At 66.5% G+C, this 87890-nt stretch carries 98 protein-coding genes; 46 read left to right on the forward strand and 52 right to left on the reverse strand.

Annotated elements, in window-relative coordinates; translation table 11 throughout:
• Positions 1-59: 59 nt before the first annotated feature.
• A complete protein-coding gene (purU, locus tag SSKA14_RS00695) occupies positions 60-911 on the reverse strand; it encodes a formyltetrahydrofolate deformylase (RefSeq protein ID WP_008265630.1) in 852 nt (283 codons plus the stop codon).
• A 114-nt stretch (positions 912-1025) separates the two neighbouring features.
• Here purU and SSKA14_RS00700 point away from each other — a divergent pair, with 114 nt between their 5' ends.
• On the forward strand, positions 1026-1937 hold the full coding sequence (locus SSKA14_RS00700; RefSeq protein WP_008265707.1) for a LysR family transcriptional regulator: 912 nt from the start codon (positions 1026-1028) through the stop codon (positions 1935-1937).
• A 3-nt stretch (positions 1938-1940) separates the two neighbouring features.
• On the opposite strand, the gene SSKA14_RS00705 is transcribed toward SSKA14_RS00700, so the two are convergent.
• The 3 genes from SSKA14_RS00705 to SSKA14_RS00715 all read right to left on the reverse strand — a co-directional run bounded on the left by SSKA14_RS00705 (position 1941) and on the right by SSKA14_RS00715 (position 4424).
• Entirely contained in the window at positions 1941-3041 is a 1101-nt protein-coding gene (locus SSKA14_RS00705; protein WP_008265559.1) for an NADH:flavin oxidoreductase/NADH oxidase, read from the reverse strand.
• A gap of 118 nt (positions 3042-3159) precedes the next feature.
• Entirely contained in the window at positions 3160-3966 is an 807-nt protein-coding gene (locus SSKA14_RS00710; protein WP_008265239.1) for an NAD-dependent protein deacetylase, read from the reverse strand.
• A 56-nt stretch (positions 3967-4022) separates the two neighbouring features.
• Positions 4023-4424, reverse strand: coding sequence for an acyl-CoA thioesterase (locus SSKA14_RS00715; protein WP_004153688.1), 402 nt, complete (start codon positions 4422-4424; stop codon positions 4023-4025).
• 90 nt (positions 4425-4514) lie between these two features.
• On the opposite strand from SSKA14_RS00715, the gene SSKA14_RS00720 reads away from it, so the two are divergent.
• On the forward strand, positions 4515-5150 hold the full coding sequence (locus SSKA14_RS00720; RefSeq protein ID WP_008268414.1) for a LysE family translocator: 636 nt from the start codon (positions 4515-4517) through the stop codon (positions 5148-5150).
• A 157-nt stretch (positions 5151-5307) separates the two neighbouring features.
• Here the strand turns inward: SSKA14_RS00720 and SSKA14_RS00725 are convergent, their stop codons facing one another.
• Both SSKA14_RS00725 and SSKA14_RS00730 read right to left on the reverse strand, forming a co-directional pair.
• Positions 5308-6327 (reverse strand): ribonucleotide-diphosphate reductase subunit beta, encoded by a 1020-nt coding sequence (locus tag SSKA14_RS00725; RefSeq protein ID WP_008264781.1) that lies wholly within the window; start codon positions 6325-6327, stop codon positions 5308-5310.
• Between the two features lie 118 nt (positions 6328-6445).
• On the reverse strand, positions 6446-8848 hold the full coding sequence (locus SSKA14_RS00730) for a ribonucleoside-diphosphate reductase subunit alpha (protein WP_008265482.1): 2403 nt from the start codon (positions 8846-8848) through the stop codon (positions 6446-6448).
• A gap of 529 nt (positions 8849-9377) precedes the next feature.
• Here SSKA14_RS00730 and SSKA14_RS00735 point away from each other — a divergent pair.
• Complete coding sequence (locus tag SSKA14_RS00735) at positions 9378-10214, forward strand: DUF2884 family protein (protein ID WP_008266463.1); 837 nt, start codon at positions 9378-9380, stop codon at positions 10212-10214.
• A 58-nt stretch (positions 10215-10272) separates the two neighbouring features.
• Here the strand turns inward: SSKA14_RS00735 and zapE are convergent, their stop codons facing one another.
• Both zapE and SSKA14_RS00745 read right to left on the reverse strand, forming a co-directional pair.
• Positions 10273-11373 (reverse strand): cell division protein ZapE, encoded by a 1101-nt coding sequence (zapE, locus tag SSKA14_RS00740; RefSeq protein ID WP_008267934.1) that lies wholly within the window; start codon positions 11371-11373, stop codon positions 10273-10275.
• Positions 11370-12041: a CocE/NonD family hydrolase gene (locus SSKA14_RS00745; RefSeq protein WP_008265156.1), complete on the reverse strand. Its 672-nt coding sequence runs from the start codon at positions 12039-12041 to the stop codon at positions 11370-11372. The genes zapE and SSKA14_RS00745 overlap by 4 nt, the downstream gene beginning before the upstream one ends.
• A gap of 43 nt (positions 12042-12084) precedes the next feature.
• Here SSKA14_RS00745 and SSKA14_RS00750 point away from each other — a divergent pair, with 43 nt between their 5' ends.
• Positions 12085-12942, forward strand: coding sequence for a membrane protein (locus SSKA14_RS00750; protein ID WP_008267440.1), 858 nt, complete (start codon positions 12085-12087; stop codon positions 12940-12942).
• 111 nt (positions 12943-13053) lie between these two features.
• Here SSKA14_RS00750 and SSKA14_RS00755 read toward each other — a convergent pair whose 3' ends face one another.
• The 3 genes from SSKA14_RS00755 to SSKA14_RS00765 all read right to left on the reverse strand — a co-directional run bounded on the left by SSKA14_RS00755 (position 13054) and on the right by SSKA14_RS00765 (position 16019).
• On the reverse strand, positions 13054-14499 hold the full coding sequence (locus tag SSKA14_RS00755; protein WP_008264715.1) for an ExeM/NucH family extracellular endonuclease: 1446 nt from the start codon (positions 14497-14499) through the stop codon (positions 13054-13056).
• Positions 14500-14672: 173 nt separating this feature from the next.
• Positions 14673-15191: a c-type cytochrome gene (locus SSKA14_RS00760; RefSeq protein ID WP_008265223.1), complete on the reverse strand. Its 519-nt coding sequence runs from the start codon at positions 15189-15191 to the stop codon at positions 14673-14675.
• Between the two features lie 219 nt (positions 15192-15410).
• Complete coding sequence (locus tag SSKA14_RS00765) at positions 15411-16019, reverse strand: TetR/AcrR family transcriptional regulator (protein WP_008266880.1); 609 nt, start codon at positions 16017-16019, stop codon at positions 15411-15413.
• A 160-nt stretch (positions 16020-16179) separates the two neighbouring features.
• Between SSKA14_RS00765 and SSKA14_RS00770 the strand changes: the two genes are divergently transcribed.
• Genes SSKA14_RS00770 through SSKA14_RS00780 form a run of 3 tightly spaced genes read left to right on the forward strand, consistent with a single transcriptional unit; the run spans position 16180 to position 20973 of the window.
• Complete coding sequence (locus SSKA14_RS00770) at positions 16180-17343, forward strand: isovaleryl-CoA dehydrogenase (protein WP_008268237.1); 1164 nt, start codon at positions 16180-16182, stop codon at positions 17341-17343.
• A 10-nt stretch (positions 17344-17353) separates the two neighbouring features.
• Entirely contained in the window at positions 17354-18964 is a 1611-nt protein-coding gene (locus tag SSKA14_RS00775) for a carboxyl transferase domain-containing protein (protein WP_008266599.1), read from the forward strand.
• Positions 18965-18990: 26 nt separating this feature from the next.
• On the forward strand, positions 18991-20973 hold the full coding sequence (locus SSKA14_RS00780) for an acetyl/propionyl/methylcrotonyl-CoA carboxylase subunit alpha (protein WP_008266834.1): 1983 nt from the start codon (positions 18991-18993) through the stop codon (positions 20971-20973).
• Between the two features lie 19 nt (positions 20974-20992).
• On the opposite strand, the gene SSKA14_RS00785 is transcribed toward SSKA14_RS00780, so the two are convergent.
• Positions 20993-22159 (reverse strand): putative peptide maturation dehydrogenase, encoded by a 1167-nt coding sequence (locus tag SSKA14_RS00785; protein WP_008264703.1) that lies wholly within the window; start codon positions 22157-22159, stop codon positions 20993-20995.
• Between the two features lie 138 nt (positions 22160-22297).
• On the opposite strand from SSKA14_RS00785, the gene SSKA14_RS00790 reads away from it, so the two are divergent.
• Entirely contained in the window at positions 22298-22594 is a 297-nt protein-coding gene (locus tag SSKA14_RS00790; RefSeq protein WP_008266594.1) for an NHLP-related RiPP peptide, read from the forward strand.
• Positions 22595-22601: 7 nt separating this feature from the next.
• On the opposite strand, the gene SSKA14_RS00795 is transcribed toward SSKA14_RS00790, so the two are convergent.
• The 4 genes from SSKA14_RS00795 to aceB form a co-directional block, all read right to left on the reverse strand.
• Positions 22602-25091 carry a putative peptide modification system cyclase gene (locus SSKA14_RS00795; RefSeq protein ID WP_040006654.1) on the reverse strand — a complete coding sequence of 830 codons (2490 nt, stop codon included), beginning with the start codon at positions 25089-25091 and terminating at the stop codon, positions 22602-22604.
• A 13-nt stretch (positions 25092-25104) separates the two neighbouring features.
• Positions 25105-26145, reverse strand: a complete 1041-nt coding sequence (locus SSKA14_RS00800; protein WP_008266626.1) for a GGDEF domain-containing protein — start codon at positions 26143-26145, stop codon at positions 25105-25107.
• Positions 26146-26487: 342 nt separating this feature from the next.
• Positions 26488-27789 carry an isocitrate lyase gene (gene aceA / locus SSKA14_RS00805; RefSeq protein WP_004153647.1) on the reverse strand — a complete coding sequence of 434 codons (1302 nt, stop codon included), beginning with the start codon at positions 27787-27789 and terminating at the stop codon, positions 26488-26490.
• A gap of 66 nt (positions 27790-27855) precedes the next feature.
• Positions 27856-29478: a malate synthase A gene (gene aceB / locus SSKA14_RS00810; RefSeq protein ID WP_008267817.1), complete on the reverse strand. Its 1623-nt coding sequence runs from the start codon at positions 29476-29478 to the stop codon at positions 27856-27858.
• Between the two features lie 110 nt (positions 29479-29588).
• Between aceB and SSKA14_RS00815 the strand changes: the two genes are divergently transcribed.
• Complete coding sequence (locus SSKA14_RS00815; RefSeq protein ID WP_040006656.1) at positions 29589-30557, forward strand: LysR family transcriptional regulator; 969 nt, start codon at positions 29589-29591, stop codon at positions 30555-30557.
• A gap of 380 nt (positions 30558-30937) precedes the next feature.
• Entirely contained in the window at positions 30938-31846 is a 909-nt protein-coding gene (locus SSKA14_RS00820) for a LysR family transcriptional regulator (RefSeq protein WP_008266265.1), read from the forward strand.
• Positions 31847-31938: 92 nt separating this feature from the next.
• Here the strand turns inward: SSKA14_RS00820 and SSKA14_RS00825 are convergent, their stop codons facing one another.
• Together SSKA14_RS00825 and lepB are read right to left on the reverse strand one after the other, a co-directional pair.
• Positions 31939-33195, reverse strand: a complete 1257-nt coding sequence (locus tag SSKA14_RS00825) for an MFS transporter (protein WP_008268807.1) — start codon at positions 33193-33195, stop codon at positions 31939-31941.
• Between the two features lie 123 nt (positions 33196-33318).
• The gene (gene lepB, locus SSKA14_RS00830; protein ID WP_008265066.1) at positions 33319-33945 is read right to left on the reverse strand and encodes a signal peptidase I; all 627 of its coding nucleotides are present in this window, start codon (positions 33943-33945) and stop codon (positions 33319-33321) included.
• 182 nt (positions 33946-34127) lie between these two features.
• On the opposite strand from lepB, the gene SSKA14_RS00835 reads away from it, so the two are divergent.
• Both SSKA14_RS00835 and SSKA14_RS00840 read left to right on the forward strand, forming a co-directional pair.
• The gene (locus tag SSKA14_RS00835) at positions 34128-34529 is read left to right on the forward strand and encodes a hypothetical protein (RefSeq protein ID WP_008267294.1); all 402 of its coding nucleotides are present in this window, start codon (positions 34128-34130) and stop codon (positions 34527-34529) included.
• Positions 34530-34532: 3 nt separating this feature from the next.
• The gene (locus tag SSKA14_RS00840; RefSeq protein ID WP_004153636.1) at positions 34533-34979 is read left to right on the forward strand and encodes a 3-dehydroquinate dehydratase; all 447 of its coding nucleotides are present in this window, start codon (positions 34533-34535) and stop codon (positions 34977-34979) included.
• 317 nt (positions 34980-35296) lie between these two features.
• Here SSKA14_RS00840 and dcp read toward each other — a convergent pair whose 3' ends face one another.
• The 3 genes from dcp to arfB all read right to left on the reverse strand — a co-directional run bounded on the left by dcp (position 35297) and on the right by arfB (position 38604).
• Complete coding sequence (gene dcp, locus SSKA14_RS00845) at positions 35297-37453, reverse strand: peptidyl-dipeptidase Dcp (RefSeq protein ID WP_008266515.1); 2157 nt, start codon at positions 37451-37453, stop codon at positions 35297-35299.
• A 112-nt stretch (positions 37454-37565) separates the two neighbouring features.
• Positions 37566-38168, reverse strand: coding sequence for a lysophospholipid acyltransferase family protein (locus SSKA14_RS00850; RefSeq protein ID WP_008266991.1), 603 nt, complete (start codon positions 38166-38168; stop codon positions 37566-37568).
• A gap of 4 nt (positions 38169-38172) precedes the next feature.
• Positions 38173-38604 (reverse strand): alternative ribosome rescue aminoacyl-tRNA hydrolase ArfB, encoded by a 432-nt coding sequence (gene arfB / locus SSKA14_RS00855; RefSeq protein WP_004153612.1) that lies wholly within the window; start codon positions 38602-38604, stop codon positions 38173-38175.
• A gap of 133 nt (positions 38605-38737) precedes the next feature.
• On the opposite strand from arfB, the gene SSKA14_RS00860 reads away from it, so the two are divergent.
• Positions 38738-39265, forward strand: coding sequence for a DUF2059 domain-containing protein (locus SSKA14_RS00860; protein ID WP_040006663.1), 528 nt, complete (start codon positions 38738-38740; stop codon positions 39263-39265).
• 75 nt (positions 39266-39340) lie between these two features.
• Here SSKA14_RS00860 and SSKA14_RS00865 read toward each other — a convergent pair whose 3' ends face one another.
• The 28 genes from SSKA14_RS00865 to SSKA14_RS00995 all read right to left on the reverse strand — a co-directional run bounded on the left by SSKA14_RS00865 (position 39341) and on the right by SSKA14_RS00995 (position 54811).
• A complete protein-coding gene (locus SSKA14_RS00865) occupies positions 39341-40084 on the reverse strand; it encodes a pseudouridine synthase (protein ID WP_008268610.1) in 744 nt (247 codons plus the stop codon).
• Between the two features lie 130 nt (positions 40085-40214).
• Positions 40215-40793, reverse strand: coding sequence for an O-methyltransferase (locus SSKA14_RS00870; protein ID WP_008265485.1), 579 nt, complete (start codon positions 40791-40793; stop codon positions 40215-40217).
• Positions 40794-40798: 5 nt separating this feature from the next.
• On the reverse strand, positions 40799-42454 hold the full coding sequence (gene ubiB, locus SSKA14_RS00875; RefSeq protein ID WP_008265856.1) for a ubiquinone biosynthesis regulatory protein kinase UbiB: 1656 nt from the start codon (positions 42452-42454) through the stop codon (positions 40799-40801).
• The gene (locus SSKA14_RS00880) at positions 42451-43086 is read right to left on the reverse strand and encodes an SCP2 sterol-binding domain-containing protein (RefSeq protein ID WP_008268155.1); all 636 of its coding nucleotides are present in this window, start codon (positions 43084-43086) and stop codon (positions 42451-42453) included. Before SSKA14_RS00880 ends, ubiB begins: the two co-directional genes overlap by 4 nt.
• 178 nt (positions 43087-43264) lie before the next feature.
• Positions 43265-43621, reverse strand: a complete 357-nt coding sequence (locus SSKA14_RS00885; protein WP_008266767.1) for a Mor transcription activator family protein — start codon at positions 43619-43621, stop codon at positions 43265-43267.
• Positions 43618-44082 carry a regulatory protein GemA gene (locus SSKA14_RS00890; RefSeq protein ID WP_040006666.1) on the reverse strand — a complete coding sequence of 155 codons (465 nt, stop codon included), beginning with the start codon at positions 44080-44082 and terminating at the stop codon, positions 43618-43620. Before SSKA14_RS00890 ends, SSKA14_RS00885 begins: the two co-directional genes overlap by 4 nt.
• Positions 44079-44255 (reverse strand): hypothetical protein, encoded by a 177-nt coding sequence (locus tag SSKA14_RS23695; RefSeq protein WP_157635897.1) that lies wholly within the window; start codon positions 44253-44255, stop codon positions 44079-44081. Before SSKA14_RS23695 ends, SSKA14_RS00890 begins: the two co-directional genes overlap by 4 nt.
• Entirely contained in the window at positions 44245-44724 is a 480-nt protein-coding gene (locus SSKA14_RS00900; protein WP_040006669.1) for a hypothetical protein, read from the reverse strand. Before SSKA14_RS00900 ends, SSKA14_RS23695 begins: the two co-directional genes overlap by 11 nt.
• Positions 44717-45085: a DUF2528 family protein gene (locus tag SSKA14_RS00905; RefSeq protein WP_008267406.1), complete on the reverse strand. Its 369-nt coding sequence runs from the start codon at positions 45083-45085 to the stop codon at positions 44717-44719. Before SSKA14_RS00905 ends, SSKA14_RS00900 begins: the two co-directional genes overlap by 8 nt.
• Before the next feature lie 8 nt (positions 45086-45093).
• A complete protein-coding gene (locus SSKA14_RS00910; RefSeq protein ID WP_008265379.1) occupies positions 45094-45999 on the reverse strand; it encodes a recombination-associated protein RdgC in 906 nt (301 codons plus the stop codon).
• Positions 45986-46303 (reverse strand): hypothetical protein, encoded by a 318-nt coding sequence (locus tag SSKA14_RS00915; protein ID WP_087944924.1) that lies wholly within the window; start codon positions 46301-46303, stop codon positions 45986-45988. The genes SSKA14_RS00910 and SSKA14_RS00915 overlap by 14 nt, the downstream gene beginning before the upstream one ends.
• Positions 46300-46983, reverse strand: coding sequence for a hypothetical protein (locus SSKA14_RS00920; RefSeq protein WP_040006671.1), 684 nt, complete (start codon positions 46981-46983; stop codon positions 46300-46302). Before SSKA14_RS00920 ends, SSKA14_RS00915 begins: the two co-directional genes overlap by 4 nt.
• A gap of 1 nt (position 46984) precedes the next feature.
• On the reverse strand, positions 46985-47596 hold the full coding sequence (locus SSKA14_RS00925) for a DUF3164 family protein (RefSeq protein ID WP_008267057.1): 612 nt from the start codon (positions 47594-47596) through the stop codon (positions 46985-46987).
• Positions 47593-47847 (reverse strand): hypothetical protein, encoded by a 255-nt coding sequence (locus tag SSKA14_RS00930; protein WP_040006673.1) that lies wholly within the window; start codon positions 47845-47847, stop codon positions 47593-47595. Before SSKA14_RS00930 ends, SSKA14_RS00925 begins: the two co-directional genes overlap by 4 nt.
• Positions 47847-48326 carry a hypothetical protein gene (locus tag SSKA14_RS00935; RefSeq protein ID WP_141097897.1) on the reverse strand — a complete coding sequence of 160 codons (480 nt, stop codon included), beginning with the start codon at positions 48324-48326 and terminating at the stop codon, positions 47847-47849. The genes SSKA14_RS00930 and SSKA14_RS00935 overlap by 1 nt, the downstream gene beginning before the upstream one ends.
• Positions 48323-48550, reverse strand: a complete 228-nt coding sequence (locus SSKA14_RS00940) for a hypothetical protein (RefSeq protein WP_008265784.1) — start codon at positions 48548-48550, stop codon at positions 48323-48325. The genes SSKA14_RS00935 and SSKA14_RS00940 overlap by 4 nt, the downstream gene beginning before the upstream one ends.
• On the reverse strand, positions 48543-48818 hold the full coding sequence (locus tag SSKA14_RS00945; protein WP_040006676.1) for a hypothetical protein: 276 nt from the start codon (positions 48816-48818) through the stop codon (positions 48543-48545). Before SSKA14_RS00945 ends, SSKA14_RS00940 begins: the two co-directional genes overlap by 8 nt.
• Positions 48808-49197 carry a hypothetical protein gene (locus tag SSKA14_RS00950; RefSeq protein WP_024957596.1) on the reverse strand — a complete coding sequence of 130 codons (390 nt, stop codon included), beginning with the start codon at positions 49195-49197 and terminating at the stop codon, positions 48808-48810. The genes SSKA14_RS00945 and SSKA14_RS00950 overlap by 11 nt, the downstream gene beginning before the upstream one ends.
• A gap of 1 nt (position 49198) precedes the next feature.
• Positions 49199-49507 (reverse strand): hypothetical protein, encoded by a 309-nt coding sequence (locus SSKA14_RS00955; protein ID WP_040006678.1) that lies wholly within the window; start codon positions 49505-49507, stop codon positions 49199-49201.
• Complete coding sequence (locus SSKA14_RS00960) at positions 49507-49752, reverse strand: hypothetical protein (protein WP_040006680.1); 246 nt, start codon at positions 49750-49752, stop codon at positions 49507-49509. The genes SSKA14_RS00955 and SSKA14_RS00960 overlap by 1 nt, the downstream gene beginning before the upstream one ends.
• Positions 49745-49981 carry a hypothetical protein gene (locus tag SSKA14_RS00965; RefSeq protein WP_008265702.1) on the reverse strand — a complete coding sequence of 79 codons (237 nt, stop codon included), beginning with the start codon at positions 49979-49981 and terminating at the stop codon, positions 49745-49747. Before SSKA14_RS00965 ends, SSKA14_RS00960 begins: the two co-directional genes overlap by 8 nt.
• 1 nt (position 49982) lies before the next feature.
• The gene (locus SSKA14_RS00970; protein WP_008268737.1) at positions 49983-51158 is read right to left on the reverse strand and encodes an AAA family ATPase; all 1176 of its coding nucleotides are present in this window, start codon (positions 51156-51158) and stop codon (positions 49983-49985) included.
• The gene (locus SSKA14_RS23700; RefSeq protein WP_008268046.1) at positions 51155-51313 is read right to left on the reverse strand and encodes a hypothetical protein; all 159 of its coding nucleotides are present in this window, start codon (positions 51311-51313) and stop codon (positions 51155-51157) included. Before SSKA14_RS23700 ends, SSKA14_RS00970 begins: the two co-directional genes overlap by 4 nt.
• Positions 51313-53127: a DDE-type integrase/transposase/recombinase gene (locus SSKA14_RS00975; RefSeq protein WP_008266617.1), complete on the reverse strand. Its 1815-nt coding sequence runs from the start codon at positions 53125-53127 to the stop codon at positions 51313-51315. The genes SSKA14_RS23700 and SSKA14_RS00975 overlap by 1 nt, the downstream gene beginning before the upstream one ends.
• A gap of 1 nt (position 53128) precedes the next feature.
• A complete protein-coding gene (locus SSKA14_RS00980; protein ID WP_008266072.1) occupies positions 53129-54064 on the reverse strand; it encodes a hypothetical protein in 936 nt (311 codons plus the stop codon).
• A gap of 14 nt (positions 54065-54078) precedes the next feature.
• The gene (locus tag SSKA14_RS00985; protein ID WP_008267142.1) at positions 54079-54372 is read right to left on the reverse strand and encodes a helix-turn-helix domain-containing protein; all 294 of its coding nucleotides are present in this window, start codon (positions 54370-54372) and stop codon (positions 54079-54081) included.
• A complete protein-coding gene (locus SSKA14_RS00990) occupies positions 54369-54602 on the reverse strand; it encodes a hypothetical protein (RefSeq protein WP_040006683.1) in 234 nt (77 codons plus the stop codon). Before SSKA14_RS00990 ends, SSKA14_RS00985 begins: the two co-directional genes overlap by 4 nt.
• A complete protein-coding gene (locus SSKA14_RS00995; protein WP_008265835.1) occupies positions 54599-54811 on the reverse strand; it encodes a hypothetical protein in 213 nt (70 codons plus the stop codon). Before SSKA14_RS00995 ends, SSKA14_RS00990 begins: the two co-directional genes overlap by 4 nt.
• A 60-nt stretch (positions 54812-54871) precedes the next feature.
• On the opposite strand from SSKA14_RS00995, the gene SSKA14_RS23190 reads away from it, so the two are divergent.
• The 32 genes from SSKA14_RS23190 (at position 54872) to ddlA (ending at position 84386) form a co-directional block, all read left to right on the forward strand.
• Positions 54872-55273, forward strand: coding sequence for a helix-turn-helix transcriptional regulator (locus tag SSKA14_RS23190; RefSeq protein ID WP_080355185.1), 402 nt, complete (start codon positions 54872-54874; stop codon positions 55271-55273).
• A 54-nt stretch (positions 55274-55327) separates the two neighbouring features.
• Positions 55328-55801 carry a hypothetical protein gene (locus SSKA14_RS24040; RefSeq protein WP_232281353.1) on the forward strand — a complete coding sequence of 158 codons (474 nt, stop codon included), beginning with the start codon at positions 55328-55330 and terminating at the stop codon, positions 55799-55801.
• A gap of 53 nt (positions 55802-55854) precedes the next feature.
• Complete coding sequence (locus SSKA14_RS01005) at positions 55855-56514, forward strand: lysozyme (protein ID WP_152907180.1); 660 nt, start codon at positions 55855-55857, stop codon at positions 56512-56514.
• The gene (locus SSKA14_RS01010; RefSeq protein ID WP_008264923.1) at positions 56514-57020 is read left to right on the forward strand and encodes a lysis system i-spanin subunit Rz; all 507 of its coding nucleotides are present in this window, start codon (positions 56514-56516) and stop codon (positions 57018-57020) included. The genes SSKA14_RS01005 and SSKA14_RS01010 overlap by 1 nt, the downstream gene beginning before the upstream one ends.
• Positions 57017-57334, forward strand: coding sequence for a hypothetical protein (locus SSKA14_RS01015; protein ID WP_008265891.1), 318 nt, complete (start codon positions 57017-57019; stop codon positions 57332-57334). Before SSKA14_RS01010 ends, SSKA14_RS01015 begins: the two co-directional genes overlap by 4 nt.
• Positions 57331-57654: a hypothetical protein gene (locus tag SSKA14_RS01020; RefSeq protein ID WP_024957611.1), complete on the forward strand. Its 324-nt coding sequence runs from the start codon at positions 57331-57333 to the stop codon at positions 57652-57654. Before SSKA14_RS01015 ends, SSKA14_RS01020 begins: the two co-directional genes overlap by 4 nt.
• Before the next feature lie 13 nt (positions 57655-57667).
• Positions 57668-58216 carry a DUF3486 family protein gene (locus SSKA14_RS01025; protein WP_050413323.1) on the forward strand — a complete coding sequence of 183 codons (549 nt, stop codon included), beginning with the start codon at positions 57668-57670 and terminating at the stop codon, positions 58214-58216.
• Positions 58217-59953: a hypothetical protein gene (locus SSKA14_RS01030; RefSeq protein ID WP_008267234.1), complete on the forward strand. Its 1737-nt coding sequence runs from the start codon at positions 58217-58219 to the stop codon at positions 59951-59953.
• Positions 59950-61476 carry a DUF935 family protein gene (locus SSKA14_RS01035; RefSeq protein WP_008267274.1) on the forward strand — a complete coding sequence of 509 codons (1527 nt, stop codon included), beginning with the start codon at positions 59950-59952 and terminating at the stop codon, positions 61474-61476. Before SSKA14_RS01030 ends, SSKA14_RS01035 begins: the two co-directional genes overlap by 4 nt.
• A 3-nt stretch (positions 61477-61479) precedes the next feature.
• Entirely contained in the window at positions 61480-62757 is a 1278-nt protein-coding gene (locus SSKA14_RS01040; RefSeq protein WP_008264470.1) for a phage minor head protein, read from the forward strand.
• Positions 62757-63326: a phage virion morphogenesis protein gene (locus SSKA14_RS01045; protein ID WP_008268056.1), complete on the forward strand. Its 570-nt coding sequence runs from the start codon at positions 62757-62759 to the stop codon at positions 63324-63326. The genes SSKA14_RS01040 and SSKA14_RS01045 overlap by 1 nt, the downstream gene beginning before the upstream one ends.
• A 296-nt stretch (positions 63327-63622) precedes the next feature.
• Complete coding sequence (locus SSKA14_RS01050) at positions 63623-64828, forward strand: hypothetical protein (protein ID WP_040009211.1); 1206 nt, start codon at positions 63623-63625, stop codon at positions 64826-64828.
• Positions 64829-64850: 22 nt separating this feature from the next.
• The gene (locus SSKA14_RS01055; protein WP_049399127.1) at positions 64851-65192 is read left to right on the forward strand and encodes a capsid cement protein; all 342 of its coding nucleotides are present in this window, start codon (positions 64851-64853) and stop codon (positions 65190-65192) included.
• Between the two features lie 25 nt (positions 65193-65217).
• Entirely contained in the window at positions 65218-66162 is a 945-nt protein-coding gene (locus SSKA14_RS01060) for a hypothetical protein (protein WP_008266322.1), read from the forward strand.
• A gap of 160 nt (positions 66163-66322) precedes the next feature.
• Positions 66323-66805, forward strand: a complete 483-nt coding sequence (locus tag SSKA14_RS01065) for a hypothetical protein (RefSeq protein ID WP_008268824.1) — start codon at positions 66323-66325, stop codon at positions 66803-66805.
• Positions 66806-66814: 9 nt separating this feature from the next.
• The gene (locus tag SSKA14_RS01070; protein ID WP_008268301.1) at positions 66815-67348 is read left to right on the forward strand and encodes a DUF1320 domain-containing protein; all 534 of its coding nucleotides are present in this window, start codon (positions 66815-66817) and stop codon (positions 67346-67348) included.
• Entirely contained in the window at positions 67345-67821 is a 477-nt protein-coding gene (locus tag SSKA14_RS01075; protein WP_040006690.1) for a hypothetical protein, read from the forward strand. Before SSKA14_RS01070 ends, SSKA14_RS01075 begins: the two co-directional genes overlap by 4 nt.
• Entirely contained in the window at positions 67818-68030 is a 213-nt protein-coding gene (locus SSKA14_RS01080; protein ID WP_008265068.1) for a hypothetical protein, read from the forward strand. The genes SSKA14_RS01075 and SSKA14_RS01080 overlap by 4 nt, the downstream gene beginning before the upstream one ends.
• 3 nt (positions 68031-68033) lie before the next feature.
• A complete protein-coding gene (locus SSKA14_RS01085; RefSeq protein WP_008268825.1) occupies positions 68034-68789 on the forward strand; it encodes a hypothetical protein in 756 nt (251 codons plus the stop codon).
• The gene (locus SSKA14_RS01090) at positions 68789-69298 is read left to right on the forward strand and encodes a DUF6631 family protein (protein WP_040006693.1); all 510 of its coding nucleotides are present in this window, start codon (positions 68789-68791) and stop codon (positions 69296-69298) included. Before SSKA14_RS01085 ends, SSKA14_RS01090 begins: the two co-directional genes overlap by 1 nt.
• Before the next feature lie 41 nt (positions 69299-69339).
• The gene (locus SSKA14_RS23925; RefSeq protein ID WP_008266411.1) at positions 69340-69480 is read left to right on the forward strand and encodes a hypothetical protein; all 141 of its coding nucleotides are present in this window, start codon (positions 69340-69342) and stop codon (positions 69478-69480) included.
• A gap of 2 nt (positions 69481-69482) precedes the next feature.
• Positions 69483-72986, forward strand: a complete 3504-nt coding sequence (locus SSKA14_RS01095; RefSeq protein WP_008267748.1) for a phage tail length tape measure family protein — start codon at positions 69483-69485, stop codon at positions 72984-72986.
• A 2-nt stretch (positions 72987-72988) separates the two neighbouring features.
• On the forward strand, positions 72989-73963 hold the full coding sequence (locus SSKA14_RS01100) for a hypothetical protein (RefSeq protein ID WP_008266031.1): 975 nt from the start codon (positions 72989-72991) through the stop codon (positions 73961-73963).
• A 3-nt stretch (positions 73964-73966) separates the two neighbouring features.
• The gene (locus tag SSKA14_RS01105; protein WP_008267596.1) at positions 73967-74941 is read left to right on the forward strand and encodes a hypothetical protein; all 975 of its coding nucleotides are present in this window, start codon (positions 73967-73969) and stop codon (positions 74939-74941) included.
• On the forward strand, positions 74941-76641 hold the full coding sequence (locus tag SSKA14_RS01110; protein ID WP_008264793.1) for a hypothetical protein: 1701 nt from the start codon (positions 74941-74943) through the stop codon (positions 76639-76641). The genes SSKA14_RS01105 and SSKA14_RS01110 overlap by 1 nt, the downstream gene beginning before the upstream one ends.
• Positions 76638-77420 carry a phage BR0599 family protein gene (locus SSKA14_RS01115; RefSeq protein WP_008265765.1) on the forward strand — a complete coding sequence of 261 codons (783 nt, stop codon included), beginning with the start codon at positions 76638-76640 and terminating at the stop codon, positions 77418-77420. The genes SSKA14_RS01110 and SSKA14_RS01115 overlap by 4 nt, the downstream gene beginning before the upstream one ends.
• 11 nt (positions 77421-77431) lie before the next feature.
• Positions 77432-77662, forward strand: a complete 231-nt coding sequence (locus SSKA14_RS01120) for a hypothetical protein (protein WP_040006695.1) — start codon at positions 77432-77434, stop codon at positions 77660-77662.
• A complete protein-coding gene (locus SSKA14_RS01125; protein ID WP_008266283.1) occupies positions 77662-77889 on the forward strand; it encodes a hypothetical protein in 228 nt (75 codons plus the stop codon). Before SSKA14_RS01120 ends, SSKA14_RS01125 begins: the two co-directional genes overlap by 1 nt.
• The gene (locus SSKA14_RS01130; protein ID WP_008267525.1) at positions 77882-80140 is read left to right on the forward strand and encodes a hypothetical protein; all 2259 of its coding nucleotides are present in this window, start codon (positions 77882-77884) and stop codon (positions 80138-80140) included. Before SSKA14_RS01125 ends, SSKA14_RS01130 begins: the two co-directional genes overlap by 8 nt.
• 5 nt (positions 80141-80145) lie before the next feature.
• Positions 80146-82110 carry a tail fiber domain-containing protein gene (locus SSKA14_RS01135; protein ID WP_008265426.1) on the forward strand — a complete coding sequence of 655 codons (1965 nt, stop codon included), beginning with the start codon at positions 80146-80148 and terminating at the stop codon, positions 82108-82110.
• A gap of 144 nt (positions 82111-82254) precedes the next feature.
• A complete protein-coding gene (locus tag SSKA14_RS01140; protein ID WP_040006697.1) occupies positions 82255-83016 on the forward strand; it encodes a DNA adenine methylase in 762 nt (253 codons plus the stop codon).
• 284 nt (positions 83017-83300) lie between these two features.
• Entirely contained in the window at positions 83301-84386 is a 1086-nt protein-coding gene (ddlA, locus tag SSKA14_RS01145) for a D-alanine--D-alanine ligase (RefSeq protein ID WP_040006699.1), read from the forward strand.
• A gap of 66 nt (positions 84387-84452) precedes the next feature.
• On the opposite strand, the gene SSKA14_RS23200 is transcribed toward ddlA, so the two are convergent.
• From SSKA14_RS23200 to oleC, 3 genes are all read right to left on the reverse strand, one after another.
• The gene (locus SSKA14_RS23200; protein WP_004153593.1) at positions 84453-84608 is read right to left on the reverse strand and encodes a DUF1328 domain-containing protein; all 156 of its coding nucleotides are present in this window, start codon (positions 84606-84608) and stop codon (positions 84453-84455) included.
• 82 nt (positions 84609-84690) lie between these two features.
• Positions 84691-85683, reverse strand: coding sequence for a 2-alkyl-3-oxoalkanoate reductase (gene oleD, locus SSKA14_RS01155; RefSeq protein ID WP_008264536.1), 993 nt, complete (start codon positions 85681-85683; stop codon positions 84691-84693).
• A complete protein-coding gene (gene oleC, locus SSKA14_RS01160; protein ID WP_008265579.1) occupies positions 85680-87338 on the reverse strand; it encodes an olefin beta-lactone synthetase in 1659 nt (552 codons plus the stop codon). Before oleC ends, oleD begins: the two co-directional genes overlap by 4 nt.
• Before the next feature lie 104 nt (positions 87339-87442).
• On the opposite strand from oleC, the gene SSKA14_RS01165 reads away from it, so the two are divergent.
• On the forward strand, positions 87443-87874 hold the full coding sequence (locus tag SSKA14_RS01165) for a YkgJ family cysteine cluster protein (RefSeq protein WP_040006702.1): 432 nt from the start codon (positions 87443-87445) through the stop codon (positions 87872-87874).
• Positions 87875-87890: the final 16 nt, after the last annotated feature.

An 87890-nucleotide genomic window follows, 5' to 3' on the forward strand; every position in this document is an offset into this window, starting at 1 on the left:
ACTACCGGATAGCACCCGAGGTAGCGCCGGGCCATGCCCGGTGGACGCGGGATGGTTGGTTACCGGAACACCACCGTGCGATGCCCGTTGAGCAGGATGCGGTGCTCGACATGCCGGCGCACGGCACGCGCCAGTACCAGCGATTCGGTATCACTGCCCAGCCGCACCAGCTCGCGCGGTGCCATGGCATGGTCCACGCGCGCGACGTCCTGTTCGATGATCGGGCCTTCGTCCAGATCCTCGGTGACGTAGTGCGCGGTGGCGCCGATGATCTTGACCCCGCGTGCGTGCGCCTGGTGATACGGCTGCGCACCCTTGAAGCTGGGCAGGAAGCTGTGGTGGATGTTGATCGCGCGGCCAGCCAGGGCGCGGCACAGCGTGGGCGAGAGAATCTGCATGTAGCGCGCCAGCACCACCAGGTCGATGCGCTCGCGCTCGACCAGATCGATGATCTGCTGTTCCTGCACTGCACGCGTGTCCGCGTTCACCGGCAGGTGATGGAACGGTACCTGGTAGGACGCGGCCAGCGGCGCGAAGTCGGCGTGGTTGGATGCCACCGCGGCGATATCCACTTTCAACTGCCCGCTGTGGGCGCGGAACAGCAGGTCGTTCAGGCAGTGCCCCTGCTTGCTGACCAGCACCAGCAGGCGCGCACGGCGACGGCCATCGTGCAGCTGCCAGTCCATGCCGTAGTCGGCGGCCAGCGCGGCCATCGCGGCATGCACGGTGTCCAGCGGCAGGCTGGCGTCGCGGTCGAAGTGCACGCGCAGGAAGAAGCGGCCGCTTTCCTCATCGCCGAACTGCTGGGCGTCGAGGATGTTGCAGCCGTGGTCGAACAACAGGCCGGACACGCGGTAGACGATGCCGGTACGGTCGGGGCAGGACAGGGTGAGGATGGAATCGGGGCGCATCGCCCGAGTGTAGGGCAGCGCCCGGCCCCGCGGATCGATGGTCACCGTTGCAACCGAACGGCTTGGTTCAGTCCCAAGCGATACTTGGGCTTCCGCATGGCAAGCTGGTCGGTCATGAACCTGTTGCAACTGATCCGCAGCTTCACCCGCACCGCAGAGACCGGCAGCATTGCCGCTGCGGCCCGCGCGCTTGGCATCAGCGCCACTGCCGTCGGCCAGAACATCAACCGGCTGGAGGCGCACCTGGGCGTACGGCTGCTGAACCGGAGCACGCGCCAGCTGGCACTCAGCGAGGCCGGCGCGCTTTACCTGGCGCAGGTACGCCATATCGAAGCCGACCTGGCGCGCGCGCAGGCGATGGTCACTGCCGGTGATATCGAACCGGCCGGGCCCCTGCGCATCGCCAGCAGCAGCGCGTTCGGCCGCCACGTGCTTGCGCCGTTGCTGCCCTCGCTGCAGCAACGCTACCCGCAGCTGCAGCTGGAGCTGCGCCTGAGTGACCGAGCCGTGCAGCATGGGCCGGAAGCGGTGGATGCCAGCATCCGCATCGGTGCGCAGCTGGAAGATGGCGTGGTCGCGCGGCAGCTGGCGCGCGTTCCGTTCGTGTTCTGCGCCTCGCCGGCCTACCTGAAGGCACACGGCACGCCGCAGCAACCCTCGGAACTGGGCAGTCATCGCGGGCTGCTGCACCGCTTCCCCACCGACGGCCGGCCACTGCGCTGGGGCCTGCTGCACGACGGCCAGCGCGTGGACGCGGCGCTGCCGCCGAGCATGGTCTGCGATGACATCGATGCGCTGGCCGAGCTGGCTGCCGCAGGCGCAGGCATCACCCGGCTGGCGGCGTTCGTGGCCGAGCCGTACCTGCGCGACGGCCGCCTGCAGGCCGTGTTCGGCGCCGACAGCGCGTGGCGGCCGGAACCAATGGAGGTCTATTTCTGCGTCAGCGACCGCCGCGACTTCACCGCCAAGATCCGCGCGCTGTTCGAGCACCTGCAGGCCGGCATGGCGCCGGCCTGGCGGGTGTGAACCTCAGCGTGCCTTGAATACGCCGCGCGCATCACGCGGTTCGCAGCGCAGGTACTGCGGCGCCGGTTCCACGCTGTCGCGCAGCGCGGCGGCGGCATGCCACGGCCAACGCGGGTCGTACAGGATGCCGCGTGCCAGCGCCACCGCGTCGGCGTGGCGATGGCGCAGGATCGATTCGGCCTGCTCTGGCTCGGTGATCATGCCTACCGCGATGACCGGCATGCGCACCTTGGCCTTGATTGCGGCTGCGAACGGCACCTGGTAACCCGGGCCGACGGTGATCTTCTGGCGCTCGTCGAGGCCGCCGCTGGAAACGTGCAGGAAGTTGCAGCCGCGCGCGTCCAGCACCTGCGCCAGCGCCTCGCTCTGCACCAGGTCCCAGCCGCCGTCGACCCAGTCGCTGGCGGAGAGGCGCACGCCCACGGCGACCTTGTCCGACACCGCCGCACGCACCGCATCGAAGACTTCCACCAGCAGCCGCAGGCGGTTCGGCAGCGAGCCGCCGTAGCCATCGGTGCGGCGGTTGCTCAGCGGCGACAGGAACTGGTGCAGCAGGTAGCCGTGTGCGGCGTGCAGTTCGATCAGCTCGAAGCCCAGTCGCTCGGCGCGCACCGCGCTGGCGGCGAAGGCGGCGATGACGTCGGCGATGCCGGCCTCGTCCAGTTCCTGCGGCGCCGGATCGGCGGCGTGGAACGGCAGCGGCGACGGCGCCACGGTGGCCCAGCCACGCGCATCGTCGGCCGGTAGCTGGCCACCACCGTCCCACGGACGCTTCACCGAGGCCTTGCGGCCGGCATGGCCCAGCTGGATGCCCAGCGGCATCGGCGACCAGCGGCGGACGCTGGTCAGCACCTGCGCCAGCGCCGCCTCGGTGCCGTCATCCCACAGGCCCAGGTCGGCCCAGCTGATGCGACCGCGCGGCTCGACCGCGGTGGCCTCCAGGATCAGCAGGCCGGCGCCGGACTGCGCCAGGTTACCCAGATGCATGGCGTGCCAGTCGCTGGCGCGGCCATCTTCGGCGGAGTACTGGCACATCGGCGCGATCACGATGCGGTTGGACAGGGTCAGGGGGCCGAACGAGATCGGCGAAAACAGCTGGGTCACGGGGATGCGTGGGGACAGGCGGATGGGGGGACGTATTGCACCGCCGCACGGCCTGCGAATCAACCGTCTGGATGGATCGCTGTTTCGCGGTGGGCGCGCAGCCGAGCGTGTGCCCGGCTCAGGGCGACGCCCACGCGGCCAGCGCCTCGGTGCAGTCGCGCTCGTCCTTGAACTGCAGCAGGTCGTCGGCGCGGGTGCGGCCACGGTTCAGCGCCGCCACCGGCAACCCCGCCCTGGCCGCAGCCTGCACGAAGCGGAAGCCGGAATAGACCATCAGCGACGAGCCCACCACCAGCACCGCATCGGCCTGCTGCAGGTGCTCGTGCACGGCGGCCACGCGCTCGCGCGGCACGTTTTCGCCGAAGAACACCACGTCCGGCTTCAGCAGGCCGCCACAGTGCGGACAATCGGGCACCACGAACGCGGAGAAATCCGTTTCCAGATCGGCGTCGCCATCGGGCGCGATGCCGGCCTCCAGCGCATCCCAGCCAGGGTTGGCCTCGCGCAGGCGCTGCTGGAACTCCTCGCGGGCGCTGCGGCGCTCGCAGCCCATGCAGCGCACCAGATCCAGCCGGCCGTGCAGGTCGATCACATTCTGGCTGCCGGCGCGCTGGTGCAGGCCATCCACGTTCTGGGTCAGCAGCACCTGCAGCTTGCCGCGGCTTTCCAGCGCGGCCAGTGCCTGGTGGGTGCCATTGGGCCGGGCCAGGCCGAAGCGCGGCCAGCCCAGCAGGCTGCGTGCCCAGTAGCGCTGGCGGGTGGCCGCCTCGCCCATGAAAGCCTGGTAGGTCACCGGCGGCGTGCGTTTCCACTGGCCGTCGCTATCGCGGTAATCGGGAATGCCCGAGGCCGTGCTGCAACCGGCGCCGGTCAGCACGAACAGGCGCTGGGCGCGGTCGATGAAGTCGGTCAGCGGCAGGGTCATGGCTGCCAGATGGGGGCGCGCATGCGCCCCCGCAAGCGCCGGTTCAGCCGGCGGGCTCAGGCAGCCGGCAGCGGCGGCACCGCGATCGGGTGGCCTTCCTCGTCCAGCGCGATCATCACGAAGTGACCGCGCGTGCACAGCTTGCGCTCGCCGCTGTGCAGGTCTTCGGCCACCAGTTCCACCTCGACCTTCATCGAGCTGCGGCCGACTTCGACGATGCGGCCGATGGTCTCCACCATCTGGCCAATGCGGATCGGCAGCTTGAAGTCGACCTGGTCGCTGCGCGCGGTCACCACGGTGCGGCGCGAGTAGCGGGCGGCGGCCAGGAAGGCGGCCTTGTCCATCCACGCCAGCGCCTGGCCACCGAACAGGGTGCCCAGGTGATTGGTATGGTTGGGGAAGACGATTTCGGCCATGCGCACTTCGGTGGGCGGCACGGTCTCGGGGATCGGGGTCATGGTGGTGCTTCGCTGTGGGGTGCCGCGATTTTAAGCCAGGCCCCGTGCAGGCGGCGCTACACTGCGCCACGCCCCCTGCCAGGACCGCCCATGCCCGCGACCTCCGACCTGCTGGCTTTCGCCCTCATCTCGCTGGGCATGGTGCTCACGCCCGGGCCGAACATGATCTACCTGGTCTCGCGCTCGATCTGCCAGGGCCGACACGCCGGCCTGATCTCGCTGGGCGGCGTGGCACTGGGCTTCGTGTTCTACATGCTGTGCGCGGCGCTGGGCATCACCGCCCTGCTGATGACCGTGCCGCTGGCCTATGACGCGCTGCGCATCGGTGGCGCGCTGTACCTGCTGTACCTGGCCTGGCAGGCGCTCAAGCCGGGCGGCCGCTCGCCGTTCGCGGTGCGCGACCTGCCACCGGACGGCCCACGCAGGCTGTTCGCGATGGGCTTTCTGACCAACCTGCTGAACCCGAAGATCGCGGTGATGTACCTGTCCCTGCTGCCGCAGTTCCTGCACCCGGAAGGCCACGGCAGCGTGCTGGTGCAGTCGCTGGTGCTGGGCTTCACCCAGATTGCGGTCAGCGTGAGCGTCAACGCGGTGATCGCGGTGATGGCCGGCAGTATCGCCGGCTTCCTGGCCGCGCGCCCGACCTGGCAGGCGGTACAGCGCTGGTTGATGGGCACGGTGCTGGCCGGACTGGCGGTGCGCATGGCGGTGGAAGGGCGGCGCTGATTGCAGGGCCGAGCTTGCTCGACTGAACCTCGCGAACAGCAGTCGAGCATGGCTCGACTCTACAAGAGCAGAGCAGTCGAGCAAGCTCGACTCTACAGAAACGAAAAACCCCGGCGTTGGCCGGGGTTTTCTGTTGCGACAGGCCTGACCGGTTCGATCAGAAGTTCATGTCGAAGGCGACTTCGCCCTGCACGCCGACCTGGTAGGCCGAGACGCGGCGTTCGAAGAAGTTGGTCAGCTCCTGCACGTCCTGCAGTTCCATGAACGGCAGCGGGTTACGCACGTTGTACTTCTTTTCCATGCCCAGCTTGGCGAAGTGCTGGTCGGCGCAGTGCTGCAGGTACTGGCGCATGTCACGGGTCGAAATGCCGGCCACGCCGCCGGACAGCACGTCCTCGGCGAACTGCACTTCGCATTCGATGGCTTCGGCCAGCATGTCGTAGACCTGCTGCTTCATTTCATCGTCGAACAGGTCCGGCTCTTCCTCGCGAACAACACGCACCGACTCGAACGCGAATTCCATGTGCGCGCTCTCGTCGCGGAACACCCAGTTGGTGCCCGAGGCCAGGCCCGGCAGCAGGCCGCGCGAACGGAAGTAGTACACGTAGGCGAAGGCGGCGAAGAAGAACAGGCCTTCGATGCACGCAGCGAAGCAGATCTGGTTGAGCAGGAACTGGCGGCGCTCGGCACGGGTCTCGATGCGCTTCAGGTCCTGGATCGAGTCGATCCACTTGAAGCAGAAGTCGGCCTTCTTCTTGATCGAGTCGATGTTCTCCACCGCGGCGAAGGCTTTGACGCGCTCTTCCGGGTCCGGCAGGTAGTTGTCGAGCAGGGTCAGGTAGAACTGTACGTGCAGCGCTTCTTCGTACAGCTGGCGCGACAGGTACATGCGCGCTTCCGGCGCATTGAGGTGCTGGTACAGGTTCAGCACCAGGTTGTTGGACACGATCGAGTCGCCGGTGGCGAAGAACGCGACCAGGCGGTGGATCAGGTGGCGCTCACCCGGCGACATCTTGCTGTGCAGGTCGGTGATGTCGATCTGGAAGTTGATCTCTTCCACCGTCCAGGTGTTCTTGATCGCGTTCCGGTACATGTCATAGAACTGCGGGTAGCGCATCGGGCGCAGGGTCAGTTCAAAACCGGGATCGAGCAGCATCTGCTTGGGCTTGTCGGCCATGGGTGTTTCCTTGAATTCCTGGGTGAGCCGCCGGGCATGGCCCGGCGCTACCGTGGGTGATGATCGTTGGCCGGGGGTGCCGGCCAGCGGCCGGCACTACCGCGCGGCGGTGCCGCTCTTACTGGCAGGCCTCGCAGGCTTCCGGGTTTTCCAGCGAGCAGGCGATGGCTTCGTCCGGGCTGAACACCTTGGCCGGGGCTGCGGTGCTGACCGTGGTCTTGGCGATCTTGGTGGCCGGGCGCGAACGCAGGTAGTAGGTGGTCTTGATGCCCTGCTTCCAGGCGTACATGTACATGGAGGACATCGCGCCGATGTTCGGGCTTTCCATGAACAGGTTGAGCGAGGCCGACTGGTCGATGAAGGCGCCACGCTCGGCGGCCATGTCGATCAGCGAACGCATCGGCAACTCCCACGCGGTGCGGTAGACCTCGCGCAGCGTTTCCGGAATCTGCGCCACGCCGGCGATGGAGCCTTCGGCCAGCTTGATGGCGTCGCGCATGTCGGCGGTCCACAGGCCCAGCTTCTTCAGCTCGTTCACCAGGTAGCGGTTGACCTGCAGGAAGTCACCGGACAGGGTCTCGCGCTTGAACAGGTTGGACACCTGCGGCTCGACGCACTCGTAGCAGCCGGCGATCGAGGCGATGGTCGCGGTCGGTGCGATCGCGATCATCAGCGAGTTGCGCAGGCCGTGTTCCTTGATGCGCTCACGCAGGGCATCCCAGCGTGCGGTGTCTTCCGGCACCACGTTCCAGGCGTCGAACTGCAGTTCGCCGCTGGCGGCACGGGTGTCGTTGAACGACGGGTGCTTGCCACGTTCCTGGGCCAGCTCGCAGGAGGTTTCCAGCGCGTGGAAGTAGATCGCTTCGGCGATCTTCTTCGACAGGGCGCGGGCTTCGGCGCTGTCGAACGGCAGGCGCTTGCGGAAGAACACGTCCTGCAGGCCCATGCAGCCCAGGCCGACCGGACGCCAGCGCAGGTTGGCGCGGCGGGCGGTTTCGATCGGGTAGAAGTTCAGGTCGATGACGCGGTCGAGCTGGCGCACGGCCAGGCGCACGGTCTCGGCCAGCTTCTCGAAGTCGAACTCGTTGTGCTCGTCGAAGTGGTTGCCCAGGTTGATCGAACCCAGGTTGCACACGGCGGTTTCATCGTTGGAAGTGACTTCCAGGATTTCGGTGCACAGGTTGGACAGGTGGATCACGTTGCCCGGACGCAGGGTCTGGTTGCTGGCGCGGTTGCACTTGTCCTTGAAGGTCATCCAGCCGTTGCCGGTCTCGGCCAGCGTACGCATCATGCGGGCGTACAGCTTGCGCGCGGAGATGGTGCGGTTGGCCTTGCCCTGCGCTTCCGCCTGCAGGTAGGCGGCTTCGAAGGCTTCGCCGAACAGGTCGGTGAACTCCGGCACCACGCGCGGATCGAACAGCGACCATTCCTGGTCGGCCTCGACGCGCTTCATGAACAGGTCCGGCACCCAGTTGGCCAGGTTCAGGTTGTGCGCACGGCGGGCTTCGTCACCGGTGTTGTCACGCAGCTCGAGGAAGTCCTCGACGTCGGCGTGCCAGGTTTCCAGGTACACGCAGGCCGCGCCCTTGCGCTTGCCGCCCTGGTTCACCGCGGCCACCGACGAATCCATGGTCTTCAGCCACGGCACGATGCCATTGGAGTGGCCGTTGGTCGACTTGATCAGCGAACCACGCGAACGCACGCGGGTGTAGCTGACGCCGATGCCGCCGGAGAACTTCGACAGCTGGGCGATGTCGCCATACTTGGAATAGATCGACTCCAGCGAGTCCTGCGGCGAGTCCAGCAGGAAGCACGAGGACAGCTGCTCGTGGGTGGTGCCGGAGTTGAACAGGGTCGGGCTGGACGGCAGGTAGTCCAGGTTGCCCATGCGCTTGTACAGCGCCAGGGTCTCGGACACGTCCTCGCTCAGCGCGCTGGCGATGCGCAGGAAGAACTGCTGCGGGGTCTCGATCACCTTGCGGGTGTGCGGGTGGCGCAGCAGGTAGCGGTCGTACAGGGTGCGCAGGCCGAAGTAATCGAAGTTCAGGTCCAGCGCACCATCGATGGCGTCGTTGAGCTTGCGTGCATTGGTCTGCACGAAGTTCAGCAGGCGGTCGTTGATCAGGCCGACTTCATGGCCTCGGCTGACCGACTGCGAGAAGGCGTAGATTTCCTGGCCCGAGACTTCCTTGGCGATGTAGTTGGCCAGCAGGCGCGCCGCCAGGCGGCCGTACTCGGGCTCTTCACCGATCAGCAGGGCGGCGGTGCGGATGGACAGTTCGTCCAGCTCGCGGGTGGTGGCGCCGTTGTACAGGCCGGAAATGGTGCGGGTGGCCACGCGCATCGGATCGACGGCGTGCAGGCCTTCGGAGGAACGCTGCACCGCGCGCACGATCTTGTTCAGATCCACCAGTTCGGTGGTCCCATTGCGCTTGGTCACACTCATCGCGTTGGCCGTCGGCGGCGACGTCAACAGGAATTCGCTTTCCTTCTCGATGGTGGCGCTGGATTCGGTGCTCACGGCGTGTGTCCTCTTGGCGTGATTGGGGGTGCTCGATGCATCGGGTGACGCAGCCCGGGACATGACAGCCCAGGATGGCAGGACGGCGTCGCAGGGGATGAGACCCTGCGCCTGCCACTGCCGTTGACGATCGCGGATGGGTGCTGCTGCCACCCCCTGGAATTGGGGTTGCTGCGACCGACGGCCACAAGATAGTGGGGGTAATGGGGGCCGTCAACGCCAAATGTAGTGAAATTCGGCAATCCCTTGCGCCGCAAGGATCGTGCCATCAACGCCTCATCGGGACGCTTCAGACCTGCCGGATCGGGCTGCGCAGTCAAGCCCGAAACACGTCATCGCGGTGGTACAACGCCGCGCGGAAACGGAACAATGACAGCTTCACATGACAGTGATGAAGCTGGCTAGGGACAACCCTGTGGATAGGTGGTGGGCAGCCGGTGGGAATGCGGTGGACGGGTGACTTCCGGCCGGTGACGCCCGCGCGCTGGCAGCGGATGCTGGCCGCTCGCTTCCGGAAAAGGACGGTCCGATGCACCTGCGCCTGAACGCCCTGGCCCTGCTGGCCGCGCTGTTCATTCCCCCGGCGCTGGCCGCCGAGGGGCCGGACCTGCGTTCAGACCAGTGCGGCATCCATACCGACTACGACGTGCTGGTGGACAGCGGCGGCATCTGGCTGCGGCATGGCCCGCAGGCCCCGCATGAGGTGGTGTTCCACGACGGCGAACTGAGCCTGGACGGCACGATGGTGACGGTCAGCGCCGCCGACGCGGCGCGGCTGCGGCAGATGGAGGCTGGCGCCCGCCAGCTGATGCCGGCGGCGACCGTACTGGCCCACGAGGTCTCCGGGGTCACCTTCGATGCGCTGGACGCCGCCTTCGAGGCCATCACCGGCAAGTCCCGCAACCGCCAGATGCGCGCGATGCGCGAGGAGACGCAGCGCTGGATCGACGCCAGCCTGGGCCGTGGCTATTGGGAACAGGACACCTTCGGCGACGGCTTCGACGCACACATCGACCAGATGGCCGAAACCATGGTCGCGTCGATGACCCGCAGCGTGTTGTGGCAGGTGTTCACCGGCCGCGCCGGCGCCATGGAGCGCCGTGCCGACCGCCTGGACGCGGAAGTCGACCGCCGCATGGAAGCGCGCAGCCAGCAGCTGGAGGCCAAGGCGATGGCGCTGTGCCCGCTGGTGCAGTCGCTGGCAGCGGCCCACGACGCGCTGGAGGTGCGCTACCAGGGCCAGCCACTGCGGCTGCTGGAGCGCGGCGAAAGCATACGGGTGGAACATGGCAACGGCTCTGGCCTGCATGTATCGGCCGGGCCGGATGAGCGGCCGCGCGACAACGCCGTGGCGCCGACCCGGTAGACGCCTGCCGTGGTAGTGCCGGCGGCTGGCCGGCAATGCATTCACCCGGAAACCACCCTCACGCCCGGTGCGGGGTGCCCAGGTATTCGGCGCTCTGCATTTCGATCAGGCGCGAGGCGGTGCGCTCGAACGCGCCCTGCAGGCGGGTGCCGGTATACAGCTCGATCGGCGAGGTGCTGGCAGTGCAGACCAGGTTGACGTGGCGGTCGTACAGCTCGTCGATCAGGTTGACGAAGCGGCGCGCCGCATCTTCGTTCAGGCGATCGAAGGCGGGAATGCCACCCAGCAGCACGGTGTTGAACTCGTGCGCGATCTCGATGTAGTCCGACGGTCCGCGCGGGCCTTCGCAGAGTGCAGCGAAATCGAACCAGGCGATGCTCTTGCCGCGGCCACGCACCGGGATCTTGCGGCCCTCGATCTCGATGTTGCCGGGCTTGGCCGGCTGCCCACCGCTCAACTCGTTCCAGCGCGTGGCCAGCCAGTCATCGCTGTCGGCCGCCAGCGGCGCGCGGTACACCGGCGAACGGGTCAGCGCGCGCATGCGGTAATCCTCGGTGCCTTCGGCGTACAGCTCCACGCAGAAGCGCTGCAGCAGGCCGATGGCCGGCAGGAAGCTCTCGCGCTGCAGGCCGTTGAGGTACAGGTTCTCCACCGCCGTGTTGGAGGTGGTGACCAGGGTCACGCCCTCGGCAAACAGGCGTTCCAGCAACCGCGCCAGCAGCATGGCATCGCCGATGTCGGTGACGAAGAACTCGTCCAGCACCAACACGCGCAGGTTGCTGCGCCATTCCTGGGCGATCTTCGCCAGCGGATCGCTCTGGCCCTGGTGCTCGCGCAGGCGCTCGTGGACGCTGCGCATGAAGCGGTGGAAGTGGGTGCGGTACTTCTGCTTGATCGGCAGCCCGTCGTAGAACAGGTCGACCAGGAAGGTCTTGCCGCGTCCGACACCGCCCCAGAAGTACAGGCCCTTGACCGGCTCGGGCTTCTTCCAGAACGAGGACAGCCGGTCCAGCCAGCCGTCTTCGGCGCTGTCGACCAGGCCCAGGTGGATGCGGTCCAGCTCGGCCAGCGCGGCGTGCTGGGCCGGGTCGTTCTGCCAGTCACCACGGGCGACCCCTTCGGCGTACCGCTGCGACGGGGTCAGCTCGGTTGCGCTCATGCCGCCGCGCCCAGCCAGTGCTTGACGCCGTGGGTCAGCGCGCCGCGCAGGTCGATCAGCTTGCGGTGGAAGAAATGGCTGGTCTCGGGCATGCGCACCAGTTCGTGCGGGAGATCCAGCGACGCCAGCCACTGGTAGACCGCCTGCGGGTCGACGATCTCGTCCTGCTCACCCTGGATCACCAGCCAGCGCGCCGGCGGTGCCACGCCATCGAAGTCCCAGCGACCGGCCGGCGGCGCGATCGAGATCAGCGCTTCGGGCTGCAGCTCGGCGGTCGCCTTCAGCGACACGAACGCGCCGAAGCTGAAACCGGCCAGCCACAGGCGATCATCGGGACGCTGGCTGCGCACCCAGGCGGCGACGGCCTTCAGATCGTCCTGCTCGCCCACGCCGCCATCGAAGGTGCCAGCCGACGCGCCGACGCTGCGGAAGTTGAAGCGCACGGTGGTGATGCCCAGCTCGCGCAGGGTGTTGGCGGTCATGGTGACCACCTTGTTGTGCAGCGTGCCACCTTCGGTGGACAGCGGATGGCAGACGATGGCCACGATCGGCTGCACCGGCACATCGGCCTTGGGCAGGTCGACGACCACTTCCAGCGGGCCGGCCGGGCCGTCCAGTTCAAGGCAGGCGGTTTCGCCGGGGGCGACGGGGAACGAGGGCTTGTGCATGGCACCATGATACCGTCCCCCGCCCCTGCCCTGTGCCCGACCCATGCTCTACCTGTCCCTGGCCGTGATCTGCAGTGTGCTGGTTTCGGTGTTGTTGAAGCTGGCCAACCGCCGCGCGCTGGATGTTGCGCAGATGGTCACCTGGAACTATCTGGTGGCGGCAACGCTCACGGCCGTGGTGCTGCGGCCGCCGCTGGATGCACTGCGCGCGCCGCACGCGCCGTGGCTTTCGCTGCTGGCGCTGGCGGTGGTGCTGCCGTCGATCTTCCTGGTGCTGGGCCGCGCAGTGGCGGTGGCCGGCATCGTCCGCAGCGACGTGGCGCAACGGCTGTCGTTGCTGCTGTCATTGGCTGCTGCATTCCTGTTCTTCGGCCAGACCGCCACGCCGTGGAAGCTGGCCGGCCTCGGCCTGGGCCTGCTGGCGATGGTGGCGATCAGCCTGCGCCCGCGCGGCCCGGCGGTAGCGTTCTCGCCCGGCGGCTGGGGCTGGCTGCTGGGGGTGTGGGCCGGGTTCGCGGTGGTGGACCTGCTGCTCAAGCAGGTCGCGTTGTCCGGTACGCCGTCAATGGCGGCAGTGCTGGCCAGCTTCAGCGTGGCCTTCGTGCTGATGCTGGCGCTGCAGCTGTGGCGGCATGTCAGTGGCCGCAGCCGGCTGGCCTGGCGCAACCTCGGTGCGGGCGCGCTGCTGGGCCTGCTCAACGGCGGCAACATCCTGTTCTATGTGCATGCCCACCAGGCGATGCCGCAGAGCCCGGCCACCGTGTTCGCCGGCATGAACATCGGCGTTGTGGTGCTGGGTGCGCTGGTGGGTGTGTTCGCCTTCGGCGAGGCCACCACGAAATGGAACCGCGCCGGGCTGGCGCTGGCGGTGCTGGCGATCGGGTTGATTGCCTGGGGCTGAGCCCGGGCGGCCTTGCCTTCGGTAGAGTCGAGCCATGCTCGACTGTCCTTGGAGAAGCAGTCGAGCATGGCTCGACTCTACAGAAAGCCGCCGGGCGTGCCCCGGCGAACCTTATTTATCGAAACCCAGCAGCAGCGGGTCGTGGTCGGAGCTGCGCCACGGGCCCTGCACATTGCGGCCCTGGTAGCCGCTGGCGTCCTGCTCGTCGGCGTTGCTGTGCCATTCGGCGGCGCCGCGCAGGCGCTTGGCCATGCCCGGGTTCAACAGCGCGTGGTCGAGACGGCCGGTGTAGCCGTTGTAGACGTAGCTGTAGGGATGCTCGACCTTGGCAACCTTGAACGCGTCCTGCCAGCCCAGGTCATGCAGGGTGCGGATCGGGTCTTCCATGGCGTAGGCATTGAAATCGCCCAGCAGCACCGCGTCCTTGGCACCGGTGCCGGTCGGGTCGGTCTGCAGCCAGGCGTGCAGCTGCTGCGCCGAGGTCACTCGGGTAGCGTTCCAGCACCCCTGGTTGTCATTCTGGTCGGCGTCGGCGCCGGCGGCATCACGGCACCCCTTGGACTTGAAGTGGTTGGCCACCACAACGAACGGCGCGCCGCGCTTGCCCTGGAAGGCCTGCGCCAGCGGCACGCGGCTGTGCTCGACGAACGGGCCGCCGGTCAGCGTGGCCGGCTTTCCGACCGGCTGCAGCCGCGTGCTGCGGTAGATGATGCCGACCCGGATCGGGTTGTCGCCGGGGCCGTTGCCGGCATCGACGAAACGCCAGTCGCCCTGCGCTCCGCGGTCGCGGTTGAGCGCATCGACCAGTTCGGCGATGGCCGACTGCGGTCCATAGCCGTCGTTCTCCAGCTCCATCAACGCGGCAACATCGGCACCGAGCGCGTTGACCGTGGTCACCAGCTTGGTCACCTGCGCCTTGTGCTCGTCCAGCGTGCGCGCACCGCGCAGGGTCGGGAAGCCGCCGCCCTGGCCGTCACCGTTGAAGAAATTCTCCAGGTTGAAGGCGGCCACGTGCAGGCTGCCCGGCACCGTCGGCACCGCCGGGCGCTTCAGTTCCGGCAGCTTCAGCACACCGTCGACCTGCAGGCTGGGTCGACCCTGCGCATCCACCCGCACGATGCCTTCGACGTTGCGCAGCTGCATGCCGGTACGCAGCACCGGGTTGCCGGGCAGGTACGCCACACTGGCCGGGTCGCGGGCGTCGCTGCCATCGTCCAGCAGCAGGCGGCGACGCTGGTTGTCGGCCATCACCTGCTCGTAGCCGGCGGTACCCGGCGCGGCCACTTCGGTGGGCTGCCAGAGCCGTCCGTCGAAGGCCACGGTGAGCTGGCCGAAACGTTCCAGGCCATCGGTGCCGGCCAGGGTCAGCGGTGCGGCGATGCGCACCCGCTGGCCGTCCAACGCACGCCAGTCGGCCGGGGCGGCGGTCAGGACCACAGTCGCGTTGTTGCGCGCGGCAGGCGCCGCCGGGGCCGGTGCGGCCTGCGGCTGGGCCTGGGCGAAGGCGCTGGTCGGCAGCAGCAGGGACAAGGCAAGGGCAAGGGAACGGCGGCGCATCGACGGACGATTCCAGGGAAGAGGCCGCACAGACTAACCCTGAAATGCGAAACCCCGCTTGCAGGCGGGGTTTCGACCTCGGTGGGCAAAGCCAGGGGAGTGCTGGCCGCTGGCCGGCAACCCCATGACCTTCGTGCGATGCGCGGTTGCCGGCCAGCGGCCGGCACTACCGGTTATTTCAGGTTGCCCAGCATCCAGTCCACGGTGGCGTGGATCTGTTCCTCGGTCAGCGCCGGGTTGCCGCCCTTCGGCGGCATGATGCCGCCGTCCGGGCCGGTGTAGCCCTCGATGGCGTGCTTGTAGAGGGTGTCCTTGCCCTGCGCCAGGCGCTTGTCCCAGTGCGCGTGGTCCAGCGTCGGTGCCATGCCCACGCCGGTGGTGTGGCAGGCGGTGCACAGGTTGTCGAAGATGACCTTGCCATCCTTGGTGCCGCCGTAGGCCACCTGCGAGGCGGCCTTGGCCAGCGCGGCGGCCTTGGCCGCCGCCTGCGCGGCGGCGCCGGTGCTGCCGGCATACACCGCGCCGGTGGGCGAGATGCGCTGTTCGGTGCGTTTGGCCGCGCTCGGCGACACCTCGGGCGGAATCCGGGTGTGGATATAGGCAGCAAGGAGGATGAGGCCGAGGGTGATGGTCGCCAGCAGCGCGATCACCATGGAGAAGCGTTTCAGGAACTCCAGATCGTAATTCCGCACTCTTCGTTACCCCTGGCTGATAGTCGTTGGACCACGGCTGAGCGACTGCGTGATGAACCGAGTATAGAACGCGCTTCGTGTGCGACAACAGGCTTCAGGGCTGGTGCGGCGCAGCATGCCCACCCGGTCGTGCCGGCCGCTGGCCGGCGTCGCCATCCCGCCGGATGGATCGTACAGAATGCGGCCAGCGGCCAGCGGCCAGCGGCCGGCTCTACCGGATTACCGGGCGCCGATCGCGCGCAGGCAGAAGCTGCAGATCGCATCCACCAGTGCGTCCTCGTCGCGGTGCGCTTCGCGGCTGGGTGCGGTCGGGCCGACCATCGCCTCGGTGAAGGCGCCGACCAGGCAGGCGGCGGCCACGTGCGCGTCCTGCACCGGCAGCTCACCGGCTGCCACGCCCTCTTCCACCAGGCGCAGGAACACGTCACCAAAGGCGCGGCGGCCGCGCATGCGCTCGGCTTCCACGTCCGGGTCCACCGGCTCGACGATGAAGGCATGGGCCAGCCCCGGCCCGGCCAGGGCGCGGCGGACGAAGGCGGTGATCGCCAGCCGCAGCCGCTCGCTGGCCACCTCCGGGCCGCTGGCGATGCGCTCCATGATCGCCACCTCGTGGGCCACGGCGGCGTTGAGCACCTCCACGAACAGGTCGGCCTTGGACGGGAAGTGCCGGTAGATCAACCCGGTGGACACCCCCGCCTGGGTCGCCACGGCGGTTACCGGGGCGTTGCGCCAGCCGCCGGCCGCAACCAGCTCACGGGTGGCCAGCAGGATCCGTTCCCGGGCCCCGGCCAGCCGTTCTTCCATCAGTGCAGAGCGTTTGTAGGCCATGTTTTGATTCTAGTTTCAATTTTTGAATTTGTGTTCACTTCTTTCCCGAACCCCGCTACGCTGGGGTCCATCGCCCGTGCGGGTGACGGCCCTGCCGGCCGCCGCCCGCTCCCCCGCCGGGTGCGTCCATTCCCTGTAGTCCCGCCGTGGAGCCACCGCAATGCACGTGCCATCCCTGAACTTCGATCTTGGCGAAGATATCGACCTGCTGCGCCAGAGCGTGGCCCATTTTGCCGCCGCCGAGGTCGCGCCGCTGGCCGCCGAGGCCGATGCGACCAACCAGTTCCCGCTGGCGCTGTGGCCGAAACTGGGCGAACAGGGCCTGCTCGGCCTTACCGTGGAAGAAGCATACGGTGGTACCGGCATGGGCTACCTGGCCCACGTGGTGGCGATGGAAGAAATCTCGCGTGCCTCCGGCGGCATCGGCCTGTCCTATGGCGCGCATTCCAACCTGTGCGTGAACCAGCTGCGCAAGAACGGCAACGAGGAACAGAAGCAGCGCTTCCTGCCCGACCTGTGCAGCGGCGCCAAGGTCGGCGCGCTGGCGATGAGCGAACCGGGCGCCGGTTCGGACGTGGTGTCGATGAAGCTGCGCGCGGACAAGCGTGGCGACCGCTACGTGCTCAACGGCAACAAGATGTGGATCACCAACGGCCCGGATGCCGATGTGCTGGTGGTCTATGCAAAGACCGACATGGAGGCCGGCGCCAAGGGCATCACCGCGTTCCTGGTCGAGAAGGGCATGAAGGGCTTCTCCACCGCGCAGAAGCTGGACAAGCTGGGCATGCGCTCCTCGCCCACCTGCGAGCTGGTGTTCCAGGATTGCGAAGTGCCCGAAGAGAACGTGCTGGGCCAGGTCGGTGGCGGCGTGCGCGTGCTGATGTCCGGCCTGGACTACGAGCGCGTGGTGCTTTCCGGTGGCCCGCTGGGCCTGATGGCAGCGGCCATGGACGTGGTGATGCCGTACGTGCACGAGCGCCACCAGTTCGGCGAGGCGATCGGCAGCTTCCAGCTGATCCAGGCCAAGATCGCCGACATGTACGTGGGCCTGGGCGCCTGCCGCGCCTATGTCTATGCCGTGGCGCGCGCCTGCGACCAGGGCCGCACCACCCGCCAGGACGCCGCCGGTGCGATCCTGTATGCCGCCGAGAAGGCCACCTGGCTGACCGGCCAGGCGATCCAGATCCTGGGCGGCAACGGCTACATCAACGAATACCCGACCGGCCGTTTGTGGCGCGACGCCAAGCTGTATGAAATCGGCGCCGGCACTTCGGAAATCCGCCGCATGCTGATCGGCCGCGAACTGTTCCAGCGCACCCTGTAAGGCTACCGCGATGACCGTCCTGAACAGCCAGCTGCAACCGGGCAGCGAAACGTTTGAAGCCAACCGCACGGCCATGCAGGCCGTGGTCGATGACCTGCATGCCACCCTCGCCCGCACCGCGCTGGGTGGCAACGAGGCCGCGCGTGCCAAGCACACCGCCCGCGGCAAGCTGCTGGTGCGCGACCGCATCGACGCCCTGCTCGACCCCGGCAGCGCCTTCCTGGAAATCGCGCCGCTGGCCGCGCACGGCATGTATGAAGATGCCGTGCCCGCGGCGGGCGTGGTGGCCGGCATCGGTCGGGTCAGCGGCGTGGAATGCGTGATCGTGGCCAACGATGCCACGGTCAAGGGCGGCACCTACTACCCGATGACGGTGAAGAAGCACCTGCGCGCGCAGGAGATCGCCGAGCAGAACCACCTGCCGTGCATCTATCTGGTCGATTCCGGCGGCGCTTTCCTGCCGCTGCAGGACGAGGTGTTCCCCGACCGCGACCATTTCGGCCGCATCTTCTACAACCAGGCCAACCTGTCGGCGCAGGGCATCCCGCAGATCGCCTGCGTGATGGGCAGCTGCACCGCCGGTGGCGCCTATGTGCCGGCGATGAGCGACGAGACGGTGATCGTGCGCGAACAGGGCACGATCTTCTTGGGCGGCCCGCCGCTGGTGAAGGCGGCCACTGGCGAAGTGGTGACGGCGGAGGAACTGGGCGGTGCCGATGTGCACACGCGCATTTCCGGCGTGGCCGACCACATGGCCGACAACGATCTGCAGGCGCTGGCACGGGTGCGCGCGATCATCGCGCAGTTGAACTGGCGCAAGCCGGAACCGGCGATGGCGGTGCAGGCCCCGGAAGAACCGCTGCTGCCGGCGCACGAGCTGTACGGCATCATTCCCGCCGACACGCGCAAGCCTTACGACGTGCGCGAAGTGATCGCGCGGCTGGTCGATGGCTCGCGCTTCGACGAGTTCAAGCCGCGCTACGGTGCAACCCTGGTCACCGGCTTCGCGCATCTGAACGGCTATCCGATCGGCATCATCGCCAACAACGGCATCCTGTTCTCCGAATCCGCACTGAAGGGCGCGCACTTCATCGAACTGTGCACCCAGCGCAACATCCCGCTGGTGTTCCTGCAGAACATCACCGGCTTCATGGTCGGCCGCAAGTACGAACAGGGCGGCATCGCCAAGGACGGCGCCAAGCTGGTGATGGCGGTGGCCTGCGCCAAGGTGCCCAAGTTCACCGTGGTCATCGGTGGTTCGTTCGGCGCCGGCAACTACGGCATGTGCGGCCGCGCGTATTCGCCCAACTTCCTGTGGATGTGGCCGAACGCGCGCATCGGCGTGATGGGCGGCGAACAGGCCGCCAGCGTGCTGGCCACGGTCAAGCGTGATGGCATCGAAGCCAAGGGCGGGCAGTGGCCGGCGGCGGAAGAAGACGCCTTCAAGGCGCCGATCCGCGAGCAGTTCGAGCAGCAGGGTCACCCCTATTACGCCAGCGCGCGGCTGTGGGACGACGGCGTTATCGATCCGACCGACACCCGCAGGGTGCTCGCTCTGGCGCTGTCGGCCAGCCTCAACGCCGCCCCTCAGCAGACGCGCTTCGGCGTGTTCCGCATGTAACCCGTGCCATGACAGAGTCTGTTGCCATGTTCACCAAAGTCCTGATCGCCAACCGTGGCGAGATCGCCTGCCGCGTCATTGCCACCTGCCGCCGCCTCGGCATCGCCACCGTGGCGGTGTATTCCGATGCGGACCGCAACGCGCGCCACGTGCGCCTGGCCGACGAAGCCATGCACATCGGCCCGGCCGCCGCACGCGAAAGCTACCTGCGCAGCGATGCCCTTCTCGACGCCGCACGCGCGACCGGCGCGCAGGCGATCCACCCCGGCTACGGCTTCCTGTCCGAGAACGCCGACTTCGCCGATGCCTGCGCAGCGGCCGGCATCACCTTCATTGGTCCGCCGGCCAGCGCGATCCGCGCGATGGGCGACAAGAGCGCGGCCAAGGCGCTGATGGCCAAGGCCGGCGTGCCGCTGACCCCGGGCTACCACGGCGACCAGCAGGAACCGGCGTTCCTGCGCGCGCAGGCCGATGCCATCGGCTACCCGGTGCTGATCAAGGCCAGCGCCGGTGGCGGTGGCAAGGGCATGCGCAAGGTCGAACGCAGCGAGGACTTCGTCGATGCGCTGGCCAGCTGCCAGCGCGAGGCGGCCTCGGCGTTCGGCAACGATCACGTGCTGGTCGAGAAGTACGTCGAGCGGCCGCGCCATATCGAGATCCAGGTGTTCGGCGACAGCCACGGTGAGGCGGTCTACCTGTTCGAGCGCGACTGCTCGGTGCAGCGCCGCCACCAGAAGGTACTGGAAGAAGCGCCCGCGCCGGGCATGAGCGCCGAACGCCGCGCGGCGATGGGCCAGGCCGCGGTCGATGCCGCGCGCGCGGTGGGCTACGTCGGTGCCGGCACCGTGGAGTTCATCGCCGGCCCGGACGGCGATTTCTACTTCATGGAAATGAACACCCGCCTGCAGGTGGAACACCCGGTGACCGAGTACATCACTGGCACCGACCTGGTGGAATGGCAGCTGCGCGTAGCCGCTGGCCAGCCGCTGCCGCTGCGCCAGGACCAGCTGGCCATCCACGGCCATGCCATCGAAGCGCGCCTGTATGCCGAAGATGCCGACCGCGGCTTCCTGCCGTCCACCGGCACCCTGCGCCGCCTGCGCCTGCCGACGCCGTCGGCGAATGTGCGCGTGGATACCGGCGTGGAGGAAGGCGACAGCATCACCCCGTTCTACGACCCGATGATCGCCAAGCTGATCGTCTGGGACGTGGACCGCGATGCCGCGCTGCGCCGCATGAGCCAGGCCCTGGCCGACTGTCAGGTGGTCGGCGTGACCACCAATGCCGGCTTCCTGCGCCGGTTGGTGAACACCGATTCGTTCGCGAACGCCAGGCTGGATACCGCACTGATCGAACGCGAACAGGCAGTACTGAGTCAGGTGGGCGATACCGGCGATGCGCTGTGGATGCTGGCGGCGGTGGCCGCCGTGGCCCGCACCGCAGGCGCCAGCCGCGATGCGCGCGACCCGCATTCGCCGTGGCAGTCACAGGACGGCTGGCGACTGGGCGCGTCCGCGCCACGCGTACTGCCGCTGCAGCAGGGCGAGCGCCGGCACACGCTGAAGGTGTGGGTGCAGGCCGACGGCTGGCGGGTGCAGTGCGATGACGCCGCGCCGGTGCAGGTGACCGGCACCGCCGATGCGCAGGGCATGACCGTGCAGCTGGAGGGCCGCCGCTGGTCGTTGCAGGCGCTGCGCGAAGGCGACCAGCTGTACCTGTTTGGTGCCGATGGCCAGCACCGCTTCACCCTGCACGACCCGGTGGGCGAATCGGACCACGCCGCGGCCGATGCCGGCAGCCTGCTGGCACCGATGCCGGGCAGGATCGTGGCCACGCTGGTCGCGGCCGGCACCGAGGTCAAGCGCGGCACGCCACTGGTGGTGCTGGAAGCGATGAAGATGGAACACACCCTGCAGGCCCCGGCCGATGGCACGGTGAAGGGCTACCGCGCCAAGGCCGGCGACCAGGTCGGCGACGGCGCGGTGCTGGTGGACTTCGAAGCGGCGTGATCGCCGGGGCGGCGACCGCTCAGCGGTCGTCGCCCGCCAACACGCGCCCGGCGGGATCGAATTCCGCCGTGTCCAGCGTGGCGCTGCGCCAGCCCAGGCCACAGATGGCCATCGCGCTCTGGCCGATGCCATCGAAACCGAACGCCCGATCGACATCGGCATCGTTGATGGCCGCGGTCACGAACGCGGCCAGCCCGCGCTCGGTCGCGCACAGGTACAGCAGCTGCGAGATATGGCCGACATCCAGCGTCACCGCACGATGCGCCTTGGCATGGTTGCGGTACTTCCAGAAGCAGCGGTCATAACGCGGTGCCAGCACCAGCAGCGCCGGTGCATCGGCAAACCACTCCTGCCCGGACAGCATCCGTCGCGCCAGCGCAGGCAGCGACGGCGGCGGCGGTGAAGGCAGGGGCAGCACGGCGTGCTGCACGGGATGGTAGTGGTACAGGCCCGGTGCCAGCCCCTCCACGTTCTGCACCAGCAGGAAGCCCTCGGTGGGATGCAGGCCACCACCGGAGGGTACGTTCTTCTTCAGGAACTCGGTATCGCGCTCGACCTTCTGCACCGCGTGCGCCATCAGCGTGCGCTGCAGCACCTGGGCCAGCAGCGGCAGCGGCAACGGGCGCTGCGGGTCGAAGTTGCGGCAGGTGGTCCGCCGCGCCAGCAGTGCGTCGAACGCGGCTTCGTCGCTGCGCGGCAGCGGCTGGTAATCGCCCTGCATCGGCTGCACCACCGGCGGTGGCGGCCCCAGCCGCTGGCGCAGGCCAGCGGCGGTGTCCAGCCCCTGCCGGCGCATGTCCTCCACGCTGTCCACGGCCTGCCAACGCGCGTGGCGATGGGCCAGCGCGGCCAGCGGCCACCACTGGCTGCGCCGCAGCGCCTCATCACGCAGCTGGTGCCCCACCTCGCTGGGCGGGTCGGTCAGCAGCAGGCCCAGTTCAACCAGGCGCGCCAGCATGGCCGGCGAGGCGTCGGCCGGTGGCTCGCTCCAGCGGTGCGCGCTGAGCTCGCCCAGCAACTGGCGCTCCTCTGCATCCACCGGCAGGGGCTGGTCCAGATGGGCGGCCAGGGCCACCCAGCTGATCTGGCTGTCCATCTCGGCGTGGCCGGCCAGCATCGCGCGCAGGTCCAGGGTGACCGACTCGCGGGGTTCGAACATCAGGCTGGCGCAGCGGCGCAGGCGCATGGGTTTCCTTCCTTCTGCCGCACAACCGGCATAGCAGCAGCGACCGCAGCGCGGCCAACTTTAGCGATGAACGCGCCACGGCCCTCAATGGGAGGCTGTCGCGGCCGATACGAGAAACTCCACCTACGGACGATCCCCATGAGCACCCATCCCCGCCTTTCCGCCGACGACGCCAGCATCCTGCTGGACCACCTGATCGACAACGACGACTTCCGCAGCCGCTTCACCGCTTCGCCGGCCCAGGCGCTGGCCTCGATCGGCCTGGACCGCGCTGTCAGCGAAAACGACTGCATGAAGATCGGTACCCTGGCGTCGGTCGAAGAGCTGCGCCGCACGCGCGATTCGCTGCATGCGTACCTGAGCACCTCGACTGCCTCGATGACGGTGGTGTTCTGTTTCGAAGCCGACCGCATCGACGAGCGCGTCAACGCCTGAGCCTACTTCAGTGCGACGATGGCGGCGACATCGCCGCCATGGCGATGTCGTGCACGTTCAAGGGCTGCCAGACCTGCATCGAAGCGACTTCAGCAATGGCCTGGCCGTGGTGCCGGGCCAGCCATTGCTGCTCGCGGCGCACGCCGGCGGCGTCCTGCTGTGCACGCAATGCCTGCAACAGCACCACATGGGCCTGCACCGGTTCGCTGCCATCCAGCGCAGTCTCGAGCAGATCGCGTGCCGCCTGCGGCCGTTGCCGACCCAGTTCGGCCATGGCCCGCACCACGCGGAGCCACTTGCCCACCACCGGGCTGCGTTGCCCCTCCAGCAGCTCGCCGTGGTCATGCAGCCACTCTGCGGCGAGCACATGCTGGCCCTGCCGCTGGGCCAGGTAAGCCAGCGCCAGCAACTGCAGGCTGCGGCTTCCCACGGCGGAGTCGTCGTTGTCGCGGAGCAGGGGCCGCAGCATCGCCGCGATGGATTCAAGTTCCTTCACGTCCCCGGCCGTGCACAGCGTGGTCACCGTAGCGTGCTGCAGCCGTCGATGGATCTGGTAGTCGATCAGCTCCGGCGCCGGACCGTCCATCGCAATCGCTGAATGCATGGCTGTGCAATCGCGCTGCTCGGCAGCCACCAGCAGGTGGGCACGCAGGCGCATGCGCTGTTGCAGGTCGTCTCCCCTGGGCAATCGCATCAGCACCTGCCGTGCCTGTGCCGGCTGGCCCTGGGCGATCAGGACGTCCACATCAAGGTCGTCGGCCTCGTCATTGCCGCGCAGCATCTGTGCCTGATGCAGGGTCTGCATCGCCTGCTGTGGCTGGCCAAGGCCCAGCTGCGCCCGCGCCAGGTGGATCATCGGATACAAACGCAATGGATCCTGCGGCACCGTCGCCGCGCGCGCATAGGGCAGCGCCTCGGTGAAGCGATTGTCCTGCAGCAGCCCCCACGACGTATTGGACAGTCCGGCAAACGAATCCGGATAGATCTTGGCCAGTGCACGCCACTGCTCCAGCGGCCAGCCGCCGGGCTCCAGCTCGGCCTGCCAGCCCTTCAGGTACAGGCGCTCGCGTGCGGGCAGGCGCTGTTGCTGGGCCAGTGCATGCTCCAATGCCTCGCGCGCCTGCTGGACCTGTGCGGTGCGTGCCAGCAGCTTGGCCAGCCCCATGTAGGCCAGCGCAAAACCGGGATCGATGTCGATCGCGGCCTGGTAGAGATTGCGCGCTTCTTCGAAGCGACGTTGGCCCAGCGCGTTCTCGGCCAGGGCAAAGGCCCGCAGCGCACGCAGATCGCGGGTCGACGCCCGCGGCAGGGGCAGCGACTGCTCAAGGCTGGCGACGGACTCACCCAATCCGCGACGCAGGCGTCCAACCACGTCGTCCACCGCGAACACCAGCTGATCGGAGCGATCGGCCGTTGCCGTGAAGCTGGTCACCAGCTGGCCGCTGCGTGGCTCGACCACATCGATGCCCAGCAGGTAGCCACCGGTCTGCTGCCGCACATTGGGCAGCAGCACCGCACGCGCACCTTCGCGCATGGCGATTTCCACGGCCGTGTTGCGGGTCATCCGCGAGTCACTGGACAGCCGGGCCATCTCCAGGCTTTCGCGGATCTTGCCTTCGGACAACACGTTCACGTACCGCGACTGTTCCAGCGCGATCAGAATCGCGTGCCGCATCGACTCGTCGAAGATCGGGTCACCGGTCAGGTTGTCGACATCGGCCAGCACCACCCAGTCGCGCTCGGCGAAGGCGATCGCCGGTTCCGGGCGCAGCAGCAGCCAGCCACCCAGCACCAGCACCGCCAGCACCAGGCCTTCGGCGGCCAGCACCACGGGCTGCCGCCACAGGGGAAGATCGCGACGCGCCTTGGCATTGGAGCGCGGCATGCGCAGCGGCGCCGACCCGATCTCGCCCACTTCGATCACTTCCTGCACCACCGGCACACCCTTGAAGCGCCAGCGCCCGTGCGACTTCCACAGCAGGCGCGCGCCTCGCTCGCCGAGCGCATCGGTCGCGCGGTGGGTCAGCGATTCGGCCACGGCCGACAACAGGATCTGGCCCGGGCGTGCAAGCATCATCAGGCGCGCCGCCATCGGCTTGGCCAGGCCTTCCACTTCCATCGACTTGGCGCCGGCGCGGACCGCTTCGGGGCTGTTGTCCCAGGTCAGCACGTCGCCCACATGCAGGCCGGCACGCGCACGCAGTTCAATCGAGCGCTGCTGGCCCAGCGCATGCAGTTCGCGCTGGTAGTCCAGGGCGAAGCCCAACGCATCGATGGCGCGCTCGAACAGCATGAACAATCCGTCGGAGCGATCGATCAGCTGGCCGTTCCAGCGCTGCTGCAGCACCAGCACCAACCGATCATGTTCCTGGAACAGGCTCGCGGCCGCCACATCGCCGATCCGCTCGACCAGCTGCAGCGAATCACACAGATCGGTGAACAACAGGGCGCGTAGCTGGGGGCTATGCGGGGCTGACGTTCCGTTGTCGCCATTCATTGCCTGCCTCTCCCTATGGGCCGTCCGGATCATCCACCCAGCGCAGGCAATTGCCGCCATCGCGCTTGGCCTGGTACAGCGCGCGATCGGCGCTGGCATACCATTCGCTCCAGCCGGCATCCGGCGCCAGCAGGCTGGCGCCGATGCTGACCAGGCTCACGTGCGGCGTGCCATGGCTGCGTTCCAGCAGGCCATGCACCGCACTCAGAATGAACTCGGCCGCGTGCTGCACGATTTCGTGGTTGCCGCGGCGCAGGATCAGGCAGAACTCGTCGCCGCCGAGCCTGCAGGCCAGGTCCTGCTCACCGGCCATCGAGCGCAGGATGTTGCCCATGCTCTGCAGCACGCGGTCGCCTGCCTGGTGGCCATGGCGGTCATTGATCTGCTTGAAGCGATCGCAGTCGATCAGCAGCAAGGCCTGCGGCAACCCTTCCTGCTCGGTGCGGCATTCCTGCAGGTACAGGGTCAGACCGCGGCGATTGTGCAGCCCGGTCAGTTCATCGGTACGCACCAGCTCGCGCGTGTGGGTCAACTGATGGGTGGTGATGTACAGGTTGTCCAGCGCGGTTTCCAGATCATGGTTGCGCCGGCGCAGCTGGCTGATCAGGGCCTGTTCGTTGGTCAGCACACGCATGATCGTGCGGCGCAGGAAGTAGGCGACCAGGCCGGGATCGGATTCGACCAGGCGATGGAAATCGGACGGTCCCAGTTCCAGCACTTCACAGTCGGCCAGGGCACGGGCGCTGGCACTGCGCAGGTGGTCGCCCACCAGCAGGCCCAGTTCGCCGAAGAACTCATGTTGGCCGAGGGTCTTGATCACCAGGTCTTCGCCGAAGTCCAGTTCGATCTGGCCTTCGAGGATCACATACATGCGTTCGCCACGGTGGCCCCGCTGGAACAGCCACTGTCCGGCATGAAGCTTGCATGGGCGGGCGAATCTGGCGAACAATGTCACCTCGGCATCGGACAACAGCGCGTGCACGATCTCGGCCATCGCCACCCGGGCGATACCTGACGTCACATCACTGTTCTCGGCCGCACCCCTGCCGGTCATTCCCTGCACCCGCCGCCAGCGTCCCCTGGTGAGCCGCGGAGCATAGCATCGCTTTAAAGTGTGCGCCCTATCTCATTTTGAACCTTCCGGCGCGCTTGTCCGATGTGAAGATGCGTGGTGGCCCGTTCTGGTCACCTTCACCTGGCCAAAAGTCCTGCCGGATCAATCCGATGGCCGTCTTCACAGGGTTTCGGCCAAGTTTCCGCGCTGGGGGTGCGCCGGATTGACGCTGTCCGCGTTCACCGCTGTTCTACCGATACAACAACGCCGGCAGGTCCCCCGACCGGCCGGCGTTGCCTGGCCCTTCCCTGGCCACCCTGATCGTTCTGACGCCCTACCGCATTACGCCGCGCGCTCGCTGCGGCCGCCGTGGAACTGCTCTTCCTCGGTCGAACCGGTCAACGCAGTGGTCGACGACTGGCCCTGCTGGATCGCCTGGGTCACCGCATCGAAGTAGCCCGTGCCGACCTCGCGCTGGTGCTTGACCGCGGTGAAGCCACGCTCGGCCGCTTCGAACTCCGCTTCCTGCAGCTCCACGAAGGCGCTCATCTGGCGACGCGCATAGCCGTGGGCCAGATTGAACATGCCGTAGTTCAGCGCGTGGAAACCGGCCAGGGTGATGAACTGGAACTTGTAGCCATAGCTGCCCAGTTCACGCTGGAACTTCGCAATGGTCGCGTCGTCCAGGTTCTTCTTCCAGTTGAAGCTGGGCGAGCAGTTGTAGGCCAGCAGCTTGCCCGGGAACTTCGCATGGATCGCCTCGGCAAACTTGCGCGCGAACTCCAGGTCTGGCTTGCCGGTCTCGCACCACACCAGGTCGGCGTAGGGTGCGTAGGCCAGGCCGCGGCTGATCGCCTGGTCCAGGCCATTGCGGGTCTTGTAGAAGCCTTCCACGGTGCGCTCGCCGGTGGCGAAGGGCTTGTCGTTGCCGTCGATGTCGCTGGTCAGCAGATCGGCGGCTTCGGCATCGGTACGCGCCACCAGCAGGGTCGGCACGCCCAGCACATCGGCAGCCAGGCGCGCGGCGTTGAGCTTTTCAATCGCCTCGCGGGTCGGTACCAGCACCTTGCCGCCCATGTGGCCGCACTTCTTCACCGAGGCCAGCTGGTCTTCGAAGTGCACGCCGGCGGCACCGGCCTCGATCATCGCCTTCATCAGTTCGAAGGCGTTGAGCACGCCGCCGAAACCGGCTTCGGCGTCGGCCACGATCGGCTGCAGGAAATCGATGTCGTCCTTGCCTTCGGCGTGGTGCAGCTGGTCCGCGCGCAGCAGGGTGTTGTTGATGCGCTTGACCACTGCCGGCACCGAGTCGGCCGGGTACAGCGACTGGTCCGGGTACATCTGCCCCGCCAGGTTGGCGTCGGCCGCCACCTGCCAGCCGGACAGGTAGATCGCCTTCAGGCCCGCCTTGACCTGCTGCATGGCCTGGTTGCCGGTCAGCGCACCCAGCGCGTTGACGAATTCGCGCTCATGCAGCGATGCCCACAGCTTTTCCGCGCCCAGGCGGGCCAGCGAATGCTCGATGTGCACGGTGCCACGCAGGCGCACCACGTCGGCGGCGCTGTAGTTGCGCTGGATGCCTTCCCAGCGCGGGTTGGTATCCCAGTCGTGCTGGATCTGTTCGGCAGTGGGCAGCTTGCTCATGTCTTTCTCCAGTTCGGTTCGTGCGTGCAGCGGGGAGGGAAGCGGCGGCGGAACACGGGCGCTCGATCAGTCGATGCGTGCGTAGGCCGGCAGGGTCAGGAAATCGGTCAGTTCATTGCTGCGGCTCAGTTCGCCCAGCAGGGCGATGGCCTCGGAAATGCGTGCGCCACCGGGCAGCGCGGCGGTATCGCCCAGCCGCGCCGGCAGCTGCGCCAGCGTGGCGTCGAGCAGGGCCAGGTCGATGGCGGTGCCGTCGTCCAGCTGCTGGCCCGGCGTGTGCAGCCACTGCCACAGCTGGCTGCGGCTGATCTCGGCGGTGGCCGCGTCCTCCATCAGGTGATGGATCGGCACGCAGCCGTTGCCATCCAGCCATGCCGCCAGGTAGCGCACGCAGACTTCCACGTTGCCTTCGAAGCCGGCGCGGGTGATGGTGCCCGGCGGCCGCGCGATCAGTTCGTCGCGGCCGACACGCACATCCTGGCGCAGCACGTTGTGCTGGTTCGGGGTTGGCATGTGCTCGTCGAAGATCGCCATCGCCACCGGGATCAGCGCCGGGTGTGCGACCCAGGTGCCGTCGTGGCCGGCGCTGACTTCGCGCAGCTTGTCGGCGCGCACGCGGGCCATCGCCTGTTCGTTGGCGGCCGCATCGTTGTTGATCGGGATCTGCGCGGCCATGCCGCCCATCGCATGCGCACCGCGGCGGTGGCAGGTCTGGATCAGCAGTTCCGAATACGCCTTCAGGAACGGCTGGGTCATGGTCACCTGGCCGCGTTCGGGCAGCACGCGGTCGGCGTGGCGGCGGAAGGTCTTCAGGTACGAGAAGATGTAGTCCCAGCGCCCGCAGTTCAGGCCGACGATGCGGTCGCGCAGCGCGTGCAGGATCTCGTCCATCTCGAACACCGCCGGCAGCGTTTCGATCAGCACGGTCACCTTGATCTGGCCGTGCGGCAGGCCGAGCATGCCCTCGATGTGCGACAGCGCGGTCTCCCACAGCGCCGCCTCTTCCATGCTCTGCAGCTTGGGCAGGTAGAAGTACGGGCCGCGGTCCTTGGCCTGCAGCGCGCGCGCATTGTGGAACGCGAACACCGCCGCATCGAACAGGCCACCGGCCAGCGGCTGGCCATCGATGGCCACGTGCTTTTCGTCCAGATGCCAGCCACGCGGGCGCACGATCAGCACCGCCTGTTCGTCGTACGGGCGCAGGCGGTAGTGCTTTCCATTGGGTGCGGTGTATTCCAGGTCCCCACGCACGGCGGCGGCCAGCGACTGCTGCCCGGCCAGCAGGTTGCGCCAGGTCGGCGAGGTCGAATCCTCGAAGTCGGCCATGAACACCTTGGCGCCGGAGTTCAGCGCGTTGATGACCATCTTCGGATCGGTCGGGCCGGTGATCTCGACGCGGCGGTCCTGCAATGCGTCCGGCAGCGGCGCGACGGTCCAGTCGCCGCTGCGGATCGCGGCGGTGTCTTCGCGGAAATCCGGCAGGCCGCCCTGGTCGAAGAACGCCTGGCGTTCGCGTCGCGCCTGCAGCCGTGCCTGCCGGCCCGGTTCCACCGCGCGGTGCAGCGACACCAGCAGGGCCAGCAGCGGCGCCGGCAGCACGGTGTCCTGGCCAGCCACGCGGGTCGCCAGGGCGATGCCGGGGGTGGCCTTGGCAGCGGGGGTGGGAACAGCGGAAGCGACGGCGCACATGAGGCGACTCCAGCAGTGGGGGAACGTCTCCACGGTGCCGCCGGGGCTGAGTATTTGGCAAAACAGTTTTTGCAATGTTCTACATAAATTGTGCTAATACTTGTGACGCGATGACCACACGCCCCCCGCCAAGTCCGCGTTTTTCCTACAAATCTGACCGGTTGAAACCACTGCGCGCGTTCTGCCAGACGGTGCGCCTGGGTTCGGTCTCACGGGCGGCTGAGGCACTTTTCGTCAGCCAGCCGGCGATCAGCCTGCAGTTGCAGGCGCTGGAGCGGGAGTTGGGGGTGCCGCTGTTCGAGCGCAGCGGGCGGCGCCTGGTGCCCAGCCGCGAGGGCCAGCTGCTGTATGAAATGGCGCAGCCGCTGGTGGAGAACCTGGATGGGCTGGAGGCCCGCTTCCGCGACAAGGTGCGCGGGCTGGACGCAGGCGAGCTGAACATCGCCGCCAACAGTTCGACCATCCTGTACCTGCTGCCGAAGATCGTCGAACGCTTCCGCCTGCACCACCCGGACGTGCGCCTGACCCTGCACAACGCGATCAGCGCCGATGGCACCGACCTGCTGCGCGAGGATGCCGCCGACCTGGCGATCGGCTCTATGACCGATGTGCCGGCCGACCTGACCTATGCGCCGGCCTACCGCTTCGAGCAGGTGCTGATCGCCCCGCACGACCATCCGCTGGCCAGTGGCGGCGAACTGGAGCTGGCCGACATCGCGCGCCATCCGCTGGTGCTGCCACCGAAGCGGCAGATCACCTACCGCCTGGTCGACCAGGTGTTCCAGCGCCACCGCATCGCCTACACCGTGGCGCTGGAGGTGGGTGGCTGGGAGGTGATCAAGCAGTACGTGGCGATGGGCATGGGCATTTCCATCGTGCCGGCGCTGTGCCTGAACGAAGCCGATCACGAGCGGCTGGCGGCGCGCTCGATGAAGCGCTGGTTCCCGGAGCGCAGCTACGGGGTGATCGTGCGGCGGGGCAAGGCGTTGTCGGCGCAGGCGCGGGCGTTCATCGAGCTGATCCAACCGGAGTTGTTCAGTCCGCGCGATTACGACCAAAGCGGGCATTCGGAACGGTGAGGGGTGTTCGGCAGGGCTGCGCCCTGCACCTGCCGAAGCAACGTCAACGTCAACGTCAAAAGCCGCGGTTCCGTGGGTTGGCGGGGTGGATCCGGTTGCGGGGGACGCCGTAAACCCGTCCCTGGGGGCTTGGCCGCGGCATCCATGCCGCGGACACCCCCGCCACCGGACCCACCCCGCCTTCGACAGTTCTCCGCGATCTGTCGGAACGGCAGATTGCTCTGGTGGGTGTCGACCTTGGTCGACACGGGGTTGCTGGCCGGCGGCCAGTAGATCCACGCCATGCGTGGATGCTTTTGTAGCGTCGAGCCATGCTCGACTCACGGGAAACCGATCGAAGAAGACGGCAAAGAAGGCATCAGGCTGGCTAGACTGGGCCCATGTCCATCGAACTGCGCCACCTGCGTTACTTCCTCGCCGTTGCCGATACGCTGCACTTCGGCCAGGCGGCGGAGCGGTTGGGCATGTCGCAGCCCCCGCTCAGCCAGCAGATCCGCCAGCTGGAGGAACTGATCGGGGCGCGCCTGTTCGTGCGCAGCCATCGCCGCGTGCAGCTGACGCCCGCCGGGCAGCTGCTGCAGGAACGGGCGCGGGCCATCGTGCAGCAGGTGGAAGCGGCGGTGGATGAGGTGCAGCGCGCACAGCGCGGCGAGCAGGGCGAGCTGCATATCGGGCTGACCCGGGCCACGCCGCTGTCACCGCAGATTCCGCGCTCGATCCTGCATTACCGCCAGCAGTATCCGCAGGTGCGGTTGCAGCTGAGCGAGATGAACACCCTGCAGCAGATCGATGCGCTGCTCGACGGCAGCCTGGACGTGGGCATCATCCGCAAACGCACATTGCCACCGGAACTGGTGGCGCACAGCCTGTTCGTCGATCCGCTGGCGTTGATCGTGCATGCCGGCCACCCTGCCCTGCACAGGCTCTCGGCGCAGGGCACGCTGTCGCTGCGCGACTTCGCGCAGGAACCGTTCGTGGCGTTCCGGCGCAGTGCCGGTGCAGGTATCCACGACCACATGATCGCGTTGTGTGCGGCGGCGGGCTTCACGCCGCGCATCGTGCAGGAGGCCGGTGAAGCCTCAACGCTGATCAGCCTGGCCGCGGCCGGCCTTGGCGCGGCGATCCTGCCGTCGTCGTGCGATCACATCCGCGTGGAAGGCGCGCGCTTCGTGGCGCTGGCCGATGCCGGTGCGCATTCGGAAGTGCAGCTGGCATGGCGCCGCGAAGGCGTGACGCCATTGATCCGCAACTTCGCCACGCTGCTGCGTGAAGCGTTCGCGGAAGGGTAAGCGTGCAGCCCACCGGTAGTGCCGGCCGCTGGCCGGCATGCGGACCCATATGGAATTGCCGGCCAGCGGCCGGCACTACCGTACGCGTTGGATCACGCCGTCACCGGCTGCGGAGCGCGTTGCTGCAGCGCCCAGACGATACCACCGCCGACCAGGGTCAACGCGGCAGCGAACAGGCAGACGCCCCGCCAGTCCCAGGCCGCGTAGGCCAGGCCGCCCACCCCGCCCAGCACGCTCGACCCCAGGTAATAGGCAAACAGGTACAACGCGGAGGCTTCGGCGCGCATCGTGCCGGCGCGGCTGCCGACCCAACTGCTGGCCACCGAGTGGCCACCGAAGAAGCCGAACGTGACCAGTGCGATGCCCAGTGCCATCGTGCTCAGCCACGGCATCGCCAGCAGTGCGATGCCGGCGCCGATCAGTGCGAACGAGATCGACAGGATGCGGCCGCGCCCGTAGCGCGTGGCCTGCTGTCCCATCCACGCCGAGCTGAAGGTGCCGACCAGATAGACGCTGAAGATCAGCCCGACCACGGTCTGGCTGAGGTGGTACGGCGGCGCCAGCAGGTGGTAACCCAGGTAGTTGTAGAGGGTGACGAACACGCCCATCAACACGAACGAGGTGGCGAACAGCCACGGCAGGCCCGGGTCGGCGAACAGCGCGCGCCAGCGCGAGGGCAGCTGGCGCAGGCCATCGCGGCGGGCCTGGAAATGCCGCGACGGCGGCAGCTGCAGCCACAGCAGCACGGTGCTGGCGATGGCAATGATCGAGACCACGCCGATGCCCCAGCGCCAGCCCCAATGGTCGGCGATGATGCCGGCCAGCAGGCGGCCGCTCATGCCACCGATGGCGTTGCCACCGATGTACAGGCCCATCGCCAGGCCCAGTGCGCGGCTGTCCATTTCCTCCACCAGGTAGGTCATCGCCACCGCCGGTACGCCGCTCAGCGCCAGGCCGAGCAGGGTGCGCAGCACCAGCAACGTGGCCCAGTCGTCCACCAGTGCGGTGCACAGCGACAGGGTGGCCGACGCGAGCAGCGCGGCGATCATCAACGGGCGGCGGCCGATTGCATCGGACAGCAGCCCGGCCAGCAGCATCGCCACCGCCAGGGTGCCGGTGGTCAGTGACAGCGACATCGCGCTGCCGGCAGCGGACACACCGAAATGACGGCTGAACTCGGGCAGAAGCGGCTGCACCGTATACAGCAGTCCGAAGGTGGAGAAACCGGCCAGGAACAGCGCCAGCGCGGTACGCCGGAAGGCCGGGGTGCCCTGCTGGATACGGGTCTCGGCAGCGGCGTCGACAGTGTGGGAGCGGCGTTCGACGGCCGCCGCGGTTTCGCCAGTCATGGGATCGATGGGCCGGTGGGGCGGCCGGGCGTGGGAGGGAACGGGCCCCAGACTAGGCCCGTTGATCCAGTCGATCCATAACCTGATGAGTCAGGATTGATATACAGGAAGTATCAATTCAGCTTACAGGCGCTGCCACTCGAACCCATCGCCGCGGCGGTAGTACACCGCCACTGCGCGGCCATAGAGCTTGTCGGCGTCGACGAAGCCGAAGAAGCGGCCATCAAAGCTGTTGCCGCGGTGGTCACCCAACACCAGCACCTTGCCGGCCGGCACCACCAGATCGGCGATGTCCGGGCCGCCGCCCATGTCCAGATCGAGGCGGGCACGGCGCTGGCCGAAGGCTTCCACGTCCTGCAGATCGGCGATCTGCAGTGGCTGGCCGTTGATGCTCAGATGGCCCTCATGCAGCTGCACGTGGTCGCCGGCCACCGCCGCCACGCGCTTGATCAGACGGGTGCCATCGGCCGGCGAGTCGAACACCGCCACTTCGCCACGCTGCGGGCTGCCGGTCGCCATCAGTTCCTTGCCAGTGAACGGCAGGCGCAGGCCATAGGCGCGCATGTCCACCACCACCCGGTCGCCGGGCTGCAGGGTCGGCTGCATCGAGCCACTGGGCACCACGTAGTGGTTGGCCAGGGTATCGCGGGCGGCGGCCAGCAGGCCGAGCATCACCAGCAGCGGCAATGCTTCCTTCTTCAACCAGGCAAGCGCACGTTCGGAAAAGGGAGGGCGGGCAACAGCATCCATGGCAGGCTCCGGGTGGTCGATAGCGGTATCAGACCACACGCAGGCGTCGCAGGTTCCCGGCAGCGCGGGACATGGGTTACGCAGGTTTTACGCCCCGACCCGGCGACGGGCATCGCACCTTTACGGCCAGCGCGCGCATCGTGTGCCCACCGCGCCACAGGGCGCATTCCGCAAGGTGTTGTATGACCCTCCTGGTGATTCGCCACGCGTCTCCGTCGGCGCCGCGCCCGCAGCTGCCGGCGCAGTTGAGCGGCCATCGCGTGCTGTGCAGCGACTGCGCCAGCCTGTCCGAAGTGCGCCAGTGCCTGTGCCAGCCGCAGGCGCGCTCGGCCGACTGGGTGCTGCTGGATGTCGGCACCGCCGACGAGGCGCAGTGGCAGGCCGAAGGTGGCGCGCTGCAGGCTGCACTGGAGCGGCTGCCGGCGCAGTACATCGAGCTGCAGGCCCGCAGCGAGCCGGGCCTGGATGCACGCCTGCGCCTGCAGCATGGCCCGGCCGCAGTGGTGGTCGACCAGCGCAGCCAGCAGGCCGGTTACCCGTTGTCGCTGGCCATCGTTGGCCGCCGCCTGGCGCAGGAGGGCTGAGCCATGTCGATCTTCATCATCCGTGGCCCGGAAGCGGCCGGCGCCCTGATCCGCACCGCGATGCCGCTGCCGGCACCGGTCCTGAAGTCACTGGTACATCGTGCGATCGACGCCGGCACCAGCGTGGCGATCCGTGCCTGTGGTTCGGAACAGGAACTGCTGGACGCCCTGCGCGTGGCCGACCACAGTCGCGGCGAGGTGACCCTGCTTGACCCGGGTGCATGTGCCAACAGCCTGCGCCTGCAGCGCCTGCTGCCCTACCTGCACAACGCGTACGTGGAAGTGCATGACGACGGTGCAGTGGCCGAGCCGTGCCTGCCGGCCGGCGTCGGCCAGCGCCTGGGCATCGCTGCGGGGTATGGCGCGCAGAGCTATGTACTGGCGCTGGACATCGCGCTGGATCACCTGGGGTTGGCCGAACAGGCCAATCGTGTGCACGTAGGCACGTGATGGCCGGCCAGCGGCCGGCACCTGGTAGTGCCGGCCGCTGGCCGGCAACCTCAACAGCGACAGCAAAGGCTGGATTTCCGTGGGATGGCGGGGTGGGTCCGCTTGCGGGGGACGCCGTGAATCCGTCCATGGAGGCTTAGCCGCGCCATCCATGGCGCGGATACCCCCGCAACCGGACCCACCCCACCTTCGACATATTCCTGCGATCTGCAGTAGATCCACGCCATGCGTGGATGAGCGGTAACTGCAGAATTCATCGATGACATCGACGCAAGAGAAAAACGGCGGGGTTGCCCCCGCCGTTTTCGCTTTCTTGCTTACTTCAGGCCGCGGAACTTCAGCAGCGGCTCCACCGACGGGTCCTTGCCGCGGAAGTCGCGGTACAGGGTCGACAGCTCCACGCTGTTGCCACGCGAGAGGATCTTGTCGCGGAACTCCTGGCCGTTGGCGGCGGTCAGGCCACCGTGCTCGGTGAACCACTGGTAGGCGTCGTGGTCCAGCACTTCGGCCCAGAAGTAGGCGTAGTAACCGGCCGAGTAGCCACCGCCCCAGATGTGGTCGAAGTAGGTGGTGCGGTAGCGCGGCGGCACCTGCGGCAGGTCGACCTTGAACTTCTTCAGCGCGCTGGCTTCAAAGGCACCGACATCCTGCAGCGGCGCGTCGGCCTTCTGCGTGTGCCAGGCCAGGTCCAGCAGCGCGGCCGACAGGTACTCGGTGGTCGCATAGCCCTGGTTGAAGCTGCGTGCCTTGAGGATCTTGTCGACCAGTTCCTGCGGCATCGCCTCGCCGGTCTTGTAGTGCTTGGCGTAGTTGGCGAACACCTTCGGGTCAAGCGCCCAGTGCTCGTTGAACTGCGACGGGAACTCGACGAAGTCGCGCGAGGTAGCGGTGCCGGCGATCGACGGGTACTTCACGTTCGAGAACATGCCGTGCAGTGCATGGCCGAACTCATGGAACATGGTGGTGACGTCGTCGAAGCTGATCAGCGCAGGCTGGCCAGCGGCCGGCTTGGTGAAGTTGCAGACGTTGTAGACCACCGGCTTGGCACCGGTCAGGCCGTCCTGTTCGACGAACACGTCCATCCAGGCGCCGCCGGACTTGCTGTCACGCTTGAAGTAGTCGGTGTAGAACAGGGCCAGCGAGGTGCCGTCCTTGTCGAACACTTCGTACACCTTCATGTCCGGGTTGTAGGTCGGAATGTCGGTACGCGGCTTGAACGTGATGCCGTACAGCTGGGTGGCGGCGTAGAAGACGCCGTTCTGCAGCACGTTGTCCAGTTCGAAGTACGGCTTGATCTGCGACTCGTCCAGATCGTACTTGGCCTTGCGCACCTGCTCGGCGTAGAAGTCCCAGTCGGACGCCGCGACCTGGAAACCACCCTTCTGCGCGTCGATCACCTTCTGGATCTCGCCGGCTTCGGCGCGGGCCTTGGCGGTGGCGGCCGGCACGGTGTCGGTCAGCAGCTTCAGCGCGGCGGCCGGGGTCTTGGCCATCTGGTCGCCCAGCTGGTAGTCGGCGAAGGTATCGAAGCCGAGCAGCTTGGCCTTCTGCGCACGCAGCTGGGCCAGGCGCTGCACGGTCTGCCGGGTGTCGTTGGCATCGCCGCGCTCGGCACGGGTTTCCGAAGCCTTCAGCACGGCCGCGCGCTGGTCGCGGTCGCTGAGCGAGCCAAGCACCGGCTGCTGGGTGGTGTTCTGCAGCGGCAGCACGAACTTGCCGTCCAGCTTGCGGTCCTTGGCGGCGGCCGCAGCGTTGTTGATCGCGTCCTCGTCCAGGCCGGCCAGCTTGGCCTTGTCGTCGACGACCACGGCGGCCGCGGCGGTGGCGGCCACCAGGCGGGTGTGGAACTGGGTGGAGAGGGTGGTCTCTTCCACGTTGAGCTTACGCAGCGATGCCTTGTCGGCGTCGGACAGCTGCGCGCCGGCACGCACCAGGCCGTCGTAGTAGTGCTCGACCAGGCGCTTCTGCACCGGGTCCAGCTCCAGCGTTTCGCGCTGGTCATAGATCGACTTCACGCGCGCGAACAGCTTCGGATCGAGGTTGATCTCGTCCTGGTGCGCGGCCAGCTTCGGCGCCACCTCTTCCTGGATCTTCTGGCGCGCGTCGTTGGTATCGGCCTGGACCAGGCCGAAGAAGATGCGCGACACGCGGGTCAGGGTCTCGCCGCTGCGCTCCATCGCCACGATGGTGTTGTCGAAGGTGGCCGGTTCGCTGCTGTCGGCAATCTTGCGCACGTCGGCCAGGTGCTGGCGCATGCCTTCCTCGAAGGCCGGCAGGTAGTCGCTGTCCTTGATCTTGTCGAACTGCGGCGCCTGGAACGGCAGCGTGCTGGCGCTCAGCAGCGGATTGGTGGAGGCTTCGGCCGGCTGCTGGGCCGGGGTCTTCTGGGCTTCGGACACGGGGGTGGACTCCTTGCCGGAACAGGCCGCCAGCGCCAGGCTGATGGCGGCGGCCAGGACTACGGTACGCGACATGTAAAACGCTCCTTGGGCAGACGGTATGGAATACCAGCCCTCCACCCTACTCCTGTCGCGCTCGCCCGGCATGTGCCGGACGTGGCGTCTATGCGGGGCCTGCCTGGCCGGCTCAGACCGTGCCGCGGGTCTTGCCGATCCAGGGCCGGTAGAACTCGCGGATGGCGGCCATGTCGGCGGCGTCATCACCACTGGGCGTGAACAGCGGCCCGATGCCGATGGTCTTTTCCGGATAGTGGAAGTACGCGGCCAGGATCGGCACGTCGGCCATCCGCGCGATCTTCAGGAAACCGGCCTTCCAGTCCTTCACTGCCTTGCGGGTGCCCTCGGGCGTGATCGCGAACCACATCTTCTCGTTGTTGCGCAGCAGGTCCACCGCCTGCCCCACCGTACCCTGCGGCGAGCTGCGATCCAGCGGGATCACCCCCAGCTTGTGCAGCAGCGGACCCAGCGGCCACCAGAACAGCGAGGCCTTGCCCAGCACCTTCACCTTCATGCCCAGCGCGATCTTGGCGGCCATGCCCCACAGCCCGTCCCAGTTGGACGAATGCGGCGCGATGATGAACACCAGCCGGGGAATGTCAGGCAGGGTGCCGGTCACCTTCCAGCCGCCCATGCGCAGGGTGCAGCGCGCCAGCCAGCGCAGGAAGGCATTGGGTTTGACCTGCGGCATCTGCGGCGGCACGGCCGGCAGCAACGGAGTCGGGTTGTTCAAGCAATCACTCCCAGTCACGTGATGAGCGCCCGCGTTTGATCTGCGCGCGCCCGCGTTTGGCGTCCAGACGACGCAGTTTCGACCCGAGGGTCGGCTTGGTGGCCTTGCGCGGTTTGGGCACGCTCAGCCCGGCCTGGATGAAGGCCGCCAGCCGATCGCGCGCATCCTCGCGATTGCGATCCTGGGTCCGGAACCGTTGCGCATCGATGACCAGCACGCCTTCGCCGGTCATGCGCCGGTCACGCCGCGCCAGCAGGCGGGTGCGCAACGGCTCGGGCAACGAGGGCGAGTTGGCCACGTCGAAACGCAGTTCCACCGCGGTGGAGACCTTGTTGACGTTCTGCCCGCCGGCGCCACTGGCGCGCACGAACCGCTCGACGATCTCGCCGTCGGGGATTTCAAGCTGCGCGCTGATGGTGACCGGTCCACTGCCCATCCGCGCATTGTAGCGGCAGCCACGTCCCGCAGTGCGGCATCGCGCACCGTATGCCGCCGATCAGGCACCGAACACGCCGCCTTCGCCTTGGCTGCGGGTATGCTGGCCGTCCCATGTACCGCAGGAAGCCCGCATGACCCGCACCGCATCCGCCCTGCCGTCCCTGCTGCGCCGCGCCGCCCTGCTGCTGGCGCTGGCCGTGGCCAGTGTGCCGGCCCTGGCCGCGCCGCCGACCGATGGCGACATCAACCGCCTGCTCTCGGCCTCCCGCGCGCAGAGCATGATCGACACCATGCTGCCGCAGATCGAAGCGATGCAGCAGCAGCAGTTCCAGCAGGTGGCCGCGCAGCGCCAGCTCAACGCCCAGCAGCAGGAACAGCTGAAGCGGATCCAGGCGCGGACCAGCCAGACCCTGCGCCAGGCCCTGTCATGGCAGCAGCTGCGGCCGATGTACGTGGACCTCTACAAGAAGACCTTCAGCAAGGAAGACGTGCTGGCGATGGCCGAGTTCTACGAGAGCGCGGCCGGCCAGAGCCTGCTGGACAAGACCCCGGCGCTGATGCAGAACGTGATGGTGGCGATCCAGGCGCGCATGCAGCCGCTGTTCGCGGACCTGCAGAAGGACCTGGAAGCAATCGTCAACGAGCCGGAAAAAAAGTGAGGTAGTGCCGGCCGCTGGCCGGCAATCTCGTACGGTTGGGATCAGGCAGATGCCGGCCAGCGGCCGGCACTACCGTCAAGCGGTATCCACCTGCCAGCCGAACAGGTCCAGCGCCTTCTGGAACCCAGCGTCCAGCGGCGCGCGTACATCCACAACGCCACCGTCGGGATGCGGGAAACGCAGGCGCTCGGCGTGCAGCAGCATGCGGTGCACGCCCTGCATGCGGAAGATGCGGTTGTGGCGGCCATCACCGTGGCTGGTGTCGCCGATCATGTGGTGCGAGAGGTGCTTGAGGTGCCGGCGGATCTGCCGGAAGCGCCCGGTCTGTGGCTGGCAGCGCAGCAACGCATAGCGCGAACTGCTGAACTCGCCGATCGGCACCGACAGCTCGCCGGTGGCCAAGCGCTGGAAATCGGTGATCGCCGGCTTCTTCACCGGCTTGCCCGGGCCGCCGTCCAGATCATGGTCGACCTGCCAGGAGAGCTCGGCCGGCCAGCCCCGGCACACGGTCAGGTAGTCCTTCAGCACTTCGCCGCCCATCAGCGCCTTGCCCAGCGCGCTGGCGGTATCGCGGTCGAAGGCCAGCAGCAGGCAGCCACTGGTCGCCCGGTCCAGGCGATGGACCAGGAAGATCGGGCGGCCCAGCTGCTCGCGCAGGCGGTCGGCCAGGAAATCGTCTTCGCCACGGGCCAGCTTGCTGTCGTGCACCATCAACCCGGCCGGCTTGTTGACCACGGCCAGGCGCTCATCCAGGTGCAGCAACTGCAGGGGGGCGGTTTCGGTCTCGACCGCGGCGAGGGTATCGGGTTCGGTGCTCACGGCAGGATTATCGGGGCTGGGCATTGAATGGGGTAGAGCCGGCCGCTGGCCGGCTGCCTCCGGGCAATCGGATGGCTGCGTTTGCCGGCCAGCGGCCGGCACTACCGGATCAAGCGGGGCGGCACGGCAGTCAGGCGCTGCGCACGGCCAACAGCTCGCCGTTGCCCACCGGCACCAGGCTGGTGCTGAAGTCCGGATCAGCGTCCAGCAGCACGCGCAGCGGCTCCATCTGCGCAGCGTGCGAGATCGCGTTGTCCACCACCAGCAGGCCACCGGGCCGCAGCACGCGGCGCAACTGCGGCCACCAGCCGGCGTACTGTTCGCGGTCCGAATCGAGGAACAGCAGATCGAGGCTGCCATCGGCGGCCTGTGCCAGCCACTGCCCGGCATCGGCGTGGACCAGCGTGATGCGCTCAGCCAGGCCACTGCGCGCGAAGGTGTCACGTGCCATCGCCACCTTGCCCTCGGCGTACTCCAGCGTCGTCACGTGGCCGTCGATGGCGGCGGCGGCCTCGGCCAGCCATAGCGTGGAATAGCCGTTGGACGTACCGATTTCCAGCACCTGGCGAGTGTTGCCGAAGCGCACCAGGACCGACAGGAATTCACCGGTCTCCGGCGTGATGTTGAGCATGCGTCGGCCGCGCGCACTTTCGCGTGCGTCGTTGTCGGCGCCGAAGCGGACCAGTTCGTCCTTGAGTGCCTGCAGCATGGGCCCTACTTCCACCACGCGCGCAGCAGCGCCACCGCACCAACCGCACCGGACAACCAACTCCACATCGGCAGGTCACCCCAGTACCAGCCCGGCGGTTGCAGCACGTACATCAGCGCCGCGATGGCCAACAGGCCGACACCGGTGATCGCCCCCACCGCGCGCTTCTGCAGCCGCTGCAGACTGGCATCGAGCGCAACCAGATCGCGCGAACGCATCGACAGTTCATGCCGGCCTTCCACTTGCTGGGTCAGCCAGGCGTGTACCAGACGCGGCATGTCCGGCGCATGGGTCATGATTTCCGGCAGGCGCTTGCCGATCTCGCGCACCACGCGGCGAGGGCTGTAGCGCTCGCGCAGGATCTTCGCCAGCACCGGCTTGGCCACTGCCCAGATGTCGATCTGCGGATCGAGCTGGCGGCCGACACCTTCGATGTTCAGCAGGGTCTTCTGCAGCAGGATCAACTGCGGCTGCAGGGTCAGCTGGTAGCGTTGCGCCACCCGGAACAGCTTCATCAGCACTTCGGCCAGCGAGATCTGCGACAGCGGGCGGGTGAAGTACGGCTCGCACACCGAACGCACCGCCGCTTCCAGATCATCGATGCGCACGTGATCCGGCATCCAGCGTGCCTGCACGTGCAGTTCGGCGATGCGGCGGTAATCCCGGTTGAAGATGGCCATGAAGTTCTCGGCCAGGTAGTACTGATCCTCCTGCGAGAGCTGGCCCATGATGCCGAAGTCCAGCGCGATGAAGCGCGGGTTGGCACGGCGCGCCGGATCGGTGTCGACCCAGATGTTGCCGGCGTGCGCATCGGCATGGAAGAAGTTGTCGCGGAACACCTGGGTGTAGAACACCCGCACGCCCTTGGCGGCCAGCGCCTTGCGGTCGATGCCGGCCTTGTCCAGCGCGGCGATGTCATCGGACGGGATGCCCCATACGCGTTCCAGGGTCAGCGCGCGCTCGGCGGTGTGGCTCCAGATCACTTCCGGCACGTACAGGTCGTCGCTGTTTTCCCAGAAGCGGCGCAGCACGCTGGCATTGGCGCCTTCGCGCTGCAGGTCCAGTTCGGCAGCCAGGGTGTTCTCGACTTCGGCCACTACCTCACGCGGGCGGATCTTGTCGGCACGTGGATGGGTGCGCTCGACCAGCGCGGCCAGCGAATTGAGCAGGGCAATGTCGGCGTCGATCTGCTTCTCGATGCCTGGGCGCAATACCTTGACCACCACCTGGCGACCATCGGCCAGTGTCGCTGCGTGCACCTGCGCGATCGAGGCCGAGGCCAGCGGCTCGGTGTCGAAGCTGGCAAACGCCTCACTCACCGGCAGGCCAAGCGCTTCTTCGACGATGCGACGCGCGGTATCACCATCGAACGGCTTGACCCGGTCCTGCAGCAGGGTCAGCTCGTTGGCCACGTCCGGCGGTACCAGGTCACGGCGGGTCGACAGGATCTGGCCGAACTTGACGAAGATCGGGCCCAGGTCCTGCAACGCCAGGCGCAAGCGGGCGCCGCGCGATTGTGCGGCGATATCGGCCGAGGCGCGCGGCACGAACGGCTTGGCCAGGCGCAGCCAGCGCTCGGCCGGCGTGCCCTGCAACAGATCATCGAGGCGGTAACGCAGGATCACCCGACCGATGCGGCTGGCCCGCAGCACGGCCTTCATGCAGCACCCCGCAGGCGCTGCACGCGCGCGCCCAGGCGCTCGACGTCATCGCGCAGCACGTCCACGTCGTCATGGAAGGCATCCAGCTCGGCACGCGGCACCACATCACGCGACTCCTCGGTGATGAATTCGGCTGCGCTGTGGGCCAGGTCGATCGCGCCCTGGCGCGCCTGCTGCAGCGCGCTGCGCAGGGTGTTGGCCACCTGCACGCCCAGCACCTCGCCGAACACGCTGACGAACGGCTGCTGCCAGTCCGGATCGAAGCCCTTGGCCAGCTGCTGCAGGCGGCGCGCCAGCTCGGCGTCGCCGGCTACGCGCACGCGGCCCTTGCCGGTGCTGTCGGTGCGGCGCGCGTTGGCCAGCAGCGGCAGCTGCGCGAGCACGCCGGCCAGGCTGCTGCGCACGGCCAGATCGGCTTCCTGCGTGTCGACCGGACCGACCCGCAGCTGATCGCCCTCGACGCTGATGCGCATCGCCAGCGAAGGCGCTTCCAGGGTCAGGTCGATATGCCGGCCGTCGAGGCTGGCCAGCGCATGGCGGGTATCCGGATCCAGCGCGAGGGCGCGGTTCAGGGCGATCTGCAGGGCGCGGCCAGCGACCGGCTTGAGGGACTTGAGCAGGGAGAGAGCCATGTACGCATTCTACCTGCGTGGGTGGGGGGCTTGGGCCGGGCTGCCGCCCGGCACCCGCAGAGGCAACGTGTTCAGGGGTGAGATATATCAGGGGGGGCTGCGAGATATCTAGCCGGAAGACCCCGGAAGAAAGCTGGCAATGGCGGATCAAGATGGAAAGCCATTGCGCCTGGTGCAATCAGGGTGCTGTACGGAACAGACTCATCTGATTGAGGTTACGATCCCGGAAGTTCGCCCTGGCGAGCAGCTTGCGGATCCCTTGCTCAGACATTCTGTATCGCTTCGCCAAGCCCGGAACTGTAGCCCCATTGCGGTGGGCGTTCAGTATCTCACGCTCGCGTGGGCTGAGCTTGAATGAGGCGTCCTGGGGAAAGTAGATGGTCTGGCCGCCCCAGTCTTCGGCCAAGGTGTCCGCCACCGCCGCGCCGATCTGCTCTGCGAAGTCGTCGCCGAGGCCGAGCGCACGCGCAGCCGTAGCCGCCGCCGAAGCGGCATTGGCCAAGAGCTCGTTGCGGCGGGCCTCCATCGACTTCATGCCGAAGGGGCCTCCCGCCGGGCGCGGCGATTGGCATCGATCTGAAGAGCGGCAATCACTTTGAACAACTGATCCGGGTTGCACCATTCCAGGCGTCCTACCTTGAACATGTGGCGGGCCACCGAATGGGCATATTCCCACTCACGCCCCGAATCAGCCAGCAGGGCTTCGATCTTGGACAGCTGGGGGGATAGGTCGCCCTTGGGGCGGCCTGCCCAACGTTTGGCTGCGTACGCCGCCTTGGCGGGAATTCCACCCAGGCGACGCAGCTCGTTGGCGATCGCATCGAGCTGCCGGCGATCGCACTTGCCGGCGCTGCGCTGGGCAACGCCGTGCTCTCTGGATACACGCTCGACCAGGTCACGGTAGACGTCGTCGGAGAGGCTGAGCTTCTTGGCGCCGGCGTGGATCGCGGCCAGCACCCGGTTACGGCCGTCGCCGGCCTTGCGAACGCGCGTCATGCCTTGCTCCTTGCGCCCTGAGCGGCCCGGAGGGCGGTCTGCCATGCCGGCACTTCCTGGCCCGCATGGTCCAGCAACTGCAGCAGCCCTTCGCGCACGCCAGGCACGATACGGCCACCGTCCTTCAGGACGGTGGCCACCTGGGACTTCTTTGTCAGCGGATCACGGCGCATCAACAGCCCCTTCCTCGCGGCCAGCTTCGGTCAGTTCCTGCTCGATCAGCAGTAGCGAACGCCTACGGCATTCGTTGAACCCGTCGCGCCATGCCTGACCGGGAGTCAGGTCATCAAACGGACCTCCAACCTGTTCGCTCAACCACATCGGCGGCACACAGTGAAGCCGCTTCAGGACGTCGGTCTGCAAAGGGCCTGGCGGGACCTGGAAAAGCGGGACGGTGTAGGTTGCCCGCATGGCCGGCCAGCCGCCGCGCTGGCTCTCACTGCCCATCTCCATGAGGTCCGCCGCCACTGCCCGCCGCAGTTCGCGGTCGGCGAAGAACGCTGGCGTCGAACCAGGCGGCATCAGGTAGCCAAGCACCGCATCCACCGCCGCTCGAACGGCTGAGCGTGACGGGCCGTTGGCCACGGCGCGAGGCGCGGCTTTGTAGGCCCGCCATGCGGCGTCGTACACGGTCTCATCCATGTGGCACCTCAATTTCCTCGACCTGCATCAGGGAGGAATCGAGGTCAGGACGGTCATCCCAGCCAACCAGGCGGATACCGTGTGGCGATGGCCACCCTTCCAGCTGGTCAAACTCACGCTGCATGCTTTCGGTCGAGTAGCTTGAGTTCGCATCGAGCACCCAACCCATGAACTCGGCACCGGCGATCTTGATGACGGCCAGCACGGGGTTGTCGTCGGCGGCGTCAAGCCGCTCATCGGCCCCTGTCCAGAACTCGTTGATTTCCGCCGCCAGCTCCGGCGTCAGGATGCTGTGGTCGATCTCAAGCTGTACCTGGCCTTCGCCCCAGTCACGTTCGATCTTGTAGCGCTTGATGGTCATACCGGGCCTCACGGGTTCGTTGAAAGGTGGAAGGCCTGTTCCAGCACCAGGAACAGGCGGCGAATCTCGCCGCTCTGCAGGGCAAAGCGGGCGTCGAACTCGGCGCGGTGGCTATCGGCGTCGACCTGCTCCAGCTGGGAGAGGGCTCCGTCCAGGAACTTCAGCTTGCGCACCACCAGGTCCTCGCCCAGCTCGAAGGACAGCGCGTCCTCCAGCACCAGGGCCAGACGGGTGACCTGCTTGCCGGCATCCAGATGCTTGTCGATCTCGTCGCTGCGCAGCTCCTGGTCGCTGCAGCGCACCTTGGCACCACCCTCGACCGGATCGCGCAGTTCGGCCGACTCCCCGAGGGACAAGCCATCCGGCAGGGGCTCACCAGCGATCCAGCCAGTCAGGATCGAGCGCGGCGCGACTTCGGCGTTCAGCGGCATCGCCGGGAAGCTGCCGAGCAGGCCACGGATATCGGACACGAAGGCGTCAGCCACCTTGCGGCTGGCGGTGTCCACGGCCACATAACCGTTGGCAAGGTCCAAGATGGCGTCGTGGCGGCTGTTCTTGACGAAGGCCTTGGGCAGCAGCTCGTGCAGGATGTCGTCCTTCATGCGCTTGCTCTCACGACCACCCGGTTGACGCCCCTGTTCCTGTTCCATGACCTGAAGACGGGTGTCCAGCGCACGGTTGACCACCGCGCTGGGCAGGATCTTGTCCTCGCCGCCCACGGTCAGCCAAAGGAACGCGCCCTGCCTGCAGCAGAGGTGCTCCTGCTCCTCGCGGCCGAAGGGGGAAATGAAGCCGCGCGAGTTCATTTCGAGCGGTCCAACCGGCTTCAGAACGCCATACGGCAGCACGGATTCGACTTCGGAGAAGTCGGTGCTGGTTGGAAAGCGGAACAGCACCAGGTTACGCATGAACATGGCGGTTCTCCTTTGAGTCGGTGTTGCGGTTGCTGGTACGCAGTGCGCCCCAGCGCAGCCGACGCGGATGCTGGGAACACCACGCAAGCCAATCCCCAAGCGCGTCACCCTTTGCCCGCTGCGTCTGCGCCTCTGGCACACCCGGGACAACCAGCATCCCCTGCATCAGTCCCTTTCCGTGCCTGGCTACGACGCTGATCACCTTGCGCAGCTGCCCGTTGCTCCCTTCGGCGATGAAGATCGCACCTTCCGGCACGTTGTTGCCGAACCCAATCTGGCCATTGGCCCAGCAGTACGCGATCACGAGTGCACCCCCAGGAGGTTGATTGGGCCACTGCGCTGCAAGACCAGCACCGGCGGGTGGAGCAGCAGCTCGAGAATGGCGTTGAGGGCCGCTTCGGCTTGGGCTTCGCACTTCTCGGCCATGCCATGCCCAACCTGGCGAGCAATGGCCGTGGCCACGTTCCGCTTCGTCTGCGGGTCGCGCAGGCCACACACGAAGTCGAGCCCGTCCATGCGCCGGATCGCGTCAGCCGTGGTAGACGCCATCGCACCTACCGCCTGCTGGGCGCACGGACCGCACATCGGCGATTCCGCCAAGCCGGTGGGCATGTCGCAGTTGACGCACGCGTGGCGCGGCCCGGAGGTGGCCACCTCAACGTCCGTACGCTCTTCGAAGTGCAGCAGGCCCGGCTGGGAGATATGACGCTTCAGGCGCCAAGGGAGTGCGTCCCCGCGCGCTTCGATGTACCGCACCGCCTGGCGAATGGCATAGCGAGCAGCGGTCGCGTCTTCGCCCTGGATGTTGCCGCAAGTGGCGTCGAAGAAGCGCAGCCCATCCAGCTCCACGGCCGGCGCGTGGATCTCCACGTCGGCCCGTGCAGCCTGGTCGGCGATCTCCACCGCCAGCGCCAGGGTGTTGGCATTCAGGGCACCGCGAACACCGTCGAAGCGGAAGGTGCAGGTGTCTCGGATCTTCGGCATGTCAGACCCCCGCCACGTCGAGAGAAATGGGCTGATACTGGCCACGTGCGTCGCGCTCGTAGAACCGCACATAGGTCTTGCTGCCCACCACCGTCACCGCATCGCTGATGGCCTTCATCGCCTGCTGCCAGCGGGGGTCATCGAACTTGAGGCGATGCAGCGAGAGCACCTCGCCTGTCTTGATGCTGCCGTCCTGCCCCACCTTGAAGGCGCTGTTGACCAGGGTACGCAGCTCGGCACGGGAGCCTTCGGTCCAGTCGTTCAGGCACTCATCGATGAGGGCCTTGGCCGCCTGCAGCCGCTCATCGAACTGGATGCTGTCCTGGCAGGCGCGCAGGATCTTGTAGCGGCCGTCGTAGGTGTACAGGCTCACGTTGCCCTTGTCGCCGCCGATCTTGGCGCCGTACTGCTCGCCACTGAGCTGCACGAAGGCCGCAATGTCAGCGAACGTGTCCGCCTTGAAGGTGCGCAGTTCTTCGCGCAGCTGCAGGGCGCGCTGGATCTTCTCCTGAACCAGCTGGTCGCGGGCCAGATCGATCGGCTTGATCTGTGCCTCTGGCACCAGCCGACCATTGCGGTCCTCGCGGTAGCCTTCGGGAATGGATGGGGTCATTGGGCGCCTCCTTGGGCGGCGGGGGGGACAAACGGTTGAGTGGGCCGAAGGACGTCGGGGACGCCTTCGACATGGATAGGGCTGTTGGCGGTGAACCAGTCGGCTCGCCAGCGGCGGGCGGCATCCAGCGAGATCCCGAGCAGGCCGGAAATGCGCTGCGGGGTGAGCTGGCGCGGGTTCTGCATACGAGCCCACAGCGCAAAGCGCATCGCGCACAGGTGGTCGTAGCGCCGGCGGCCGGTGCGAGCCATCACTCCACCCCGCCGAAGATGCGATCGAAGTGGTTGTGCAACGAATCGACCAGGCGACCACCGAGGTAAGGCGGTAACTCACCTTCCAGATCCTCCTGGGACTGGCACACGGTGCCGATGGAGGGCGTCAGCGGGCCTTTGTCGAAGGCGGGACCTTCGTAGCCCCCAGCAGCAGATCGAGCCTTCTGCGCCCCTGTCATACCCGGCCGGGTACCACGCACACGCTGCGCCTGCGCGGCAGCCAACGCCGCTTGGTCGATCTTCCAGTCGGGGTTGAGGCGGTAGTTGCGGGCCAGCCCTTCGCCGACGCGCAGGATCATTCCGCACCGCACCGCCTTGGCGACCGCGTTGGACACATAGCCGCGGTAATGGAAGCCGTGCTCCATCACCCGATCGATCAGATCCGCAGAACGGACCACGCTGGCGCCCAGTGACAGGGCGATAGCGTGCTGCATTGCGACGCTGGGGACGGCGCTCATGGCTGAACAACCTGCGGCTGCGTGATGCCGGCTTCCGTACGCGTCAGCACGATGACCGGTGCAGGGCTGGGCGTAGTGCGAGCGACCACGCAAACCACCGCGCGGTGCTTGCCGTCGACCTTGCTGCGGGCCTGGGCGTCTTCGATCGCCTTGTCCGAGTCGGTGAAGGTGTCGCCACCCACCCACTCAGCAGGGACCACCAGGAACTGGCCGCGCTCAGCCATGAGCCACCTCCCGCAGCATCGGAGGACGCTGGGTCCACTCCAGCTGCACGCCCTGGTACTCAGCGGCCATCACGCGGTCCTGCCCGCCGCTGCCGTTGGGCTGGCGGCGCTTGAGGTGGCCACCCACCATCGTGGGAGGGCGGTCCAGAATCAGCACCGCGCGACGGCCATTGCTGTGCAGGCCCAGGATCTCGATGCCGCTGTTCTCCAGCTCGCGTGCCGTGTTGGCGGCGGCATACAGCACGTCGGAATTGCGTTCATGGTTCATGGTTGGATTCCTCGTCGGTAGCGGGCTTGTCCAGCCCGAGTTGTCCGTACAGATCCGGGAGCGCAACGCGCTTCATCGCGCTGACCTGCTCCAGGGAGGTCATGGCGCGCCCGACCAGGAAGGTGCAGGCGCGGTCCAGTTCGGCCGCACTGGCGGCCAGGTGGTAGCCGTGAGCCGGGTGGGCGCAGATCGGGTGCCCCTCGCGCCGCAGCTGCTCGATGATCTGGCGCAGGCGGCGCTCGTCGGCGGTGCTGGTACGTGAAGTGATCTGCTGCACCAGGTCGCGGGCAGTGATGCCGTTGACGGCGCCGCGACGGCCCTGCAGCTGCAAAAGCACCGTCTGTGGGGACAGCTCTTGCGGTAGCAGGGCCAGCTGCATGTCAGATGGCCCCCCGATCAATGCCGGCGGCGATGGCCAGGTCGAGAATCTCGTCCAGTTCCAGCAGCCAGCGCTTGCTGGTGCTGTGCGCGATCACCACCACGCCGCTGTGGATCCAGACCTCGACCGAGTACTCGCGCCTGGTTTCAGGGTCGTGCACCTGGACTTCTCCCACACGCGACGCTGTCGGGAACGTGTGGCAGTCCTGCACCAGCGTCCCGATGGACTTCTTCCGCTGGGGGTGCTGGGCACTGTGGCGCTGGCGGTTACGCACCTGGCCGAGGCAGCGCTGGAGGGTCGGAACGGCCATCATTCCTCCTCGTCGTCATCGCCGTCGCGCAGCTGGCTGATCAGGCCGCTCAGCTGCTGCAGGTCCAGTGATGCCAAGAGTTCCACCAGATCCTGTCCGTCGCGCCATTGGATTCCGGCACGGCGGAAGAGGTCTCGGTGCATCACCGTCACCTGACGATCCGGAAGCTCGGCATCGCGCATCAGGCTTTCGGCGAACCAGCGCAGATGCTGTAGTCCGTTATTGCTGTGGGGCGTATCAGCCATGAGCCACCCCCTCACGCTGCAGCACATCGGCCGGAACATGCGCGGTGATGCGCTCCCAGTTGGCGCGCGGCACGATCACCACCTGCAGGATGTCCACATTCACCGGCGCCGGACGGTCCTGCATTTCAAAGGGAACCGCCACAACACGCGTTGCAAGCGGCCACTGCGCCGTCATTGGCTCAACCACCATGCCTTCTACCGCCGGCCAGCCTTCGGTTCGGATCGCCATCTCACACCCCCCGCACGACGTCAGCGGTGACGGTTGGCACGCCCAGGTCAGCGGCGCGGTTCATCGCAGCGGTCAGGGCGTTCTGAACCGCCAGCGGGTACAGCAACGAGCCAGCGCCGCGCGAAGGAACCAGCTTGGCGCGCAGCGCGTCGATGGCACTCTGTTCCACCACCTTGTCCAGCGGCACCTGGGCGCGCTTGAAGCGGTGCGCCAGGTAGGCACCCAGCTCGTTGTCCAGCGGCGGCAGCGTGATGATCTCGATGCGCTGTACTACTTCGCGTACCTCCGGGTTGTGCTCAGAGAGCTTCACGCCCAGCTCGGGTTGCCCGATGAGGATCACCGACAGCAGCGGGCGCAGGCCGTCCTTCAGCTCGCGGAAGCGCTTGAGGTGCTTCAGGGTCGGCAGCGGCAGGCTGTGGGCCTCTTCAATCACCAGGACGTGGCTGTGACCGGCGCGGGCGCTGTCACGCAGCGATTCGTGCAGCTGGCGGAAGCGGGCCTCGGGGCTGCTCTTCGGCTTGGCCAGCGGGGCGACAGCGGCCATGATCGCCTCGGCGATATGGTGGCTGCGCAGGGTCTTGCCCACGGCATCACTGCCTTCGCTGGCCAGCACGTAGGGCTGGATAACAATGACGGCCTGCTCTTCACGCTGGATGCGATCAACCAGGTCTTCGCGCAGCGTGCTCTTGCCAGCACCACTTTCGCCGATCACCGCAGCAAAGCCGCCGTGGCGGGCCACCTGGTACATGCTCTCGCGGACATAGCGGATATCCGGCGACAGGAACACCTCTTCGGCACTAGCCGGATCGGCGAAGGGATTGCTGGTGAGGCCGAAGTGACGCTTGGCCTGTGGAGTCAAAGCCTGAAAACGCAGTAGCATGGGATCTTCCTCGTCGTGAATGTCGTTGTCGTTATCGGTGTCTTGCGGTGGGGAAACCGGGGCTGGCGTGACCCCGCACGTCGGCCCCTCCTTTTCATGCCAGTGGGCGTCGGTTACGCCGTGCTGGGTCAGGCAGGAACTGATGGCAGCGCGCACCACTGCCGGATCGCAGCTGGTGGGCAACTGGCCGTGGTTGATCAAGGCATTGAGGGCCGGACGGCTCAGACCTGCAGCACTGGCCAGGTCTCCCTGCTTGATGCCGGCCTCGGTGAGCAGGCGCTTCAGACGCAACGTCATGGGCGAGCCCTCCGCCCCTGCAAGGCAGCCTTCGCAGCTGCATAGGTGTTGAAGCCAGCCTTTCGCGCAGCGATCTCCAGCGCCTGGCAGTAGCCGAATCCGTCGCGTTCCTGGATGAGGCGTGCGTCTTTCTTGATGCTGTCGAGCGAAGCCATCACGCGGCACCTCCTTCCACCAGCCGGAGACCACCGCGCTCAGGCGTTGCCAGGGCGTGCGCCCAGGACTCGACCTGATCCACCGGCAGGCCTTCCGGCCAGCGCTGGGCGGTGCGTGCGTAGTGGTCCGGCGACCAAGCCGAACCGGCGGCCTCCAGTAGCGGCTTCAAGCGCATGGCCGCTTCCACATGGTTCAGTGGCGGCAATTCCGCGCGGATGGGCGTGACCGAATCGACCGTGAAGCGAGGGGCCTCGACCACATCGGGGACCGCGACGTCGACGCGATGACCCCGGCGCGGCAGGTGCTGGATCTCCGGCGCCTGCTGCACCGACTTGTAGGGGTCGATACGGCCACCGAACGGCATTGCCTTGGCCTTGCGCTGCGCCTTGGCTTGCTCGTCGGTCTCGGCATCCATCGCCAGGCGCTCGACCCGCTTGCGGTTTGTGTCCGCCGGGGTGTCGGCGTGCGCGTGGTATGTGCCGACCGCCACCGCACCGGTGAACCCGTATGCGTCTGCTTCCAGCGGCTCCATCGTGTACCAGGTGTCGCGGCCAGCATCGTCTGTGAACAGCGCCTGCGCACCGAACTCGCTACCGAAGGCATTACGGGCGACCGTGAGCTTCTGGCCCACGATCACGCCCGGCACGCCCGACACGTCGTAGGTCTTGCCCAGGAAGCTGATCCGCAGCAGCGGGTTGACCTTGCGCAGTTCCGGAGCGCGGGTGGCCAGCTTCATGCAGTCCTCGGTCGCCGGTACCAGGCGCAGCTGATCGGGCTTGATCGTCATCCACGCCTGGTAGCGCGAGGACTTGTGCCGGGTGTGTTGAGCGGTGGCATTGAAGTTGCGCATCCAACGCCACGCCGATGCGTTGAGCTGCTCCAAGCTCTGCACGTTGTCGAAGCGAAGGCGGTGCTCGAACTTGCGTTCGATCAGGTCGTTGGTCTTTTCGACTTGGCCCTTTGCCCACGGCTGGCCCGGCTGATTGATCCAGATGCGAATACCCAGGGCCGCGCACAGGTTCTTGAACATCGCACCCGTATTGGCGCTGCCCGGGTCCACCATCACCATCGTCGGTGCGCCACAGAACGGATCAGCCGCACCGCGGTACTGCATGGCGTTGATGAAGGTGCGGCACAGGTTCTCGCCGCTCTCGGCGCCCAGCACGTATTCCACGTAGAAGGCGCCGCTGGTGTGGTCGGTGAACACGTAGCGCCAGACGCGCTCGTTCTCGACGCGCGCCAGGTTCTTGGGCTTGTTCTTGTAGAACTCGCTTGCCGGCATCGCATGCAGGCCGTCCTGGCGCTTGAGGTAATACAGCACGCACAGGCTGGGATCGGCCTGCCACACCTGGTTGGGATGTTCGCTGGCCAGCTGAACCTTCGGTGCAGGTGCCGACAGCTGATCAGGGTGCAAGCGGTTGGTGCGCAAGGCTTTGGCTGCGGAGCTCTCGCTCAGCAGTCGGATCTCGCCGGTACCGGCATCCACAGTCTCGCCGCGCACCATGCCATTGGCGCGTAGCATGTCGATGGCCTCGCCGATGCTGGCCAGGCGCTTGCCAGTGCCGCGACGCGACTCCAGCAATACAGCGGAAATCATTTCCAGTTCCTGCTGGGTCCAGTCGGAGTTGCCCCGATCGCTGCGGCGCTTGCGAGGCTTCAGCGAACAGGTCAGCTTCGAGACCTGCCGATACAACGTCTGTACGCTGCAGCCCCATTCGGCGGCGTATCGCTCGGCAATGGCGCGCTTCTGGCCGTGCCCGGCGCAGAGCAGGTCAGCAGCGGCCTGCTCGATCAAGCTGGCGCTGAGGGCCATGTCAGCCCTCCCGCTTCCAGTCGGCCAGGCGACGGTCATGGATCACCGTGACGCCCACCTCCTGGTGGTCGCGGACAAGGCGCAGGTCGTTGATCAGGCTGGCGATGATCCCGGCCACCTGCTCATCAACGTTGAGGTCGTGTTGCTCGGCGTGCTGCATCAGCGTGATCACCGCGCCGCTGAAGCCGGCTTCTTCACTGCCGCTGGCGATGGCAAGGCGCACCTGGGAGGCGGCCAGCTCCAGCTGGGTCAGCAGTTCCTGGGACTGCTCGTCGGGGGTGGCCTTCTTCCACTTCCGCTGCGCTTTTGCTGTCTTCTCCTCCGCCTTGTTGAGATCGTCGCTCAACTTGTTGATGCGCTGATCCTTTGCGTCGGCATCGGCACGGGCTTCGCGGATGGCTGCCCGGAGTTCGCGTACCGTCATGGATTCGACATCGTCCAGCGAGAGGCCATCCGTCGCACCCTTCTCTGCCAGTTCCGCGAACTGCTCCTCGGGAAGAGAGAGCAGTTCGATGATCTTGCTTCCGGACTTGGCGGCTGCAATCAAATCGTGCGACGTCGCACGATTTGGCAGCGCGGCTACGCGCTTGGACGCCTCCATCATCCGGCGTGCTTGAGATCCTTCAATGCCCAGACGTTCCAGCATGCCGTCCCATTCGCCATGCGCGGCGCATTCGCGCGCCACGATCAAGTAGCGGCCGGCGCGAAGGAAGGCTTCGCAGCCGCGGCGAAGCTCGCTGCGGATGGCGTTCTCGTAGTGGTCCGGGTGCCACGGCAGGCCGTCACCGAACTGATCCACCACCTCGCTCTGGTGCTCACCGAGGGTAACCAGCTCCTGGCTGCGCTCGGCCAGCTTTTCCGCGTCCAGATCCTGGACAACTGGCTCGGCCTGGGCGAGCGGCTTGGCGCCGCGCTTGTTGGGTTGCTTCTCTGCCATTTCGGTCCTCGTCATCAGTTGGGGCTACGGCTGTAGCGGTTCTTGAAGTCGTCCAGCTGGCGCTCTTCACGGGCCACCTCTGCTTGATGAGCCAAGGCGATCTGGACGATTCGGGGGGATAGGCGCCAGTTGTCCTGGTCGAAGGGAGAGCGTTCGACCAGGCCGTCTTCGGCCAGGCGCTGCAGGTTGCGCAGCGTGGTGCTGGGGGATTCGCCGATGCCGTCGGCGATCGGTTTCAGGCGCAGGCCGGTGCGGCTGTGCCCGGCCAGGGCGAACAGTAGGCGGGCGAAGATGCTTTGCTCACTCATGCCGCAGCGTCCTGCTGGCGGCGCGCCAGTTCCTTCAGTATCCGGACGGCGCGGCGGTCGGCTGCGTCGACGGCGCCGGCCAGCGGCAGGGTGTTGGCCAGAGGCGCGTCTGACTCGACGGCGCGCTGCCAGTTGTTCACGGCGGTGGCGTACTGGTCGCGGGCTGAGGCGAGCAGTAGCTCCAGTTCGCGGGTGGGCACCTCGTCCAGGGGGCGGCCGGGGGCGTTCATGCGACGTCCTTCACGCCTGCTGCCCTGAGCAGAGTGGCGCGCAGAGCCTTGCCCTTCGGCCCAGCCCAAGTGCCGTAGATGGCTTGGCGGGCCGCGCTGGGATTGATGCCGTTCTTGCGGCACCAAGCGCTGACAGTGGTGTTCTGGAGGGTCATGCCGGCGCGAACCTTGTTCATCAAGTCGCGGCCGGGCGGCAGGTGCTGAGCCATGTCGTATCCTTGCGGTGTTGTTTAAACCGGACGGGATAAGACTGGTGCAGAAATCTGCACATGTCAACACTTATGGGTGAATTAATTCGCACTCTTGGCTTTCGGCTCCGTGAGGAGCGAATTCGCCTCGGTCTGAGTCAGACCGCCTTTGGGGAAGTAGTTGGGGCGTCGAAGCGCACCGTCATCGATTGGGAAAAGGGAGCAACATCGCCAACGGCAGCCCAGCTTGCTGGCTGGTCCGAGAACGGTTTGGATCCCCTTTACGTGCTGACCGGGCAAAGGAGCGTTGCTAGGCCTGGAATGGAGGAGGAGCAGATTGCGCAGTTCAACGAAGTGATTGACACGTTTTGGGCACTTTCCGATGCCGGTCGAGCGGCGGCGTCACGTCTGTTGATGGCTCTGCTGACTCAAGACGTTGAGGACGGCGTGGCCCGGGGGATACGAAAGCGACCAATCACATAGGCATTAAGTGCTACGAAGAGCGCGCTAATGACAGGTCTCAAGCAAGGGGGAGTAATGAAGCGAGTAGAGTTCGTCATCGCCAGCGTGCTGATGGCAGCGGCCTTGAGTGGGTGTGCCACCAAGCGTTATGGGCGTCTGCAGCCGGTAACGAGCTACGAGACGCTGAACTATTCTTGTGAGCAGATCCGAATTGAACTATCCAAGGTGGATGCCTTTGATAGGCAGGTCGAGCAGCAAGCAAAGTTCAGCGGCATGTCCATTGCCAGCTTTTTGGGTGACTTTGGGATCGGAAATGTGATCGAACGGAATGAAGCAAAGAGGACGTCAGTGGAAAGGCGAGCTCAGCTTCAGGGGGCTTTTGCCGCCAAGCGATGTGGAGACGTTGAAATTCCCAGGGTAGAAGCCCCGGGTCCTGCGGCGATCGCACCTTCCGCTGTAAATCCTGGTTATCAACCTTCCAAACCGGAAACACCGCCCGCTGCCTCTGTCAACAGTTGGTGGGAAGCGCATAAGCCCAAGGGCGAATAGTCTTCTGCAGCTACGCACGTCGCGAAGGGATCTGCACAGTCCCACGCGCGCGCGTGAGATTCCTCGAAACCAGTTTCAAAGACGACGATCAGTCAAAGACTGAAACTCTGCCCATCGGTTTGGTGTGCGCATGGCGCACCTGGCCGGCGGGCATCCTCGTCTGCCCGTCGGCCATCTTTCCCTGGAGATGGCGCATGGCAGCAGAGCAACCCGGTAACAAGGCACTGCCCATCGCGGGCGGAATGCTGGCAACCATGCTGGCGTTGCTGCTCGGGTTGGTGCAGCCCTTCGAGGGCTACTCGGCCCAGCCCTATCGTGATGTCGTCGGGAAGCTGACGGTCTGCTACGGCCATACGGCCAAGGTAGAACAGCGCACCTACGCCCGCGCCGAATGCGAGCGTCTGCTCCAGTCGGACCTCGGCGTCGCCTGGAACACCGTGCAGAGTTGCATCAAGGTGCCGATGACGGACTACCAGGCGGCCGCGCTGACGTCGTTCGCCTTCAACGTCGGTCCGGGTGGTGCTGGCGTCAAGGACGGCCTGTGCACGCTGCGCAACGGTCAGCAGCCGCGGATCCGTGTCTACGCCAATCAAGGCCGCTGGGACCTCGCATGTGCCCAGCTGAGCAACTGGGCCAATGCCGGCGGCAAGTCCTATAAGGGATTGGAGCGCCGCCGCACCGCTGAGCGCGCGATGTGCGAGGGCCGGTACTGATGGTCCGCACCCTGACCGCAACGGTCGCCCTGCTGCTGGTGCTCCTGCTGGTCGCCATTGCCGCAGCACTTCTCTATCGCGGCAATGCGCTGGACGCCCAAGCCCGTGATGCCAGGGCGCAGCAGCGCGTGACCACGCTTCAATCGCAACTGGAAAGCGAGCGCAATGCTCGCGACACCGAGCATACCCAGGCCAGGGAAATGGCCCAGATCGGAGACCAACATGAAGATGATCGGGAGGCGTCCGCGTCCATCCCTGCTGCTGTTGTGGCTGACCTGCGCGCTGGCAATCTCCAGCTGCGCGACGACCTCGCCACCTGTCACACCGCCCGCCTGTCCCAAGCCGTCTCTGGCGCCGTCGAACGTGATGCGAGCGCCCAACTACGTCCAGAGGTTGCAGGCACTGCTCTTCAAATCGTCACCGAAGCTGAAGACCACGTCCGCTCCTGCCAGCGCGTCATCGGCGTCCTCACCGGACAGCGCCTACCCGTCGAGACCAACCCATGATCGTTGAAGTGCAACCGCTCTACCTGGTGTGGTTCGCAGGCATCGGCATCACGCTGCTTGGCGGCCTGATCGCCGGCGGCCGCTGGCTGGTCAACCAGCTGCAACAACGCACTGATCAGCAGCTGGCGATTCTGATCAACGACAGCAAGCGCTGGCGCGAGGTTGAGAGTCACCTCACCGACTTCCGCCTGGAAGTTGCGAAGGATTACGTCCGCCGCGAGGACTATGCCCGCGGACAGAGCGTTATCGAGGCAAAGCTTGATGCAGTGGCTTCGAAGATCACGAACATGCAAAGCAAGGGGAACACGCCGTGAGTCACGGAAATCAAGGCCCGGATTTGGGCAAGCTGCGCAGGGAGCAGCTGCGCTGGCTGATGTTGCTGGTGCTGGATCGCTCACGCCCCTATCCGATCGGTGAAGCCGTCCTGGCCGGCGCGGCCCAGGACATGTACCCGGATGCCACCGCGCTGGAGGTTCGCCGGGAACTGGACTACCTGGACACCCGTCGCCTGATCGACATCACCAAATCCCCGTCGGGGCCGTGGTCGGCGGAGCTGACCCGCCACGGTGTGGACATCGTCGAGTACAGCATCGACTGCGGTCCGGGGATCGCCCGCCCGCCGAAGTACTGGTGACCCCATGCCTCCCGTGAGCAAGATCGACTTGTTGCCGGCCGATGTGCGTGACGAGCTGGATCGGCGCCTGGTTGCCAACGCCTTCGGTGGCAGCATCTCGCTGTCCGAATGGCTGGGCGAACAGGGCTACGAGATCAGCAAGACCACCGTCAACGAACGCGCCAAGCGGCTCAAGCGCCGCTTGGCTTCGATCAGTGCCAGCACCGAAGCCATGAAGCTGGTTGCTGAGCAGGCGCCCGACAATGCCGCCGAGCGCGGCAGCGCGCTGTTGGGCCTGCTGCAGACCGATCTGTTCGAGGCGCTGCTGCAGTTCCAGGAGGCCGCCGACCAGGACGATGAAAGCATCTCCCCCGCCGACCGTATTGCTCTGTACAGCAAGGCGGCCAAGGCCATTGCCGAGCTGACCCGCTCTTCCATCGTGCGCGAGAAGTGGGCCGGCGAGATCCGTCAGAAGGCGCTCGTCGACGCGGCCAGCCGGGTCGAGGAGGCTGCGCGAGCCAAGGGCCTGGACGCCGAGGGCGTGGAGTTCTGGCGCAACAAGGTGCTGCATGGAGTCGGCTAAGTGAGTGCACTGGGTCCCCTGCCGGATACCGAGCGCGTCCTGGACTGGGATGAGCTGCCTGAGAGCGTGCGCTCGATCTCGACCAACTTCGATCCGAGCAAGGCCGGTGTGCTGATGGCTCATCAGTCCGAATGGATCCGGATGCAGGAAGGGCTGGATATCGCGGTCTGCGAGAAGGGGCGCCGCACTGGCATCACCTTCGCCCAGGCGCTGAGCGACACCATCACCGCCGCTTCTGCCAAGGACGCCGGCGGCGACAACGTGTGGTACATGGCCGACACCAAGGAAAAGGGTCTGGAGTTCATTGGCTATGTGGCCAAGTTCGCGCCGATCATTGCCCAAGGCCAAGCCTCGCGTATCGAGCAGCACATCTTCCAGGACCAGCAGCCTGACGGCACCAGCCGGCAGATCCAGGCCTTCCGGGTTCGCTTCGCCAGTGGTTTCCGTATCACGGCACTGTCCTCGCGCCCGGAGAACATCCACGGCCTGCAGGGCGTGGTCGACCTGGACGAAGCGGCGCTGCACAAGGACGTGGCCAAGGTGCTCGAATCAGCCACCGCGCTGCTGATCTGGGGTGGCCGGATCCGCGTGTGGTCCACACACCGCGGCAAGAAGAATCCGTTCAACCAGCTGGTGCAGGACGTCCAGGCCGGTCGCTACGGCAAGAAGGCCGGGGTGATCCGCATCAGCTTCGATGATGCCGTGTCCAACGGCCTGTACGAGCGGGTCTGCGCCATGCGTGGCAAGGTGGCCACCGCCGAGGGCAAGAAGGAGTGGTACACCGCCATCCGCTCGGCCTATGGCCCGCGCAAGGCCGCCATGCGCGAGGAGCTGGATGTCATCCCGCGCGACGGAGATGGCTCGGCCATCCCCTCAGTCTGGATCGATCGGGCCATGTCCGAGGTCCGCCCTGTGCTGCGCTTGGTCTTCGATGACGACTTCCCCAAGCGCTCGGAGAAGGAACGCGAGATCTGGTGCTCGGTCTGGATCGCCACCACGCTGCTGCCGGTGCTGCGTGCTGCGGTGGCCGGGTTCACTGGGCGCTGGGCGGTCGGCATGGACTTTGCGCGCCACCGCCACTTCTCGGTCATCAAGCCGGCCAAGGTCAGTCAGGATCTGCGCCGGGATGTGCCGTTCCTGATCGAGATGGCCAACGCGCCCACCCGCCAGCAGGAGCAGATCCTGTGGGCGTTTCTGGACGCGCTGAATGAGGGCTTCCGCGGCCGCTGGTCGTTCGCTGGCGACGCCACCGGGCCGGGCCAGACTCTGATGGAGTACACAGGCGACCGTTACGGCCGTGCCGAGCTCGATGCCGAGACGGGCCGCTACAGCGGTGGCCCAATCCACGAGGTCACCCTGTCGCGCCCCTGGTACAGCGAATGGATGCCCAAGTACATCGCGTTGTTCGAGGACGGATTCATCACCGTGCCCAGGGACGCATCGCTGGAGGATGACCATCGGGCCGTGGAGTACGTTGATGGCATTCCGATGGTGCCGCGCCTGGAGCGCAAGGACCTGCAGGATCCGGAACTGGTGCGCCACGGCGACGGCGCGATCGCAGGCGCCCTGATGCAGTTTGCCGCGCTCAACCACGTCACCTCGGTACCCATCGAGTTCCAGGCGGCCGGCGCTCGCGCCTACATCGGCGACGGCCGAGCCGACGGCGTGGCCACCGTCGTGACCGATGATGCCTTCGGCACGGTCAGCGGCGGCAATGATTTTGGAGGATTCGCATGACCATCGCCCGCCCAGAGATCGGCCGCGAGATTGCCACCACCGCCGATGGCATCGACATCACCCGTGGCTACACCGGGCCGCTGCTGCTGCCCTTTGATAGCGTGCTGCGCAATCGGGGCGGCTATGACCTGCAGATCTACGAGCAGGTGCTGTCCGATCCGGAGGTGAAAACCACCTTCGGATCGCGCCAGGACTCGGTGGTGGCCTGCGAATGGCAGGTGGAGCCCGGTGGCGAGAAGCGCATCGACCGCCAGGCGGCAGAGTATCTGCAGGAGCAGCTGCACGGGATCGGGTGGGACAACGTCACCCGCAAGATGCTGTTTGGCGTGTTCTACGGCTACGGCGTGGCCGAGATCCTGTACAAGGTCGACGGCACCCGCATCGGCCTGGAGGCGATCAAGGTCCGCAATCGCCGACGCTTCCGCTACGGCAAGGAAGGCGACCTGCGCCTGCTCACCCAGACCCAGATGACGGAGGGCGTCCCGGCACTCGCGCCGTACTTCTGGAACTTCTGCTCCGGTGCCGATCACGACGATGAGCCCTACGGCCTGGGGCTGGCGCACTGGCTGTACTGGCCGGTGCTGTTCAAGCGCAACGGGCTCAAGTTCTGGCTGATCTTCCTGGAGAAGTTCGGCATGCCCACCGCAGTGGGCAAGTACGACAGTGAGGCGACCGATCCGGAGAAGTCCAAGCTGCTGCAGGCCACCCGCGCGATCCAGACCGACAGCGGCATCATCATGCCCAAGGGCATGGAGCTGGCGCTGCTGGAGGCCGGGCGCAGTGGCACGGCCGACTACAAGGCCCTGCAGGACTATATGGATGCCACCATCCAGAAGGTGGTGCTGGGCCAGACCGCCAGCACCCAGGGCACACCCGGCAAGCTGGGCAACGACCAGCTGCAGCGGGAAGTGCGCCGCGACATCATCACCTCCGATGCAGACCTGGTGTGTGAGTCCTTCAACAAGGGGCCGGCGCGCTGGCTCACCGAATGGAACTTCCCCGGCGCAGCCATCCCACGGGTCTACCGCGTCACGGAAGAGCCGGAGGATCTGGACGCCACTGCCAGTCGCGACAAGAAGATCCTCGACCTGGGCTACAAGCCCAAGCAGGTCTACATGGACCAGACCTATGGGGACAACTACGAGCCTGTCCAGGCGCTGCCGGAGCCACCTGCGGTACCGACAGCGATCGATGGGCCGCAGTTCGCTGATGCCGGCGGTACGGTGGGTAGCCTGCTGCGCCGGCACTATCCGGCGGCCTTTGCCGACAGCACCCCGAAGGCACCTGATCCTGCCATCGGCCTGGGCCAGCAGCTTGATCGGCGACTGTCGCCCCTCGGTGCTGGTTGGGTGGAGCAGATCCGCCAGCTGGTCGATGAGGTCGATTCGCTGGAGGAACTGCGCGACCGGCTGTTCGAGCTACATCCGAACATGACCCTGGACGACTACGCCTCGGTGATGGCCGATGCGATGACGGCAGCGACGCTGGCCGGCCGCAGCGACGTCCAGGGCGCAGGAGGCTGATCAATGGCTGGGGTTGCCTACGCTCAACTGCCGTTCCAGGAGCAAATCGAGTTCTTCCGTCGCAAGAAGAACGTGCTCACCGAGAGCTACCTGGACGTGTGGGACGCCCAGCACGACACCAGCTTCATGGTGGCCGGTGCCAACCGTGACGCACTGCTGGCCGACTTCCGGCAGTCCATCGACCGTGTCATCGCCGAAGGCCGCACGCTGGAGCAGTTCCGCGAAGACTTCGACCGCATCGTGGCCACGCATGGCTGGGATTACAACGGCGGCCGGAACTGGCGCTCGCGGGTGATCTACGAAACCAACCTGCGTCAGAGCTACAACGCCGGGCGCTGGGCCCAGCTGCAGCAGCTGATCAAGGTACGGCCGTTCTGGCGCTACAACCACAACGATGCCGTCGAACACCCCCGGCCACTGCACGTGTCCTGGAATGGCATGGTGCTGCGCCATGATGATCCCTGGTGGCGCTATCACTATCCGGCCAACGGCTGGGGCTGCCAGTGCTACGTCGATGCGCTCAACGAACGCGATCTGCGCCGCTTGGGCAAGGACGGCCCCGACACGGCCCCTGAGGTTGTGATGCAGTCGGTGACGGTCGGGCAGCGCAGTCCCGGTGGACCGCGCACGGTGCTGACGCCGGCAGGCGTCGATCCTGGCTTCGGCTACGCGCCTGGAGCAACGGCGGACCACTGGCCCGGCGGGCGTGGTGGTCCGGTCACACCGCCCTCGCTGACAGGCCAACTGACCTCCGCTCTGCAGAGTGCACTGGAGACGGGCGCGCGGCTGCCAGCGGCGCCCGCTGCCGCCAGTGCCGCCCGGGCCTTGGCGCGGCCGCGTGCCAGGGACGCCCTGCAGGCCGGCTACGCCAGCTGGCTGGCCAGCATTGACGCTGATGCCGCGCACGCTGCTCGCTACCTGGCCGGCGCACTGTCTCCCGGTCTGGTGTCGCAGCTGCAGCGCGCTGCCGTTCGACCAGCGACGGCGGCCTTTGCAGTGTTGGCTGAGCAGCTCCCCATCACTCGGCCTGGCGCGGTCGCCATCGCCGCAGCCGAGCTGCCTATCCGCCTGCTCGATGCGGTGGCCATCCTATTGGACGTGGCCGCAGGCCACCTGCGGTATGTCCTTGCGGTGGGGCGCCCGGCCTTCATGGTGGTCGACGTGGCCATCTCGGAAACGGGCGTCAGCACCATCCAGCCCCAGCTGCAGATGCTGATGCCTTCTGATCTCAAGCGCAGCGTCGCCGATGGCACGCTGCAGCTGCTGCAGGGAGCACTCTGATGGCGCAGCTCGAAGTCACCCTGGATTCGGCAACACCTGCGCTGGCTGATGCGCTGCGCCAGCTGGAGGGCGAAGCACGGCAACTGATCCTGAGAGACTGGGGCGAGTACCTGCTGAGGTCGACACGCGAGCGAGCCAAGAAGGAGCGTGATCCGACCGGACAGCGATGGCGTGCACTGGAGCCAAGCTACAAACGCTGGAAACAGAAGAAGCGCCCCGGCGTGCCGATTCTGAAGTTCGATTTCCACATGCTCGGTGATATGGCCTCATGGCAAACGGATGGGAACGACGCCGTCCTGGTCGGTACCAATGCACCCTATGGCGCCATCCACCAATTCGGCGGCACCATCCAACACGCCGCGCGTCCGGCCAATATCCACCTGAAGACGGGTAAGGGCGGCAGCCGGTTCGTCAAAGCCAGTCGTAGGAACGCGCGCTTCAAGCGCTCGGTCACAATGCCTGCGTACACGAACACCATCGCCGCTCGCCCGTGGCTGGGTGTAAGTCGCGAAGATGAGAAGGAGCTGCTGGATATCGCCCAGGATCACGTGAGCGGCGCCTTCGAGTAGCTCACGCATAAGCGGCGCTCTGCGCGCCGCTACAGGCGCGCCGCCACACTCGGGCGTCACCCACACCGGCTTGGTGTCTGACACACCTGTGCGGCCGATACTGGCACTTGTTTCCACGCAGGACGATCACCGCACGCGCATCGTGCATCTGCGGTTGAAATTCTCTGCAATGCACCGTCCCAAGACGTGAGACGGTACTGCGGGAAAAAGGAGGGCATGAGCCAGTCCGCTGCCGCCCTCGAAAGTTGGAAACCAGTTTCAAAGACAGCGACCTCTGGCGCGGGAAAACTGGCGGCATGAACCAGCCCGCCGCCACCCTGCAGATCTTCAAAGCCGGCACGCACGTTGCCGAAGACGGCCGCACGCTGACCTTCAGCGAGGCGGATGTGCAGCAGATCGCCGACAGCTACGATCCGGCGCTGCACGAAGCGCCCATTGTGGTGGGCCATCCCAAAACCGACGACCCGGCCTATGGCTGGAGCAAAGTGCTTCAGGCCAAGGACGGCCTCCTGATGGCCGAACCGCACGAGGTAGATCCTGCCTTCGCGGAGCTGGTCAACAACGGCCGCTTCAAGAAGATCAGCGCCTCCATCTTCATGCCCGATTCGCCGGGGAACCCGACGCCGGGCAAGTACTACCTGCGCCACATCGGCTTCCTGGGTGCGCAGCCGCCGGCAGTAAAGGGGCTCAAGTCGGCCTCCTTCGCCGAAGGCGATGACGCTGCGTGCTTTGCCATGTCGCTGGCCCCGCTGGGCTGGACGCTGACGGATCTGTTCCGCCGCTTCCGCGACTGGCTGATCGATACCCAGGGTCTGGAGACAGCCGACCAGGTCATTCCGGACTGGCAGATCCGCGGCATCGAGAGCAGCACACGCGATGACGACAACTCGCGCGCGTCGGCCCTCTTCGCATCGCCATTGCTCACCCAGTTCCCGCGCAGCGCCCTCGGTGCGCCTGCGCCCGTCCAGGCAACGCCTCCCACTCGTGAACAGGTCAAATCGGAGATCGACCCCATGTCCCAGCAGAACAACGCCGAGCACGCACAGCGCCAGCAGCAGCTCGACCAGCAGGCTTCCACCCTGGACGCTCGCGAGAAGGCCCTCGCCGCCCGTGAGCAGGCCGCGCGACGCGAAGATGCAGTGGCGTTCGCCGAAGGCCTGGTGAAGGAAGGCAAGCTGCTGCCCCGTCAGCAGCCGGCGGTGGTGGAGCTGCTGCTGGCCCAGCCCAATGGCAAGGAACCGCTCAACTTTGCCGAGGGCGAAACGACGGTGACCAAACCGGCGGAGTCGGTGCTGCGCGAGCTGCTGACCAGCCTGCCCAAGGCGGTGGACTTCAGCGAGAAGTCCGCTGGCGACGCGCCGAACGCAGCCGCGAACTTCGCAGCGCCTGCGGGAGTGCATGTGGATGCAGGCCGCGCGGATCTCTTCAACAAGGCCAAGGCCTATCAGCAGCAGCACCCTGGCACGTCTTGGGCAGCTGCAGTCGCCGCGGTCGGCGGCTGACTCATCTATCCAGGAGCCCACCATGTCCCAGAACATCGCTCTGCTTACGCTGTCCGTGCTGGCCACGGCAGCCCTTACCAACAACCGTTTCGTCTCCCCGGCGGGCGGCGTAGCAGCTGCCGGCGGCAACGCCTACGGCGTCACGCGCTCCGATGCGGCGATCGGACAACTGGCTCCGGTTGACGTCTTGGGCACGACCCAGGTGACCGCAGGTGCCGCCATTGCTGCGGGCGCTGCCCTTGAGGTCGGCGTCGACGGCAAAGCCGTCACGGCTGACGCGGGCAAGGTCGTCGCCCGCGCGGCACCTGGCGCCAAGGCCGCCGCCGACGGCGACGTGCTCGAAGTGATCCTCATCCCGAACTGACCGGCAAGCGCCGCAGGAGATTTACATGTCCGCACAGATGACCCCCGGCCAGGTTCGCGTCGTTGACCCGATCCTTTCCGAGCACGCCCGTGGCTATCGCCAGGCGCAGCTCGTGGCCACCGCGCTGTTCCCCTTCGCCGATGTCGCCGCCTATGGCGGCCAGGTGATCGAGTTCGGCAAGGAATCCTTCAAGATCTACAACTCCAAGCGTGCCCCTGGCTCGAACACCAAGCGGATCCGCTTTGGCTACCAGGGCAAGCCCTACTCGATCATCCCGAGTGCACTGGAAGCCCTTGTGCCACGCGAGCACATGAAGGACGCCAGCCAGGTGCCTGGCATCAACTTGGGCACGCGAGCTGTCAACACCGCGCTGCGCTCGCTGCTGCTGGAGTACGAGGTGGACAGCGCCAAGATCGCCACCTCCGCCAGCAACTACGACAACGATCACAAGGTGACACTGGCTGGCAACAACGTGTGGTCCAACGCCGCCTCAAACCCGGCGCAGGATGTCGAAACCGGCAAGGAAGCGGTGCGTGACAGCATCGGCTTGTATCCCAACACCATGCTGCTGTCTGCCAAGTCGTTCAAGCAGCTCAAGCAGCATCCGAAGCTGATCGATCGCTCGGCTAACACAGGCGTGCGCAAGGTCACCCTGGACCTGCTCAAGCAGATCTTCGAGATCGACAACATCGTGGTCGGTGGTGGTGTGGTGGCCGACGACAACGGTGCCTTCGGTGACGTCTGGGGTACTTCGGCTGTCTTGGCTTACGTCAGCCCTGGTGCGGACGTGAACGCCAACGTGGAGGAGCCCAGCTATGGCTATGGCTATCGCATCGAAGGCATGCCGCTGGTCGAGCTTCCGTACTGGGATGCGAATGCCAAGAGCTGGATCTACGGCGTCAGCAACGACGCCACCCCGGTTCTGGCCGGTATGGCTGCCGGCTACCTGATTCAGGGCGCCGGCCTGTAATACGCAGCCGGCGACAGGACGTCGCCGGATTGGCTGCCGCTCATCCGTACAACCCAGCGAGCGGCAGCACCAGGCGAACGCGGGCCTGGCTGTGCGGAGCACGGAGAACCATGCGTGACAGCCGGAGAGCACGGCACCACACCTATTCGGAGATCCCGTCGTGGCCAAGCCCCGCACCGCACTGCCCAGCGCACCCAAGACCGTCCAGGACGACAAGCCGGCCGATGCGCCGGAGGTCGCGGAAGAGAAGGCGGCCGATGCGTCGCCGGCAAAGGACGGTTCGGTGCCGGAGGAAGGCCGCGGCGAACCAGAGTCCGCCTCGTCGGCCGTCTCCGCAGCCAATGGAGCCGCAGTGGACCAGCCACAGGGCGATCAGGCAGCGGCTGATCAGGACGACGGCAACGGAGCGGAAGCGTCTGCGCCTGATGCTGCGTCTCTCGATGCTGCTGCGCCTGCTACCGCCACAGCTGGTGACGATGATGCGCCGAGCACCTGGTGCTTCGAAGTACTCAGTCCGTTCAAGCACAACGGCGTGGTCATCAAGCCGCCGGCATGGATCGAGATGACCTGGGACGAGGCCGAGGACTACCAGGATGCTGGCGTCCTCGGTGACGAACCGGCCACTCCGGAAGAGCTGGAGTAACTGGCCGTCATGTCCTACTGCACGCTCGCACTGCTGTCGGCGGCCAAGCTCGCCCAGGAACTGGCGCAGGTGGCCACACCGGAGCGCTATCCGGTCGTGGACGATGCGCTGATGGATGCCACGCTGCTCGGCAGCGATCGCAGTGCCTTCGACCCGGCCGACGTGGCGGTCGCCGATGAGGCGGCCGCGCACGTGCAGCGCGCCTTGGACGACGCCGACGGCGTGATCAACGGCTACCTGGTCATGCGCAAACCCAAACCCTATCCGGTGCCACTGCCGGCGCCGGTACCGGGCATCGTGTCCACCTGGGCGCGATGGATTGCGCGCTACCTGCTGCATAAGGACCGGGTCAACACCGAGGAGCGGACCGATCCGGTGGTGCGCGACTACAAGGAAGCACTGCGCTTTCTGGAGCTGGTGCGCGATGGCAAGTTCAGCCTCGGTGCCGATGACCCGCTGCCTGCGCCCAGTGGCGGCGCCCCCGAGGTCTGCGCACCGCCGCGGGAGTTCAGCCACGGCACCCTGCAGGACTACGGCCGGTGAGCACGCAGCCCTTCGACATTGGCTTGGTGCGCGATCGCATCCGCCAGGGCGTCAGCGACAAGGAACTGCGTCAGGTGCAGGGCAGCGCCGACTATGCCGCAGTCCAGGCGCTGCGCGACTTCCCTGCACCGTGCTGCTACGTGCTGCTGGCCCGCGAGATGCCGCTGGAGACCAAGACCGGCGCTTCGTTTCCCGGGCAGCAGACGCGCCTGGCGCAGTTGGTCGAAGTGAACTTCGCGGTGGTGACCGTGTGCCGCAATTACCGCGAACAGCGCGGCGCCCAGGTGATCGATGAGCTCCGGATCCTGCTGGGCAAGGTTCGCCAACCACTGCTGGGCTGGACGCCGCCCATTGCCGGTGGCCGTGCCTGCCAGCTCATCGAGGGCAACCTCGAGGACTACGACGCCGCTACCGCCCTGTGGGTCGACGTATGGAAGACCCAGGCCCTTCTTCAACCTGAGATCCCCCGATGACCACCCAGAAATACACGATCAAGAAGCCGGGCCTGACGCTGTCGCGCAAGCCCATTGCCGTCGGCGAAACAGTCGAGGTTCCCGCCGACCTGGTGCCTTGGGCAGTCGAACGCGGCTTCATCGACGCCCCCGAGGCTGATTTTTTCCCCAACACGTCGCGCAAGGCCAGTGGCCAGCCGACCACTGCCAGCGCCCAGGAGGCGAAGTAAGCCATGTCCGAGACCGAATATTTCTCCCTGCAGGGGCGCGTGTACCTGGGCCTGCGCAATGCCGACGGCAGCCGCGCGCCGGCGCGCTGGGCGTACGATGCCAGCGTCCTGGAGCTGACCATGTCCAGCTCCCGTGAAACCAAGAAGGAAAGCTGGTCGGGTGTGCGCGGCGTCGGCGCTACCATGACCACCGAGCGCAACCTCGGCGTCAATCTGACCCTGGGCCAGCTCAACACCGATCACCTGGCGCTGGCCACGGACGGCACCCGCATGGAGCTGGCTGCCGGCTCAGCGGCAAACGAGGCCATTGGTACGGTCAAGCCGGGTGACGTGGTCGCATTGGAGTATGCGGCGATCAGCGCGCTGGCACTGGAAGGGGGCACCCCGGCCGCACCGCTGGTGCTGGACACCGACTACACCGTCAACCTGACCACCGGCATCATCACCTTCCTCACCGCTAAGACGGCGGTGGTGGCCAAGACGTACGAGTACGCTGCGCACAGCCTGGTGAAGGTCTTCGAAAGCACCAAGTCCGAGTACTACGTGCTCTTCGACGGCGTCAACAGCGTTGACGGCACCACGATGCGCTTCCGCGGCGAGGTGCACCGCGTCACCTTCCCGGCCTCGGAGACGCTGTCGCTGATCAACGACACCTTCGGTGAGATTGCGCTCACCGGCGAGGCCAAGATCGACCCGGTCCGCCAGGCAGATCCGCGCTTCGGCCTGTACGCCCGTGCCCTGCTGGTGGATGCAGCCTGATGGCCAAGGTGATCGGCAATGTCGGTCAACAGCCCTCCGGATCCGGCTCTAAGGATCCGGGGGCCGTAGCCGGTGAGCTGGACGTGCTGGCCGGCCAGCAGCAGGGGCAGCTCGGCGGAAAGACCATCACAGTGCGCGAATACGGCTTCTTTGAGGCCGCTCGCATCCTGCAGACCGCCGCACCACTGGTTGGGGATCTGCAGCCGATGTTCGAAGGCACCGATCCGCCTTCCATGCTGCAGGTGATGGATGCACTTATGTCCCACCCGGACCTGATCCGGCATCTACTGGCATGTTCGATCGCAGCGCCGCCGGCTGATGCCAAGGATCACGCAGCCGAGGTGCGGGAGCAGGAAGCGTGGCTGGAGACGCTCAACGAATCCGACGGTGAACAGATGCTGCTGTTGTGGTGGCAGGCCAATAGCAGTTTTTTTCTCCGCCGCCTGCTCCGAAACGCCGTCAGTCAAAAGGCAGTCCCGTCGGCTACGGACGCGTCTTCACCGACCTGATCAACGCTGGTTACGGCCACAGCTTTGGCGATATCGGTCGCATGACCAAGCGCCAGATATCCCTCGCCTGGGAGCACGTCCAGGCTCAGCAGCGGCGGGCACGGCGGGAACGCATTACCGACGTCAACGCTGCGTATGCCGGCGGTAATTCGATGACCACCTTGCTGAAGGATCTGAAATAACAATGGCTTCCTCGCGCAACCTCGAACTGGCGATGCGTATCGCCCTGGACATCGAGCAGGTGCGCCAGGCGCTGCCAGTGGTCCAGAAGGGGCTCGCCTCGGTCAAGGGCGCCGGCCAGGATGCCGGCGCCGGCCTGGGCGACGTCACGAAAGAGGCGAAGAAGGCCGCTGACGCATTGGATCGGGCCGCCCGCAACAGTGCCGCCTCGGGCAGCCAAATGGAGGATGCTGGCCAGAAGGCGGCCGCCGGTGCGGCGGGCATGGCCGCGGCAGGAGAATCAGCCAAGGCCATGTCGACGGATGTGGCGGCCGCCGCAGATCGCGTCCGAACGTCCGGCGCGGCGGTGCAGAAAACAGTGGCCGATGAGATCCGCCTCATCTCCGAGCTCGATGCACGTCTGGAGCGCGGCGCGGCGAGCATGTCCGATCTGGCCGACACCGAGGCGATGCTTGATCGGGTGATGGCGCGCGGCCTGATTACCACCGAGGACTACAACAGCGCGCTCAAGGCGCTGGATAAGCAGGAAGCAGGCCTGGCTCGGTCGGAGCAACAGCGCCAGCGTGCTGTTGAGGGCGCCCTGGGGCGCTATGACAGTGCATCGGTAAAGCTGCAGAAGCTGGAGCGGGACGAGCAGGAGCTCAAGGTGGCGGTGGATGCCGGCCGCATCAGCCGCGAGCAGTACAACCGTGCCCTCGCGGGCATCAATGTCCAACGCAACGCCGTCAAGGTTGCCGAAGCGACCAGCCGCAGCCTGGGCGCCGGGGCGATCTCGGCCGGCCAGTACCAGATGGCCATGCGCCAACTGCCGGCGCAGATCACCGATATCACCACCAGCATCGTCAGCGGCATGCCGATCTGGATGGTGGCCATCCAGCAGGGTGGCCAGCTGAAGGATTCCTTCGGCGGTGTGGTCCCCGCCGCGCGCGCGCTCACCAGTGCGCTCAATCCCGCGGTGGTCGTCCTGGGCGGTGTGGCCGCCGGACTGGGTGTTGTTGGCTTTGCCGCGCTGCAGGGCTACAAGCAGCTGCGAGCCTTCGACGCCGCTGTGATCTCGACAGGCCATTCACTTGGCGTGTCCAGTGGTCAGCTCTATGCCCAGGCGAATGCTGTCGGTGCGGTCACTGGCGAATACTCCGATGCAACGGCAGCTGCGCAGCAACTTGCGGCCAGCGGGAAGCTGACCGCCAACACCCTGTCTACAGCGATCAGCGTCGCAGTCAACCTGGCCAAATTGACGGGCGAGTCGATTGAGGGCACCACCGCCAAGGTGGTCGAGGTCTCCAAGGCGCCTTCGGCCACGCTGGCCAAGCTCAACGAGCAGTACCACTTCCTCACCGCAGCGGTGTACGAACAGGTTCGGGCACTGGAGGACCAGGGCAAGGCGACCGACGCCGCCAAGACAGCGCTGGAGGCCATCGCCAATGTCAGCGACCAGCGTGTCAGAGAAATGGAGTCGCGGGCCGGATATCTGGAGCAGGCGTGGGATGCCGTTGCTCGTACGCTTAAGCGCGTCTGGCAAGGACTGAAGGACATCGGTCGCACCGACTCCGAAGCGATGCTCCGGGCAGAAACTGCGGCGATGCGTGGTACGACCGAGCAACTGCAGCAGGCGTTGAAGAACGGTAATGCCCCAGCCATCGGCTACTACTACGACCAGCAGATCAAGCAGATCGACCGGCTCCGCAAGGCGCGGGCCGCCTACGATCGTGACGTCAATGCCGCCGAGAGCACCGGCCAGGCCCAGCGGGTCCAAGATGCCGGCGTCGAAGCCGCCAAGGCGATCGCTTCAGGTCTCGAAGAGGGTGCCAGCAAGGCCGAGAAGCTGAAGAAGGCAACCGAAGAGGTTGCCAAGCAGTTCCGCGAGTTGCGCAAGGCCAATCCAGGAAGCGACCTCCTCAAGGGTGTCAGCTTCGGCGACGATGGCAGCGTCAGCGGCGGCGCCTATGACAAGCGGGTCGCCCAGCTGCAGGAGAAGTTCAAAGAGCGCACTCGAAAGACGCCCAAGACCGAGAGCCAGAAAGATGAGGCCGCCGCACAGCGGGAGCTGGAGCGGCTCAAGCAGCAGATCGATCTGGTCGGAACGCTGGATGAGACCCGCAAGAAGGCGACCGAAACGTCCCGCATCCAGGCGGCCATTGCCGAGGGGAATTTCCAGAACGCTTCGGCGAAGACCAAGCAGGACCTGCTGGACGAAGCCAAGAAGCTGGATCTGGCCAACCTCCGGGTCGAAGCCGACCGCAAGATGCTGGACATCCGTGATCGCATTGCAGCCTTGCAAGGACGTGGTCCCGACGCAGAGCTGGCCAAGACCACGCGCGAGCTGACGAAGCTGAAGGAAGAGCTGGAGGCTGCGGGCCGAGCAGCGGATGCCGCCGACATTTCCAAACTGATGGATCTGAGCAAGGCCAGTACTGACCTCAAGAATCTGCAGGAGGCCTACGACAGGGTAATTGGCGGGATTGCACTGGAGCAGCAGCGGATTCAGCTGGAGCTGCAGGCTGGCCTGATCACTCAGGCGGGCGCGCAGCAGCGCGTGGTCGATCTCTACCGTCAGCAGTCAGGTGCCCTCCGTGAGCTGGTTCCCCAAATGGAGGCCGCAGCTCAGGCGCTGGGTGATCCTGCTGCCGTGGCAAACGTAGAGCAGATCAAACTCAAGCTGCAGGAGATGGAGGCGACCACAAACCTGCTCCAACAGTCCATCCGTAACACGCTTGAAGGATCGTTCTCGAACCTGTTCACCTCGCTGATCATGCAAACCGATTCGCTATCCGAGTCGGTGCGGAACTTCTTCCTCAGCATCGCCCAAGGCATTGCCGAATTCGCGGCCGCGCAGTTGGCGCAGGCCGCGACCATGAAGTTGATGGGGCTCTTCGCCGGCGACAAAGGGAATGGCGGTGGTGACGGCGCGCAGGACATGGCCAAGGCTGCGGCAGCTACTGCGGCCGCGGGCGCGATCGTCAGTGTGGGTGCCTCCAAACTGGAGACCTCGGCCACCACCCTTGGTTCGTCCAGCGTGGGACTCATTGTCGGCGCGCAGGCGATTTCCCAGGCGGCCCGTCAGATGCAGGCTGCTGCTGCGGCAATGGCCGTTTCCAGCGCGGCCGGCTACTCCAGCGGCGGCTTCACCGGACCGGGTGGCAAGTACCAACTGGCGGGCTTTGTTCACGCCGGTGAGTTCGTCCACCGACAGGAGGTGGTGCGCCAGCCCGGTGCGCTGGCATTCCTGTCGGCCTTCAACCAGGTCGGTATGGCGGCAATCGATCGTTGGCGCGGCTATGCCGACGGAGGGCATGTGGCATCGATGCCCATGCTGCAACGGTCCCCCGTGTTCACCAGCGCAGCTTCGGCGCCGCCGAGCACTGCCGCGCAGTTGGGCTTGCGAGTGATCAACCAGGTGTCGCCAGAGCTGTTCGGCGAGTACCTGGATGACCCCGGCAGCGACACAACCATCATCAACAAGATCAACCGCAACTCTGCGGCGATCCGCCAAGTATTGGGACTCTGAACATGGCCTGGGCAACCGACACCGCAGCCAACATCACCGACCTCATGGCCCGCCTTCGGGATTTCCTGACCACCAACGCGGCCCTGGTGGCAGCGAACCAGCAATGGCAGGTCGTCGGCGGCGTAGCCAGCGGTCCGATCGCGGCCAACGATTTCGTGTCACTGAAGGGACGCGGGCTCGCTGGTGAAGATGAGATCTATCTGTCGCTGCTGGCGTGGGTGGTGCCGGCCAGCAACTACTACAACATGACCCTGCGCGGCCACGTTGCGTACAACCCCGCACTGCCGAGCATCGACCCGCCTGGCACCAATTCGAACTACATCTCGATCTTGGGCGTGAACTCGCCCATCAAGTACTGGTTCATCGCCAACGGTCGTTGCTTCAAGGTGATCACCCGCATCAATGGTCGCTACGACGCCATGTATGGCGGTTTCATCCTGCCTGAGCACCTGCCGGGGGATTGGAGCTATCCGTTGTTCATCGGCGCGTCCTTCCTGGGGAGGAACGCGCAGGCGTCGCTGGACACCTACCAGCATTCGAACTTCTGGAACGCGAACGCTGATGGCAGCGGCAACCTGGCATTGAGTCAGGGGTATCTGTTCAGTCCGGTCCAGGCGTGGATGCCGATTCGGAATTTCTACAGCGGCACCACCTTGACGACCGCGCGAATGACCTTGCCGTGGTCACGTGGCGTCCGTCAGCAGAACTTCCGGAACTGCCTTGACGGTCAGCGTTGGCTGCAACGTGGCCAGCTCGTCGGCATTGGTTGGGTGCCTGGCAACTACGACCGAGGTGGGCAGGTTGGCGACATGCCAGAGCGCGGGCAGTTCTTCGGCAGCTTCGATGGCGTCTTCTACACACCAGCCTTTGGCGCCACGGCGGAGCAGATCGTGACCGTGAATGGTGTGGACTACCTGCTGGTGCCGAACGTGTATCGAACCGGCGACGGCGAATACGCCGCCTTTGCTTTGGAGTGAAAAATGGCATACGCCGAGTTCAACAATGTCCCGAACGTTCAGACGCTGATCGACCTGGTCGTGCAGTTCGCGCAGGCCAATGGCTGGACCGTCGAACGCAACACGCTGTCAGGTGCCAATCGCACTGCCACGGTCCGCATTCCTGGGGTTTCGGACTATGTGCACCTGTTCAATACCGGTCAGGACAGCCTGCGATCGCGCATCTCCATTGGCTACGACGGAGGCGCGACCCCGGCGCAGCAGCCGTTGGCATCTCCTCGCGACATCTTGTCCTACGAGCTGACCGGCCCCTTCCCGCGCCTGAAACTCTTCTCCAACGGGACCGCGATCCATGCCGCGATCGCTCAGGCAGTCGCTGGCGAGTACCGCCATCATGCATTCGGCGTACTGGAGAAGGCCGGCAGCTACGCCGGCGGTACCTATGTTGACGGAACCTACTGGCCGCGCACCGGTGGCTGGAGCGGTCTGATCGGCCCCAACGGGTCCAACGTGGTCCTGTTTGGCAACAACACCAGCAACACCGGCTGTGGCCATGTTCGTGCCGATTGCATTGAGGATGGAAGGAGCAACAGCTACCACCAGCTGTGCAACTACTTCAGCGGAGCGCTCGGTGTAGAGGGCCAGGCCGGCAGCGGCGTCGGGTCGATCTACCAAGCAACGACATCCGACAGCTACGACAGCATGTGGCTTGGCTACGTGCTTGCGGGCGCGGATGACAACACGTTCTCTGGCCGCAGCGTATTTCAGCCGATCCAGTTGACCGTCCGGCGGCCTGGCACCACGCCTTACCACTCCCCGATCGGCCATGTCATCGGCCTGCGCGCTTGTTACATGGATAGGTTGGAGCCCGAGCAGGAAGTCACGATCGCAGACGAGACTTGGGTGGTGTTCCCCTGGCTGCGTAAGTTGGCGATGAGCAGCGTCACCAATTCACCGCCAGCAAGCGGCAACTATGGCTGGGCGGTGCGGAAGTCCTGATGGGCGTCATTCTTTCCACCCAGAGCAGCACGGGACCGAACTGGCGCAGCGCCAACCTGAGTCTCCCGCGCACCAGGATCCCGCTGCAGTTCCGCGCTGCGCTGGCAGGCGTTGGTTTCCACGTGGGGCCTGGCCATGAGGCCACGGTGGTGGAACCCGAGCAGCGGTCAGCTGGTCCGAACCTGCGCAGCTCGTTCGATGACTGGTACTACAAGATCCACGTCCTGCCTCTGCGCATTGACCTGGGCAACCTGGTCACCAACCAGGTGCGCTACGTCCAGGTCTGGAACTCATACCTCCAGCAGCAGACCCTGGCGTCGGTGACTCTTGAGAACGGCGAAGGCGTCGAGCTGGTAGGTCCTGGCGCCCCGCCGTTGGCATTCTCGGCCCTGCAGCTGCGCCGTTGGCAGCTGTCGGTCACGACAGAAGGTCCGCCGGTAATCGCGGCGTCGCTGTCCTACGACTTCGTGGCCCTGGGGCGCCGCACCGTCACGATTACCGGCAATCGCATGTCGGCGTGGATGCTGCCGCCGGATTGGGAGCGGCCTGTCACCGAAACGCTGGCCTGGGCGACCGACGTCCAGCAGTCGATCGGCGGCGGCGAAGCCCGATTCCCATTGCGTGGCTCGCCGAGGCGCTCTTGGGAGTTCAGCGTGCTGGCCGACCGGCGCGAGCGCCAGGTGCTTGAACACGCGCTGTTCGACTGGTCGGCGCGTACCTGGGCGCTGCCGGTCTGGAACGACGTGTCGTGGCTGAGTGCGCGCCTGGCGCTGGGTGTGCAGTCCATCCCGGTACAGGCCGCTACGCAGCGCGACTACCGCCCCGGCGGCCTGGCCATGCTTTGGAAGGACGTCACCACCTACGAGCTGGTGGAAGTGGCCGACATTGCCGCCGACAGTCTGCAGCTGGCCCGCCCCACGGCCAACGCCTGGGCACCTGGCACACGGGTGCTTCCCTGCAGGACAGCTCGCATTGCCGAGACCCCCAGCCTGGAACGCGTGACCGACCAGGTCATGCGGTCGACCGTGCGCCTGGCTGCGGTGGAGACCTGCGACTGGCCAGCAGCGGCGCCGGCGGCGGTCTATCGCGGTCGACCTGTGCTGGAGCAGCGCCCCGACCTCGACCAGGCGCAGACGGCCGAGTTCGGCCGGCAGCTGGTGGTGATCGATGGCGATATCGGCCCTGTTGCCGTCGATGACATCACCGGCAAGGCATGGCCACTGCAGTCGCACGCCTGGCAAACCTGGGGGCGCACCGAGCAGGCCAACCTGCGCAGCCTGCTGTACTGGTTGCAGGGCCGCGCGGCTGCGCTGTGGGTGCCGTCTTGGGCCGATGACCTGGAGCTGGTCGAGCCAGCCCTGACAACCTCCAGCGGCATCGTGGTGGCGTGGGCAGGCGTGGCCCGCTTCGGGCGCGCCCAGGCAGGTCGTCGTCACCTACGCATCGAGCTGTTCAGTGGCCAGGTGCTGTACCGGCAGCTGATTGAGGCCACGGAGCTGGATCCACAGCGGGAGTTCCTGCAGCTGGACGCGCCGCACGGCATCGCCCTGCAGCCGAGTGCCATCCGCTTGATCAGCTGGATGGTGCTGGCCCGCCTCAGTTCCGACACCGTGGAGCTGTCCCATGAAACCGATGGTGAGGGCGTCGCGCGTTGCCGCGTGTCCTTCGCCGGCATTGGCGCTGAGGAGAGCGAACCGTGAGCCTGTTCTCCCGCCATGTTGAGCTGTATGAGTTTGGGCGTGGTTCCCAGCGCTGGCGCTACACGTCCAGCGATCGGGTGGAGATCTACGACTCGCAGTCGTTCAGCCCCGAGGCAATCAAGCGCGGCCGACTTGGCCAGTCTGCCCAGGAGGCCAGGTCCAATCTTGAGGTGACCGTACCGCTGTCCCTCACGTTGGCTTCGGTGCTGCGGCCCTATCCGCCGACCGATCGGATCATTGTTCGGTGGCGACGGATCCGGAAGAGCGACGGCGCGATCCGCGGCACCTGGAATGGCGTGCTGAGCGACTTCAGCGAGCGACAGAATGATCTGATCCTGACCTGCCAGAGCAATGCCGGCGCCGCCGCGACGAACGGCCTTCGCCGATGCTGGCAGGCGCAGTGCCCGTTCGCGCTGTTCGATGCCGATTGCGGCCTGAATCCGGAGCTGTTCCGAGTCGATGGCGTGTTGTCGGCCGCATCCGCTCAGACGATCACGTCCACTGCCTTCGCGGCGAAGCCGGACGGTTGGTTCGTCGGCGGCTTCATCAAATGGGTGCAGGGCACGGCCATCGAGTACCGCTTCGTGGTGGGCCATGTTGGGCCGACCCTCACCTTGCTTACCGCAGCGCCGCTCGCTGCGGGCGCACTGGTGTCCGCCTACCCCGGCTGTGGCCATGCCCTGCAGATCTGCCACGAGAAGTTCAACAACGCGCTGAACTACGGCGGCCAGCACACCATCCCGCCGAAGAACCCCTTCGGACCCGATCCCATCTTCTAAAGGAGCCTCCCATGTGGGTTCAAATCGTCGTAATGATCGTGGCGCTGATCGTCAGTTACGTGATGCGCCCGAAGCCTACGGTTCCGAAGCCGGCCGCCCTGGAGGACTTCAATGTCCCCACCGCCGAGGACGGTCGCGAGTGCAGCATGGTCTTCGGTACGAACTGGATTGATGATCCCAACGTGCTGTTCTACGGCGATCTGCGCACCACACCGATCAAGGTCAAGGGTGGCAAGAAGTGATGGATCGTCCTGTCCTGGTTACCGTCGAGCACGCCCGCGCGGCCAAGCTGGGCGAGCAAAGCGGTGTGCTGTGCGCCGCCGGCATCCGCACCTGGATGGATCGTCACGGTCTGGATCTGCGTCGCTTCCTGGATGAAGGCCTGCCGGTAGAGCAGTTCGAAGCGCTGGACGACGCCTTCGCACGGCGCTTGGCGGCGATCGCCCGCGAGGAGGCTGGCCGTGGGTAGTGGCAAGAAACAGACCGTAGGCTATCGCTACTACATGGCCCTCTACATGGGCGAATGCCTTGGCCCGGTCGACGCGCTGCGGGAGATCCGCGTGGGCGATCGCAAGGTCTGGGACGGCAGCGCGCAAACGGCGTGGACCAAGGTACTCGGGATGAACATCCCCAGGACGGTGCCAGCCACCGGCCCGATTACAGCATCTCGATCGATCACCATTCTGGCGCCGGAGATCTTCGGCGGCGACAAGGGCGAAGGCGGCATCGTCGGCACACTGGAGGTGCGCATGGGCGAGCCCGCCCAGATGCCAAGCACCTATCTGCAGTCGCTGGTGCCCGGCCCGTGGCCAGCTGCCCGTGGCCTGTTCACGACGGTTTTCAATGGCCAGGTGTCGGCCATGAACCCGTACATCAAGAATTGGACGAAGAAGGTCTCGCGCTGGCGCCAAGGCTGGAAGAAGGGGCTTTGGCAGGGCGACCTGGTGCAGATCGATGAAGGGATGAACCCGGCCCACATCATCTACCAGGTGCGCACTGAGGGCATGGGCCACCCGATCGACGTGATCAACGACGAGAGCTTCCGCAAGGCGGCACAGACGTTGAAGAACGAAGGGTTCGGCCTGTGCCTGAAGTGGTCCCGATCAGTTCCTGCAGGCGAGTTCATGGACATGGTGTGCGACCACATTGGTGGCATGCGCATCGAGGATCCGGTGACGGGGCTGACCGAGCTGGTGCTGGTGCGGCCGGACTATGACCCAGCCACCCTGGAAGAGATCGGCCCGGCGAACATCATCGAACTGCTGGAGTGGCAGCAGCCGATGCTGGAAGGCAGCGTCAACGAGATCACGGTCGTCTACCGGGATATCGCCACCAACAAGGACGCAGCTGTCACCTACCAGAATCTGGCCAGCGTTCAGGCGCAGGGCCGTGTCGTCAGCAGTCGCAAGAACTATCCCGGCCTGTGGAACGCTGCGCTCGCGGGCCGGGTTGCGGCGCGCGAAGTGGCGGCAGTGAGCAGCTTGCCCTGCAGGGTGAAGATCCGGGTACGGCAGGATGCCGGCCCCTTCAAGCGCGGGCAGGTGCGTGCCCTGTCGTGGCCACGGCGCGGCGTTGCCCGCATGCCAGTGCGCATCTTGGACGTCGACGACGGCACACAGACCGAGACAGCCGTGGTGCTGACCGTCGTCCAGGACGTCGCCGGCATGGCCGCTGCCAGCTACATCCAGCCTTCTGAGAATGCCTGGGTGGAGCCGGACACCAAGCCCAAGCCGGTCACCGTGCAGCGCCTGCAGGAGGCCAGCTACCGCGACCTGGCCACGACGCTTGGGGCGTCGGAGCTGGCTGCTGTGTCGCCTGACGTGGGCTACCTGACTTCGATCGGTGTGCGGCCGACCTCGGTGGCGTTCGGCTACACGCTGCAGACCCGGCTGGGAAGCGCGCCGTTCGCCGAGGCGGGCGCGGCCGACTTCGCCCCCACTGGCCTGCTGATCACCGCAATGACGGCCACCACAACGGCGATCGCGCTGTCCGCCGGCGTCAGCCTGGACATGATCGAGGTCGGCACCGAGGCGCTGATCGATGACGAGCTGGTCCGCGTGGTCTCGATCGACCCGGTGGCCGCGACGCTGACCGTGGCCCGTGGATGCGTGGACACGGTGCCGATGCCGCATGCCGTGGGCACGCGGGTGTGGTTCACCGACGAATACGTCGGCTTCGACGGGCGCGAGTACCTGGCCAACGAATCGCCCCAGGCGAAGCTGATCACCCGCACCAGCCAGGGCGAGCTGAATCCGGATCTGGCTACGACGATCGGGCTGACGCTGCAGCGTCGCCAGATCCGGCCCTATCCGCCCGGCCGCTTGCGCGTGCAGGGTGAGGCCTACCCGCCGGAGCTGTGGACATTCGGCACCGAACTGACGGTGCAGTGGGCGCACCGCGATCGCATCCTGCAGGCCGACCAGCTGGTCGACACCACGCAGGGCAACATCGGGCCGGAGCCTGGCACCACCTACACCGTTCGCTGGTACCTCGCCGGGGCTTTGGTGCGGACGCAGGCCGCCATCAGCGGCACGACCGACACCTACACGCCGCCCGCCGGCAGCGGTGGAAAGCAGATCCGTGTCGAAGTCGAAGCCATTCGTGATGGCTACCGCAGCTGGCAGATCCAGCAGCACACCTTCCTGTACCGCGCGCAGCTGGTGACCGAGGCAGGCGATCGCCTGGTCACCGAAGCGGGCGACCCCCTGATTCTGGAGTAACGAAAATGGTCGACGTAAAGATCGCTGGTCTCCCCAATGCCGCAGCTCTCACTGGCAACGAGCAGATTCCTGGCGTGCAAGGTGGCGGCACCGTGAAGCTCCTGGTCAGCGCGATTCGGGCAGGAATGGCGTCGGACAGCAGCGTGGTTCATACCACGGGTGATGAGTCCATCGGCGGCGTAAAGACCTTCACGGCCAACAGCAACTGGAACCTTTCCGCCAACGGCCGGATCGTGTACGGCGAACCCGGTGGCGACTCGGCGGGTATTTCGCTGTTCCGTGGTGATTGGAATGCTGGGGCTGCGCGCCGTTCGGACATTCGCGCACGATCCGGTGACCTATTGCTCGGCTGCGGCTCCGCATCGGACAACGCAGCGCCTGTGAACTGGGTCAGCATCGGCCCGGCCCATGTGCGGCCGACTATCCCGGGGACATTGAACCTCGGCACTGTCGGCAACGCCTGGCTCAACACGTTCACTGCTGAGCTGACTCTGACGGGCGACGATGCGGCCAAGGCACGCAGCCGTGCCAGCATCCAGGCGGTGGGCCTGATCGGCAACGAAACCATCGCGGGCACCAAGACCTTCAGTCAGACCGGCGTGTTTGCCCTGGGCATGCGCATGCCTGGCGACACCGCACGCCTGGTGATGGGCGACGGGTCGATCGAGAACGGCTCTATCCGCGCAACGACGACCAACGCCTTGGTGGTGGCGGCGGGCCCTGGCACGGCGGGCAGCACGGGGCAGATCATCTTCCGTCCCAACGGCAACACGGTGACCACGGGGCAGGTGACGATCATCGGGACGGGTGCGATTACTTTTGGTGGTGATGCGGCCTCCAAGCTGGCCACCATGTCCAGCCTTGGAGCGGTCAACGACTCCGGTTCGCAAACGATTGCTGGCAACAAAACATTCTCCGGCGCATCGCTCTTCACGGGATCGATCACCCAGCGAACCGGCACTGTGGGTGGCGTAGAGATCCAGTCGCCCACCGGACTCCCAGGCATTGTCGGCCGCAACGGCGACCCGGCAGACGTTAACAACCAATATCGTCACGACATCCACTTCGGGGCTGGGTTCGTGCGCATGCTGGCCAGCACCGCCGTAGGGTCGACTGCGCCGGCCGGTGGCTGGCGCATGGATGCGCACTTCTACCCGGTGCAGAACAACACCATGTCGTGCGGAACGCCGTCCAATCTCTGGACGCAGGTGTGCTCGACCAACGGCACGATCAACACCTCTGACGCGCGCCTGAAAACGCCGCTCGACCACATGACGGACGCCGAGGAAGCGGCATTCCTGGAAATCAGTTCCCTGCCAATGAAGTGGAAGTGGAAAGTCCGTGTGGCAGAGGAGGGCGACGATGCTCGCTGGCACGCAGGCCCGTCGGTGCAGGCTGCTATCGCTGTCATGGAGAAGCATGGCCTTGTACCGTTCTCCTACAGCGCGTTCTGCTACGACTCGTGGCCCGCACAGGACGAGGTGTGGCGGGAGTGGCCAGCTGAGCCGGAGGAGGTCGTCGAATGGCCCGCAGTGCCGGAGCAGTGGCACGACGTTCCTGCAGTGCCGGAGCAGTGGCGAGAAATTCCGGAGGTGCCAGAGCAGTGGGTCGATATTCCGGCGGAACTGGACAGCGATGGCAATACGCTGTCCCCTGCACACCGTGTACTGGTCCAGGAGGCCGTCCCCGCCAGCCGCGAGCTTGTCCAGGAAGCGGTGCCGGCCTATCGCATGTTCGTGCATCCAGCCATCGAGGCAGGGCGCGCTGTGCTGAAGGAGGCTATCGAGGCAGGGCGCGAGCTGGTCCAGCCTGCGATTGCTGCCGGTGACCGCTACAGCTTCCGCATCTCCGAGTTGCACGCGTGGATTCTGGCCGCGACGGCCCGACGTGACCGTCGCGAGCGGGAGGCAGTCGAGCTGCGTCTAGCCAGCATCGAGCAGCGCCTGGCTGTCCTTGAGTCCGGAAAGTAGTTCAAGAACTGGGCGCCGGACGGTCAGCGGGAACTGACCGGCCGGCGCCGCAACACACGCGACAGCCCGCGTGCAATTGGCCAAGGCCCAGCCCCCTCGCGCGGGGAGGCTGAGTCTGGCCTAGATCCATCGCAGAGGCTGAGAATGAAGACCACGACGCTGTTCCCCTGGCCGGGCGGGAAGACCCGTCTGCTGCCACACCTGCTGCCCTTGGTGGCTGACACCCCTCACCGCACCTATGTCGAGGCATTCGCCGGCGGCGCGGCCTTGCTGTTCGCGAGGGAGCCAGCCAGGGCTGAGGTGCTAAACGACTGCCACGGCGAGCTGGTGCGACTGTACCGGGTGGTAGCCAACCACTTGGAGGAGTTCGTCCGCCAGTTCAAATGGGCGCTGACGAGTCGGGAAATGTTTCGCTGGTGCCAGCTGCAGCACCCGGAGACCTTGACTGATATCCAGCGGGCGGCGCGCTTCTACTACCTGCAGCGCTTGGCGTGGGGTGGGAAAGCAACCGGGCAGACGCCAGGGTTTGGCCGAGGCGGCAAAGGGCTGAATCTGCTGCGCATCGAGGAGGATCTCAGCGCAGCACACCTCCGGCTGCACAAGGTGACCGTTGAGCACCTGGCGTGGCAGCAGTGCCTGGCCAAGTACGACGGAACCGACACCCTGTTCTTCCTCGATCCGCCGTACTGGGAGACCGAAGGGTACGGGACACCGTTCGGCATGGAGCAGTATCAGGAGCTGGCCACCCGCATGGCTGCCTTGAAGGGGGCTGCGATCCTGACCATCAACGATCACCCCGCGATGCGGGAGGTCTTCAGTCCGTTCAGGAACCGGGTGGTCCCCATCCGCTACACGATCGGCCGCCAGGCTGTTCAGCGGCGGGAGCTGATCTACACGACCTGGTAGGGAAGCCAGGGCACGGGGCGGTTCCGCCCCGTGCAATTTCATTCCGCTGGGCGCAACATTGGCAGCCCATCGTTTATCTCACCAGCGGCGGGCGATTTATCGCGCGCCGTTACAGCAACGGCAACGGCAATAGCCGAAGCAACAGCAACAGCGGGCATTCCGTGGGTTGGCGGGGTGGGTCCATGCCATGCGTGGATGGAATTCTGGTTCATCTTTGCCTCACGCGGAGGGCCGACGAAGGTTCATGCTATGAGGCCATGCAACGCACAGGACATCGCAACACCATGGCACGGACCCGGGTCGGCATCATCTTCGGGGGCAGGTCCTCCGAGCACGAAGTTTCGCTGCAGTCGGCGAAGAACATCCTCGATGCCCTCGACCGCGAGCGCTTCGAGCCGGTGCTGGTCGGCATCGACAAGCAGGGCCAATGGCATCTGAGCCAGCCGGACACCTTCCTGCTCAATGGCGATGATCCGTCGCGCATCGCGCTGCATCCTTCCGGCCAGTCGCTGGCAGTGCTTCCCGGTACAGAGCAGGCGCAGCTGCGCCCTTCCGATGCGGCGGCCACGCTGGGCCAGATCGATGTGGTGTTGCCGATCGTGCACGGGCCGCTGGGCGAGGACGGTGCGCTGCAGGGCCTGCTGCGCATGGCCAACCTGCCCTTCGTGGGTTCGCCGGTGCTGGGCTCCGCGGTGGCGATGGACAAGGATGTGACCAAGCGACTGCTGCGCGATGCCGGGCTGCAGGTAGCGCCGTGGCTGTGCATCCGTCGCCATCAGGCGGCGGCCGTCGATGTCGAGACGGTGATCGCGCAGCTCGGCCTGCCGTTGTTCGTGAAGCCGGCCAACCAGGGTTCATCGGTCGGCGTAAGCAAGGTCAAGGAGGCGGCCGGCTTTGCCCAGGCGCTGGAACTGGCACTGCGCTACGACCACAAGGTACTGGTGGAGTCGGCGGTGGTCGGCCGCGAGATCGAGTGCGCGGTGCTGGGCAACGCGCAGCCACAGGCCAGCCTGTGCGGTGAAGTGGTAGTGCACGACGAGTTCTACGCCTACGACACCAAGTACATCAACGAAGGCGGTGCCGACGTGGTGGTACCGGCGGACATCGACGCTGCAACCCAGGCGCGCATCCAACAGATCGCGCTGCAGGCCTACCAGGCGCTGGAGTGTGCCGGCATGGCACGCGTGGATGTGTTCCTCACCGCAGACGGCGATATCGTCATCAATGAGGTCAACACGCTGCCGGGCTTCACCCGCATCAGCATGTACCCGAAACTGTGGGGCGCCAGCGGGGTGGACTACACCACGCTTATCACACGGCTGATTGAACTGGCGCTGGAGCGCCATGGGGCTGACAGGCAGCTTCTGTAGAGTCGAGCATCGCTCGACTCTACAAAAGGGCGTGCCGGCCGGCGGCCGGCACTACCCTGCGGTCTTCTACCCGCGCTTGCGGAACATCGAGATCACTGCCAGTACCAGGAACACAACGAACAGGATCCAGGCGATGTTGCTGGCAGCACCGGCAATGCCGGAGAAGCCGAGCACGGCGGCGATGATGGCGATGACAAAGAAAATGACGGCGTAATGCAGCATGGCGCTCCTCGCAGATGTCCGGGCCGTTGGATGGCGTGGGTCCATCCTCCCGATCTGGCGGTGTGCAACCGGTGATGGCGATCTATGCGGCAGATGAAGCCTTCAGCCTGCGCAGCCCTTCTTCGATGCTGACCTGCGGCACATAGCCGAAATCGCGACGTGCCGGCTCCATGCTGTACCAGTGCGGCGTACACAGCTGCTCGGCCAGGAAACGGGTCAACGGCGGTTCGCCCCGCAGGCGCAGCAGCGGCCACAGCCGCTCGCAGACCGCGCCGATGCGATAGGCGGTCCTGAAGCTGATCGCCTTGTCCACCGTCGGCGCACCCACGGCGGCCAGCAGCTTGTTGACCAGCTCGCGCATCGGCAGCGGTTCGCCGTTGGAGATGAAGTACGCCTTGCCGGCACAGGCCGCTCCCGGTGCCAGGGCTTCGAAGGCGAGGAAGTGTGCCAGCGCGGCGTTGTCGATGTAGGTGGTATCGACCTTGTTGCTGCCGTCGCCGACCAGCCGCAGGCGCCCCTGCCGTGCACGCTCGGCCAGGCGAGGCACCAGCTGCTGGTCGCCGGGCCCCCATATCAGGCGCGGGCGCAGCGCTACCGTCGCCAGCGTCGCATCGTTGGCGGCCAGCACGCGTCGTTCGGCAATCGCCTTGGTCGCCGCATACGGTGCCTGGAAATCCTCGCCGTACGGCACCTCGTCGGCGCCGAGGCCTTCCACCGGGTGGGTCGCGCGATGTGTCACGCTGGGCGTGGAGGTGTAGACCAGCCGGCTGATGCCATGCGCGCGGCACGCGGCGATGACGTTGTCAGTGCCGACCACGTTGGCCTGGTGGTAGCTGTCATAGCTGCCCCACGCGCCAGCCTTGGCGCCGTTGTGGAACACCGCATCGACGCCAGCCACCGCATGCAGCACCGCCTGCGCATCGGCCAGGTCGCCGCGGATCTGGCCCACGCCCATCGCCTGCAGTTCCGGGTAGTGGCTGCGGTTGAACGCCAGCACCTGGTGGCCACGCTCGACCAGCCCACGGCACAGCGCCTGGCCAAGGAAACCACCCCCACCGGTGACCAGGATCTTCATGCGCGCTTCTCCAGTTCGGCGCTGGCCCAGACGGCGAGCTTCTCGCGGCCGATCTTGGCGTTGTGACGGATATCGACGGGGAACGCCGGATGCACCAGGAAGTGCTGCAGGCCGGCCTCAGGCACGCGGGCTGCTGCATGAGCACGCAGCGCTTCGCGCAGTGCCGGGCTGTCGGACTGGCCGCGCTGCAGTTCCACGCACAGCACCGGTACCTGCGCACCGGCCGCGCCAACGCCGACCAGCGCAGTGCGCGCCACGCCGGCCACGGTGTTGAACACCGGCTCGACCTGCTCGGTGTACAGCGGCCCGCGCGCGGTTTCCACGCGCTGCGTTTTGCGCCCGCAGAACCACAGGCGGCCCTGCGCATCGAAGTACCCTACGTCGCCCATGCGGTGCACGATGCGGGTACTGCCATCGGCCAGGGTTTCGCTGATCTTCGCCGACGCGGTGGCCTGCGGGCGGTTGAAATAGCTGTCGGTGGTGGTCGGCCCGGCCACGGTGATCTCGCCCACCTCGCCGGTGGCCAGCACGCGCGCCTGCGACCAGTCCGGCAGCGGGGCATCATCGATGGCGATGATGCGCACCTCGTTCGGTTCCACCACGCTGCCCACACAGGTGCCGGCGCCCGCCTCGGTGGCGGCGCGGGTGCGCTCCAGTTCGCGGCCTTCGACCACGGCCACCGGCAGGCACTCGGTGGCGCCATACGGCGTCCAGAACTGCGCCTCGGCTGGCAGCAGGCTGCGGATGGTGGCGACCACGTCCGGTGGCACCGGCGCACCGGCCGACGTCACCCGGGTCACGGTCGGCAGCGGGCGGCCATGCCGGGCCAGCACCCGCATCAGTGCCGGCGAGCCGAACAGCTGGGTCACGCCGAAGCGCTGGATGGCGTCGTGCAGGCGCGCCGGATCAGCCTGTGCCGGCCGCGTCGGATCCATGTCCGGGATCACCGAAGTCAGGCCCAGCGCCGGATCGAACAGCGCGAACGGCGGGAAGGTCGGCAGGTCCACCCCACCCGCTTCCATGCCGAACGCGCTGCCCAGCAGCTGGATCTGGCCGACGAAGTGGCGGTGGCGGTAGACCACGCCCTTGGGCACGCCGGTGGAGCCGCTGGTGAACAGGATGGCGGCCATGTCCTCGCCATCAGTGCCGGCCAGCATCGGCCCACCGTTGGCGCCTGCGCGCTCGAGTGCGACCAGGGTGGTACCGCCCCAGCCGAGGCGGCGGCCGACAGTGACCAGACGGGTCGCCGACGGCGCCCAGCGCAGCACAAGCCGCGCCACGTGCGCCAGCGGGATACCGATGAAGGCCTCCGGCTGCGCCTCGTCCAGGCACTGCTTCAGCGCGCGCCTGTCGATGCCCGGGTCGACCAGCACCGGCACCGCGCCCAGCTTGAACAGCGCAAACATCAGCAGGAAGAACTCCGGCGACGGCCGCACCATCACCACCGTGCGCACGCCGCGGCCGATGCCGTAGCCGGCCAGGCCGGCTGCCATGGCGTCGCTGCGCGCGTCCAGCTGGCGGTAGTCCAGGGTCACGTCATAGGCCGCCATGCCATTGCCGGCACCACGGCGGCCGGGGCAGCGGATGGCGATCTGGTCGGGGCGTTCGCGAGCCAGTTCAGGCAGGCGGGCCGCAATGTTGCAGGGTCCGTTCATCCGTTCATTGTCGCCGCTTACGGAATTTCTTGCGCGGCGGCCCACTTCGTGGAAAATCCGCACCCTCGTTCCTGATTCCGACTGCCGCCCGAGGCGGCTTGCCCATGCAACATCCCTGCATGACCTGCGGCGCCTGCTGCACCCAGTACCGCGTGGCCTTCCACTGGATGGAATCGGACGAGGTCACCCCCGGCGGCGTGCCGCACCAGCTCACCGAGGTGCTCGACCCGCATCGCCTGTGCATGCGCGGCACGCACTCCAAGCCGGTGCGCTGCGTGGCGCTGGATGCGCAGATCGGCGTGTATTCACGCTGCACCATCCACCCCAACCGGCCCAGCGTGTGCCGCGAGGTGGATGCGTCGTGGGAGTACGGCAAGGCCAGCCCGCAGTGCGACAAGGCGCGCATCGCCTATGGCCTGGATCCGCTGACGCTGGCTGACTGGCGCTGGCGCGATGAGGCCGGCAATGACGATGACCATCCGGACGACAACGGCAACAGTCCGTCCTCGCCACCGCAGGCGCCGGTCGCGGCGTAGGGGTAGTGGTAGTGGT

It is taken from the genome of Stenotrophomonas sp. SKA14, from assembly GCF_000158575.1.
GTDB classification, from domain to species: domain Bacteria; phylum Pseudomonadota; class Gammaproteobacteria; order Xanthomonadales; family Xanthomonadaceae; genus Stenotrophomonas; species Stenotrophomonas forensis.

Coding starts and splice junctions, on each gene's coding strand:
- SSKA14_RS00995 (WP_008265835.1), bottom strand. CDS start 54,811: ATGGCTCAGCACCTGCCGCCCGGCCGCGACTTGATGAACAAGGTTCGC.
- aceB (WP_008267817.1), bottom strand. CDS start 29,478: ATGTGCGCCGTCGCTTCCGCTGTTCCCACCCCCGCTGCCAAGGCCACC.
- oleD (WP_008264536.1), bottom strand. CDS start 85,683: ATGAAGATCCTGGTCACCGGTGGGGGTGGTTTCCTTGGCCAGGCGCTG.
- SSKA14_RS00955 (WP_040006678.1), bottom strand. CDS start 49,507: ATGGCCGTTCCGACCCTCCAGCGCTGCCTCGGCCAGGTGCGTAACCGC.
- SSKA14_RS01050 (WP_040009211.1), top strand. CDS start 63,623: ATGAACCAGCCCGCCGCCACCCTGCAGATCTTCAAAGCCGGCACGCAC.
- SSKA14_RS00925 (WP_008267057.1), bottom strand. CDS start 47,596: ATGACCCCATCCATTCCCGAAGGCTACCGCGAGGACCGCAATGGTCGG.
- SSKA14_RS01040 (WP_008264470.1), top strand. CDS start 61,480: ATGGCTGGGGTTGCCTACGCTCAACTGCCGTTCCAGGAGCAAATCGAG.
- SSKA14_RS00825 (WP_008268807.1), bottom strand. CDS start 33,195: ATGACTGGCGAAACCGCGGCGGCCGTCGAACGCCGCTCCCACACTGTC.
- SSKA14_RS00980 (WP_008266072.1), bottom strand. CDS start 54,064: ATGGCAGAGAAGCAACCCAACAAGCGCGGCGCCAAGCCGCTCGCCCAG.
- SSKA14_RS00985 (WP_008267142.1), bottom strand. CDS start 54,372: ATGAGTGAGCAAAGCATCTTCGCCCGCCTACTGTTCGCCCTGGCCGGG.
- SSKA14_RS01055 (WP_049399127.1), top strand. CDS start 64,851: ATGTCCCAGAACATCGCTCTGCTTACGCTGTCCGTGCTGGCCACGGCA.
- SSKA14_RS00920 (WP_040006671.1), bottom strand. CDS start 46,983: ATGCCGAAGATCCGAGACACCTGCACCTTCCGCTTCGACGGTGTTCGC.
- SSKA14_RS01015 (WP_008265891.1), top strand. CDS start 57,017: ATGATCGTTGAAGTGCAACCGCTCTACCTGGTGTGGTTCGCAGGCATC.
- SSKA14_RS00715 (WP_004153688.1), bottom strand. CDS start 4,424: ATGACCCCGATCCCCGAGACCGTGCCGCCCACCGAAGTGCGCATGGCC.
- SSKA14_RS00785 (WP_008264703.1), bottom strand. CDS start 22,159: ATGCGCCTGCGCCGCTGCGCCAGCCTGATGTTCGAACCCCGCGAGTCG.
- SSKA14_RS00950 (WP_024957596.1), bottom strand. CDS start 49,197: ATGCAGCTGGCCCTGCTACCGCAAGAGCTGTCCCCACAGACGGTGCTT.
- SSKA14_RS01135 (WP_008265426.1), top strand. CDS start 80,146: ATGGTCGACGTAAAGATCGCTGGTCTCCCCAATGCCGCAGCTCTCACT.
- SSKA14_RS00765 (WP_008266880.1), bottom strand. CDS start 16,019: ATGGCCTACAAACGCTCTGCACTGATGGAAGAACGGCTGGCCGGGGCC.
- SSKA14_RS01035 (WP_008267274.1), top strand. CDS start 59,950: ATGACCATCGCCCGCCCAGAGATCGGCCGCGAGATTGCCACCACCGCC.
- SSKA14_RS00780 (WP_008266834.1), top strand. CDS start 18,991: ATGTTCACCAAAGTCCTGATCGCCAACCGTGGCGAGATCGCCTGCCGC.
- oleC (WP_008265579.1), bottom strand. CDS start 87,338: ATGAACGGACCCTGCAACATTGCGGCCCGCCTGCCTGAACTGGCTCGC.
- SSKA14_RS00820 (WP_008266265.1), top strand. CDS start 30,938: ATGTCCATCGAACTGCGCCACCTGCGTTACTTCCTCGCCGTTGCCGAT.
- ubiB (WP_008265856.1), bottom strand. CDS start 42,454: ATGAAGGCCGTGCTGCGGGCCAGCCGCATCGGTCGGGTGATCCTGCGT.
- SSKA14_RS00835 (WP_008267294.1), top strand. CDS start 34,128: ATGACCCTCCTGGTGATTCGCCACGCGTCTCCGTCGGCGCCGCGCCCG.
- SSKA14_RS00900 (WP_040006669.1), bottom strand. CDS start 44,724: ATGGATGAGACCGTGTACGACGCCGCATGGCGGGCCTACAAAGCCGCG.
- dcp (WP_008266515.1), bottom strand. CDS start 37,453: ATGTCGCGTACCGTAGTCCTGGCCGCCGCCATCAGCCTGGCGCTGGCG.
- SSKA14_RS23200 (WP_004153593.1), bottom strand. CDS start 84,608: ATGCTGCATTACGCCGTCATTTTCTTTGTCATCGCCATCATCGCCGCC.
- SSKA14_RS00965 (WP_008265702.1), bottom strand. CDS start 49,981: ATGGCGATCCGAACCGAAGGCTGGCCGGCGGTAGAAGGCATGGTGGTT.
- SSKA14_RS01045 (WP_008268056.1), top strand. CDS start 62,757: ATGGCGCAGCTCGAAGTCACCCTGGATTCGGCAACACCTGCGCTGGCT.
- SSKA14_RS00795 (WP_040006654.1), bottom strand. CDS start 25,091: ATGAATGGCGACAACGGAACGTCAGCCCCGCATAGCCCCCAGCTACGC.
- SSKA14_RS00930 (WP_040006673.1), bottom strand. CDS start 47,847: ATGGCTCGCACCGGCCGCCGGCGCTACGACCACCTGTGCGCGATGCGC.
- SSKA14_RS01120 (WP_040006695.1), top strand. CDS start 77,432: ATGTGGGTTCAAATCGTCGTAATGATCGTGGCGCTGATCGTCAGTTAC.
- SSKA14_RS01105 (WP_008267596.1), top strand. CDS start 73,967: ATGGCATACGCCGAGTTCAACAATGTCCCGAACGTTCAGACGCTGATC.
- SSKA14_RS00960 (WP_040006680.1), bottom strand. CDS start 49,752: ATGGCTGATACGCCCCACAGCAATAACGGACTACAGCATCTGCGCTGG.
- SSKA14_RS01125 (WP_008266283.1), top strand. CDS start 77,662: ATGGATCGTCCTGTCCTGGTTACCGTCGAGCACGCCCGCGCGGCCAAG.
- SSKA14_RS24040 (WP_232281353.1), top strand. CDS start 55,328: ATGAAGCGAGTAGAGTTCGTCATCGCCAGCGTGCTGATGGCAGCGGCC.
- SSKA14_RS00700 (WP_008265707.1), top strand. CDS start 1,026: ATGAACCTGTTGCAACTGATCCGCAGCTTCACCCGCACCGCAGAGACC.
- SSKA14_RS00910 (WP_008265379.1), bottom strand. CDS start 45,999: ATGTTCATGCGTAACCTGGTGCTGTTCCGCTTTCCAACCAGCACCGAC.
- SSKA14_RS00945 (WP_040006676.1), bottom strand. CDS start 48,818: ATGAACCATGAACGCAATTCCGACGTGCTGTATGCCGCCGCCAACACG.
- SSKA14_RS00745 (WP_008265156.1), bottom strand. CDS start 12,041: ATGCACAAGCCCTCGTTCCCCGTCGCCCCCGGCGAAACCGCCTGCCTT.
- SSKA14_RS00840 (WP_004153636.1), top strand. CDS start 34,533: ATGTCGATCTTCATCATCCGTGGCCCGGAAGCGGCCGGCGCCCTGATC.
- SSKA14_RS01070 (WP_008268301.1), top strand. CDS start 66,815: ATGTCCTACTGCACGCTCGCACTGCTGTCGGCGGCCAAGCTCGCCCAG.
- SSKA14_RS00775 (WP_008266599.1), top strand. CDS start 17,354: ATGACCGTCCTGAACAGCCAGCTGCAACCGGGCAGCGAAACGTTTGAA.
- SSKA14_RS00935 (WP_141097897.1), bottom strand. CDS start 48,326: ATGAGCGCCGTCCCCAGCGTCGCAATGCAGCACGCTATCGCCCTGTCA.
- SSKA14_RS00860 (WP_040006663.1), top strand. CDS start 38,738: ATGACCCGCACCGCATCCGCCCTGCCGTCCCTGCTGCGCCGCGCCGCC.
- SSKA14_RS01090 (WP_040006693.1), top strand. CDS start 68,789: ATGGCCAAGGTGATCGGCAATGTCGGTCAACAGCCCTCCGGATCCGGC.
- SSKA14_RS01060 (WP_008266322.1), top strand. CDS start 65,218: ATGTCCGCACAGATGACCCCCGGCCAGGTTCGCGTCGTTGACCCGATC.
- SSKA14_RS00725 (WP_008264781.1), bottom strand. CDS start 6,327: ATGGCCGACAAGCCCAAGCAGATGCTGCTCGATCCCGGTTTTGAACTG.
- SSKA14_RS00710 (WP_008265239.1), bottom strand. CDS start 3,966: ATGACCCTGCCGCTGACCGACTTCATCGACCGCGCCCAGCGCCTGTTC.
- SSKA14_RS01085 (WP_008268825.1), top strand. CDS start 68,034: ATGTCCGAGACCGAATATTTCTCCCTGCAGGGGCGCGTGTACCTGGGC.
- SSKA14_RS23700 (WP_008268046.1), bottom strand. CDS start 51,313: ATGGCTTCGCTCGACAGCATCAAGAAAGACGCACGCCTCATCCAGGAA.
- SSKA14_RS00755 (WP_008264715.1), bottom strand. CDS start 14,499: ATGCGCCGCCGTTCCCTTGCCCTTGCCTTGTCCCTGCTGCTGCCGACC.
- SSKA14_RS01165 (WP_040006702.1), top strand. CDS start 87,443: ATGCAACATCCCTGCATGACCTGCGGCGCCTGCTGCACCCAGTACCGC.
- SSKA14_RS00940 (WP_008265784.1), bottom strand. CDS start 48,550: ATGGCTGAGCGCGGCCAGTTCCTGGTGGTCCCTGCTGAGTGGGTGGGT.
- SSKA14_RS00975 (WP_008266617.1), bottom strand. CDS start 53,127: ATGGCCCTCAGCGCCAGCTTGATCGAGCAGGCCGCTGCTGACCTGCTC.
- SSKA14_RS00720 (WP_008268414.1), top strand. CDS start 4,515: ATGCCCGCGACCTCCGACCTGCTGGCTTTCGCCCTCATCTCGCTGGGC.
- SSKA14_RS00870 (WP_008265485.1), bottom strand. CDS start 40,793: ATGCTGCAGGCACTCAAGGACGAACTGGTCCGCTTCGGCGCCGACAAC.
- SSKA14_RS00750 (WP_008267440.1), top strand. CDS start 12,085: ATGCTCTACCTGTCCCTGGCCGTGATCTGCAGTGTGCTGGTTTCGGTG.
- SSKA14_RS00800 (WP_008266626.1), bottom strand. CDS start 26,145: ATGACCGGCAGGGGTGCGGCCGAGAACAGTGATGTGACGTCAGGTATC.
- SSKA14_RS01110 (WP_008264793.1), top strand. CDS start 74,941: ATGGGCGTCATTCTTTCCACCCAGAGCAGCACGGGACCGAACTGGCGC.
- SSKA14_RS00880 (WP_008268155.1), bottom strand. CDS start 43,086: ATGGCTCTCTCCCTGCTCAAGTCCCTCAAGCCGGTCGCTGGCCGCGCC.
- SSKA14_RS00905 (WP_008267406.1), bottom strand. CDS start 45,085: ATGACCATCAAGCGCTACAAGATCGAACGTGACTGGGGCGAAGGCCAG.
- aceA (WP_004153647.1), bottom strand. CDS start 27,789: ATGAGCAAGCTGCCCACTGCCGAACAGATCCAGCACGACTGGGATACC.
- SSKA14_RS01100 (WP_008266031.1), top strand. CDS start 72,989: ATGGCCTGGGCAACCGACACCGCAGCCAACATCACCGACCTCATGGCC.
- zapE (WP_008267934.1), bottom strand. CDS start 11,373: ATGAGCGCAACCGAGCTGACCCCGTCGCAGCGGTACGCCGAAGGGGTC.
- SSKA14_RS01010 (WP_008264923.1), top strand. CDS start 56,514: ATGGTCCGCACCCTGACCGCAACGGTCGCCCTGCTGCTGGTGCTCCTG.
- purU (WP_008265630.1), bottom strand. CDS start 911: ATGCGCCCCGATTCCATCCTCACCCTGTCCTGCCCCGACCGTACCGGC.
- SSKA14_RS00890 (WP_040006666.1), bottom strand. CDS start 44,082: ATGACGCGCGTTCGCAAGGCCGGCGACGGCCGTAACCGGGTGCTGGCC.
- SSKA14_RS00990 (WP_040006683.1), bottom strand. CDS start 54,602: ATGAACGCCCCCGGCCGCCCCCTGGACGAGGTGCCCACCCGCGAACTG.
- arfB (WP_004153612.1), bottom strand. CDS start 38,604: ATGGGCAGTGGACCGGTCACCATCAGCGCGCAGCTTGAAATCCCCGAC.
- SSKA14_RS00970 (WP_008268737.1), bottom strand. CDS start 51,158: ATGACGTTGCGTCTGAAGCGCCTGCTCACCGAGGCCGGCATCAAGCAG.
- SSKA14_RS23925 (WP_008266411.1), top strand. CDS start 69,340: ATGACCAAGCGCCAGATATCCCTCGCCTGGGAGCACGTCCAGGCTCAG.
- SSKA14_RS23695 (WP_157635897.1), bottom strand. CDS start 44,255: ATGCGCCGTGATCCGCTGACAAAGAAGTCCCAGGTGGCCACCGTCCTG.
- SSKA14_RS00735 (WP_008266463.1), top strand. CDS start 9,378: ATGCACCTGCGCCTGAACGCCCTGGCCCTGCTGGCCGCGCTGTTCATT.
- SSKA14_RS01080 (WP_008265068.1), top strand. CDS start 67,818: ATGACCACCCAGAAATACACGATCAAGAAGCCGGGCCTGACGCTGTCG.
- SSKA14_RS01095 (WP_008267748.1), top strand. CDS start 69,483: ATGGCTTCCTCGCGCAACCTCGAACTGGCGATGCGTATCGCCCTGGAC.
- SSKA14_RS00790 (WP_008266594.1), top strand. CDS start 22,298: ATGAGCACCCATCCCCGCCTTTCCGCCGACGACGCCAGCATCCTGCTG.
- ddlA (WP_040006699.1), top strand. CDS start 83,301: ATGGCACGGACCCGGGTCGGCATCATCTTCGGGGGCAGGTCCTCCGAG.
- lepB (WP_008265066.1), bottom strand. CDS start 33,945: ATGGATGCTGTTGCCCGCCCTCCCTTTTCCGAACGTGCGCTTGCCTGG.
- SSKA14_RS00885 (WP_008266767.1), bottom strand. CDS start 43,621: ATGAAGTCGATGGAGGCCCGCCGCAACGAGCTCTTGGCCAATGCCGCT.
- SSKA14_RS00815 (WP_040006656.1), top strand. CDS start 29,589: ATGACCACACGCCCCCCGCCAAGTCCGCGTTTTTCCTACAAATCTGAC.
- SSKA14_RS23190 (WP_080355185.1), top strand. CDS start 54,872: ATGTCAACACTTATGGGTGAATTAATTCGCACTCTTGGCTTTCGGCTC.
- SSKA14_RS01140 (WP_040006697.1), top strand. CDS start 82,255: ATGAAGACCACGACGCTGTTCCCCTGGCCGGGCGGGAAGACCCGTCTG.
- SSKA14_RS00770 (WP_008268237.1), top strand. CDS start 16,180: ATGCACGTGCCATCCCTGAACTTCGATCTTGGCGAAGATATCGACCTG.